The 112,502-nt window shown below is 56.2% G+C and carries 111 protein-coding genes and 3 tRNA genes (2 of these 114 cut by a window edge); 52 read left to right on the top strand and 62 right to left on the bottom strand.

Annotated elements, in window-relative coordinates:
* The 5 genes from AC2FEB_RS03625 to AC2FEB_RS03605 all read right to left on the bottom strand — a co-directional run.
* A protein-coding gene (locus AC2FEB_RS03625) for an NAD(P)-dependent oxidoreductase (RefSeq protein WP_496671935.1) crosses the window boundary here: on the bottom strand, positions 1-708 show its 5' portion. 183 nt of this gene lie to the left of the window's left edge; 708 of the gene's 891 nt are visible here — the first part of the coding sequence; its start codon is at positions 706-708; the stop codon falls past the left edge of the window.
* A 223-nt stretch (positions 709-931) separates the two neighbouring features.
* Positions 932-2,113, bottom strand: coding sequence for a mannonate dehydratase (gene uxuA / locus AC2FEB_RS03620; protein ID WP_496671938.1), 1,182 nt, complete (start codon positions 2,111-2,113; stop codon positions 932-934).
* Positions 2,110-3,162 (bottom strand): Gfo/Idh/MocA family protein, encoded by a 1,053-nt coding sequence (locus tag AC2FEB_RS03615; protein WP_496671941.1) that lies wholly within the window; start codon positions 3,160-3,162, stop codon positions 2,110-2,112. The genes uxuA and AC2FEB_RS03615 overlap by 4 nt, the downstream gene beginning before the upstream one ends.
* Positions 3,159-4,160 carry a Gfo/Idh/MocA family protein gene (locus AC2FEB_RS03610; protein ID WP_496671944.1) on the bottom strand — a complete coding sequence of 334 codons (1,002 nt, stop codon included), beginning with the start codon at positions 4,158-4,160 and terminating at the stop codon, positions 3,159-3,161. The genes AC2FEB_RS03615 and AC2FEB_RS03610 overlap by 4 nt, the downstream gene beginning before the upstream one ends.
* On the bottom strand, positions 4,157-5,173 hold the full coding sequence (locus tag AC2FEB_RS03605) for a Gfo/Idh/MocA family protein (RefSeq protein ID WP_496671947.1): 1,017 nt from the start codon (positions 5,171-5,173) through the stop codon (positions 4,157-4,159). Before AC2FEB_RS03605 ends, AC2FEB_RS03610 begins: the two co-directional genes overlap by 4 nt.
* A 102-nt stretch (positions 5,174-5,275) precedes the next feature.
* Between AC2FEB_RS03605 and uxaC the strand changes: the two genes are divergently transcribed.
* Complete coding sequence (gene uxaC / locus AC2FEB_RS03600) at positions 5,276-6,640, top strand: glucuronate isomerase (protein ID WP_496671950.1); 1,365 nt, start codon at positions 5,276-5,278, stop codon at positions 6,638-6,640.
* Entirely contained in the window at positions 6,641-7,837 is a 1,197-nt protein-coding gene (locus AC2FEB_RS03595) for a mannitol dehydrogenase family protein (protein ID WP_496671953.1), read from the top strand.
* Here AC2FEB_RS03595 and AC2FEB_RS03590 read toward each other — a convergent pair.
* From AC2FEB_RS03590 to AC2FEB_RS03545, 10 genes are all read right to left on the bottom strand, one after another.
* Positions 7,824-8,687, bottom strand: coding sequence for a sugar kinase (locus AC2FEB_RS03590; RefSeq protein ID WP_117869167.1), 864 nt, complete (start codon positions 8,685-8,687; stop codon positions 7,824-7,826). The two genes, AC2FEB_RS03595 and AC2FEB_RS03590, sit on opposite strands and share 14 nt — an antisense overlap.
* Positions 8,684-9,565 (bottom strand): DMT family transporter, encoded by an 882-nt coding sequence (locus AC2FEB_RS03585; RefSeq protein WP_496671956.1) that lies wholly within the window; start codon positions 9,563-9,565, stop codon positions 8,684-8,686. Before AC2FEB_RS03585 ends, AC2FEB_RS03590 begins: the two co-directional genes overlap by 4 nt.
* 3 nt (positions 9,566-9,568) lie before the next feature.
* Complete coding sequence (locus AC2FEB_RS03580; RefSeq protein ID WP_256369667.1) at positions 9,569-10,531, bottom strand: NAD(P)-dependent oxidoreductase; 963 nt, start codon at positions 10,529-10,531, stop codon at positions 9,569-9,571.
* 65 nt (positions 10,532-10,596) lie between these two features.
* Positions 10,597-11,601: a Gfo/Idh/MocA family protein gene (locus AC2FEB_RS03575; protein WP_117869164.1), complete on the bottom strand. Its 1,005-nt coding sequence runs from the start codon at positions 11,599-11,601 to the stop codon at positions 10,597-10,599.
* Entirely contained in the window at positions 11,598-13,100 is a 1,503-nt protein-coding gene (locus AC2FEB_RS03570; RefSeq protein WP_496671960.1) for a UxaA family hydrolase, read from the bottom strand. Before AC2FEB_RS03570 ends, AC2FEB_RS03575 begins: the two co-directional genes overlap by 4 nt.
* A gap of 24 nt (positions 13,101-13,124) precedes the next feature.
* Positions 13,125-14,075 (bottom strand): phytanoyl-CoA dioxygenase family protein, encoded by a 951-nt coding sequence (locus AC2FEB_RS03565; protein ID WP_496671963.1) that lies wholly within the window; start codon positions 14,073-14,075, stop codon positions 13,125-13,127.
* A 10-nt stretch (positions 14,076-14,085) separates the two neighbouring features.
* Positions 14,086-15,708, bottom strand: coding sequence for a TRAP transporter large permease (locus AC2FEB_RS03560; protein WP_117869161.1), 1,623 nt, complete (start codon positions 15,706-15,708; stop codon positions 14,086-14,088).
* Positions 15,708-16,550: a TRAP transporter small permease subunit gene (locus AC2FEB_RS03555; protein WP_254683807.1), complete on the bottom strand. Its 843-nt coding sequence runs from the start codon at positions 16,548-16,550 to the stop codon at positions 15,708-15,710. Before AC2FEB_RS03555 ends, AC2FEB_RS03560 begins: the two co-directional genes overlap by 1 nt.
* Positions 16,551-16,566: 16 nt before the next feature.
* The gene (locus tag AC2FEB_RS03550; protein WP_496671968.1) at positions 16,567-17,736 is read right to left on the bottom strand and encodes a mandelate racemase/muconate lactonizing enzyme family protein; all 1,170 of its coding nucleotides are present in this window, start codon (positions 17,734-17,736) and stop codon (positions 16,567-16,569) included.
* Positions 17,737-17,815: 79 nt separating this feature from the next.
* Positions 17,816-18,829, bottom strand: coding sequence for a TRAP transporter substrate-binding protein (locus AC2FEB_RS03545; RefSeq protein ID WP_117869159.1), 1,014 nt, complete (start codon positions 18,827-18,829; stop codon positions 17,816-17,818).
* Positions 18,830-19,026: 197 nt separating this feature from the next.
* Here AC2FEB_RS03545 and AC2FEB_RS03540 point away from each other — a divergent pair, with 197 nt between their 5' ends.
* Positions 19,027-19,677: a GntR family transcriptional regulator gene (locus AC2FEB_RS03540; RefSeq protein ID WP_496671971.1), complete on the top strand. Its 651-nt coding sequence runs from the start codon at positions 19,027-19,029 to the stop codon at positions 19,675-19,677.
* Here AC2FEB_RS03540 and denD read toward each other — a convergent pair.
* The gene (gene denD / locus AC2FEB_RS03535; RefSeq protein ID WP_496883840.1) at positions 19,674-20,642 is read right to left on the bottom strand and encodes a D-erythronate dehydrogenase; all 969 of its coding nucleotides are present in this window, start codon (positions 20,640-20,642) and stop codon (positions 19,674-19,676) included. The genes AC2FEB_RS03540 and denD overlap by 4 nt on opposite strands.
* Positions 20,639-21,523, bottom strand: a complete 885-nt coding sequence (locus AC2FEB_RS03530) for an NAD(P)-dependent oxidoreductase (protein WP_496672137.1) — start codon at positions 21,521-21,523, stop codon at positions 20,639-20,641. Before AC2FEB_RS03530 ends, denD begins: the two co-directional genes overlap by 4 nt.
* A gap of 189 nt (positions 21,524-21,712) precedes the next feature.
* Here AC2FEB_RS03530 and AC2FEB_RS03525 point away from each other — a divergent pair, with 189 nt between their 5' ends.
* From AC2FEB_RS03525 to AC2FEB_RS03505, 5 genes are read left to right on the top strand one after another with little or no spacing between them, the layout of a single operon-like run.
* A complete protein-coding gene (locus AC2FEB_RS03525) occupies positions 21,713-22,471 on the top strand; it encodes an SDR family oxidoreductase (protein WP_496671977.1) in 759 nt (252 codons plus the stop codon).
* Positions 22,468-24,264, top strand: a complete 1,797-nt coding sequence (locus tag AC2FEB_RS03520; protein WP_496671980.1) for an IlvD/Edd family dehydratase — start codon at positions 22,468-22,470, stop codon at positions 24,262-24,264. Before AC2FEB_RS03525 ends, AC2FEB_RS03520 begins: the two co-directional genes overlap by 4 nt.
* Positions 24,265-24,275: 11 nt before the next feature.
* Positions 24,276-25,124: a fumarylacetoacetate hydrolase family protein gene (locus AC2FEB_RS03515; protein ID WP_496671983.1), complete on the top strand. Its 849-nt coding sequence runs from the start codon at positions 24,276-24,278 to the stop codon at positions 25,122-25,124.
* On the top strand, positions 25,117-26,040 hold the full coding sequence (locus tag AC2FEB_RS03510) for a 2-hydroxyacid dehydrogenase (RefSeq protein ID WP_117869152.1): 924 nt from the start codon (positions 25,117-25,119) through the stop codon (positions 26,038-26,040). Before AC2FEB_RS03515 ends, AC2FEB_RS03510 begins: the two co-directional genes overlap by 8 nt.
* Positions 26,041-26,056: 16 nt before the next feature.
* Positions 26,057-26,647, top strand: coding sequence for a LysE family translocator (locus AC2FEB_RS03505; RefSeq protein ID WP_117869151.1), 591 nt, complete (start codon positions 26,057-26,059; stop codon positions 26,645-26,647).
* A 48-nt stretch (positions 26,648-26,695) separates the two neighbouring features.
* Here AC2FEB_RS03505 and AC2FEB_RS03500 read toward each other — a convergent pair whose 3' ends face one another.
* Entirely contained in the window at positions 26,696-27,463 is a 768-nt protein-coding gene (locus AC2FEB_RS03500; RefSeq protein WP_496671987.1) for an SDR family oxidoreductase, read from the bottom strand.
* Between the two features lie 71 nt (positions 27,464-27,534).
* Between AC2FEB_RS03500 and AC2FEB_RS03495 the strand changes: the two genes are divergently transcribed.
* The 3 genes from AC2FEB_RS03495 (at position 27,535) to AC2FEB_RS03485 (ending at position 29,686) form a co-directional block, all read left to right on the top strand.
* Positions 27,535-28,593 (top strand): L-idonate 5-dehydrogenase, encoded by a 1,059-nt coding sequence (locus AC2FEB_RS03495; RefSeq protein ID WP_496671990.1) that lies wholly within the window; start codon positions 27,535-27,537, stop codon positions 28,591-28,593.
* The gene (locus AC2FEB_RS03490) at positions 28,586-29,407 is read left to right on the top strand and encodes a phytanoyl-CoA dioxygenase family protein (protein WP_254683805.1); all 822 of its coding nucleotides are present in this window, start codon (positions 28,586-28,588) and stop codon (positions 29,405-29,407) included. The genes AC2FEB_RS03495 and AC2FEB_RS03490 overlap by 8 nt, the downstream gene beginning before the upstream one ends.
* Before the next feature lie 105 nt (positions 29,408-29,512).
* A complete protein-coding gene (locus AC2FEB_RS03485) occupies positions 29,513-29,686 on the top strand; it encodes a transposase (protein ID WP_117869148.1) in 174 nt (57 codons plus the stop codon).
* 514 nt (positions 29,687-30,200) lie between these two features.
* Here the strand turns inward: AC2FEB_RS03485 and AC2FEB_RS03480 are convergent.
* From AC2FEB_RS03480 to AC2FEB_RS03460, 5 genes are read right to left on the bottom strand one after another with little or no spacing between them, the layout of a single operon-like run.
* Positions 30,201-31,679 (bottom strand): aldehyde dehydrogenase, encoded by a 1,479-nt coding sequence (locus AC2FEB_RS03480; protein ID WP_496671994.1) that lies wholly within the window; start codon positions 31,677-31,679, stop codon positions 30,201-30,203.
* Positions 31,680-31,690: 11 nt separating this feature from the next.
* On the bottom strand, positions 31,691-32,725 hold the full coding sequence (locus AC2FEB_RS03475; RefSeq protein ID WP_496671997.1) for an LLM class flavin-dependent oxidoreductase: 1,035 nt from the start codon (positions 32,723-32,725) through the stop codon (positions 31,691-31,693).
* A 3-nt stretch (positions 32,726-32,728) separates the two neighbouring features.
* On the bottom strand, positions 32,729-33,646 hold the full coding sequence (locus tag AC2FEB_RS03470; RefSeq protein WP_496672000.1) for a flavin reductase family protein: 918 nt from the start codon (positions 33,644-33,646) through the stop codon (positions 32,729-32,731).
* The gene (locus tag AC2FEB_RS03465; RefSeq protein ID WP_299896602.1) at positions 33,643-34,431 is read right to left on the bottom strand and encodes an alpha/beta fold hydrolase; all 789 of its coding nucleotides are present in this window, start codon (positions 34,429-34,431) and stop codon (positions 33,643-33,645) included. The genes AC2FEB_RS03470 and AC2FEB_RS03465 overlap by 4 nt, the downstream gene beginning before the upstream one ends.
* Positions 34,403-35,002: an amino acid synthesis family protein gene (locus AC2FEB_RS03460; RefSeq protein WP_496672003.1), complete on the bottom strand. Its 600-nt coding sequence runs from the start codon at positions 35,000-35,002 to the stop codon at positions 34,403-34,405. The genes AC2FEB_RS03465 and AC2FEB_RS03460 overlap by 29 nt, the downstream gene beginning before the upstream one ends.
* Positions 35,003-35,108: 106 nt before the next feature.
* Here AC2FEB_RS03460 and AC2FEB_RS03455 point away from each other — a divergent pair, with 106 nt between their 5' ends.
* Entirely contained in the window at positions 35,109-35,951 is an 843-nt protein-coding gene (locus tag AC2FEB_RS03455; protein WP_496883839.1) for a LysR family transcriptional regulator, read from the top strand.
* 33 nt (positions 35,952-35,984) lie between these two features.
* Here the strand turns inward: AC2FEB_RS03455 and AC2FEB_RS03450 are convergent, their stop codons facing one another.
* Positions 35,985-37,169, bottom strand: a complete 1,185-nt coding sequence (locus tag AC2FEB_RS03450) for a M24 family metallopeptidase (RefSeq protein WP_496672009.1) — start codon at positions 37,167-37,169, stop codon at positions 35,985-35,987.
* 194 nt (positions 37,170-37,363) lie between these two features.
* Here AC2FEB_RS03450 and AC2FEB_RS03445 point away from each other — a divergent pair, with 194 nt between their 5' ends.
* From AC2FEB_RS03445 to AC2FEB_RS03415, 7 genes are all read left to right on the top strand, one after another.
* Positions 37,364-38,509, top strand: a complete 1,146-nt coding sequence (locus AC2FEB_RS03445) for a M24 family metallopeptidase (protein ID WP_496672012.1) — start codon at positions 37,364-37,366, stop codon at positions 38,507-38,509.
* Entirely contained in the window at positions 38,506-39,216 is a 711-nt protein-coding gene (locus tag AC2FEB_RS03440; protein WP_496672015.1) for a maleate cis-trans isomerase family protein, read from the top strand. The genes AC2FEB_RS03445 and AC2FEB_RS03440 overlap by 4 nt, the downstream gene beginning before the upstream one ends.
* A gap of 137 nt (positions 39,217-39,353) precedes the next feature.
* The gene (locus AC2FEB_RS03435; RefSeq protein WP_117869138.1) at positions 39,354-40,454 is read left to right on the top strand and encodes an ABC transporter ATP-binding protein; all 1,101 of its coding nucleotides are present in this window, start codon (positions 39,354-39,356) and stop codon (positions 40,452-40,454) included.
* 103 nt (positions 40,455-40,557) lie between these two features.
* On the top strand, positions 40,558-41,649 hold the full coding sequence (locus tag AC2FEB_RS03430) for an extracellular solute-binding protein (RefSeq protein ID WP_117869137.1): 1,092 nt from the start codon (positions 40,558-40,560) through the stop codon (positions 41,647-41,649).
* A 70-nt stretch (positions 41,650-41,719) separates the two neighbouring features.
* Positions 41,720-42,994 (top strand): ABC transporter permease, encoded by a 1,275-nt coding sequence (locus AC2FEB_RS03425; RefSeq protein ID WP_117869136.1) that lies wholly within the window; start codon positions 41,720-41,722, stop codon positions 42,992-42,994.
* A gap of 5 nt (positions 42,995-42,999) precedes the next feature.
* Entirely contained in the window at positions 43,000-44,211 is a 1,212-nt protein-coding gene (locus AC2FEB_RS03420) for an ABC transporter permease (protein ID WP_117869135.1), read from the top strand.
* A gap of 162 nt (positions 44,212-44,373) precedes the next feature.
* Complete coding sequence (locus AC2FEB_RS03415; RefSeq protein ID WP_496672024.1) at positions 44,374-45,594, top strand: aminopeptidase P family protein; 1,221 nt, start codon at positions 44,374-44,376, stop codon at positions 45,592-45,594.
* A 35-nt stretch (positions 45,595-45,629) separates the two neighbouring features.
* On the opposite strand, the gene speB is transcribed toward AC2FEB_RS03415, so the two are convergent.
* Positions 45,630-46,604, bottom strand: a complete 975-nt coding sequence (speB, locus tag AC2FEB_RS03410) for an agmatinase (protein WP_496672027.1) — start codon at positions 46,602-46,604, stop codon at positions 45,630-45,632.
* 461 nt (positions 46,605-47,065) lie between these two features.
* On the opposite strand from speB, the gene AC2FEB_RS03405 reads away from it, so the two are divergent.
* Together AC2FEB_RS03405 and AC2FEB_RS03400 are read left to right on the top strand one after the other, a co-directional pair.
* Positions 47,066-47,434: a group I truncated hemoglobin gene (locus tag AC2FEB_RS03405; protein WP_117869132.1), complete on the top strand. Its 369-nt coding sequence runs from the start codon at positions 47,066-47,068 to the stop codon at positions 47,432-47,434.
* Positions 47,431-48,489, top strand: coding sequence for an adenylate/guanylate cyclase domain-containing protein (locus tag AC2FEB_RS03400; protein WP_117869131.1), 1,059 nt, complete (start codon positions 47,431-47,433; stop codon positions 48,487-48,489). Before AC2FEB_RS03405 ends, AC2FEB_RS03400 begins: the two co-directional genes overlap by 4 nt.
* 6 nt (positions 48,490-48,495) lie before the next feature.
* Here the strand turns inward: AC2FEB_RS03400 and AC2FEB_RS03395 are convergent, their stop codons facing one another.
* From AC2FEB_RS03395 to guaA, 9 genes are all read right to left on the bottom strand, one after another.
* Positions 48,496-49,110, bottom strand: coding sequence for a TetR/AcrR family transcriptional regulator (locus tag AC2FEB_RS03395; RefSeq protein WP_117872774.1), 615 nt, complete (start codon positions 49,108-49,110; stop codon positions 48,496-48,498).
* Between the two features lie 113 nt (positions 49,111-49,223).
* Positions 49,224-50,093 carry a polyphosphate kinase 2 gene (gene ppk2 / locus AC2FEB_RS03390; RefSeq protein ID WP_496672032.1) on the bottom strand — a complete coding sequence of 290 codons (870 nt, stop codon included), beginning with the start codon at positions 50,091-50,093 and terminating at the stop codon, positions 49,224-49,226.
* Positions 50,094-50,142: 49 nt separating this feature from the next.
* A complete protein-coding gene (locus AC2FEB_RS03385; protein ID WP_496672035.1) occupies positions 50,143-51,096 on the bottom strand; it encodes an alpha/beta fold hydrolase in 954 nt (317 codons plus the stop codon).
* Positions 51,086-52,003 carry a homoserine O-acetyltransferase MetA gene (metA, locus tag AC2FEB_RS03380; protein ID WP_117869128.1) on the bottom strand — a complete coding sequence of 306 codons (918 nt, stop codon included), beginning with the start codon at positions 52,001-52,003 and terminating at the stop codon, positions 51,086-51,088. Before metA ends, AC2FEB_RS03385 begins: the two co-directional genes overlap by 11 nt.
* A 36-nt stretch (positions 52,004-52,039) precedes the next feature.
* The gene (locus AC2FEB_RS03375) at positions 52,040-52,912 is read right to left on the bottom strand and encodes an ATPase (protein WP_117869127.1); all 873 of its coding nucleotides are present in this window, start codon (positions 52,910-52,912) and stop codon (positions 52,040-52,042) included.
* Between the two features lie 47 nt (positions 52,913-52,959).
* On the bottom strand, positions 52,960-53,856 hold the full coding sequence (locus AC2FEB_RS03370; RefSeq protein WP_496672039.1) for a DMT family transporter: 897 nt from the start codon (positions 53,854-53,856) through the stop codon (positions 52,960-52,962).
* A gap of 102 nt (positions 53,857-53,958) precedes the next feature.
* Entirely contained in the window at positions 53,959-55,098 is a 1,140-nt protein-coding gene (locus tag AC2FEB_RS03365) for an OmpP1/FadL family transporter (protein ID WP_117869125.1), read from the bottom strand.
* A gap of 126 nt (positions 55,099-55,224) precedes the next feature.
* The gene (locus AC2FEB_RS03360; RefSeq protein WP_496883838.1) at positions 55,225-56,130 is read right to left on the bottom strand and encodes a DMT family transporter; all 906 of its coding nucleotides are present in this window, start codon (positions 56,128-56,130) and stop codon (positions 55,225-55,227) included.
* A gap of 205 nt (positions 56,131-56,335) precedes the next feature.
* Positions 56,336-57,895 carry a glutamine-hydrolyzing GMP synthase gene (guaA, locus tag AC2FEB_RS03355; protein ID WP_496672046.1) on the bottom strand — a complete coding sequence of 520 codons (1,560 nt, stop codon included), beginning with the start codon at positions 57,893-57,895 and terminating at the stop codon, positions 56,336-56,338.
* 93 nt (positions 57,896-57,988) lie between these two features.
* On the opposite strand from guaA, the gene AC2FEB_RS03350 reads away from it, so the two are divergent.
* On the top strand, positions 57,989-58,438 hold the full coding sequence (locus AC2FEB_RS03350; protein ID WP_496672049.1) for a GNAT family N-acetyltransferase: 450 nt from the start codon (positions 57,989-57,991) through the stop codon (positions 58,436-58,438).
* A gap of 123 nt (positions 58,439-58,561) precedes the next feature.
* Positions 58,562-60,106, top strand: a complete 1,545-nt coding sequence (locus tag AC2FEB_RS03345) for a trimethylamine methyltransferase family protein (RefSeq protein ID WP_117869121.1) — start codon at positions 58,562-58,564, stop codon at positions 60,104-60,106.
* Here the strand turns inward: AC2FEB_RS03345 and AC2FEB_RS03340 are convergent, their stop codons facing one another.
* Positions 60,107-60,406, bottom strand: a complete 300-nt coding sequence (locus AC2FEB_RS03340) for a DUF6477 family protein (RefSeq protein WP_496672053.1) — start codon at positions 60,404-60,406, stop codon at positions 60,107-60,109. It lies immediately after the preceding gene.
* 240 nt (positions 60,407-60,646) lie between these two features.
* Here AC2FEB_RS03340 and AC2FEB_RS03335 point away from each other — a divergent pair, with 240 nt between their 5' ends.
* Positions 60,647-61,726: a DUF6456 domain-containing protein gene (locus tag AC2FEB_RS03335; protein WP_496672056.1), complete on the top strand. Its 1,080-nt coding sequence runs from the start codon at positions 60,647-60,649 to the stop codon at positions 61,724-61,726.
* A gap of 48 nt (positions 61,727-61,774) precedes the next feature.
* Here AC2FEB_RS03335 and AC2FEB_RS03330 read toward each other — a convergent pair whose 3' ends face one another.
* On the bottom strand, positions 61,775-62,323 hold the full coding sequence (locus tag AC2FEB_RS03330; protein WP_496672058.1) for a peroxiredoxin: 549 nt from the start codon (positions 62,321-62,323) through the stop codon (positions 61,775-61,777).
* Between the two features lie 263 nt (positions 62,324-62,586).
* Here AC2FEB_RS03330 and lipA point away from each other — a divergent pair, with 263 nt between their 5' ends.
* Both lipA and AC2FEB_RS03320 read left to right on the top strand, forming a co-directional pair.
* Positions 62,587-63,537: a lipoyl synthase gene (gene lipA, locus AC2FEB_RS03325; RefSeq protein WP_117869117.1), complete on the top strand. Its 951-nt coding sequence runs from the start codon at positions 62,587-62,589 to the stop codon at positions 63,535-63,537.
* On the top strand, positions 63,534-64,685 hold the full coding sequence (locus tag AC2FEB_RS03320) for an amidohydrolase (RefSeq protein ID WP_117869116.1): 1,152 nt from the start codon (positions 63,534-63,536) through the stop codon (positions 64,683-64,685). The genes lipA and AC2FEB_RS03320 overlap by 4 nt, the downstream gene beginning before the upstream one ends.
* A gap of 11 nt (positions 64,686-64,696) precedes the next feature.
* On the opposite strand, the gene AC2FEB_RS03315 is transcribed toward AC2FEB_RS03320, so the two are convergent.
* Together AC2FEB_RS03315 and hpt are read right to left on the bottom strand one after the other, a co-directional pair.
* On the bottom strand, positions 64,697-65,053 hold the full coding sequence (locus tag AC2FEB_RS03315) for a hypothetical protein (RefSeq protein WP_117869115.1): 357 nt from the start codon (positions 65,051-65,053) through the stop codon (positions 64,697-64,699).
* Between the two features lie 120 nt (positions 65,054-65,173).
* Positions 65,174-65,716 (bottom strand): hypoxanthine phosphoribosyltransferase, encoded by a 543-nt coding sequence (hpt, locus tag AC2FEB_RS03310; protein ID WP_117872773.1) that lies wholly within the window; start codon positions 65,714-65,716, stop codon positions 65,174-65,176.
* Between the two features lie 72 nt (positions 65,717-65,788).
* Here hpt and AC2FEB_RS03305 point away from each other — a divergent pair, with 72 nt between their 5' ends.
* Positions 65,789-66,235, top strand: coding sequence for a type II toxin-antitoxin system RatA family toxin (locus tag AC2FEB_RS03305; RefSeq protein ID WP_117869114.1), 447 nt, complete (start codon positions 65,789-65,791; stop codon positions 66,233-66,235).
* Between the two features lie 37 nt (positions 66,236-66,272).
* Positions 66,273-67,565: an MmgE/PrpD family protein gene (locus AC2FEB_RS03300; RefSeq protein ID WP_496672066.1), complete on the top strand. Its 1,293-nt coding sequence runs from the start codon at positions 66,273-66,275 to the stop codon at positions 67,563-67,565.
* On the opposite strand, the gene pyrC is transcribed toward AC2FEB_RS03300, so the two are convergent.
* The gene (gene pyrC, locus AC2FEB_RS03295; protein ID WP_496672069.1) at positions 67,562-68,599 is read right to left on the bottom strand and encodes a dihydroorotase; all 1,038 of its coding nucleotides are present in this window, start codon (positions 68,597-68,599) and stop codon (positions 67,562-67,564) included. The two genes, AC2FEB_RS03300 and pyrC, sit on opposite strands and share 4 nt — an antisense overlap.
* Before the next feature lie 162 nt (positions 68,600-68,761).
* Here pyrC and AC2FEB_RS03290 point away from each other — a divergent pair, with 162 nt between their 5' ends.
* Positions 68,762-69,670: an AAA family ATPase gene (locus AC2FEB_RS03290; RefSeq protein WP_117872772.1), complete on the top strand. Its 909-nt coding sequence runs from the start codon at positions 68,762-68,764 to the stop codon at positions 69,668-69,670.
* Between the two features lie 6 nt (positions 69,671-69,676).
* Complete coding sequence (locus AC2FEB_RS03285) at positions 69,677-70,936, top strand: vWA domain-containing protein (RefSeq protein ID WP_496672072.1); 1,260 nt, start codon at positions 69,677-69,679, stop codon at positions 70,934-70,936.
* A 4-nt stretch (positions 70,937-70,940) separates the two neighbouring features.
* Here the strand turns inward: AC2FEB_RS03285 and AC2FEB_RS03280 are convergent, their stop codons facing one another.
* Entirely contained in the window at positions 70,941-71,441 is a 501-nt protein-coding gene (locus AC2FEB_RS03280; RefSeq protein ID WP_117869110.1) for a hypothetical protein, read from the bottom strand.
* Positions 71,442-71,670: 229 nt separating this feature from the next.
* Here AC2FEB_RS03280 and AC2FEB_RS03275 point away from each other — a divergent pair, with 229 nt between their 5' ends.
* Positions 71,671-72,639, top strand: a complete 969-nt coding sequence (locus tag AC2FEB_RS03275) for an XdhC family protein (RefSeq protein ID WP_117872771.1) — start codon at positions 71,671-71,673, stop codon at positions 72,637-72,639.
* Positions 72,636-73,664 (top strand): molybdopterin-binding protein, encoded by a 1,029-nt coding sequence (locus tag AC2FEB_RS03270; protein ID WP_496883837.1) that lies wholly within the window; start codon positions 72,636-72,638, stop codon positions 73,662-73,664. The genes AC2FEB_RS03275 and AC2FEB_RS03270 overlap by 4 nt, the downstream gene beginning before the upstream one ends.
* A gap of 38 nt (positions 73,665-73,702) precedes the next feature.
* Here the strand turns inward: AC2FEB_RS03270 and AC2FEB_RS03265 are convergent, their stop codons facing one another.
* Complete coding sequence (locus AC2FEB_RS03265) at positions 73,703-74,602, bottom strand: MurR/RpiR family transcriptional regulator (protein ID WP_117869108.1); 900 nt, start codon at positions 74,600-74,602, stop codon at positions 73,703-73,705.
* Between the two features lie 85 nt (positions 74,603-74,687).
* Here AC2FEB_RS03265 and AC2FEB_RS03260 point away from each other — a divergent pair, with 85 nt between their 5' ends.
* From AC2FEB_RS03260 to AC2FEB_RS03250, 3 genes are read left to right on the top strand one after another with little or no spacing between them, the layout of a single operon-like run.
* Positions 74,688-75,461: a beta-keto acid cleavage family enzyme gene (locus tag AC2FEB_RS03260; protein ID WP_117869107.1), complete on the top strand. Its 774-nt coding sequence runs from the start codon at positions 74,688-74,690 to the stop codon at positions 75,459-75,461.
* The gene (locus AC2FEB_RS03255) at positions 75,458-76,774 is read left to right on the top strand and encodes an aspartate aminotransferase family protein (protein WP_496672077.1); all 1,317 of its coding nucleotides are present in this window, start codon (positions 75,458-75,460) and stop codon (positions 76,772-76,774) included. Before AC2FEB_RS03260 ends, AC2FEB_RS03255 begins: the two co-directional genes overlap by 4 nt.
* 41 nt (positions 76,775-76,815) lie before the next feature.
* Positions 76,816-77,241, top strand: coding sequence for a hypothetical protein (locus AC2FEB_RS03250; protein WP_496672080.1), 426 nt, complete (start codon positions 76,816-76,818; stop codon positions 77,239-77,241).
* Between the two features lie 53 nt (positions 77,242-77,294).
* Here the strand turns inward: AC2FEB_RS03250 and infC are convergent, their stop codons facing one another.
* From infC to cobA, 7 genes are all read right to left on the bottom strand, one after another.
* Positions 77,295-77,756, bottom strand: coding sequence for a translation initiation factor IF-3 (gene infC, locus AC2FEB_RS03245; protein WP_254683828.1), 462 nt, complete (start codon positions 77,754-77,756; stop codon positions 77,295-77,297).
* 245 nt (positions 77,757-78,001) lie between these two features.
* Positions 78,002-78,835, bottom strand: coding sequence for a ferredoxin--NADP reductase (locus tag AC2FEB_RS03240; RefSeq protein ID WP_496672083.1), 834 nt, complete (start codon positions 78,833-78,835; stop codon positions 78,002-78,004).
* Positions 78,836-78,944: 109 nt separating this feature from the next.
* Positions 78,945-79,352 (bottom strand): DUF934 domain-containing protein, encoded by a 408-nt coding sequence (locus tag AC2FEB_RS03235; RefSeq protein ID WP_496672086.1) that lies wholly within the window; start codon positions 79,350-79,352, stop codon positions 78,945-78,947.
* Entirely contained in the window at positions 79,349-80,110 is a 762-nt protein-coding gene (locus tag AC2FEB_RS03230; protein ID WP_496672087.1) for a phosphoadenylyl-sulfate reductase, read from the bottom strand. The genes AC2FEB_RS03235 and AC2FEB_RS03230 overlap by 4 nt, the downstream gene beginning before the upstream one ends.
* Positions 80,100-81,764, bottom strand: coding sequence for a nitrite/sulfite reductase (locus AC2FEB_RS03225; protein ID WP_496672089.1), 1,665 nt, complete (start codon positions 81,762-81,764; stop codon positions 80,100-80,102). The genes AC2FEB_RS03230 and AC2FEB_RS03225 overlap by 11 nt, the downstream gene beginning before the upstream one ends.
* A gap of 65 nt (positions 81,765-81,829) precedes the next feature.
* Positions 81,830-82,144: a DUF2849 domain-containing protein gene (locus AC2FEB_RS03220; RefSeq protein ID WP_496672092.1), complete on the bottom strand. Its 315-nt coding sequence runs from the start codon at positions 82,142-82,144 to the stop codon at positions 81,830-81,832.
* Positions 82,144-82,920, bottom strand: coding sequence for a uroporphyrinogen-III C-methyltransferase (gene cobA, locus AC2FEB_RS03215; protein ID WP_496672094.1), 777 nt, complete (start codon positions 82,918-82,920; stop codon positions 82,144-82,146). The genes AC2FEB_RS03220 and cobA overlap by 1 nt, the downstream gene beginning before the upstream one ends.
* A gap of 144 nt (positions 82,921-83,064) precedes the next feature.
* Between cobA and AC2FEB_RS03210 the strand changes: the two genes are divergently transcribed.
* Positions 83,065-83,547 carry an Lrp/AsnC family transcriptional regulator gene (locus AC2FEB_RS03210; RefSeq protein WP_117869097.1) on the top strand — a complete coding sequence of 161 codons (483 nt, stop codon included), beginning with the start codon at positions 83,065-83,067 and terminating at the stop codon, positions 83,545-83,547.
* Positions 83,548-83,658: 111 nt separating this feature from the next.
* Here AC2FEB_RS03210 and AC2FEB_RS03205 read toward each other — a convergent pair whose 3' ends face one another.
* Positions 83,659-84,840: a cytochrome P450 gene (locus tag AC2FEB_RS03205; RefSeq protein ID WP_496672097.1), complete on the bottom strand. Its 1,182-nt coding sequence runs from the start codon at positions 84,838-84,840 to the stop codon at positions 83,659-83,661.
* On the opposite strand from AC2FEB_RS03205, the gene AC2FEB_RS03200 reads away from it, so the two are divergent.
* From AC2FEB_RS03200 to AC2FEB_RS03175, 6 genes are all read left to right on the top strand, one after another.
* On the top strand, positions 84,839-86,620 hold the full coding sequence (locus AC2FEB_RS03200; protein WP_496672100.1) for a sensor histidine kinase: 1,782 nt from the start codon (positions 84,839-84,841) through the stop codon (positions 86,618-86,620). The two genes, AC2FEB_RS03205 and AC2FEB_RS03200, sit on opposite strands and share 2 nt — an antisense overlap.
* Entirely contained in the window at positions 86,617-87,846 is a 1,230-nt protein-coding gene (locus AC2FEB_RS03195) for a sigma-54-dependent transcriptional regulator (RefSeq protein WP_496672103.1), read from the top strand. The genes AC2FEB_RS03200 and AC2FEB_RS03195 overlap by 4 nt, the downstream gene beginning before the upstream one ends.
* A 361-nt stretch (positions 87,847-88,207) precedes the next feature.
* Positions 88,208-89,209 (top strand): DctP family TRAP transporter solute-binding subunit, encoded by a 1,002-nt coding sequence (locus AC2FEB_RS03190; RefSeq protein ID WP_117869093.1) that lies wholly within the window; start codon positions 88,208-88,210, stop codon positions 89,207-89,209.
* Between the two features lie 111 nt (positions 89,210-89,320).
* Positions 89,321-89,998 carry a TRAP transporter small permease gene (locus AC2FEB_RS03185; RefSeq protein ID WP_299896735.1) on the top strand — a complete coding sequence of 226 codons (678 nt, stop codon included), beginning with the start codon at positions 89,321-89,323 and terminating at the stop codon, positions 89,996-89,998.
* Entirely contained in the window at positions 89,998-91,374 is a 1,377-nt protein-coding gene (locus AC2FEB_RS03180; RefSeq protein WP_299896738.1) for a TRAP transporter large permease, read from the top strand. The genes AC2FEB_RS03185 and AC2FEB_RS03180 overlap by 1 nt, the downstream gene beginning before the upstream one ends.
* Positions 91,375-91,527: 153 nt before the next feature.
* Positions 91,528-91,839, top strand: a complete 312-nt coding sequence (locus tag AC2FEB_RS03175; RefSeq protein WP_117869090.1) for a DMT family transporter — start codon at positions 91,528-91,530, stop codon at positions 91,837-91,839.
* A gap of 97 nt (positions 91,840-91,936) precedes the next feature.
* Here AC2FEB_RS03175 and tpiA read toward each other — a convergent pair whose 3' ends face one another.
* Together tpiA and AC2FEB_RS03165 are read right to left on the bottom strand one after the other, a co-directional pair.
* Positions 91,937-92,686 (bottom strand): triose-phosphate isomerase, encoded by a 750-nt coding sequence (gene tpiA / locus AC2FEB_RS03170; RefSeq protein ID WP_117869089.1) that lies wholly within the window; start codon positions 92,684-92,686, stop codon positions 91,937-91,939.
* Positions 92,687-92,835: 149 nt separating this feature from the next.
* Complete coding sequence (locus AC2FEB_RS03165) at positions 92,836-93,201, bottom strand: HesB/IscA family protein (RefSeq protein WP_117869088.1); 366 nt, start codon at positions 93,199-93,201, stop codon at positions 92,836-92,838.
* A 289-nt stretch (positions 93,202-93,490) separates the two neighbouring features.
* Here AC2FEB_RS03165 and AC2FEB_RS03160 point away from each other — a divergent pair, with 289 nt between their 5' ends.
* On the top strand, positions 93,491-93,760 hold the full coding sequence (locus AC2FEB_RS03160) for a hypothetical protein (protein ID WP_496672110.1): 270 nt from the start codon (positions 93,491-93,493) through the stop codon (positions 93,758-93,760).
* Between the two features lie 224 nt (positions 93,761-93,984).
* Here AC2FEB_RS03160 and AC2FEB_RS03155 read toward each other — a convergent pair whose 3' ends face one another.
* From AC2FEB_RS03155 to AC2FEB_RS03145, 3 genes are all read right to left on the bottom strand, one after another.
* The gene (locus AC2FEB_RS03155) at positions 93,985-94,347 is read right to left on the bottom strand and encodes an SUF system Fe-S cluster assembly protein (RefSeq protein ID WP_117869086.1); all 363 of its coding nucleotides are present in this window, start codon (positions 94,345-94,347) and stop codon (positions 93,985-93,987) included.
* A gap of 94 nt (positions 94,348-94,441) precedes the next feature.
* On the bottom strand, positions 94,442-94,720 hold the full coding sequence (locus tag AC2FEB_RS03150; RefSeq protein WP_117872770.1) for an NfeD family protein: 279 nt from the start codon (positions 94,718-94,720) through the stop codon (positions 94,442-94,444).
* Positions 94,720-95,610 (bottom strand): SPFH domain-containing protein, encoded by an 891-nt coding sequence (locus tag AC2FEB_RS03145; RefSeq protein ID WP_299643197.1) that lies wholly within the window; start codon positions 95,608-95,610, stop codon positions 94,720-94,722. The genes AC2FEB_RS03150 and AC2FEB_RS03145 overlap by 1 nt, the downstream gene beginning before the upstream one ends.
* Positions 95,611-95,785: 175 nt before the next feature.
* On the opposite strand from AC2FEB_RS03145, the gene AC2FEB_RS03140 reads away from it, so the two are divergent.
* The 4 genes from AC2FEB_RS03140 (at position 95,786) to lon (ending at position 101,023) form a co-directional block, all read left to right on the top strand.
* A complete protein-coding gene (locus AC2FEB_RS03140) occupies positions 95,786-96,697 on the top strand; it encodes a nucleoside hydrolase (protein WP_496672113.1) in 912 nt (303 codons plus the stop codon).
* A gap of 63 nt (positions 96,698-96,760) precedes the next feature.
* Entirely contained in the window at positions 96,761-97,891 is a 1,131-nt protein-coding gene (tgt, locus tag AC2FEB_RS03135) for a tRNA guanosine(34) transglycosylase Tgt (RefSeq protein WP_496672116.1), read from the top strand.
* 92 nt (positions 97,892-97,983) lie between these two features.
* A complete protein-coding gene (locus tag AC2FEB_RS03130) occupies positions 97,984-98,391 on the top strand; it encodes a DUF6636 domain-containing protein (protein ID WP_496672119.1) in 408 nt (135 codons plus the stop codon).
* A gap of 223 nt (positions 98,392-98,614) precedes the next feature.
* The gene (lon, locus tag AC2FEB_RS03125; RefSeq protein WP_299896761.1) at positions 98,615-101,023 is read left to right on the top strand and encodes an endopeptidase La; all 2,409 of its coding nucleotides are present in this window, start codon (positions 98,615-98,617) and stop codon (positions 101,021-101,023) included.
* A gap of 48 nt (positions 101,024-101,071) precedes the next feature.
* Here lon and AC2FEB_RS03120 read toward each other — a convergent pair whose 3' ends face one another.
* Complete coding sequence (locus tag AC2FEB_RS03120; RefSeq protein WP_496672122.1) at positions 101,072-102,658, bottom strand: APC family permease; 1,587 nt, start codon at positions 102,656-102,658, stop codon at positions 101,072-101,074.
* 112 nt (positions 102,659-102,770) lie between these two features.
* Positions 102,771-102,845, bottom strand: a tRNA-Val gene (locus AC2FEB_RS03115).
* Between the two features lie 180 nt (positions 102,846-103,025).
* Between AC2FEB_RS03115 and AC2FEB_RS03110 the strand changes: the two genes are divergently transcribed.
* From AC2FEB_RS03110 to uvrA, 3 genes are all read left to right on the top strand, one after another.
* Positions 103,026-103,102: transfer RNA gene (locus tag AC2FEB_RS03110), tRNA-Asp, on the top strand.
* A gap of 44 nt (positions 103,103-103,146) precedes the next feature.
* Positions 103,147-103,223 (top strand) — tRNA-Asp (locus AC2FEB_RS03105).
* 177 nt (positions 103,224-103,400) lie between these two features.
* The gene (gene uvrA / locus AC2FEB_RS03100; protein ID WP_496672967.1) at positions 103,401-106,259 is read left to right on the top strand and encodes an excinuclease ABC subunit UvrA; all 2,859 of its coding nucleotides are present in this window, start codon (positions 103,401-103,403) and stop codon (positions 106,257-106,259) included.
* Positions 106,260-106,296: 37 nt separating this feature from the next.
* On the opposite strand, the gene AC2FEB_RS03095 is transcribed toward uvrA, so the two are convergent.
* The 5 genes from AC2FEB_RS03095 to AC2FEB_RS03075 form a co-directional block, all read right to left on the bottom strand.
* A complete protein-coding gene (locus AC2FEB_RS03095; RefSeq protein WP_117869078.1) occupies positions 106,297-106,488 on the bottom strand; it encodes a YgaP family membrane protein in 192 nt (63 codons plus the stop codon).
* Between the two features lie 72 nt (positions 106,489-106,560).
* Positions 106,561-107,433, bottom strand: a complete 873-nt coding sequence (gene mmsB, locus AC2FEB_RS03090) for a 3-hydroxyisobutyrate dehydrogenase (RefSeq protein ID WP_496672970.1) — start codon at positions 107,431-107,433, stop codon at positions 106,561-106,563.
* Between the two features lie 3 nt (positions 107,434-107,436).
* Positions 107,437-108,477, bottom strand: coding sequence for an enoyl-CoA hydratase/isomerase family protein (locus AC2FEB_RS03085; RefSeq protein ID WP_496672973.1), 1,041 nt, complete (start codon positions 108,475-108,477; stop codon positions 107,437-107,439).
* 7 nt (positions 108,478-108,484) lie between these two features.
* Complete coding sequence (locus tag AC2FEB_RS03080) at positions 108,485-109,627, bottom strand: acyl-CoA dehydrogenase family protein (RefSeq protein ID WP_496672975.1); 1,143 nt, start codon at positions 109,625-109,627, stop codon at positions 108,485-108,487.
* Positions 109,628-109,739: 112 nt separating this feature from the next.
* Entirely contained in the window at positions 109,740-110,855 is a 1,116-nt protein-coding gene (locus AC2FEB_RS03075; protein WP_117872769.1) for a carboxylate-amine ligase, read from the bottom strand.
* A 137-nt stretch (positions 110,856-110,992) separates the two neighbouring features.
* Between AC2FEB_RS03075 and AC2FEB_RS03070 the strand changes: the two genes are divergently transcribed.
* Together AC2FEB_RS03070 and AC2FEB_RS03065 are read left to right on the top strand one after the other, a co-directional pair.
* The gene (locus AC2FEB_RS03070) at positions 110,993-111,844 is read left to right on the top strand and encodes a class I SAM-dependent methyltransferase (protein WP_496672978.1); all 852 of its coding nucleotides are present in this window, start codon (positions 110,993-110,995) and stop codon (positions 111,842-111,844) included.
* A 71-nt stretch (positions 111,845-111,915) separates the two neighbouring features.
* The gene (locus tag AC2FEB_RS03065; RefSeq protein WP_117869073.1) at positions 111,916-112,392 is read left to right on the top strand and encodes a fasciclin domain-containing protein; all 477 of its coding nucleotides are present in this window, start codon (positions 111,916-111,918) and stop codon (positions 112,390-112,392) included.
* Between the two features lie 68 nt (positions 112,393-112,460).
* On the opposite strand, the gene AC2FEB_RS03060 is transcribed toward AC2FEB_RS03065, so the two are convergent.
* Positions 112,461-112,502: the final stretch of a L,D-transpeptidase gene (locus AC2FEB_RS03060; protein ID WP_205511967.1), read on the bottom strand. 543 nt of this gene lie beyond the right edge of the window; the window shows 42 of its 585 coding nt (coding positions 544-585); its start codon lies beyond the right edge, outside the window — the gene reads right to left on this strand; its stop codon occupies positions 112,461-112,463.

Below are 112,502 nucleotides of genomic sequence, written 5' to 3'. Positions count from 1 at the left end.
GATATGACTACCGGTGGCCTCGAACTTGCGATCAATGATGTTTTCAAGGGCGGTATTCACGACGCCGCACCCCGCGCTGGATGAGGAGAAAACATCAAGCAATGCCTGACCGCTGACACCGGCTTTGGCCGCCAGGGCCGCAGCCTCGAATGTGGCGGAAAAGATCGATCCGATAAGGGATTGCAGGCAGGCTTTCACGGTTTGCCCGTCGCCGGCGTTTTCTCCGACCCGATGAATGGTTGCCGACACTGCCTGCATGACTTCGGCATTTCGGTCCAGCACATCCTCAGGACCGGCAGCCATCATCGTCAGTGTGCCGTTCTGCGCGCCGGGAAACCCACCCGAGACCGGCGTGTCGATCAGGTGGATGCCCGAGCCCTCCATGTCTTGCCCGATAGCGCCTGCTTCGGCCGGGGTAATGGTCGCCGACAGGATGACCGTTCCGCCTTTGGCCATGTTCGCAACCAGGCCGTTTTCACCCAGAATGACATCGCGGGCCTGATCTCCGTTCATAACCATGACAAACACACTGGCGGCGTGACGGCCGACCTGTTCCACGCTGTCCTTGGGCAGGCCGCCCATGTCGGCAAATGCCGTCAAGCGAGTCTCACTCAGGTCGAAACCGGATGTTTCAAAGCCGTTCTTGATTAGGTTTTTAGCCAGGCCGCTGCCCATGTCGCCAAGACCGATTACGCCTGCGGTTTTCATTTGAACCTCTCCCGTTCTTCCGCCATTGCCATGTGGCAGACGTTTCGAAAAATGATGCCCAATCGCATCGGTTTTCGCGGGAGTTTCACGCGTCTTGAACAGACTTCGGGCGAGTCCGGAAGACACCCCGCTGCCCGTTTACGTGCCGTAAGTAAACGAAGAATGCGGCGTTCAGGCAAGCAAAGAAGTGTTGCGGCGGAAAGAAACTGCCTGACCCGACGCGTTACGAGAACGCCGCTATGATGCCGCGCAGTTCCGCCAGCCCGCGCATTCGTCCGATCAGCGGATAGCCGGGAGTGCTGTGTCCGCCCAGATCGCTCAGCAGTTCTTGTCCGTGGTCGGGCCGCATCGGAATTTGCCAGTCGCCACGCCCATGGGATTTGCGGTGGCGCTGTTCGTTCATCAATTCGCGAATAGTACTGACCATGTCGGTGTCGCCCTCCAGATGCGGGGCCTCAAAGAAGTCCGGCTTCTGGCTGTCTGACCCTGCGATGCGTCGGGTGTTTCGCAAATGGACAAAGTGAATCCGGTCGCCATGCCTGCGCACGAAGTCCGGTCCATCGAATTCGGGGGACACTCCCAACGACCCGGTACACAGCGTTGCGCCGTTCGCCGACAAATCAACGGCATCCAGAACGGCGCCGTAGTCATCGGTGCTGGACATGATCCGCGGAAGACCGAGCAACGAAAACGGCGGATCATCCGGATGGCAGCACAAGCGCAGCCCCTGCTCTTCAGCCACCGGAGCGACCTCGGACAGGAAATCGATCAGGTTTGCGCGAAGCCGGTCACGGTCTATTTGAGCATAGGTCTGCAATAAAGCGCGCACGTCCTGCACGCTCCACTGATCGTTTGCGCCCGGCAGCCCCGCAGTGACATTGTGCTTCAATTGGGCCCTGGAATGATCAGGCATGCCCAAAAAACGGTTCGTGGCGGCTTGCTGGACGGCGCTGGAATAGCCTTCGGACGCGCCCGGCCGCTTTAGAATATGTATGTCGAAAACTGCAAAATCCGTCAGGTCGAACAGCATGGCCGTTCCCCCGTGCGGCTGCGGGGCGCGAAGGGCGGTACGCGTCCAATCCAGGATTGGCATGAAGTTGTAGCAAACGACTTTGATACCACGGGCGGACAGGGCCCTGAGGCTGGACTTATACGCCTGCAGATGTTCTGCCATGTCAGCGGACTGCGTCTTGATCGCCTCGGAGACGGGCAGGCTTTCGACAACGTCCCAATTGTACCCGGCAGCGGCCAGCAACGCCTGCCGATCGGCGATGCTCGGTTCGTCCCAGGGTTCTCCCGGCGGGATGTGATGCAGTGAAGTTACAATGCCCTGAACACCGATTTGATGGAGATCGGCCAGGACGATCGGATCATCGGGGCCGAACCAACGCCAGCATTGTTTCATGGCAGCCATCCTTCATACAGCGGGTGATCGGGCCTGATAGGAAGGGCAACGCGCTGCCCGGTACGAGCCGCGTGGTAAACCGCCGTCACGAGCCCGATGGACGCAGCACCGTCCTGCAGCGTAACGGCCGAGTTTGCCTCGAGCCGCAGAGCCTTGCCTACTTCGGTAAAGAACCCTTCGAACCCCGTTGGCTCGACCGCGGCGACTGCAAGAGCGTTGTCGACGGCGACCTGATCCACCGAGTCCCGCGCGACGAATGTCCAAGGCGATTGACCCGGAGCATAGGGTTCCGTGCCAGAAGTCGCGGTCAGTTTTTCAAAGACGAACCGCAGGCGGGTTTCGTCGGTGGCGGCGCCCAGGGAGATGCTGCTTGTGCACAATGCTCCGGAAGTCATGCCAAAGCAGATTGCGGCGCAGTCTTCGGTCTCGATCGGGTTGACCCGCGTTGTGACCATCGCGGACACCCAGGCGATATCACCCGCGATATGAGTCAGCAGATCATGGTTGTGGATCGCATGGCCCAGCACTGCGCCGCCGCGTTCACCGGCCCATGTTCCCCTCCAGGGCACCGCATAGTAGTCTGCCCCTCGGGACCAATGGGTTTCCAGCGCGGCGGTTTGGACGGCTCCGGTCAGGCCTGCGCGCTGCAGATGGCGCAATTGTGCCAGTGACGAGCCCCACCGGTATTGAAAGACCGGAAACACCTGCCTGCCTGCGCTGCGTGCGGCTGCCGTGATCCGATCCACATCCTGCATCGAGGTCGCAAGAGGTTTCTCGCAGACGACGTGTTTTCCTGCGGCCAGTGCCGCAAGGGTGGTCGGTACATGCAGATGGGGCGGCAGACAGATGTCGATGACATCTATCGTCGGATCATCCAGCGCGTCCTGAATGTTGCTCAGTGCTCGAAAATCCGAGTTCTGTCGGATCTGTTCGATCCGATCCGCATTCTGGTCGACAACGGCGGCTACCTGGAAGTTGCGACCAAGCCGTTCCAGCGCGTTCAGATGCTGCTCACCGATACCTGCGCCAAGGATCGCAACGTTGATCATCTGCGTTCCGCCAATTCCTGCGCGCGCAGCGCCAGTTCCATGACCGTAAAGCAGTGGGTCTGCGTCATTGCGGTTTCGGTCCGGTTGCGGATGTCGTCGACGAGGCGCGCGAAGTAGGGAAGGCCGGCGTCGGTTGCGTCGATCTTTTGGCAGGTTTCGCCGTTGACGAGGATCAGATGGTCTGTACCAGAGGCCCCGCCTACATCGACGTATTTCCGCAACTCGATATATCCTTCGGTGCCCAGGATTGTCAGACGACCATCCCCCCAGTTTGGCAGGGCATCCGGCGTGAGCCAGTCAACCCGGATGTACCCGGTACCATTCTCGCTGCACAGATTGACTTCGCCAAAATCCTGCAATCCGGGATCGTTCGGGTTTGCGTAGTTCGCCACATAGGCGTTCGTGATCTCCGCGGTTTCTGAACCTGTGTAGTGCAGGAACTGATCAATCTGATGCGAGGCGATGTCGGTCAGAATCCCGCCGTAGCGGTCACGCTGTAAAAACCATTCCGGCCGGGTTGCCCGGTTTAATCGGTGCGGGCCAAGACCGACCGTCTGGATCACGCTTCCGATCGAACCGGCCTTGACCAACTCGGTCGCCCGGGTGCTGACGGGCGTTTCAAACCGTTCGGAAAAATTCACCGACCAGATTCGACTGGTGTCCGCGACCGTTCGCTTGATATCGTCGAGTTGCTCGAACGTCGTACAGCCCGGCTTGTCGCTCATGACATCCATGCCGTGCTGCATGGCGCGGACTGTCAACGCGGCCCTATCCGCCGGTATTGCCGAAATCAGCGCCAGATCCGCCCCGCAGTTCAGGGCGTCTTCCAGTCGGGCCAGCCGCGGAATATCGGGAAACCTTTTGACATAGCCCGCCAGCGTTTCCGGATCGCCTTGTGTCCAATAGCCAACGCAGTCCATGCCGATTTTGCGCATGTTTTCCGTCATGCCATAGATATGGCGGTGGTCCAGGCCAAGGGCGACGCAGGTCAGACTCATGAGGCGACTCGTGTTTTCTGGCCGGTTCGATTGGCGATCTGCATCGCGTCGATGACGGCGTGGGTCAATAGGGCACTGCGTCCGGTGGCCATGGGCTGCCCTTCACCGGCAACGGCCTTGGCAAAATCCTCGATGACCGCTTGATGCCACGCATGGGTGAACGCCATGGGATCGGCCCCTCCGCCTGTGGCGGCGGTTTCGCCAACCGTTGATTTCCGGCCATTGAATGTGGTCAAGGTCAGGACACCTGACTCCAGATAGGCCTTGGCGCGCGTGCCCTGTATGGTGATGGACTCAGCGGCCCCCGGAAACTCGGCGGTGGTCGCCATCAATGTGCCCACTGCGCCGTTTTTCATTTCAAAGACAGCACCTGCCCAATCCTCGGCTTCGAGATCGTGCAACGGAGTTTTTCTCATCACGGCCTGAATGTCCGAGATCGGCCCCAGCAGCCACATCGCAAGGTCAAGCGTGTGGATTGCCTGCGAGATCATGACACCGCCTCCGTCGCGTGCATAAGTTCCGCGACCAGGCTCGTCATAGTAACTCTGATCGCGCCACCAGGGGACACGTATCTCCACCGTTGCGATCGCGCCCAGCTCACCTTGTTCAACTGCCGATTTCAGGGCTTGCGAGGCGGCGCGGGCGCGGTGTTGAAAGACGATGCCCAGCGGCACGCCTGACGCCTCCCACCGATCGACGATGGCTGTCGCGGCGTCCAGCGTTCTTTCGATGGGCTTTTCCATCAGGATCGGTTTCGAAGCGGTCGAAAGAACCCGCACCAACTCTGTGCGCTGATCAGGCGGAGTTGCGATGATCGCAAAGTCGACGTTTGGGTCGTTTGCGATTTCCTCGACCGAGCTGAATGCGCGGGTATCGTTTCGCCGCGCGAACTCAGCTGCCTTGTCGGGATTGCGCCCGAGGACTCCGGCAAGACTGAGGCCTTGATCCGATGCCCGAATGGCGGCGACATGCGTGCCAGAAACCATCCCCAAGCCAATCAGCGCAATATTCATTCATTCCCCCGGATCACACGGTCAGTCTGCGGGTTCGAACGGGAAAGATGCAACCATTAAAAACTGTGTTAACAATTGCGGGCAACTGTATCGGAGGCAGAATTGACTGGTAGTTTGAAAGGGATGGCAGAAGATCTGTACCTCGGTATCAAGGACCTGCCGATCGTGTCTCCGCATGGTCACTGCGATCCGGGGTGGTTTGCAACCGATGCGCCGTTTCCCAACCCGGCAGAGCTGCTGGTGGTTCCGGACCACTACGTGTTCCGTATGCTCTATTCGCAAGGCGTTCCATTGTCCGAACTTGGCGTTGGCGAAGAGGGCCGCAAGAAGGATCCTCGCGCCGTGTTTCGCACCTTTGCCGAGCATTGGCATCTGTTTTTGGGGACGCCATCCCGGATTTGGATGAACTACGTGCTGAATGAAACGTTTGGCGTGTCTGAGGATTTGTCCTCGTGTACGGCCGACCTGATCTATGACGAGATTTCGGGAAAACTGGCGCAACCTGAATTTCGTCCGAGGGCCTTGTTCGACAGGTTCGGAATCGAGGTTCTGGCCACCACTGATTCCGCTCTCGACGATCTCGCGGAGCATCAGATTGTCCGCACAAGCGGTTGGGGCGGGCGCGTAGTGCCGACTTTCCGCCCTGACGGGGTTTTAGATGGGGCGGACCCGGAATTCGTACAGAACCTGGACAAGTTGGCGGAGCTGACAGGCTGCGATCTGGGCAGCTATGATGGCTACCTCAACGCGCTGCGAATGCGAAGAGCTCATTTCATTCAACTGGGTTGTACGGCCACCGACCACGGTATTGAACGCGTGCAGACCGAGTGGCTTGGCGACGCGGATGCGCTTTACCAACGGCTGAGACGGCGGGAAGGTACCGAACAGGACGCCCGCCGCTTCTATGGGCATATGCTGATCGAAATGGCACAGATGTCCGTCGATGATGGTCTGACCATGCAGATTCATGCCGGTAGCAAGCGCAACACCAACCACGCGGTGATGCGGGAATTCGGACGGGACAAGGGGGCTGACATTCCAATCGCGATGGATTGGGTTGCGGGCCTTGAGGCGCTTTTGAACCGGGTTGGAAACACGGCGGATCTGCGCGTCATCCTTTTCACACTGGACGAAGGCTCATATGCCCGTGAACTGGCCCCTATGGCGGGACATTGGCCGTGCCTTCGGATCGGGCCGCCTTGGTGGTTCCATGACAGCCCAGCCGGGATTGCGCGGTATTTCGATCAGGTCGTTGAAACAGCCGGATATTACAATCTGGCTGGATTCAATGACGACACGCGGGCCTTTTTGTCCATACCGGCACGTCACGACCTGTGGCGACGGGGTGTGGCGCTTCATCTGGTCGAGCAGGTTGCGCGCGGCTATTTCGGGCGGGACAGTGCCGAGCATCTCGCGCGGTTGCTGGCGGTCGATCTGGCGAAACAGGTTTACGGATTGCAAAGCTAAATGGGTACAATTCTTCACTTCGGCCTCGGAAACTTTGCCCGGGCGCATTTGCTGGATTACACCGATCAAGCCGGCGGATGGGACGTTGTCGGCGTCAGCCTGCGTTCATCCTCGGTTCGGGATGGATTGGCCCGACAGGGCTTCGAATACGATCTGTGCGTACAGGGGCAGGGCGTCCGTCGCATCAAAACTCTGCGGGACGTTCTGGTCGCGCCCGAGGATCGTGCAGCGGTTTTCACTGTAATGGCGGATGCTGAGATCATCTCGGCGACCGTGACCGAGAAAGGTTATCATTTGGATGCGGCGGGCAAGCTGAACCTTCAGGACCCGGCGATTGCCGCCGATCTGGCGGGGCAAGGGCCTGCGACGCTGATCGGGTTTCTTGCCTTTGGCCTTGCGGAACGGCGCAAGCCAGTTACGGTGCTTAGCTGCGACAATCGTATGGAGAACGGAAAAACGCTTGAAACAGCGGTTGCCGATTTTTCGAAAGCAGCCGGTCTGGACGTGAATTGGGACGCTGTTCGCTTTCCCAACGCGATGGTCGACCGGATCACCCCGGCTACCACGAACGCCGTTCGCGCAATCAGCGGCGACCCTATGGCTGTTCCGACAGAGGCGTTCTCGGAGTGGGTCATCGAAGATAGTTTCGCCGGCCCGCATCCGGATTGGCCAGGTGTGCAACTGGTCGATGACGTGGTTCCGCACGAGACGCGAAAGCTGCGCATGTTGAACGGTGCGCATTCCCTGTTGGCTTATGCCGGGTTAGAGCGGGGTTTGACCTATGTCCACGAAGCGGTTGGAGACCCGGTTTTGCGCCCGCTGGTTTCCGAGTTGATGAAAGATGCGGGCGCAACGCTGCCCGCTGCACTGCAAGCACAGGTCCCGGACTATGCCGAGTCCCTGTTGCGCCGGTTTGAAAACCCCGAGCTGGCGCACCGGCTGGACCAAATCGCGATAGATGGCAGTCAGAAGCTGCCGTATCGGTTTGTTCCCACACTCCGTATAACCGGCTCTCAGGCGGTGATCGCGGGGATGCAGGCCTGGATTTCCTATTGCATGTCCGAGACCGCCGAAGGCAGGGCGCTGAACGATCCTTGCGCGTCAGAAATCGCCTCGGCCGTTAAACAGCCAGACCCGGTAGTGCCGCTTTTGCGCCTTGTCGGCGCTGAGGATCTCGCGCCACTTATCCAGGAATGATTGCGCCGCGGACCTGAACAACAGTGGATGCCAGATTGTGTCCGGCCATCAGGGCCTCGGCCTGCGATTTTCCGGTCAGCAAGGCCGCGAGGTACCCACCGTTGAAACTGTCGCCCGCGGCTGTGGTATCCAGCACGTTTTTGGCAGGCTCATAGGTCTGCTTAATGTTCTGACCGATCGACAGGGGGCCATCCTCTCCGCGTTTCAACGCACCGATGCCGTGATGATCGGAAAAGCGTGCCGCCACCTGATCCGGGCTTTCCCCGAACAGCGCCATCTCGTCGTCAATGGACGGCAGGGCAATGTCTGCACGCTGCCAAAGCCGTTGGTTGATCTGCCGGGCGTGCTCGATGCTGTCCCAAAGACGCGGACGAAAGTTGCTGTCATAGACTAACCGGATGGAAGAGCCTTCGAGCCAGTCCAGCAGCGCAAGTCTCACCTCGTGCGGAAGAATGGCCACGGAAATCCCTGACAAGTACAGCACGTCGTAGCCGTTCAGCAGACTGAAGTCGTGATCGCCAAAAAGCTGACGGGCGGCTGCCTCGCTGCGCCAATAGGTAAAGCTGCGTTCACCGTTCGCAGATGTCGTGATCGCATAGAGTCCCGGGGAGGCGTTCGGAATGATGCGGATGCCGGATGTCACGATACCATGACTGGCGATGAACCCCGCGATACGCTCCGAGAACGGGTCGTCGCCCAGACATGTTACATACTCCACCTGCAAATCAGGAGCGGCGCGGTGCATGTAGATGGCGGTGTTCAGCGTATCCCCAGCGACGCCCACCTTTGCGCCAGATTCCAGCATGGACAATTCGATCATGGCTTCGCCGATACAGGCAATTCGCGTCATTTCTTTTCTCTTTTCCAGATTACGAGGCCTGCAACCATGATCAGCGCGGCCCCTGCCAATGTGAATGCGTCCGGTATCGTGTCAAAGAACAGATAGCCCCAGATCGCAACGTAGATCAGGAACGAATAGGTGAATGGCATCAACTGGTTCGCCGTTCCGAAACGATGCGCGTTCGTCAGCAGCTGATGCCCGCACCAGCCAAAGACGCCAAGACCGATCAAAACAATCAGGCTCCAGGTGTTTTCCGGCTGGACCCAGAACCAGATGGCGAAAGGCAGTAGGACCACCGTCCCGGTAAGCCCGAGGTAGAACTGCATGGTGTCCACGGCAACAACCCCGGACAGCCTGCGCGTCATCATCGAGTACAAGGCCAACGCTGTGGCGTTGTAGACGATCAGCAACATGGTCGGATGAAAGGCCGTGCCAAGCGGCCGGACGACAACCAGAACCCCCAGAAAGCCCAGGATGATGGCCGCCCAACGCCAAGGGCCAACGCTCTCTTTCAACACGAAAACGGACAGAAAACACACGATGACAGGGCTTGAGAACATGATCGCTGACACGACGGTCAAAGGTAGAAACCGCAGGGCATAAAAGTTGAAAACGGTCGCAGAGATCAGCAGCAAGGCCCGGCTGATGACTTGCCATGGGTGGTCGGTCTTGAACCGGCCAGCCTCAATCCCGCCTTTGGCGATCACACCCACCGAGATCACGAAGTGTCCCGCGTAACGCATGAACGCCAATTGAAATGCCGGCACGCCGGCCAACGCCAACCACTTGGCCCCAAGGTCCACCAGTGAAAAGAACAGCCACGCTGTCAGCATCAGCACGATGCCCAGGCGCGGCAAGTCCGCGGTGGGGTTGGCGGTGACGGCCATCGTTCAGGTGTTGAAGCGCTTGACGTAGTAGTCAACCATCTGGCTGACCATGTCATCCGCCTGACCGTGGTCGCGCGCGTCGTTCAGCGCTGAAAGCGCGCCCTGCGACATCACGCTGGTAACACCGGCCTCGCGCGCCATGCGGTCATAATACCCAAGGTCTTTTGCCGCGTTCTTGATGGCGAAGGCGAGTTGGTTCGGGTCATTCTCGACACCGTAGGCTTTGACGAAATCCATCATTCCGGAATGCAGCGGTCCTGCGGCCATCACGTCATAAAGCTGCCTGCGATCAACGCCGGTGATATCTGCCATTGCAAAGGCTTCGGCCATCGCGTTCGCGACGGTCATTGCGAAGAAGTTGTTGATCAACTTGATGGTGTGCCCCGATCCGACAGGGCCAAGGTAAAAGACGTTTTCGCCCAAGTCCTTCAGTGTCGGCCCAGCCTTGTCAAAGGCTGCCTTGTCGCCGGAAGTCATGATGTTGAGCTTGCCTTCCAGCGCGTGCGAGGGCGTCCGGCCAAGAGGCGCATCAAGATAGCTTCCGCCGGCTGCGGCAACCTCCTTGGCCAAGGCGCGTGTGCTGCCCGGAAGCGAGGTGCCAAAGTCGATGACGATCGCCCCGGGCTTCAATCCCTCGATCACGCCATCTGCACCGCGCATACGACCCTCGACCTGTTCAGAGGTTCCCATGCACAGCATCACGATGTCGCTGGCTTGTGCCAGATCTCGGGCGTTTTGCGCCTCACGGGCGCCCCGGTCAATCGCGTCGTCCAGATGCGTTCGGTCGCGGTTTCCCAAGACCGTGACCGAGTATCCCTGGTCCAACAGCCGGCTTACCATGGCTCCACCCATTAGTCCCAGGCCGATAAACCCGATTGATGGTTTGCTCATTGGTTTCCCTTTCCGTAAATGTCTCTGGTTTTCATTCTTGTGTCTGGCGCGGGCGGTTTTGAAGTTCGGATGCACATATTACCCGGCGTGTAATCATAGGTTTTTGGGTGGTCCGGTTCTTCGCCGGGGCCGGATTTCCTTCAGGTCGGCGCCCGCGCTCGAGCTGACCGCGCTTTTAGCCCCTGTTCTATCCGTGATGTGACCTCGAGCGTCCGGGTCGCATCCTCGACGTCGATCAACGGTGAGGCGCCGTCGATCACGTCAAGGAAATGATCCAACTGGGCCTCCAGCGGCTCGCGTTTTTGTTTCGGTCGCAGAAGTTGGTCTTTTTGGGCCGCAGTGCCCCAATCCTTTCCACGCCACAGGGTCATGGAAGGAAAACTTACAGCGCCCTTCGTTCCAGTGATCCACATCATGTCCTGTCGGGTCGTGCCGATGTTCGGGTTTTCGCCGGTTCCTGCCTCAAACCCCCATGGGCTGGGCGCAGAGTCGGCAAAGCTGATGGTGCCTGTCGAGCCGTTTTCGAAGGCGATCGCGACGGCGCCGCTTTCTATCCGATCCGATCCGCGGATCGACGCGCCGGGCAGGGCTACGACATCCGAGATTTCTCCGATCACAAAGCGCAGTACATCGATATCATGCACTAGATTGATCATGACCGGGCTGCCATCCGAAGTCCGCCAGTTCTGTTCAAAATAGCTGTTGGGTTTGCGCATGGCCCACAGCAACGAGACGTTGATGACCCGTCCGATCGTTCCTTGTGTGATCACCTCCTTCAGGTGCTGCAAGGTGCTGTGATACCGCCGATGGTGGCCCACCAGGCTGCGGACATCGGCCTGGCGGACGATCCTCTTCAGGCGCAAGGCGTCATTGACCGACGCGGCAACCGGCTTTTCGATCAGCATGTGCCACCCGCGCGACGCGGCCAGGATCCCGTTTTCGGTGTGCAGGCGGGTCGGCGTTGCGATTATGACGCCATCCACCGGGTCCTGCACATCGTCCATACTGGCGAAACGTGGCGCATTGATCTGGATCGAGCCATCTGGATCGGCCAACCCGACCAACATGCAGCCGGGATGCTCGATCACAGCGTGGACGTGGCGGATACCGATCAATCCGCCGCCGGCTACTAGGATCCGTTTCACATCATCGCTCCGATTTGCCAGGGAACGAATTCGTAGTCACCCAGCCCCTGGGCCTCGGACTTGGTTCGCGCGCCCGAGGCGCCTTGTAGCAGCCGTCGGTATATTTCCTGTCCTTTTTCTTCGACGCTGACCCCTTTGGTCAGAATGTCTCCCGCATCCACGTCCATGTCTTCGGGCATGCGAGTCGCCAATTCAGAGTTGGTGGCGATTTTCAGCGTGGGCGCCGGTTTGGATCCAAAGGCAGAGCCACGCCCCGTGGTGAAGCACACAAGGTTGCACCCGGCCGCGATCTGCCCTGTCACCGAGGCCGGGTCATATCCGGGGCTGTCCATAAAGGTGAAGCCCTTATTGGTGATGGGTTCGGCGTACTTGAACACACCGGTCAAAGGGCTGGTTCCGCCCTTCGCCGCCGCCCCCAGCGATTTCTCAAGGATGGTCGTCAGACCCCCTTGTTTGTTGCCGGGGCTTGGGTTGTTGTCCATCGAACCGTGATTGCGGGCGGTGTAGTCCTGCCACCAATCGATCAGTCCGATCAGCCTTTCCCCGGTTGCGCGATCAAGGGCACGGCGGGTCAAAAGGTGTTCGGCTCCGTAAATCTCGGGCGTCTCCGCCAAGACACCCGTGCCACCTTGGGCGACCAACAGATCGCAGGCGTGTCCGAGCGCCGGGTTCGCGGTCACACCAGACCAAGCGTCCGATCCACCGCATTGCAGCGCAACCATAAGTTCGGACGCTGGGGCTTCGCTGCGCCGTGCCTTATTGGCAAGGGGTAGCATCTGATTGATCTTGCTGATGCCCATCTCCACGGTCCGGCGCAATCCGGCGACGTTCTGGATGTTCATCGTCTGGAAGGTGGGGCTCTGCTTTAGCCCATACGCGTCCAGCAGCCAGTCGATCTGGTTCATCTCGCAGCCCAGACCGACCATCAGAACGGCAGCGTGGTTGGGGTGTTTCGCAAACCCCCACATGACTCGTTGGAGAGCTTCGAAACCGTCGCCGGAATCGGCCATTCCGCAGCCCGTTCCGTGGACAAAGGCCACCACGCCATCGACGTTCGGATACTCGGCCAGCTTTTCCAGCGTAAAGTGATTTGCGATCATGCGAGCCGCTGTCGCCGAACAATTCACGGTGGTCAGGACCGCGACATAATTGCGGGTGCCGACCCGGCCGCTGTCCCTGTGGTAACCCATGAACGTATCGACCGAGGTGGCGGGTTTAGTGGGCCTGAGATCCGTCGCGAACTCGTAGTTCACGCTGGTGTTGCGGAACTCGACGTTGTGGGTATGGACATGATCGCCGGGTTGGATCGGTTGAGTGGCATAGCCGATAATCTGGGCGTATTTTCTGACCGGTTCGCCTGGCGCAAGCATCCGCATGGCGACCTTGTGACCTGAAGGGATGCGCGCATTAGTCGTGACATCCTCGACAACACTGCCTGCCTCCAAGGGGCGAGTGGCAACCACCACACTATCCGTTCGATCTAAACGTACAAAAGTCATAATCAGCTTTCTTAGCGGCCGAATCTAGGCGCAAAAGGGCGAGTCCGATGTCCACCGATGAATATCAATATGCGGCTGTCCGGACAGCCTTGCTCGCGCCGACTCCCAGTTGGCCTTGCAGACACGCCAATCCCGCAATTCGGTTTCGGGGCACGATCTGGACCTTGCGATGAAGCTGGGGAAATGGTCTCGGCCTGTGGGCTGACCTGCCGCGCTGAAGCGGATATCGAACGACCAGCGGAACCTGTCTGTTTCATTGACCAGCGAAGCATGTGGCGTCAAAGGGTCAAACAGGATGATCCCACCCGCCTTGACGGGCAGGGGCAGGGCGCGGTCTTCGTCAATGAACCCCTCGGCAATACCTGTCTGCGTCCGCGCACAATGCGGCAGGATGGATTGATCCTGGGTCTTTGGCAGCACTTGCAGACAGCCGTTTTCGACCGTTGCATCGTTGACGGCAATCCAAACCGTGACCATGTCGGTCTGGTCCGCGTCCTCTAACGCAACCGCCCGGTCCTGATGCCAGTCCGTTGCGGTGATGTGCGCGCGAACCTCGTCCTTTGCCAGCTTGAGAGCAGGGGGCTTCAGCCGAACGTGCTGGATCGGATTGCTGACCAACTCTGGCCCGATCAACTGCTCGACGATGTCCAGCATGGGAGGGGCCGTCAGCAAGTCGAACACGGCGGGCCCAATATGGAAAGGTGTGTCCGCCATGATCCGATCGCCGGGCAACGAGATGTCCAGCGGCTGGAAATAATCGCAACCAGCCTGATAGGCGGACAGAAGTTTGTCCCAGAAGGTCATTCCGGACGGCTCGTCCTTGACCAGCCCCTTTTTGTACCAACCATCATAGAGCCGGTTCAGGACATCCGAGTATTCGGCTTGTACTCGATCCAGGACATCGGCGGGAATTACATCCTCGACCACGAGGTATCCATCTGTCTGGAACTTGCCAATCTGATCTAGTGTCAGCATGGGTGTTACCTCACAAAAGCAGCGCGATGATGCCCGGCCAGATCAGAAGAACGGAAAGCGCCAGCAACTGGATCCCGATGAATGGGAGGAAGCCGCGGAAGATATCCGTCAGGCTGATATGCGGAGGGGCCACCGACTTCAGGTAGAACGCGGCCGGGCCAAATGGGGGGGACAGGAAGCTGACCTGCATGTTCATACAGAATACGACGCCAAACCAGATGGCGACATGGCTCGGCTGCAACTGGCCAATGAGTCCGATTTCCTCAATGGGAAGGCGCAGGACGATCGGCAGAAAGACAGGAATGATCAACAGGACGATGCCGACCCAATCCATGAACGCGCCCATGAACAGCAGGATCAGCATCATCACCAGAATGACCAGCATGGTCGGCAGGTCCTGCCCGACGATCAGATCGGCCACATATTGAGGCCCGCCGGCTATGGTGTAAGCACCCGCCAGCGCGGCGGCCCCGATGGTCACCCAAATGATGGTGCCGGTGGACTTCAGCGTCCGCATCAAACTGTCCCAAACCAGCTCGAATGATCCTTCGCCCCGCAGAATGGCGATGATCAGAACGGCGAAGGCGCCCATGCCTGCTGCCTCGGTGATGCCGGTGATCCCGCCATAGATCGAGCCGAGCACGACGCCGATGACGACCAGCGGCGCGACGAGACCTTTGCCCATTTCCCACCCGATTTTGGCGCGCTGTCTGCCAAAGACGAAGAAGATCAGCAGAAGGGCGACGATCGTGATGCCGGCAAACCAGGGCAGGTAGTCAGCTGTTCCCAATCGCGCTGGTTCGCCCTGGCTGGCGGCGTTCGAGCCAGAAAGCTCGAAAAACGCGGCCCGGACAAACAGAACGGTGGAAAAACCGGCTACGACGATGCTCATGAAGGCCGCAAACAGCTTGCGTTTTTCAACCGGTTCGGGGTCGTTCGGGTCCGGTTCAGGCAGCGGCGCGTGGTGAGGATTCAGCCGCGTGCGGATGATAATGTACAGGATGATCATCGAGGCCAGCATGAAGCCGGGAATGAACGAAGCGGTGAACAGCGACTTGATCGAGGTTTCGGTGATCAGCCCATAGATGATCAGAACGATCGAGGGCGGGATCATTGTACCCAGCGACCCCGAGGCGCATATTACGCCGATGGCGAGATTCTGATCGTAGCCAAGGCGCAGCATCTGGGGCAGGGCGATAAGGCCCAGCAGGACAACCTCACCGCCGATAATGCCGGACATGGCCGCCATGATAACCGCCATGATCGAGGTCACGATCGCGATGCCGCCACGTGTTCTGGACAGCCAGACATTCAGCGACGAATACATGTCGCGCGCGATCCCGGACCGCTCTAGCAGCGACGCCATGAAGATAAACAATGGCACGGATATGAGCACGTAGTCCGTTAAGAGTCCGTATATCTTCTGCGCCAGGATATAGAGTGGCCCTGTTCCCGGCCGGCCGGTCAGAATGCCGTCGCCGAATGAAAATGGGTTCAAAAGAAGTGTAGGTTCGAACTTCAGGACGAGAACCAGAACCGCAAGCGAGGCCGAGGCCAGACCCAAGGGCATACCGATCGCCAGAAGCACGATCAGGGCGACCATCAGGATGAGTGAGATTGTTCCAATATCCATCAGTCTTGTCCCACCGCCCGCTTGATCATTTCAATCTCATCCTCATCCGGTTCATCTGTGTGGATTTCCGGTTCTTTGTTCCAATCCGAGATCAGGTTCAAAATTGCTTGCATTGCGACGAGCGTAATCACGATCAGCACCATCGGCTGCAATGTCGCCGGGATCGGAGGATTGAAGGCGGAGCCATAGAGCTCCCATTTATAGAGCTTGTTGACGAACACCTGTTTGTAGCTGCCGTAGACCAGAAAGAAGGCAAACAGCACGATCAGTATTGTCGAAACCGTATCAAAAACGCGCTGAAGCCAACGTGGAACTGCATCGTACAGCAGGAATATTCTAATGTGACTGCGTTGCTGCATGGCGTAGTAGCCAGACATCAAAAACACAAAGCTGGCGAACCAGAGTGTCATTTCGTTGGCCCACTCGGTTGGCTTTTCCAGTATGTAGCGCATGAAGACTTCGTAGAGCATCACGACAGTCATGATTGCTATCATCATCATCGTAACTCGGCCTATGAACAGGGCGACGCGGTCCATAACCGTCGAGCCTTCGAACTCCATCGTCGCCGGGCGCACGGTCTTTGTGCCAATCACTGCAAGAACAGGTAAAAGCACTAGCGCGGCCACGTCGATGACGTCGATGTACCCCCCGAACACACCAGACATTTCGGGCGTGACGTCGCTGCGGAGGTAGATTTCCGTTACCTGACTTTTGAGAGATTCTGAGGTGTAAGGCAGCCAATCCAACAGGAATGCTGGAAGATGCCAAACAAGCCAACTGGCAGTCGCGACGAAGGCCAACGGTATGAGCCATTCAATTGGTCCGCCTGAATTCTTGTGCATCGCGTAACCCTCGTCCCTATCCTTCGATCTTGTAGTGATCGATAAAGTCTCGATCCGGCTCGACACCCAGTCCGGGGCCAGTCGGGATCATGACACGGCCGTTGTTGGCCTTGACCTGATTTTGAATTTCCAGCGGAACGGTCAGCAGATCGTCCCGAAACTTGTTGTCCGTTGTGTCGAACTCCAGCATTGGTTCCCATGGATGCAAACCGCCTGGAATCGCTGGCATGGCGGCCAGTAGGTGCAGATTAGTTGCGACGGCGATGGCGCTGCCCCAGACGTGATTTACGACCGGAGTGAAATGTGCGTGGCATAGGGCCAGTACCCTGAGATACTCTGAAACACCGCCCAAAGCGCATACTTCTGGCTGCGCTATATCGATGCCGCGATTTTCAAGAAGATTGCGCCAGGCCCAGCGATTGAATACCGCCTCTCCGCCCGAGATGTTGACTTTAAGCGAAGAGCGCAGTTCGCGGTACCCGTCAATGTCTTCTGGCGCGACGGGTTCTTCGAACCAATATGCGTCCAGTTCTTCCAACGCACGACCGACAAAAAATGCGTCCGAAGTCGTATAGGCATGGTTTGCATCGACCATAAAAGGAAAGTCGTCACCAACTCCGCGTCGCACCGCCTCGCACAGCTTTACATCAGGCTTCGGACCAAAGCCGGTTTTCATTTTGGTCGCGGTAAACCCCATTGCCTTGATCTTTGCAGCTTCATCTTCGAAACGGTTGGCCAGATCAGAAATCGGTTCATCCCGCAGCATCATGCCGTAGCCGTAGCACGGAACACTTGTCCGATGCGCACCGCCGACAAGCTTGTGGAGGGGGAGGCCAGTGATTTTGCCCGTGATGTCCCAAAGGGCGATATCTACCCCGGACAAGGCCTGCATCGGCATTCCACTTTGCCCATGATCTCGGAGAAGGTTGTACACCTTGTGCCAGATCACGTCTTTGTCCAATGGGTCCAAACCCAGCACCATAGGTTGGATTACTTTTTCGACGATGGACTTGTTTGCTACTGCTATGTTGCCGGGGCCAAAGCACTCTCCCCAGCCTGTCACCCCTTCGTCCGTTTGAACTTCAACGAGATGGGTTGTCCGCTTGTCATAATACTGCTGCGAATAGCCCAAAACTTCCGGCATGTCGTGCTGCAGTACGTGACTTATTATTCTTTTGATTTTCATGAAGTTATGGATCCCGGCGCCGATCCGGAGGGGCCGCTAGTGCGGCCTCTCCGTGCGTCGTAATTCGGTCGAAGCCTGACTACTGCATTGCTCCCAGGTCACGCAGGAAGTTGATGTGACTTTCCAAAAGTGCCTGTGCCTCAGGGGTCGTCGCGAATTCAGTCCAACCGACCTGAACGGCCGCGCGATACGCTGCCAGGTCTTCAGGCGACCATTCGTACAACTGAACCCCTTTTGCTTGCAGGTCTTTTGCAGTCTGAGCGTTCTGCACTTCATTGATTGTGGCATTGTGCAATGCCAAGCTATCCATTGCGACTTCCATGATCTTCTTGTGGTGCGCAGGCATAGCTTCCCAAACGTCTTTGCGACAGGCTAGGTGATCTGCAGGCATCGAGTGAAAACCGGGATAGTTTGTGTGACCTGCGATCTCGTATAGACCCAGACCCACGTTGTTAGTCAGGTTTGCAGCATCCGCGCCATCAATGATACCGGTTTCCAAAGCCGTAAAGATTTCGTTGAAGTCCATCACGATCGGAGAAGCGCCAAGTTCCGCGAACACTTTGGTCGCCAGGCCTGGAGGCGAGCGGAACTTCCAATCCTTGAAGTCTTCCACTTTTGCAATCGGTTTGGTCGAAGCAAGCGACTCCGGCCCGGGAATCCACCATCCGATGAATTCCATGTCGTAGCCGTTGTACAGATCGTTTACGGCTTCTCTACCACCGCCATGAAGAAGCCAAGCCATTTGCTGATATGGGTTCTGGTATCCGCCGAGCAGGTCGCCCGCAAACTGGAAGGCCGGATTCTTACCGGTCTGATAGCCGCCGCCCGTCATGTCGCAATCCAGAATTCCCGTAGCTGCGGCATCGAAGGTTTCAACTGATTTGACCACCGAAGAGGAATAGAACATTTCAACTTCGATTTCGCCGTTCGACATTTCCTGAATGTCTTCAATGAATTTTGCGGCCATCTGGCCAGACAGAGTTTCGGGCGAAAAATGGGTTTGAATTCTAAGCTTCGTTGTTTCAGCCATCGCAAAGCCGGCTGCCATTGTCGTGGCTACGGCCGCCACGGCCGCTGTCTTGACTATTTTCATATTGTCCTCCCAGACGTTGAGCGTTGCGCGGAGTGGGAGATCTTGCTGCCTCCTTTGTCGTCACGCGAGTAAACGTTAAGCCGACGAATCGAATGCAACAAGAAAAATTTGAAATTACGAAAAATTTCGAGATTCTTGTAAAAATTCGAAAATAGCGTTAGGACGCTACTTGGACAAACTTGAAGGCGCATACCGGGATGAACGAAGAAGTAGATATTTATCAAGATCTTAAGATGCGTCTAATCTCTAATGGATTCGAACATGGATCCAAGGTGCGGGCCGAAGAACTGCGAAAAGAGTATGGTTGTTCTGCGAGTGCAGTTCGTGAAGTCCTTTTTCGTTTGGCCGCTGTTGGTTTGGTGGACTTTCAGGAACAAAAGGGATTCCGCGTGCCAAAGCGTTCCTCGCAGAAGCTTATCGAATTGACACACGTCCGTGTTTTGCTGGAGGCAGAAGGCACAGCAATGTCGATCCGAAATGGCGGAGTGGATTGGGAGGCAAGATTGACGGCTGCACATCACAAACTCAGCCATATCGAAAAACGCATTCACGCCGCAAACGACCCGAGCGACCTTGTCGAGATCTGGTTTGCCTCGGAGAAGGAATTTCACCAAACGCTGATTTCTGCTTGTGGATCGGAAACGTTGAAGCAAATGCATGGCCGAATTTATTCTCAATTCAGACAGCAATTGATGGTGGCAGACCGCAATTTCGAGTTCATCTCTCAAAACATAAGGCATCATGCAGATATACTAGAAGCTGCTCTGTCAGGGGATGAGCAATTAACAAGAGACAAAATTCACGACCACCTTAAGCGCCACTTGACCGGAAAGACGATGGGCCATTAACGCTTGTAGTCATCCTCCAGATACACGCGGACAATATCGTCAAAACTCGATTCCGCCCGGAATCCCAAGTCCAGCGCACGATCCGTTTCAAAGTCACGGGGCCAATTCTTAACTATACTTTCAATTGCCGTGTCAGGAGTACGTTTTATTAAGGCAACTGCGTCTTGGCCGGCTACAGTACGCAGCGCTTCAATCTGTTCTGATACCGTGCAACTCACGCCAGGCATATTCAACGAGCGTCGGTCGTTCAAAAGTTCGGTGTCCAAGTTGGCAGCGTGGGTCAAGAAGGCCGCTGCTGCGCGTGGACTGGCGTGCCAGTGGCGTACAGTATCGGCAACAGGCAATATGGCCTCCTCTCCGTTCAAAGGCTCTCGGATAATCCCTGAAAAGAAGGACGAAGCGGCAGCGTTGGCTTTACCGGGGCGTACGCACAAAGTCGGCAACCGCAGAGAAATACCGTCGATAAATCCTTTTCTGCTAAAGTCCGTGATCATTATTTCAGATGCCGCTTTCTGCGCCCCGTAACTGGTTAAAGGCGCAGAGAGAAACTCATCATTTATCTTGTCGGGGAATGGTGCTCCAAAAACTGCTATGGAAGAGGCAAAAACCAATCGCGGCCGGTACTCGCCTTTGGACACCTCGTGTTCATCTTTGAGCGCGTTTAGCAGTGCCCACGTCGCCATGAGGTTGACGTCCCAACCCAATGCAAAGTCGGTCTCAGCTTGTCCAGAAACTATAGCAGCGAGATGGAAAATGACGTCTGGGCGCTGTGCGGCGAAAGACTTGGCTACGCCGGGCGCTGTCAAACTTCCCTCAATCTGATTGCCTACCGCACTGTTTGGCGGAAACGCGAGATCGAACAGTGAGACTTGGGCATTCACACCAAAGGTCTTTTCAGCCGCAATGCGATGAGCCAACTTCTGGCCCAACATCCCTCCTCCGCCAATGACAAGAATCCGGTTCACGACATTTTGTTCCGTTTTTTGAGTTCCAGATACAGAGCCGAATGGTCCAGTTCAGCCCCAGCCATTTCGTCAATAAGATACTTGAAGCGGTCGCGTACAGATTGCGTGTTGGGCAGTTCGATGCCTAGGCTTCTCGCTTCTTCCAACGTGTTGTCCAAGTCCTTTAGCTGAAATTTACACAAGCCACCGGGTGCGAAATTGCCCTCAGACATTCGTTCACCGTGTTGTTGCAGGATAACGCTATCAGCAAATCCGCCTTTCAATGCCGAACGCAGGGCCACTGGATCCGCACCCCCTTGCTGTGCCAAAAGTGTCGCTTCGGCGACGGCTGAAATTGTTACTGCAACAATTGTTTGATTGGCCAGTTTGCACAATTGCCCTGAGCCACTAGGGCCGACGTGGACAGGTTGGCCCATTGCTGAAAGAATTGGTTTAACTTGCTCCAGTACGTCTTTGTCTCCTCCTACCATGATCGCAAGGGTTGCCGCCTCGGCGCCTCTTGTGCCACCGGAAACCGGGGCATCCAAATGAGATATCCCCATCTTGGCCAATTGCGCGGATTGTTCTCGGGCGTGTTCAGGCTTGGCGCTAGACATATCAATCCAGATCATTCCAGGCTTCAAGTGCTCGCAGAACGCCGCGTCAGCCAACAGCGCACCAGTTGCGTATCCATCCGAAAGCATGGTCACAATAATGTCTGCATCCGCTATCGCCAGCGCGGCGGTGTCCGTTACCGTCGCACCTTCCGCAACCAAGGGTTTGGCTTTGTCTAGGGTTCGGTTCCATGCGGTCACAGACAAGCCAGATTTGAGGAGATTCCGCGCCATGGGAACGCCCATCAGGCCGGTTCCCAACACAGCGACATCAAACTGTTTGCTCATGATTTCCTGTCCTCCTGAGGATGTATCACGCTTGGTTATGGCCAAACCACAATCTCTGTCATACGCTAACGTTTCTGGCCTCACATGCCACAAGTCGTCGAAGTCTTACCAAGGTTTCTTTGAACTTCAGTTGATCCGTGGACCAAAAGCCAGCGGTGCAATTGTGACTAAGGAAGTTGGAAAATATAAATGGTAGAAAGACTTAAGGGAAAGCGTGTGTTGGTTACAGCTGCGGCGCAAGGGATCGGACTTGCCAGCGCGGTTGCAATGGCGAGAGAGGGCGCGATTGTCTATGCGACCGACATAAACATCACAAACCTAAACTCGATTCGGGGAGAGAATCTCGAAAATTTAGAAATTTTCGAGATGGATGTAACGAATGGTGAAAGTGTCCAAGAAGGTGCCGAGCGGGCCAAACCAGACGTTCTGTTTAATTGTGCTGGGTTCGTGCATCACGGCACAATTCTCGAAGCAACAGATGACGAATGGGATTTTGCCATGGACCTAAACGTTCGTTCAATGGTGCGCACTGTTAAGGCTGTTTTGCCCGGAATGCTTGAGCGTGGCGGAGGGTCGATAATCAATATGTCGTCCGCGTTGGGATCTGTAATAGGCGCGCCAAATCGCTTCGTCTATGGCGCGACTAAGGCTGCTGTTGTTGGGCTGACGAAGTCGGTGGCCGTGGATTTTATAACGCAAGGAATTCGGTGCAATTGCATATGCCCGGGAACGGTCGACAGTCCTAGTTGGCGGGGCAGGGTCGATGAATTGGGCAAGCAACTGGGCAGCAGAGAAGAAGCGCTTGCACAATTTGTGGCACGTCAACCTATGGGGCGTGTGGCAAAAGCAGAAGAGATTGCTGCATTGGTCGTCTATCTGGCGAGTGATGAGAGTGCATTCACCACAGGACACACACATATAATTGATGGGGGTTGGTCAGGCCAATGACAGTAATATCAAAGGATGATCTGCGGTCTCGCAAGTGGTTTATGAATTCTGAAAACTTGGAAATGACCGCGTTGTATCTCGAAAGATATCTCAACTACGGACTGACCCGTGAGGAGCTGCAGTCGGGCAAGCCAATAATTGGCATTGCTCAGACCGGTAGCGATTTAAGCCCTTGCAATCGGCACCATATCGAGTTGTCCAAACGCGTTCGCGACGGGATCATCGCTGCCGGGGGAACGTGCATTGAAATTCCCGTGCACCCGATACAAGAGACCGGTAAACGGCCAACTGCCTCTTTGGACCGCAATCTCGCTTATCTGTCCTTGGTGGAGAGTCTATTCGGGTATCCGATTGATGGCGTTGTTCTGAACATTGGTTGCGACAAGACCACACCCGCACTTCTCATGGCCGCTGCGACTGTCAACATCCCAGCGATCGCCCTGTCGGTCGGCCCCATGCTCAACGGCTGGTGGAAAGGTGAGCGCGCCGGATCCGGAACGGTTATTTGGAAAGCGCGCGAAGACCTTGCAGCTGATGAAATTGATACCGATGAGTTTATGGAAATCGCTGCTGCCGCAGCACCTTCGGTTGGCTATTGCAACACCATGGGAACGGCGACGACCATGAATTCGCTTGCTGAAGCCTTGGGAATGCAATTGCCGGGATCAGCAGCCATACCAGCCCCGTATAGAGAGCGCGGTCAAATCAGCTATGAAACCGGTAAACGCATTGTGGACATGGTCTGGGAGGATTTACGCCCCAGCGATGTGATGACACGTCAGGCTTTTGAGAATGCGATTGTCATTAACTCGGCCATTGGCGGATCGACAAATGCGCCGATACACCTGAATGCAATTGCCCGGCATCTTGGTGTTCCGCTGAACAACGATGACTGGCAGAAACATGGCCACGACGTACCTCTTTTGGTCAATATGCAACCAGCCGGGAAATACCTGGGTGAAGATTACCAACATGCTGGCGGCGTTCCTGCAGTTGTCGGAGAGCTTCTTGAAGCTGGATTGCTTCCTCATCCCGATGCATTAACGGTGAACGGCAACGCGATGGGGCAAAACTGCTCCATGCGCCGGTCGCTTAATTGTGATGTGATCAAGCCTGTCAGCAGCCCTGTTAAAGAACAAGCAGGGTTCATCAATCTCTCGGGCAATCTGTTCGAGAGCGCGATTATGAAGACATCTGTGATCTCGCCAGCTTTTCGAATGGCTTACCTGTCAAACCCAGACGACCCCGATGCATTTGAGGGCAGCGCTGTCGTTTTTGATGGGCCTGAGGATTTTCACCATCGGATCGACGATCCCGCGGAAAACATCGACGCAAACTGTATTCTGATCATGCGCGGAGCCGGACCAAAAGGATACCCGGGTGCCGCAGAGGTCGTGAACATGCGTCCGCCTGCATATTTGTTGAAACAAGGCATCGAAGCCCTTCCTTGCATCGGTGATGGCCGGCAATCCGGCACATCAGGAAGCCCTTCGATCCTGAATGCTTCACCCGAAGCTGCGGAAGGCGGCGGGTTGGCCTTGGTGAAAAATGGTGACCGGTTACGCATCGATCTTGGCAAAGGCACAGCAGATATGCTGGTTTCTCTTGAAGAACTGCATGAACGCGCCCGCGATCTAGAGGCACGCGGTGGGTATTCGATGCCGCCCAATCAATCACCGTGGCAGGAAATATTCCGCGAAAAAGTAGATCGACTGGATCGTGGCATGACCCTTAAGGGTGCAGAAAATTACCGCGATATCGCGCGAGGTTTCTTGCCACGCGACAATCACTAAAAGGAACAGAAATGAAACTTGTTCGTTACGGAGCCGAGGGCTCCGAAAAACCCGCCTTGGTCGACTCTGAGGGCCTACTACGGGATCTGTCTGCTCACATCAACGATATCACGGGTGAGATGTTGGATGATGCATCACTTGACAATCTGCGCTCATTGGATCCGGGCAAACTACCGATTGTAGAGGGCGATCCTCGCATCGCACCTTGTGTTGGGAAAATCGGAAAATTCCTGTGCATCGGATTAAACTACTCGGACCATGCGGCAGAAACCGGTGCTCAAATCCCGAAGCATCCGATACTTTTTTTCAAGGCAAATTCTGCGGTCATTGGGGCATATGATGACGTAGTCATGCCGCGTGGATCTACGCACACCGACTGGGAATGCGAACTCGGCGTCGTCATCGGCAAAACGGCCAAATATGTTTCCAAGGCTGACGCGGTCGAATACGTTGCTGGCTATTGTATCGTAAACGATGTCTCTGAAAGGCATTTTCAAACTCAATTGACAGGCCAATGGACCAAAGGAAAATCCTGCGACACATTTGGCCCTACTGGCCCTTGGCTAGTGACCCGAGACGAGGTGCCTGATCCTCAAAGTCTTGCTATGTCGCTGGATGTAAACGGTCAGCGCATGCAAACCGGGAACACCGCTACGATGATCTTTTCCGTTGCCGAGATCATTGAGCATCTAAGCCAGCTTTTCACACTGCACCCAGGCGACGTCATTTCAACTGGAACACCGCCCGGTGTTGGAATGGGGATCAAGCCGGAACCAGTTTACCTAAAAAAAGGCGACGTCATGGAGCTTCGCATCGATGGGTTGGGTGTTCAGAGGCAAAAGGTCGGCCAAGATGACTGACTTGTTGCAAATTGGCGGCATCACAGAACGGATGCGAGACCGCCTGACCTCAGTATTCGACATACATCAATTGGATGATTTCAACGCGGAAAGCATAACGCATATCGTTACAAATGGGCACGACGGAGTTCCGCATGACCTAATGACTTCCCTCAGTAATCTGAAAATGATCAGCGTCTATGGGGTTGGTTACGACGCCGTCGACGCAAATGCCGCTGCTGAGCGCGGGATTGTCGTGACGCACACACCTAATGTGTTGAACAAAGAAGTCGCAACCACGGCAGTTCTGCTATTGCTGTCATGTTATCGAGAGCTCGTACGTGACGATGATTACGTTCGGTCCGGACGATGGGAAGTTGAAGGTAACGCCCCTTTGACCCGATCTGCGGATAATCAAAAAGTAGGCATTCTTGGTCTTGGTCGCATTGGTCAGGCGATCGTTGACAAGTTGGAGCCATGGGCTCCCGAAATTTCTTATCATACCCGGACACAGAAGGATGTTCCGTACCGCTACTTCGATAATTTGGTTGGATTGGCGGAACACGTGAACATCCTGATATGCATCACGCCCGGAGGCTCGTCGACCAATAAGCTGGTAAACGCTGAGGTGTTGCGTGCGTTGGGGGCGGACGGAACACTGATAAACGTTAGTCGCGGGTCAGTCGTCGACGAAACTGCTCTTATCAAAGCATTGCAGAACGGTGAGCTCGGTTGGGCGGGGCTGGATGTTTTCGAGGACGAACCGCGTGTTCCAAAAGAACTGCGCGAGCTGCCCAACGTCGTTCTTCTTCCTCATGCTGGTAGCGCGACTCTTGAGACGCGTGCAGCCATGGGTGACCTCACTGTCGACAACCTGCTGCAACATCTTAAGGACGGATCGGTTATCACGGCTGTTCCGGAATGCAGAGATGTGTAAATGGCCAATCTGACAAGTGTTTGAGTTTGCTGTTGCGGTTTTCTTTTTGCTGATTACCCCGGGGCCTGGTGTTCTGACAACGGCCGGAATTGGATCAGCTTTTGGTTTTCGGGCAGGTCTGGCATTTGTGGCAGGTTTGATGCTGGGCGGGTTCATCAATATGATGTTGGTGGTCTCGGGAGTAGCCGCTGCGGCGTTGGCTGTGCCAGTGCTGAGAAACTTGTTGTTGTTTGCGTCGGTCGGATACTTGGTTTTTCTCGCCTGGCGCATTGCTAGCGCTGGCTCAAAAGTTGGATTCTCTCCTGCAGACTCACCACTTGGATTTGCAAATGGGCTGACGCTACAATTCATTAATCCAAAAGCTTACGTGGTCGGCACTGCATTGTTTTCAGGGTTTGCATTTTTGCCCGAAGCGCCTTTTTTGGAGGTCATCATAAAAGTCATAGTTTTCAATACGATTTGGGTGCCAGTGCACATGATCTGGCTGAGTGCTGGTGCAAAAATAGGTAGCCTTGATTTAAGCGAGAGGTCGCACCGAAGGATCAACTTAGCGATGGCGGGTTCATTGTTGGTTGTTGTGCTGATTGCCTTGAAGTCGGTGGTGTGACGGACTTCTTTGTTCAGCCACGCTTTGCAGACGATTGAAATCTCCAGATCAGAGTGACGCGGTTATTCCACCATCGATATAGAGAGTATGTCCATTGACGAAGCTGGATGCGGGGGACGCAAGGAATACTGCTGCACCGACGAGTTCTTCCACATTGCCCCAGCGGCCGGCCGGAGTACGTTTCTCGAGCCATGCACTGAACTCTGGGTCGGCAACCAAGGCGGCGTTCAAAGGCGTATCGAAATATCCAGGTGCAATGGCATTGCAGTTAAGACCATACTTGGCCCAATCAGTTGCCATCCCTTTTGTAAGGTTGGTCACGGCACCTTTTGTCGCCGTGTAAGGCGCAATTCCCGGTCTGGCCAATGCGGATTGAACCGATGCAATGTTAATGATCTTACCAGACTTTCTTACAATCATATGTCGTGCCACTGCCTGACCGACGTGAAAGACGGACGCCACATTTGTCTGTAGTAGGCGCTCGAAGGCATCAGCGGGGAAATCCTGTAACTCTGTCCTGTGTTGCATTCCGGCGTTGTTTACCAAGATGTCTATCGGGCCGATTTTTTCTTCAAAGTCGTCCACAGCAGATCGGACACCTTCATGATCGGTCACATCGAACGAAAGTTCACGTACCGAGGTGCCTGCCTGGTTCAACTCGGAGGCTGCTGCAGATAGTTTTGCGGTGTCGCGCCCGTTCAAAATGACCTTTGCACCGGCGGCGGCCAAGCCGCGAGCCAGCGCAAATCCAATGCCTTGGCTAGAGCCCGTCACCAGTGCGCGAGTTCCCTTTAGGTCGAACAATTCAAGCGTCATGCAAAAACTCCTTGGTTGTTGGCACCGACTATCCGTATCTTTTGGCAATCTGTATAGGGGGGGTCTTATCAATGTCGTCGGCCAATATCGCGGTTGTTGTCCATGCTGCGAAGGATCTTAGGTTGGAAACTCGAAACGTTCGCGACATAGGTTCAGATGAAGCTCTGATTGAAATGAAGGCCGGTGGAATTTGCGGTTCTGACCTGCACTATTTTAACCACGGAGGATTTGGTTCGATCAGGTTGCGTGAGCCTATGGCGCTTGGGCATGAAGTTGCAGGTGAAATTTTGGACATCGGAGCAGGTGCTGTTGGGCTAAACGTTGGTCAACTGGTCGCAATTTCTCCGTCCTGTCCCTGCCAAACTTGCTTCTATTGTCTGAAAGGTCAGCAAAACCACTGTCTTGATATGAAATTCTACGGCAGCGCAATGCCATATCCTCATATCCAAGGTGCCTTTCAGAGCAAACTTGTCGTCAAAGCCAACCAATGTGTTGCAGCAGATGGATTGACCCCGGCGGAGGCTGCTATGGCGGAACCTTTGGCTGTTTGTCTACACGCGGTTAATCAGGCGGGGAGCCTGGTCGGTAAGACGGTACTCGTCACAGGCTGCGGTCCGATCGGGTGTCTTACGATCATGGTTGCACGACGGTCAGGGGCTGCCAGAATTATAGCAACCGATATTTCTGATCAGACGTTGAACACGGCTCGCGATTGCGGTGCAGACGAGGTGATCAACACCAAGGACGAACCACAAAAATTGGAGCTTTTTGAGAGAGACAAGGGCCAAATTGACATACATTTGGAGTGTTCAGGTGCCCAACCCGCTCTGGCGTCTGGCGTTGCCTGTTTGCGCCCGGGCGGAACCTTAGTTCAGCTTGGTCTGGGGGGCGACATGACGGTGCCGATGCAGGTGTTGACTGCAAAAGAGATTGCACTTCGCGGATCTTTCCGTTTCCATTCCGAGTTTTCAGTCGCGGTCGAGATGATGCGAAGCGGACTAATTAACGTCGATCAGTTGGTGACGCATTCCTTTGATGTACGGGAGGCTATAGCCGCGTTCGAGATCGCATCTGACCGAAGCCGATCAATGAAGGTGCAGTTGATTTTCACGGATAATGAAAATGGATAGACAATCGCCTGACGTCGCGGAGGCCTATGAAAGAGATGGTTTCGTAGCACCGCTGGACATCCTAACAGACAACGAGACCCGGGCATTGCGCGATGATTTTGAGGAAGCGGAGCGCATTCTCAAAGACGACCCAGATAAACTGAAGCTGCTATATTCTTATCCGGACAGGCTAATACCTTCATTCGACGCACTTCTTCGCCATCCTAAACTGATTGAAGTTGCTTCAACGGTATTGGGACCCGACCTTATGGTTTGGAGCGGAGCACTATTTGTCAAAGAAGTTCGATCTACAAAGATCGTTTCCTGGCATCAGGACCTGACCTATTGGGGATTGGATGACGCAGAGGAAGTTACCTGCTGGGTTGCGATCTCGGAAGCTTCCGAGCAAAGCGGGTGTATGAAGTTCGTTCCCGGCAGCCATAAAAGCCGTATCGTGCCACACGTGGACACCTTCAGCGAAAACAATCTGTTATCACGTGGGCAGGAAATCGCGGTTGATGTGAATGAACAAGATGCAGTCGCTGTGGAATTACGTGCGGGGCAGGCATCCATGCATCACGGGCATCTGTTTCACGCATCAGGACCAAATAACACAGACGATAGACGCATTGGTGCGGCGTTGCGTTTCATAAAGCCCTCAATGAAGCAGAAAAACGGCGTGAAAACTCTGGTTGCGCTAGTCGCAGGGCGTGATGATTTTGGACATTTTTTAGTTGCGCCCTCTCCTCGGGGTTTTTTGAATGAGAGCGATTTCGTTTTGTGTCAAAGGGATGCAGACCGCAGGAAACAAATACTCTTCGCCGGGGCGCAATGACTCCCTTCGCAAGCTCTGAATCATGTTTTTATCGAACCCAAAGCCAACCTGAATTGCGAAGGCCAGCAACTGAATTCCTCATATGGGTTGAGAACCCCAGTATTGATGAGGCTCGCACCAATCGCCCATGACGGTGGGGCTTTGCGCGGGAAACGAGCCATTGGCGGCGGACGACGCTTGCTACGGTACGTGTTGTTCCAGGCCGCGCTGGTTGCGGCTCATCACAACTCGGTTCTGAAAGCCTTCGCTGATCACCAACGCGCGGCCGGAAAATCGTAAAAAATCATTATCACCGCTGAGGCCCGAAAACTCGTCACAAAAGCAAATGCTCTGTGCAAATCCCGTCAATACTGGGGTTCTCAACCCATATGAGGAATACAGTTGCTAGCCGAGACTGGTTCGAATTTGTCTGACAGCACCGCTATTTCAGAGCAAAGCAGGGAACTGCTGAGCGCTCGACTTGTCGAGCAACTACAGCCGTTTCAATCTGAGCTCGCCGTCCCCTTGTGCGTACCTGGTCATCGCCGACTTCGATAGCGTCCATGAAGGGCCGGAGATAACCCCGTTTGTTTCTTTGGGCTGTCGCTCCGACTTTGCCGGGAATGCGAATGCCGTATTCGGAACCCATTATAAGATAGTCGGTTCGAATGGACTAAAGATCGCCATCCGGGTGCTTCGAAACCAGCCCCGAAACCACAAGGGATTGCATCATAATGAGCTGGGCTCAGAGAATTTGGTGCGATTGACAAGCGCAACACCTGCGCCATCAAAAGGACAAGGAAATAAATTCTTGTCAGCGCATGACGAATGGGTTCGACATTGGCTGTTCTGACGTATTCAGCCAGACTGTTTTGGTCCTCGTGTAATCGTGAATGGCCTCGATTCCTGCCTCTCTGCCGTAACCGGATTGATTATAGCCGCCGAAAGGTGCAATCGGCGATACGGCGCGGTATGTGTTGATCCAGCAAATTCCCGATTTCAGACGGGATGAAACCCGGTGGGCACGGGCGACGTTTTCAGTGAAAACACCAGAACCAAGCCCAAACTGAGAGTCGTTGGCCAAAGCGATGGCTTCCTCTTCCGTTTCGAATGGCAGCAACGACATTACGGGGCCGAACATTTCGACCTTCAGCGTCTCTGTCTCTGCGCTCATGCACTCCACCAGTGTTGGGTCCATGTAGTTGCCTGGCCGGTCCAGTGGTTTTCCTCCGAAACGGATGCGTGCACCTTGTTCTGTGGCTTTCGCCAAAGTCGCCTGAATTCTTTCCAACTGAGCTTCGGTGCAGAGCGGGCCAATATTGGTGGCCGTTTCCAATGGATCACCGATAACGACGCCCTTCATCTTCTCTTCGATCTTGTCAACAAGCGCATCCAGCACCGGGCGGTGAATCAGCCCGCGCGAACCGGCCACGCAGCTTTGACCCGAGGCGCCGAAATTTCCCGCAATCAAGCCATTGGCGGCGCCATCCAGATTGGCATCATCAAAAACGATGATCGGGGATTTCCCGCCCAGCTCCAAGGTGGTCACCGCAAAGTTTTCAGCCGAGTTGCGCACTACATGGCGCGCTGTTTCAGGGCCGCCGGTGAATGCGATCCGGTCCACGTCCGGGTGCCGGGTAAGCGGGATGGCGCAGTTTTCGGCATCCCCGGTAATGACGGAGACCACACCGGGCGGAAAACCAGCTTCATCGATCAGCCGTGCGAACTCCAGCATCGGAGCGGGCGCAATTTCGGAGGCCTTCAGCACGACCGAACATCCTGCCGCTATCGCGGGTCCAAGTTTGGTTGCGGTCAGGAACATCTGTGCGTTCCAGGGTACGATAGCGACCACCACACCAATCGGTTCGCGTTTGGTGAAGACATGCATGTTCGGTTTGTCGATCGGAAGAACCGCCCCTTCGATCTTGTCCGCGAGCCCCGCATAATATCGATAATAGTCACCGACATAGGCTGTCTGGCTCGCCGTTTCGGCAAGCAGCTTACCGCTGTCAGTGGTCTCAAGCTGGCCCAGGTGTCTGGCGTTTTCCTCGATCAGATCCGCAAGCCTGAACAACAGTTTGCCGCGCGCGGTTTGTGTCATGTCGCGCCACGTTGGATCATCAAGTGACCGACGCGCCGCAGAAACGGCGCGGTTCACGTCTTCCGGCGCGGCGCAGGCCAAACTGGACCAGTCCTTGCCCGTCGCAGGGTTTTGCGAGCTCATCACTTGCCCGTGTGCCCCTTCGGTCCACGAACCGTCGATATAAAGCTGGAAGTGTGGCTTCTGGTGCATCGTCTTGATCCTCACTGAAACTTGGACATCACATCGTCGATGAAGCGGGCGAGCGATGCGCGCTTGCGTTCGAAACTCATACCGCTGTCTATCCAGAACGAATACTCATCGTAGCCGAGGTCTTCATAGCGTTTCAGACGTTCCGTGACTTCATCTGCGGTTCCGATAGTCAGATCGCGCGCCAGGTTTTCCGGAGCCATCATCGTGTTGGCCGCCATCTCTTCGTCCGTCAGCTTCTGGATCAAGCCCTGCTGGACTGGCCGCTTGTTTTGAAACCAGGCCCCGAAGTAGTTGTAGAAGCAAGACAATTCCTGAGCGGCCCGATCCAGATCAGCATCGTCACTGCCAACATAGGTGTGGTGCAGAAGCATGATCTTGGGGCGCGGCCCGTCATAGTTTGCGCAGGCATCCTCAAAGCGGCCCATCAGCGTTTCAATCTCATGCATGCCTTGCCAGAGCGGTGTGACCTGAATATTAAAGCCGTTCTGCACACCGAATTCATGACTGTTCGGATCCCGCGCCGCGATCCAGATGGGCGGCCCGCCGGGTTGCGCCGGCTTGGGGGCCGAGGTGGTAGCCGGGAATTTGAAGTACTCTCCTTCATGGGCACAGTCACCATCCCACAGCCGGGGCAAAAGCGGCGCGATTTCCCGCATGCGCTGGCCAGCGTCCCATGCATCCATCCCCGGCACCATCCGTTCATATTCATACGAATAGGCGCCGCGGGCGATGCCCAACTCGATACGGCCGCCCGTCATCAGGTCCGCCGCAGCCGTTTCGCCGGCCAGTTTGATCGGATGCCAGAACGGCGCAACCACTGTACCCGTGCCAAGCCTCACGTTCTTGGTGTGATGTGCGATATCTACAAGGGACATCAAAGGGTTCGGTGCGATCGTAAAGTCCATTCCGTGGTGCTCACCGGTCCAGACAGCACGCATTCCTGCCTCATCGGCCATTTTACACAGCGCGATGAACTCTTCATACAGCTTCTCATGGGGTTGATCGGGGCTCAGCCGCTCCATGTGTGCAAAAAGGGAAAACTCCATCCATCAGGTCCTTTCAGAAAAGCTGTGAACGTCACCCTGCTGCGCGCTGCCCAGATAAAGTGAGAAGTCGCGGGTTCGGCTTTCCAGCGCAAAACGAGAAATCATGGTGGTGATTGGCGTCGTCGTGTAGGAAAGGGCCGCCAAATCTTCAATCGCGACGGCCTCAAGCTTGCCGTGTTTGGGAATGTCCGGCGCATTGCCCAATATGTAGACATGATGCGCTGTGGCATCGTCATAGACCGAGTAGACGACGCCGAGATTTGCGTCGATGCCACGATCATTCAGATCCTGCCGGAGGCTGTCCCGCAACTGTCGCCGGTCGGACAATGTGACCTGCGGCGGCCTGAAACCGGCATCCGTTTTCTCAAGCAGCACGCGGCCTTCGTGTTCGATGATTGCGCCGCAGACGATCCGGCGCCCCGTCGGTTCAAGCGCGCCGCGTTCCAGACCAAGGCTAAAGTACCGCCCCTTCGCGTAGCCCAGCGCCGGGCGGTCGTCGTGGGAATAGGCTTCGACCTGACCGATCAAAACGCAATGGTCACCTGCCTCGATCACCCGATGGGTCTGGCAGGAAAATGTCGCGACTGCGCCGTTGATCAACGGGATCTCTCGCGCGTCAAGGCTATGGTCGGTTTTGGCGAACCGATCACCTTTGAAGCCGGCGAAGGTGTTGGACACATCTTCTTGCCCCTCGGCCAGAACACTCACCGTGAAATGGGTGCAGGCCGAGAATTCGCTGTATGAAGACAAGTTCTTGCCTGGGCAAACGATCAACAGTGGCGGGTCGAGAGAAACCGAAGTGAAGGAATTTGCCGTGAAGCCTACGGCCATGCCAGAGGCGTTGCGCGTGGTAACTACCGTCACGCCGGTCATGAATCTGCCAAATGCCCGCCGAAGGTCGCAGGGGTCGAGTTTGGTCATGATAGCACCTCGCTTTGAAAGCTGGAAACGGCGGCGTTGACCTGAATTGAATGTGTCATCGGCATCATATGGGCCGCCCCATCGATGATCAGCGCGCGTCCGTTCGGGGTGACTTCAGCCATTTTACGCGACATGTCGGGAGTGGAGTTCGGCTCCAGACTTCCGGTCAGGAAAAGTGCGGGGCAGCCAAGTTTCTCCAACTCGTCGCGCAAAGGATTTTGGCTTTGAGCAAAAACCGTATAGGTCAGTTTGTATGCAGCCGGATCCATGGCCATCAGCCATTCGCGGCAGGCATCACGTTCAGGCGAACCGATGTCACCGAACCACCGGCGCAGCGTGCTGTTTGGATCAACCGGTGTTTCACCATCCAGTCCCGCAGCACGTTCCTGAACCGCCTGCGCTGCCTTTGCGCCGCGTTCAAAAACGGCATTCATTGCCACGACGCCGCAAATCCGATCTGGCGCCTTGGCGGCAAGGTCCAGCGCGATCATAGCACCCATCGAGTGGCCGACAACTAGGACCGGACCGTTCAGACTGCCCAGCACATTCCGTGCTGCTTCACTGTATTCCGACAGCTCCGTGTCGAAAAAACTCAACGGGCTTTCTCCGTGACCGGGCATGTCCGGCGCTGTCAGGCGAGCTTCAGAGGCCAACTCGTCTAGCTGCGCGCCCCAAGCTTCGGCCCGCAGGCCAACCCCGTGGAGCAACAGGATTTCCGGACCTGTGCCAGTTTGGATTGCGGCCAGCCCGCCGATTTCAGACCGCGGCCGGGTTGTCCACGTCATGGCCCAAATCCTTGAGATCCTGATAACGGTCGCCGATGCGGTGATGCGGTCTGCCCGAGGTTGCGGCCCCCAGTACGACGACAATTTCGTCGTCGCGTGGTGCGTCTGGGATCGAGAATTGAATCGTCAGGTAGTGAGAACGCCGCCCGGCATCGTTTTTGTCCATCAATGGTACCATGATCGGCGCATTCGCGGGGCCACGCGTGTTTGTGAAAGCCAGATAGGACTTCGCGCTGACCGCCTGCCGGTAGTGGTTGCCGAACCGAAGGGTATGAATAATGCCCGAGGCGTGCTCGACCTCGCCATTCAGTCCGACGACGGCTGCCTTGCCATAGGCTTCGATTGCGTCGCCACTGCCGGCCAACGTAATCATGCGGTCCGTCATCATCTTTCCGAGTATGGGGCCATATGCGTGTATTTCGGGTTTAAGGTCTTCGACATATCGACCAGCCCAGGGATTTGTAATCACTGCGGCCACGGCAAACATGCGCCACGGGATTTCCGCAGGGCGAAATCCCTCGACAAGAACTTCCTCATCGTAGGTTACAATCTTGCGTAGTTCTGGCTTCATCACACCTCTCCTGTCGCGCTGGAGAAAGGTAGAAACGAGTGTGGTTTTTGACAAATGATTGAATTATGTGCTTTCGCATTAAAAAAATTAATGGCTAACTTGATCAATGGGAAAATCACTTCCACCCTTGACCTGGTTCCGATCCTTCGAGGCAGCAGCCCGGACCCTGAGTTTTACCGCGGCTGCCGAGGAAATAGGTCTGACTCAATCGGCCGTCAGTCAGCAGGTAAAGTCCCTTGAGATGCGTCTGGGGACAGCACTTTTTGTAAGACATCCTCGCAGTCTGGCCCTGACGGATGCCGGGCGAAAACTGTTGCCCGAGGTCGGTAGTGCGCTTGAGGCACTTGCCGCTGCTGCTGGAAGGGCCGACGCAAGCGCACCAGGAGATGTCTTGACGGTCGCCACCTCTGTTAGTGTCGCGCAATGGGTCATCGCCCCAAATCTCGCGGACTTCACCACACGCAATCCAGAGATCAGTGCGCGGCTGCTCAGTGCAATTTGGCCTGACGATTTTCACGCGTCGCAAGCTGACGTTCAGGTCAGGTTTGGGTCAGAAAAACAAGTGGGCAGGGGGGCCGAGCGCCTGAGGCCTGACAGGCTTGTCGCTCTAAAGGCGCCGACGCTTGCAGGGGATCCGTTCGACCTTCCCCTGATAGAAGCAGTCGGCACGTCCAGTGGATGGAAGACGTGGTTCGACAAGCAGGACGTGCGACGGCAGCCTGCTGTTTTCGTCGATACGTTCGGCATGGCGCTTCATTTGGCGGTTCATGGCAGCGGGGTTGCCCTGATCAGCGAATTTTTGGCGAAACATGCGATGGCAACCGGTCTTGTCGAAAGCGCACATGACAGCACTGTCGAATGCAACGAAGGGTATTATCTTTCCGCCGACGCCAGCAATCCGGCGGCCGCATTGTTTCGTGACTGGTTGCTTGAACAGATACGGGTTTGATCCGGCGCGGGCCTTCAATCGTTCGTGCACCTATCAGGGCTTGACGAATATTTTGCGTGGTCGTTTGCACAGACACTCTGCCGGTCCTTTTTCATCGATCAGGATGGTCTCGGTGATCGCAAGCCCCCAATCATCCATCCATAGCCCGGGCATAAAGTGAAATGTCATCCCGGCTTCGAGGATCGTATTGTCTTCGTCCCGCAACGAGATCGTGCGCTCGCCCCAGTCCGGAGGATAGCTGAGGCCTACAGGATAGCCACAGCGAGCACCGCGTTCTATCCCCGCACGTTCCAGCGGTGCGGCCAGCGCTTTGGCGATATCTTTTGCGCGATTGCCGGGCCGCGCAGCCTCCAGACCCGCCTCCAACCCTTCAACCAAAGCCGCCTCGGCCCTTCTAAGATGATCAGGCGGCCGTCCCAGAAACACCGACCGACAGAACGGAGCATGATATCGGCGATAGCAGCCGGACAACTCAAAAAAGGTGCATTCGCCCGATTTGAACACATCACCATTCCAGGTCAGATGTGGCGCGGCGGCGTCTGACCCTGACGGCAACAGTGGTACAATGGCCGCGTAATCCCCCCAGTCATCTTCGACGCCCGTTATCGCGTCATGGTAAATCTGCGCGACCAGTTCGTTCTTGCGCAGGCCGGGTTCAACGCGTTCAAGCACGCCGTCAGTCACAAACTCTGAAATTCGGGCCGCCTTGCGCATCAGGGCGATTTCTTCGCCGGATTTTACAACCCGTTGCCAGTTGACCAAAGCCGTTGCATCTATCAGCGTCGCCCCGGGCAGTTCAGTTGTCAGTGTAATATGGGCTTTGGCCGAGTAATAATAATTATCCAGCTCCACCCCAATTCGGCTCTGGCCGTGTCCGCAGTCAGCAATAAGCTTGGCTAGATCCTGCATTGGATGCCGTGTGGTCGACTGCACGAAGTGATCGGCGTATCCGAAAACCCGATCTTTCCCCATCCACACCGTACGCAGCGCACCGTTTGTATCCTGTCGACGCCCCCACCAGATTGGGTCCGCGTCAAGAAAAACCAGGGCACCCTGGTGAACGTAAAAAGACCATCCCTCATACCCGGTGAGCCACCCGATGTTCGATGGGTCTTCGACAAAAAGGCAGTCAATTCCCTTTGCGGCCATCGCCTTTCGGGTCTTGGCAAGACGGCGATCATATTCCGCCTGGCTGAAGGCTGGATCAGAGTGGGTCATTGGCGCCTCCGGTCAACAAAAGACTGTGGTTGACAGAACCCTACCGATCCGCTCACGTCAACGAATGAAAATTCCGGGGGGTGCATGAAAACCGATATCAATCCACACCGAACGGGCCGAAAGACTGGACCATTCAGGCTGCGTCGTTTCATCGGTTCAGCCTGCATGCGGCGCACCACCTCTGAGGTCGCCGGATGAGAGGGTTCGATCCAACAGAATTTGCCGCGCGTACTGAACGCGCACAGGTTATGATGAGTGCCGCGGGCCTGTCGGCGCTGCTGCTGACCACGGAAACCGATGTGCGCTACTTTACCGGGTACCTGACCAGATTCTGGGAAAGCCCGACCCGCCCTTGGTTCCTGATCCTGCCTGCGGCTGGCAAACCGGTCGCAGTTATCCCCTCGATCGGCGCCTCATTGATGGGGCAAACCTGGATCGACGACATCCGAACGTGGAGCTCACCCGACCTTCAGGATGACGGCGTTTCGCTTTTGACGGATGCCCTGACGGAACTGACGCCCCCCAAAGGCCGTATCGGAATGCCGGATGGGCACGAGACGCACGCGCGTATGCCCCTGTCGGACATTGAACGCCTGCGAAACAGTCTCGGTTCGCGTTGCATCACCGGAGATCAGGGTATTTTGCGCCAGCTTCGCATGGTCAAATCCGATGCAGAAATCACCAAGATCGAAACTGCATGCGCCATAGCTGGTCGCGCGTTCGCGCGCGTTCCCGAGATTGCACGGGCAGGTGCGCCGTTGGACGAGGTTTTTCGCGGTTTCCAGATACTGTGTTTGGAAGAGGGCGCCGACTGGGTACCATATCTCGCAGGTGGGGCAGAGCAGGGCGGTTATTCTGATGTGATTTCGCCTGCGTCTTCGTCCCCCTTGAAGGATGGCGATGTACTGATGCTTGACACCGGCTTGGTCTGGGATGGCTATTTCAGCGATTTCGACCGCAACTGGTCTGTCGGCCCAGCAAATTCCGACGTGAAATCTGCTTACACCAGGCTGATAGAAGCGTCAGATGCTGCATTCGAAATCGCGCGGCCCGGCGCAACCGCCGCAGAGTTGTTTCATGCAATGAACACGGTGCTGACCAAGGATTCTGAAGGCACAGATGCCGGTCGGCTGGGGCATGGGTTGGGCATGTCATTGACTGAATGGCCGTCCCTCATCCCGACGGACCAGACCGTTCTTGAACCCGGTATGGTGCTGACCCTGGAGCCGGGTATTGCAGTTGGTGACAAGATACTGGTTCACGAAGAAAACATTGTCCTAACAGACGATGCCCCGCGCTTTATCAGCCCGCGCATCGGGCCGGAGATTCTTGAGCTATGACTTACGTGCCTTACACGCTTGACGAAGACGACCCGCAAGCCGCGCCACTTGGATTGATCGTACTTCAGGTCGACGAGACGATTGAGCCGGAATTCAGCACGTATTTCTCGGACCGGAAAAGCCCGTTGTATGTAACACGGATTCCCAGTGGCATTGAAGTGACAACGGAAAGCCTTGCCGAGATGGAAAAGGCGTTGCCGGCAGCGGCCGAATTATTGCCCAGCGCGCGACCTTTTCGGGTGGTAGGTTATGGCTGCACGTCGGCCAGTTCCGTCATTGGATCAGGGCGTGTGGAGGAACTCATCAAGCAGTCGTGCAAAACAGAGGAAGTTACAAACCCTTTGCGTGCGGCCACGGCCTGCGCTGCGGACCTTGGTGTTTCGAAGTTTGCGCTGCTGTCGCCTTACGTGGAAGAGGTCAACGCACCGCTGCGTAACGCGTTCTCGGAAAACGGCTTAACCATGGATGTTTTCGGGACATTCGGACAGGCCGAAGAGGCAAAGGTCGCTCGGATATCGGTGCAGTCCGTGATTGAAGCCGCGACAAAACTGGGATCTGATCCGTCGGTTGAGGCCGTTTTCCTCAGCTGTACCAACCTGCGAACCCTTGAAGCAATCCCTGAGATTCGTGAGCGAATCGGAAAGCCTGTTCTTTCGAGTAATCAAAGCCTTGCATGGCACATGAGAGACTTGAGCGGCTTTCAATGAGTGTAAAGGTCGAACTCAAAATGCAGAAAGTCCGCCAAATAGAGTTGCCAAATGCTGGCTGCTTGGTCTTAACTGCTGCCTACAGATCAATGAAATCCGAAGCCGTCGGATAATCATTTGACGAAACAGGGGGTCTTGTGACCGGTACAACGAACGACGCCGCGTTTGTCGAATTCCAACGCGTTCAGAAGTCTTATGATGGCGAGAATCTCGTCGTTAAAGATCTAAATCTTGCGATGCCCAGGGGTGAGTTCCTTACAATGCTTGGGCCGTCGGGTTCCGGTAAGACAACATGTCTTATGATGCTCGCCGGGTTCGAAACCGCGACCCATGGCGAAATCCTCCTTGACGGGAAACCCATCAACAATATTCCGCCGCATAAGCGCGGAATTGGTATGGTTTTTCAGAACTATGCCCTGTTCCCACACATGACGGTGGCCGAAAACCTTTCGTTCCCTTTGGAGGTCCGCAAACTGGGCAAGTCTGAACGGGAGGAAAAGGTTCAACGTGCTCTGGACATGGTTCAGATGGGTGCGTTTGGCGGCCGACGTCCGGCTCAGTTGTCCGGCGGTCAACAACAGCGAATTGCCTTGGCGCGCGCTTTGGTTTTTGAACCCGAACTGGTGTTGATGGACGAACCTCTGGGCGCTTTGGACAAACAACTGCGTGAACATATGCAGTTCGAAATCACACGTCTTGCGCATGAACTGGGAATCACCACGGTTTATGTTACCCACGACCAAACCGAAGCATTGACCATGTCGGATCGTGTTGCCGTATTTGACGATGGCCGCATTCAGCAGCTTGCGCCGCCTGATCAGCTCTATGAAGAACCGGAAAACAGCTTCGTTGCGCAGTTCATCGGGGAAAACAACACAATGGAAGGCGTCATTAAGACGATTGATGGCGATACATGCCTCGTCCAGCTGGATGATGGCTCTGAAATTGACGCTGTTCCGATCAATGTTCGCGAACCCGGCGAACGGACAAAAGTATCGATCCGGCCCGAGCGGGTAGAATTCAACAAGGATCGCCTGCACGCCGATGCACATACGCTGAAGGCAACCGTCAAAGAATTCATTTACATGGGTGACGTGTTCCGTTTCCGCATGTCCGTTGCCGGAAATGATGAGTTCATCGTCAAGACCCGGAACGCGCCAGACGCGATCCGCCTGTCCCCGGGGCAGGAGATCGAGATCGGCTGGCTGGCTCAGGATTGTCGTGCGCTCGACGCATAGGCCAAGTCGCGCGGAACAAGCGCGACCTCACTGAGGGACCGGTTGGTGAAAACCCGTGCATCAGCCGACCACACACATAAACGGGAAGAACTGGGAGTAATTCATGAAGACAACCAAAACATTGTTAACAGCAGCGGCACTTGGGGCAGTTGCTGGCGGTGCATTCGCAGAAGAAATGACGATCGTTTCCTGGGGCGGCGCCTATTCCAAATCACAGCTAAAGGCGTACCACGAGCCCTATTCGGAAAAGACAGGTGTCACCATTCTGAATGATGACAGCTCGGCCGAAGCAGTTGCGAAACTGCGCGCGATGAACGAAGCCGGCAACATCACCTGGGATGTGGTTGATGTTGTGGCTGCCGACGCAATTCGTCTTTGTGACGAAGGTCTTGCGCTTGAAATCGACTTTGACACTCAGCTTGCGTCGGCGCCGGATGGCACGTCTGCCTCCGAGGATTTCGGCGACCTTTTGGTCAGCGACTGCTTTATTCCGCAGATTGTGTATTCAACCACTTTTGGTTACCGCACCGATCTTGTCGGAGACACTCCGCCCAGCGATGTCTGCGCCGTATTTGACCTGGAAGCCTATCCAGGCAAGCGTTCGCTTGAAAAGCGTGCGATCAACAACATGGAATGGGCTCTGATCTGTGATGGCGTCGCCAAAGACGATGTCTATGACGTTCTGGCCACTCCGGAAGGTCAGGATCAGGCGCTGGCAAAGCTCGACACGATCAAAGACAGCGTTGTCTGGTGGTCCGCTGGTGCGGATACACCGCAACTTCTGGCTGATGGCGAGATCGTCATGGGTTCGACCTATAACGGTCGTCTGTTCAGCGTGATCGAAGAGCAGAAGCAGCCCGTTGCCATGCTGTGGGACGCGCAGATCTTTGACCTAGACGGTTGGATCATCCCTGCTGGTCTGAGCGAAGAGCGTCAGCAGCGCGCTCTGGACTATATCATGTTCGCAACTGACACCCAGCGTTTGGCGGATCAGGCCAAGTACATCTCGTACGGTCCGGCCCGGGCATCGTCAGCGCCGCTGGTGGGTCAGCACGCCGACCTGGGTATCGATATGGCGCCGCACATGCCGACCGATCCGGAAAACGCCAAGAACACGTTCCTGTACAACTACGAGTTCTGGGCGGATTACCGCGACGATATCGAAGCCAAGTTCCAAGCTTGGTTGGCGCAATAAGCGCGCGTTTTCATGAAAAAGTCGGGGGCGGCGCGCCGCCCTCAGACTCAAGCAGAGCCAAGGGGCACAGATGACTGACGCAAGCCAAAATGCAGGGCCGATGCTGGCAGCGGACGGAACGCCGCTCAAGCAATCGCTGGCACGTTCACTGCGGCGGCAGAAATTGCGGGCGTTGATGCTCGTCGCTCCGCTTCTGCTGTTCGTCATGTTTTCCTTCATCGTGCCGATTGCGTCGATGCTGTTTCGTTCGGTGGAAAACAGCATGGTGTCGGAAACCCTTCCACTTACTGTGGAAACTCTGAAGGGTTGGGATGCTCAAAGCGGCGAGCTTCCGGATGAAGCGGTTTACGATGCTTTCGTTCACGATATGGTCGTTGCGGTCGAAAACAAAGAACACACTCGCCTTGGTTCGCGTCTGAACTACGAAGAAACAGGTATGTCTTCGCTGTTCCGCAAATCCGGGCGTCAGATCAAAAAACTGGATCCTGAAGCGGATGCGCCTTTCAAGGAGAAATTGATCGAGATCCATGAAGGCTGGGGAGATCCGCAAACCTGGCGCGTGATCAAGACCCATTCACCGGCGGTCACCAATGGCTACTTCCTGAATGCCGTCGATATGCGCAGAACCCCGGAAGGCGCTCAGGCCCAACCCGAAGACAAGCGGATCCTCATCAAGCTTTTCGGACGTACTCTGTTCATGTCGCTCGCGATAACGGGCGCTTGTATCCTGCTCGCATACCCTGTCAGTTACCTATTGGCGACACTTCCGATGCGGGTGTCGAACCTGTTGATGATACTGGTCCTTTTGCCCTTCTGGACGTCTCTTCTGGTGCGAACGTCCGCGTGGAAGGTCATGTTGCAACAACAGGGGGTTATTAACGATACCCTCGTTTGGCTGGGGCTGGTCGCTGATGACGCTCGGCTGATTATCATCAACAACCAGATCGGCACCATCATCGCGATGACGCATATCCTTTTGCCGTTCATGATCTTGCCGATGTATTCGGTGATGCAGACCATACCGCCGTCTTATACGCGCGCTGCCAAATCCATGGGAGCGACGAACTGGACGACATTCTGGCGTATCTACTTCCCGCAATCCGTGCCCGGGATCGGGGCCGGTTCGATCCTCGTGTTCATTCTGGCAATCGGTTACTACATCACGCCCGAGATCGTGGGCGGCACCAAGGGTGTCTTTATTTCGAACCGGATCGCCTATCACATCTCGTCCTCACTGAACTGGGGGCTGGCTGCGGCCTTGGGTACGATCCTTCTGGCGGTCGTGCTGCTGCTCTACTGGGTCTACGACAAGATCGTGGGCATCGATAACGTGAAGTTGGGATAATCAAGATGGCCGCACTGACACCGATATCCCGCAAACCCATGTCCATGGTTTTGCCCAGTGTCGCACTCGCAGGGGCTTTTGCCGGTATTTTTGTCGGGGCCGGAAATGGTTCGGTCCTTCTGGGTATCCTGGGTGGAGCTGTCCTGATCGCGGGGCTGGCTTGGGTCTACATAAATCTCGTGAAGAACGAAAACCTCGCACGCTGGATCAACATCATCGGGTTCGGTGTCGTTGGTTTCATAGTGGCCGGGCTGATGGGCGGAGTATTGGGATTGCTCGGCGGCTGGTTTTTCGCTTGGTTTATCTTCTGGTTGTACGAGGGGCGGTATCGGCGCAAGTTGCTGCCATACCTCACGGCACAACAGGTTTTTTATCACTATCTGTTTCGCGTGATCTGTGGTGCGATCTTCGTGTTCCTGATCACACCGATCCTTGTGGTGTTGCCGCTGTCTTTCAACGCAGAGGATTTCTTTACATTCACCCCCGAGATGCTGCGGCTGGATCCGGAAGGCTATTCCCTTAAGCACTACCGAGACTTCTTCACCAACAACGAATGGCAGCGCAGCTTCAAGAATTCGCTCATCATTGCGCCGATCGCGACGGTTATTTCGGTAACGTTGGGAACACTGGCTGCCATTGGACTCAGCCAGTCTCACGTTCCCGGGCGCCGTGCGATTATGGGAATTCTGATATCTCCGATGATTGTCCCGCTGATCATCTCGGCGACGGGCATGTTCTTTTTCTACAGTGATATCGGGCGCTTCCTCGAAGGTACGTTGGGCATGAACAAGAATTTCGTGGGCTATCTGAAAGTTATTCTGGCCCACGCCGTTCTGGGTATTCCGTTTGTGATCATCACCGTGACCGCGACTCTGGTCGGTTTTGATCGGTCTCTGACCCGGGCGGCAGCCAATATGGGTGCTGGACCCGTGCGAACATTCTTCAAGATTCAGATGCCGTTGATCCTGCCGGGCGTCATATCTGGCGGTCTCTTTGCCTTTATCACATCATTCGACGAAGTGGTTGTGGTGCTGTTTGTAGGCTCCGCCAGCCAAAAGACGTTGCCGTGGCAGATGTTCACCGGCCTGCGGGAACAGATCAGTCCAACCATTCTTGCGGTTGCGACAATCCTTGTGGTCCTGTCTATTGCTCTGCTGACTACGGTCGAACTGTTGCGGCGTCGGTCTGAACGTTTGCGGGGTCTTTCGCCCGCTTGACGCAGCAAACCGTCTGATCTAACGATTCACCTGTTCATCTCCGCTGCGATGGCGTCGCGGCGACTACGGAGGTGATCGGCTCTCGGACCCCGAGACCGCCTGTCCTGAACGCCGGGACAAGTGGCCGGGAATTGCATGCCCGGCAAAGATGAGAGACCAGAGATGACTGACATATCAAACCGCCCCGAGATCTTCACCTGCCACAATGGTGACAAGGCCCCGTTGCAGTTCAGCAAAGCCGAGTATGACCGCCGTCTTGGCAAGCTTCGCGCGATAATGGCCAGGCGAGATATCCCAGTGGTGCTGCTGACGTCGATGCAGAATATCGCCTATTACTCAGGCTTTCTGTACTGTGCGTTCGGGCGCCCCTATGGCTGCGTTGTGACCCAGGACAGCTGCACCACCGTGTCCGCGAATATTGATGCCGGGCAACCCTGGCGCCGGTCTGTTGAAGACAACGTGATTTATACTGACTGGAAGCGCGACAACTACTGGCGTGCAGTTGCGAGCCTGATCGGCAATGCAAAACGGATCGGTATCGAAGGCGACCACATGACGCTGGCGGCGCGTGACACAGCGCTGAGCATGCTTGGCGAGCCTGAATTGGTTGACATCGCGACGGACACCATGGCCGCGCGGATGATCAAATCCGCTGAAGAAATCGAATTGATCAAGGGCGGTGCCCGTACTGCCGACGTGGGTGGCGCTGCGATCCATGCCGCAATCCGCGAAGGCGCAACCGAGATCGAGGTTGCAATGGCCGGCCGAGACGCGATGGAAGTGGAGATCGCGCGTGCCTATCCTGATGCCGAATATCGCGACACCTGGGTTTGGTTCCAATCGGGTTTGAACACCGACGGCGCGCATAACCCGGTCACCAAACGCGCACTACAAAAAGGCGATATCCTGTCACTGAACACCTTTCCGATGATCTCGGGCTATTATACCGCCTTGGAACGGACCCTGTTTCTGGGCGAGCCGGATGCCGACAGCCTGCGGCTGTGGAAGGCCAATGTGGCCGCGCATGAACTTGGCCTCAGCCTGATCAAACCCGGTGCCACCTGTTCCGGTATCACAGCCGAGATCAACCGGTTCTTTGCCGACGAAGGCCTGCTGCAATACCGGTCCTTCGGCTATGGCCACTCGTTTGGTGTTCTTAGCCATTACTATGGTCGCGAAGCCGGTCTGGAGCTCCGCGAAGACATCGACACCGCGCTGGAACCCGGCATGGTGGTCTCGATCGAGCCGATGCTGTGGATCCCTGAAGGCCAGCCCGGTGCGGGCGGCTACAGAGAGCATGATATTCTGGTAGTGGGTGAAGACGGAGCCGAAAACATCACCGGATTCCCCTACGGGCCGGGTCACAACATTATCGGCGCCTGATGCTTTGGGGTGGAGCCTCGGCTCCACCCGCTATTTTACGTGTGTAGAGCGCGTTCGTGAAATATGAAGCCCAGAAAATTCAGCAGAAGTTGCGCTGCCAGTATCTGAGTGCTTTCAGTGGGATCGTAGGCAGGGGCCACTTCGACAAGATCGATGCCGACCACGTCACCTCTTTTCGCGAGCCCCTGAAGGATCTCCAGAACGTCATAGTACAGAAACCCTCCGTGGCTTGGGGTTCCGGTCCCTGGTGCGATCGATGGACAAAATGCATCGATATCAATAGTCACGTAGTACCGTTTTCCCGCGGGTATGCGGTCAAGAACAGCCTCTGTTCCCAGTCTGCGAACCTGCCGTACCGACAGGATATCCGATCCGCGCGCACGCGCGTCGTCATACCCTTCCTTGGACGTGGACGAAACGTTTCGAATACCCAACTGGGTCATCCCTGAAACATAGTCCTTTTCGATCGCGCGGCGCATGGGGTTTCCGTGCCCGTTGGTAACGCCATGACGTTCATCGACAAAGTCCAAATGCGCATCGATTTGAACGACATGTATTGGGCCGTTTTCAGCGCAGTTGCTTTCGAATGCAGAAATGCAGGGGATGTTGACCGAGTGATCACCGCCAATCACCAGCGGAAGGGCTCCGGCCTCTAGAATCTTTCGCACACCAAAGGCTATGTTCTTGTGGCTGGTCTCGGTCTTGGTGTGGACAATATCCGCGTCCCCCAGGTCGACGATCCGAACCGAGCTGTCCAGATAGGTCGCGTCATCCTCATGATCATAGGCGCCAGCATGGCCGAAACTGAAAAGGGTCGATGCCTCTCGAACGGCCCGGGGACCAAACCGAGCACCCGGGCGCCACTGCGTGCCAAAGTCGAAGGGCGCGCCGAGGACGCAAACATCGGCATCAATTCTGCCCCAGTTTTCGATGTATGGAGATTTTCCGAAGGTCGATATTCCGACGAAAGGTAGATTTAGGCGCCCAGACGCATATCCATGTTCCTGCACTTTCGGTCCTTTCGATGGTTGTGCCTTATTTGTTGCATGTGAACATGAGGACACGCTGTATTGGAACACAATTCTCTTTGAGCGACAGGTTCCGGGGGCTTATCAGGCGAAAATGTCTTCCGGAGGGCTGGGCTGGCTTGCGTCCAAAGTTCACCCAGACCAGCCCATTGGAGCACTTCAGGATTAGCCCAGAGATATTCCCGTTGGTGGTGTGCAATTCATTTCTTTCCCGTTTTCACATTCGAAAAATAGCTAATGCCGCTTGAACGTCGGATCGAGGTCAGGCCAGAAACGGTACGTTTGTGGTGGAACAGGTTCGGCACCAGCGAAGCTTTGGTGGTTTTTCCAGTACAACAAGACGGTTTTTGATCGTTCCCTGTTAGAAAATCATAAGCGTTAACAAAAAAATCGATTTGATATAGAGTTGTGGGGTTATTGATTGGTAACGCGCGGGTATACGTGTGGCACAGACACTTTATGAAAAATATGGCGGCTTCAAAACGATCAGCCGAGTCGTGATGACTTTCTATGAAATGGCGTTGGACTCGGATGAGATCGGCCACCATTTCGAAGACATTGATATGCCGCGTTTGATCGACCATCAAACCAAGTTCGTTTCGTCCTTGATTGGCGGGCCGGCATCTTTCAGTGATGACAGGATCGAAGTGGTTCATCGGCATTTGAACATATCGCACAATGAATTCGACGTCATGGCCGAGCTCTTTGGCGACGCGCTGAGTCAGCATGGTATGTCGGACGGCGACGTCAAAACTGCGCTGAAGGCGATCGAAGGAAAGCGTTCGATCATCGTCGCCCGGAATGCGGCATGAGCATTCTTGCTATAAACGAACAATTGCTGCGCGCGATCGGAGTGGGCGTCGCCGTAGTACGTGCATCCGACCTGCAGTTCGTGTTTCACAACGGGCCCTTCAGGGAATGGTTCGGTACACCTGACAATGGCAGTACCCTAAGCGACGTTCTTTCTGATCTCGACCCGAAGGAACTGGAGGATGTGAAGCAATCTGGCCTTCGGTACTCGGTCGAATTGCAGATCAAACCAAAGCGAAGGACACTGATTTTTGCGGTCACAGTCTCGCTGGCCAGCGGGTTGTCCGAACAGGTGCTGATTGTTGAATGTCAGAACATCACCCGCATTCGCGAGTTGGAAAGCATGATTGACAGCTATTCCACCATGGTCGAGCGAAATACCCGAGAGCTTGAGCGCGAAAAGGAGAGGGTGGAACGCCTGTTGCTGAACCTGATGCCAAGAGCGGTGTATGAAGAGTTCAAGACGTTTGGCGTTGTCACACCGCAGCTGTATCAGCAGGTTTCGGTGGTGATGCTGGATTTTGTCGGGTTCACGGATTTCGCGGCCAAGACCGACCCGACAGTGACCTTGAGTGAGTTGAACGACATCTTCACGGCATTTGACCGGATCGTCGAACAATTCGGGTGTGAACGGATCAAGACGATTGGCGATGCCTATCTGGCCGTTTCAGGCATGCCCGATCCCACACCTGATCATGCGACCGCAGTGGCGCATTGCGCGGTAAGGTTTCTGCGCTATCTCGAGCGCCGCAACGAAAGCCATCCGCATAAGTGGCAGGCCCGGATCGGATTGGGTATGGGTGCGGCTGTAGGATCGGTCGTGGGCATTCAGAAATATGTCTATGACGTGTTTGGCCCTGCCGTGAACATCGCATCCCGGTTGCAGGTCTTTGCCAACCCCATGAATATCGTGGCCCCGGAAGAGATGAAATATGCCCTGATCGACGAGTTTCAGGTCTCGGATCTGGGGTGCGTTGATATCAAGGGGATGGGTGAGATGGATCTGATCAATGTGACATCAGGTTTGAGTATGCCGCAAAGCAGTCGTTCATTCTGACTGGCGTCATTCGTCCTGAGGGATCAGACCCAAACCGCGCAGATAAATACCGATACCGCTTTCCAACAAGTCCTCGGGGGGGAAAGGTGAAGTTGCGCCGGTATTTCGGGCATACAGCTCGACGACCCCGTGGCTCATCGCCCAGATATGCGCGCTGAACATCGAGGCAGGCGGGCGCTTTTCCGGTGGAATATGCTGGGACAGGTCAGCGGCCGCTTGCTCAAGAACAGACTTCGCCCGATTTGCTGCCAGGGACAATTCAGGCGTGCGGTTCAGGGATATTCCACTTTCGAACATGGCAATGTAATGCCCGGGGTTCTTGCGTGCAAAGGCCAGATAAGCACGCCCCGTTGCTTCAAAAGCCGCAAGGGCTGAAGGCTGTCCTTCGTCGTAGGCGTATTGCATCAGGTCTGCGAACATCTCAAACCCCTGCCGTGCGGCTTCGGCAATCAGGTCCTCGCGCCCTTGAAAATGACGATAGACGGCGGCAGGCGTGACACCGGCAGTTTTTGCGGCCTCGGACAGCGTGAAACCGGTCGGGCCCTTGTCTTCGATCAGGGACAAGGCTGCCTCGATCAGGGCTTGCTTCAGGTTTCCGTGGTGATAACCGCGTTTCGTCATCCCGGCCTCAGTTGCATTGATTGGGTGTTGGAAGACAAGGACATAGACCACCGATGCATTGTCGTCCAATACATGATCGTGAAGGCATCGACAGGGCAGGGCAGAGCGACAATTTATGCCTCCCACACGTCCGGGCCACCGCAGACACGGGCATCAACCTCGCCGATACTCTTCTTGTCCTTCTCTTCATAGTCCAAGGCATGCAGAACCGTTCGGATGGCCGCAAGGCGCGCGCGTTTTTTGTCGTCAGAACGAACAATTGTCCACGGGCAGGCATCAGAATGCGATCGGGTCAGGGTTTCCGAGATCGACTGCGTGTATTCGTCCCATTTGTTCAGCCCCGCCACGTCGATCGCGCTGAGCTTCCATTGCTTCAAAGGGTCGTTTTCGCGCGCCAGAAAACGGTTCAGTTGTTCTGCACGCCCGACATTAAGCCAGAATTTGAAAAAATGGATGCCGTCATTCACCAGACCGGTTTCAAGCGGCAGGACCTGTCGGAAGAACCGCTCACGCTGCTCCTGTGAACAGAAGCCAAAGACATTCTCGACGACGCCTCGATTGTACCAACTGCGATCAAAGAACACGATCTCTCCGGCGGCGGGCAGATGCAGGATGTAGCGCTGGAAATACCATTGGCTGCGTTCGGCGTCTGATGGTTTGGCCAGCGCAACGTTGCGCGCGCCGCGGGGGTTCAGGTTTTCACGAAACCGCTTGATGGTGCCACCTTTGCCCGCGGCATCGCGGCCTTCGAAAATGACGGCTACCCGTTGATCGGTTTCCTTGACCCAGGATTGCATTTTGACCAATTCAATCTGGAGCAGGTCCATCTGCTCATCATAATCCTTGGACTTCATTTTTTCAGAATACGGGTAGGTCGGGTTCAGAATATCGCCCTTTTTCGCGTTTTGAATCTCTTCCCGTACAGATTTGGGCGCGTCTTTCCGAAAATACTTCTCGATGGAGCCTTTTCCTGACCGGGCCATATGTCACCTCGCGATAAAATCCATATCTGACTATGGATTAGAGCTTGGGTTAACGCAAACCCGCTCGCTGCGCCGCGCGATCTATCGCGGCGGCAACTTCGGGTGCTGCGACCACCTGTGGCATATGACCGACACCCGGTAACTCGATCAACTCGGCCCCGGGGATTTGTTCGATCAGACGTTCAGAATGCCATTCTAGACCAACGGTATCGTCGGCCGTTCCGTGAATGATTTCGGTCGGTACGTAAATCTCGCCATATCTGGGTTGCAGGCGGGTGACTTCGTCCAGCAGGTTGGCGCGTTGCTTGGCATTTGCATGCATCGAGCCACGCCGGATCGTCAGCCCTGGCCCAAAGTGTTCGGCATAGCCTTCCGGCGCCGTTTGCGGTGCAAACACCTTGTCCAACGCCTGTGTTACGTACCATTCGGGCACGAAAGAGCTGATCAGGGGCAAGGCCAGCGCATTGCCCGACTTGGTTGACGCAAGCCGGTTGAACCCATCCAAAGGCGTTTCCCACGGGATAGCGGCCGGAGCTATCAGAACCAGAGCCGAAATATTCTCGGGTCGGGTCACGGCCCAGGCCAGCGAGACCGATCCGCCATAGCTCTGCCCGGCCACGATGGGCTTTTCCGCCCCAAGCTGAGCCGCCGCCTGTTGCAGGATATCCGCCTGTTCAATGAGGGTTTCACCGTTCGGATTGAAGCTTTCGGAATAGCCCAACCCCGGTCGGTCAAAAACGATCACGCGGTATGACTTGGCCAGAATAGGGGCCAGCGCAAAGGTCATATCGCGCGTGTTCCCGCTGGAACCATGGATCAGAACGACATCAGGACCGTCCCCCATGACCACGGCGTGCACGGCGAGGCCGCCTACATCCAGAATCTGACCTTCGGGGGGGTAAGCCGCCTCGGCCAGCGCTTCGTTCCGGGCGCTGCGCCAGTTTGTCAGTATGACAAGGCCCAGAACGGCCAGGCCAAGGGATATCAGGACTTTAGTGGCCAATTTTTGTCATGTTGAAAGGCGTGGATTGATAGATTTCGTTGATCCAGTTGCCGTACAGCAGATGTGCATGACTGCGCCACCGGTTCTGCGGCGTGTTGGATGGATCATCGTCGGGATAGTAGTTGATAGGCACGTTGATAGGCGTGCCATTGCTGACGTCCCGATCATATTCCTGTTTCAGCGTGTCACTGTCATATTCGAAGTGATTAAAGATATACAACGCGCGATGGCCGGGATCTTCGACCAGACAGGGGCCGACATCGTCGCTGCCCAACAGGGTTCTCAGCCCGGGTGCGCGATCGATTTCATCCTGTTTCATTTCCGTCCATCGGCTGACCGGAATGACGCAGTCATCCGAGAAACCGCGCAAGAACGGAGACGCCAGATCCAGGTTGCGATGCCGGAAACACCCAAAGGCTTTCGCGTCCAGCATGTGCTTTTTGACACCGTGAAAATGGTTGATCATCGCCATCCCGCCCCAACACACACCAAAGGTGGAATGCACGTTGGTTTGAGTCCAGTCGAAGATCTCGCTGATTTCATCCCAATAGGTGACATCACAAAATTCCAGATGTTCGATCGGGGCGCCGGTAATGATCAGACCGTCGAACTTCTGATCTTTGATCTCTTGAAAGGGACGATAGAACTCGGACATATGCTCGGCGGCGGTGGTTTTGGTCCGGTGTTCAGTCATGCGGATCAAAGAAAGATCGATCTGCAATGGAGTTGCCCCGATCAGACGCGCGAACTGGTTTTCGGTCTGGATTTTCTTGGGCATCAGGTTCAGCAAGCCGATGCGCAGTGGGCGGATGTCCTGACGCATTGCCTGATCTTCGTCCATGACCATGACGCCCTCTTTGGTCAGGACGTCAAAAGCAGGCAGATCTGAAGGGATTTTGATGGGCATATGTCAGGCTTCTAAGGGATTAGTGAAAACTGGTAGTTAGGCGTTTTTGTGCCTGGTCTCAAGGGTGTGTTCGATCAACTCATCGAAATCGGCGGCGTCGCGGATTTTGCCGATGTCATTGGCTGCAATCGTCACGCCCCAGTTATTCGCCATGGCTTCGTAGCGCGGCTGACGGTGCGCCAAGGCCTGCGCATAGGTCCAACGGACGAAATCATCGGGATTCACATCGGTTTCCGAACATCCGTGTTGTTCCAGATAGTCTGTCCAGGCTCTGGTCAGGAATTCGGCCTGATAGGACATGGGCTTAGGGGCTTTGTCAAAACGACGTACAAGCTCTGCCGTGTGTTCCTCATCCCCCTTCAGCCAGATCATCAGGGTGTGTTGCGAAAGCTCGGACAGTACCCGGTCGTTCGGATCTTCGGGGTCCACCCACTCGCAGATCGATCCACCGGTGTCGCAGATGAAATGGGGGTATTTGTACAGACGCTCGGCGCGGTCGATGAAATACTCGGTATCCAGCAGAGCGTGTATTTCGGCCAGTCGAAACTGTTCTTGCCTGCGTCGGTATTCCGGCATTTCCAATCCGCCAAGGGCAGGGTTGCCCGGTTTGCCCAGATAGGCCGCGACCGGAGTCAGGTTTGCGAACGAGATATTGGAGCCGATATAAATTGAATCCGACAGTAGCAGGTCACGCAAGAACGGGACTTTCATCGCCTCGGCCTTTGCGTTGTCTGTAATGTATTCGCCCATGTACCGGGTGCCGATGCGATAGTCGATCGAGTAGTGAAACCAGTTCCCTGAGCCGCGAAGAATGTTCGAGACATAGGTCTTACCCAGACCGGACATGCCAAAGAACAGCACCTTCTTGCGGCGTGCCGTGCGCCAGTCTTTGGCTGTGTTATAGATCATCTTGTGCTGTCCCTTTTTGCCTTTGCTAAATCGGGCAGCGCACGGCGTCAATCGCGGCGGCCAGCTCGGTTCAATACCAGAAGACCCATGGCAAGGATAACAAAGCCGAAATAGGCATTCGACGGCAGCGCTTCGTTTCGCAGAATCGCGCCAAGCACGATGGCGACAGGAGGGATAACAAGCGTCACCAGCATCAGGTTGCCGCTGCCCGCCATCGCCAGGACTCGATAATACAAAAGGTATGCCCCCGCTGTTGCCACAATGGCGTAATACCCAATCGCAGCCCAGGTGACCGCGGGCAGAGCAAGCGTTGGCACCCCGTCCGTCATGAGCGTCAGGGGCAGGATTAGTACGGTCGAGCCGGTCAGCATTCCAGCGGCCGCGACGACGGGGTGAAGGTCAGACAGATGATACCGCGCCCAAGCCGCGGCAAAAGCATACGAGAGCGTTCCGGCCAACACGGCAAGCTGGGCTGTGTTTTGCAGGCTGAAAGACGTGAAGGTCTGAATTCCGATGATGATTGAGACACCGAGAAAACCTAGGAAAACGCCGATCACCCGGGCTTGTGTCAAACGCTCATCTTTGAAAAACAGTGCCGCAACAAGAACACCAAAGATGGCCGTGGTCGCGTTCAGAATAGCGGTCAGGCCAGAGTCGATGTAAAGCTGACCCCATGCCATCAAGCTGAATGGGATGACATTGTTCAGCAACCCCATGATCAGGAATGCACCCCAGATGCGGCGTGAGCGGGGCAGGGAAAATCCCTTGGCCCAAGCTACCAGCCAAAGCACCAGCATCGCCCAGAACGTGCGGTGCAAAACCGATGTCATAACGGGAATGGAATCCAGGGCGATCCGAATGGCCACAAAGGATGCGCCCCAGATGACAGCCAGAAGAATGAGTTCGGCCCAGGCGCGCTGAGAAAGGTGTTTTTGCGTGTTCATGGCCGTACACTCGCATTCTGCAGACGGAACCGCGACCCGAAACCTACGCATAAAAAAAGGCTCCGCTGAAACAGCGGAGCCTTGAGGATAATCATCTTTGGATTAGTTCAGCGCGTATGTTATCTGGAAGCCTACGCTCCAGGCGCTGTTGCCAGTGAACGTTCCGCGTGCATTCGGGCCAGCGCCATTAGATGTCGCATCACCGATGTCGGTGTAACGAACACCGCCGGAAATCTTCGCATTCTCCAGCGAGTACGTTCCGCCCAGACCAATGCTCCAGAACCCGTCGGTCGGGCCGAGGTTTGATACAGGAGTGCCCTGGGAAGTCTCGTAGCCCAACGTCACAGCGCCACTGAACTCTTCCGAGAACTGATACCCCATGCCCAACGAATACGTGAAGGTAGAATCTGCGTAGTCAACAAGGTTGCTGGTGGGTGGGTAGTTTGGCGGGTTGTAGACGAGCTGTGGCCAGTCAACCCAGCGGATTGAACCGAACAGAAGCGTCTTTGGTGCTACACCTGTTTGAAAGTCAAGATTGATCGACTGGGGTGTTTCAATTTCACTCGAAGAGTTAACGGGCAAACCCCCAGTCAAAGCACTGGATTCTGTCTGAGAAAGATCGTGTGAAATCTTCGAGTTATAGGTAAGCGCAACTCTGGCAGCGATCTCAGGTTTTTCCCAAGCCACACCAACAACGTACCCAAATGCAACGTCCGCATCGGTATCAACGTTATACCCGGCAGCAAGCGGTACGGTAATATTTGCCGTAACACGCTGTGCGCGAACACCACCAATCGCGCTGAAGCCACCGTCGAATTTGTACCTCAGCAAAGCTGTAATCGCGTCTGTGTCAGCGGTTGCCTGCAAGACGCGGGGGTCTGACGGATTAGTCGGGTTGATCGATAGCGGAAAGGCTGCTGCGTACTGGATATCAGCACCAAAGGGCTGGTCGTACATGATCGCGAAATCGAGTTTTTCGGTCAGTGACGTTTTGTAGCCCAGATGCGGTGTGAAAAAGTCGTTCGCGACCTCACCGGAATCGACCGGTTGCCCAATGTTTGGTCCAGCTATAGCCGGCATGGTGCCCGTTACGCTGGGGTTGGTGTATCCCAACCGAAACTGAACCACTGATCCTTCTTCGAAGATCAGGTTTATGCCTTGACCACTGCGGTCCAGTCCGCCTGCGTATCCTGCCGTCGCTCCAGCACACAAAGCGCAGGTCGCGAGTAGTGTTTTTTTCATTCTGTCCTCCCTAACAATCTCCCGCGGGTTTCAATGGCGTTTAGCTGAGTGTGACGAACGCCTATCCCGTGTATGATGAGCGATACTCTCTTTTTGGTTACTTTAAGGTCAACTGGTGACGGTGCGTTACGTATTGCGACTAGTGTTTTCAACTGTTGCTAAACTGTTACGACTTTCGGACCAGATATTCAGGAAAATACCGGAAAAGATGACCGCGGCACCTATCAGGACCCAATGGTCGATGGGTTCGTGGTAAAGGATCATTCCGACCACTGCGATCGTAGGAAGCCTTGCAAAATCAAATGGGATCACAACTGTCGCCGGGGCGATGGCAAGAGCGTTGGTTATGCAGAAATGGGCCAACAGACCGGCCAGCCCAACCAGAATCAAAAAGGGTGCGCTTTGCGCTGTGGGCAAGGAAATCTGTCCATCAAAACCTGCAGCGATGGCCCCAAGAACCGCCTGCATGGTCGTAAGCCAGAAAACGATGCAGCCGATACTGGCAAAACGTGTGAGTTTTTTGGTCGAAATCGTTGTAAATGCGAAGAAAATCGCAGACGCGGCTGCGGTCACAAGGCCGGGGCTCAAGGGCGCCGTACCAGGGCGCGTAACAATTAGAACGCCGGCAAAACCAATAAGCGCTGCCGTCATCTTAAGCGTAGTAAGGCGTTCGTTCAAAAGCAGTGGCGACAGCAGAATCACCCAAAGCGGCTGGGTGAATTCCAATGCGAACACCTGCGCCAAAGGTGCAACAGCGACCGCATAGAACCAAAGATTCTGCCCTGTGAAATGCAGGGTGTTTCGCAGGGCGTGCAAACCCAAGCGTTGCGTGGAAACCTGAACCCAACCGCCTGTGGCAGTCAGTACGAGGGCGACAACAACAAACCCTACCAGGCTTCGGTACATCATGATCTCGAACGTGTCGTGCACGACGCTCAGTTCGCGACCAGCAACCGCCATCGAGGAGAAGGACGCGATGGCTCCAGTCATCCACAAGGCGGCCTTGAACGTGTTTTTTTGTGTCTGATTCACGTGCCACACCCCGACCTGGTCGCGCGGTGACGGCCCCGGTGTCGGGGCCTTCGCTACGCGATCAAAAAGATTGAATTCGTTGAATCATTGAAACGCTTATGAAGCGTCAGGTTCAAGGTCGCGTCCAACTTTTTCAAACACGGCTTGGAAGGAATTCCTCGGATCGGGTCGTTTTTGGCGTCGAACGCGGTGGTGTTTTGCCGGATCATTCCCACTCGATGGTCCCGGGCGGTTTCGAGGTGATGTCATATGTGCATCGGTTGATGCCCTTGACCTCGTTGATGATCCGGGTCGCCGTTTCGCCAAGGAACTCGTGGCTGAAGGGGTAATAGTCCGCCGTCATTCCATCGACCGAAGTAACGGCCCGCAACGCACAGGCGTAATCATAGGTGCGGCCATCGCCCATCACGCCCACTGTGCGGACTGGAAGGATGGCGACAAAAGCCTGCCAGATGTCATCATAGAGCCCGTGCTTGCGGATCTGATCGATGTAAATTGCGTCAGCCTCGCGCAGGATTTCCAGTTTTTCGCGGGTGATCTCGCCGGGGCAGCGAATGGCCAGACCCGGTCCGGGGAAGGGGTGGCGCCCGATGAAGCTCTGCGGCAGACCAAGTTCTCGGCCCAGTGCGCGGACTTCGTCCTTGAACAATTCACGCAGCGGTTCGACCAGTTTCAGGCCCATCTTTTCCGGCAGGCCGCCCACGTTGTGATGGGACTTGATCGTTACAGAAGGCCCGCCCGAGAACGACACTGATTCGATCACATCGGGATAGAGAGTGCCCTGAGCCAGGAATTCGGCGCCGTCGATGGTATCGGCGTGCTTCTGGAACACGTCGATGAACAGTTTTCCGATGATCTTGCGCTTGGTTTCGGGGTCGCTCTGACCTTCCAGTTCCCCCAGAAACAGCTCGGATTCGTCTGCGTGGATCAACTGAATGTTGTAGTTGTCGCGGAACATGCCGACGACTTCTTCGGCCTCATTCTTGCGCAGCAGCCCGTGATCGACGAACACGCAGGTCAGTTGATCCCCGATTGCTTCGTGAATAAGGATCGCGGCAACCGAGCTGTCGACGCCACCGGACAATCCGCAAATGACCTTCTTGTCTCCGACTTGTTCGCGGATCTTGCGGATCATGTCTTCGCGATAAGCGCCCATGGTCCAGTCACCCTTGAACCCGGCCAGCTTAACGAAGTTTTCATACAGTTTCGCGCCCTTGGGCGTATGGTGTACCTCGGGGTGAAACTGCACGGCATAGAAGTGCCGCGATGGATCAGCCGTGATCGCATAAGGTGCGTTGGGCGAGGTTCCAAATACCTCAAACCCCGGTGCGAATTCACTGACATGGTCGCCGTGGCTCATCCAGACTTGTTCATCGCCGTCCGCGAACCAGCCCTCCAGGATATCCAGTTTGTCTTTCGGTGTAACAAAGGCCCGACCAAACTCGGCTGTGCCATGGCCGCTTTCGACTTTGCCGCCAAGCTGATGCATCATCACCTGTTGGCCATAGCAGATGCCCAGGATCGGAACTCCATAATCGAAAATCTCTTGCGGAGCACGGGGCGAGCCCTCGCGCGTCACGCTGTCCGGACCGCCCGAGAAAATCACGGCGCGCGGCGCCATTTCCCGCACGAATTCCATCGTGACATTCTGGTAAGGGTGAATTTCACAATAGACATTCAACTCGCGCAGGCGGCGAGCGATAAGCTGCGTAACCTGGCTGCCGAAGTCGATGATCAGAAGGCGGTCGTGGGATGTCTGGGTCATAACCGGCTCATATGTTGCAAGCCTTGCATGTGCAAGCGGTATGGCATCATTTGATACAAAAGCTGAGTCAAACCGGCGGAAAGATCAGGTGCTATGTCGAAGATCAAATTCAGAACTGCTGATGTGGCGGATGCAGATGAGGTAACGCGGTGCCTGGAAAGTGCCTATGCAGATGCAACAAGCCTGATCGAGGACCTGCCGGACGTCACTGCCGGAATCGCGGATGACATCAAGACCCACCACGTCGTGCTTGCAATATCCGGCGGTATAGTCGGGGCCATCGTTTTTGATCGCGTCGACGACGCAATCATGGTGTTCAACCTGGCGGTTTCGCCTGAAGCCCAAGGGCAGGGAGTCGCGCGGCGATTGATGCAGTTTGCCGAAGAAGAAGCAAGGTTGCGCAAACTATCCAAGCTGAGGTTGCGAACCCATAAGATGATGAAGGGCACGATTGCCATGTATCTGCACATGGGTTGGAAAGTGACGGCTCAGGCGGGCAACGGTCTCACTATGGAAAAAGCGTTGGGGGCTGATCCCGACTAAATGGTGGCTTTGTTGGGGGGCGGCAATGTCGCTTTTCCCCCCAGAGCGCCGCAATCCCTATGCTTGGGTTCTGGCAAACCTGTATCAAAACGCTCAATCTAACCAACCAGACGGGATTTTCTCATGGCAGAGGCAAACACCCGGCGCAGGGCGAGAGGTGGCGGTGGCGCTGCCCGCCGTGCCGAGCGTACCGCAGTTCGTATCGAGACTGCGAAATACATCGAACGTAACATTCCGAATTTCGAGATTCTAAACGAAGAGGCGCTCGAGATTATCGAAAACAACGCTGAAACCGTGTTGGAAGAAATCGGCGTCAACTTTGTCGACAACCCGGCCGCGCTGGAACGTTGGCGCGACGCAGGCGCAGATATTGACGGTGAGCGTGTGCGCATCCCGCGTGGTCTGGCTCGTGAGCTGATCAAGACAGCCCCCAGCCAGTTTACCCAGCACGCCCGCAACCCCGAGAAATCGGTTGTGATCGGTGGCCGTAACATGGTTCTAGCCCCGGTTTACGGTCCTCCATTCGTGCGTGATGCACAGGGTGGGCGCCGCTATGCAACCATGGACGATTTCAACAAGTTCGTGAAACTTGCCTATATGTCCAAGTGGTTGCACCACTCGGGCGGTACGGTGTGTGAGCCGACCGACATTCCGGTGAACAAGCGCCATCTGGACATGCTGAAGGCGCATATGACCCTGTCGGACAAGCCTTTCATGGGCTCTGTGACCGATCCCAGCCGGGCACAGGATTCGGTTGAAATGTGCGAAATCCTGTTCGGTAAGGAGTTCGTGCAGGAAAACACCGTGATGACCTCGCTGACCAACATCAACTCGCCGTTGACATTCGACGACGTGATGATGGGCTCGCTGGAAGTTTATGCGCGCAATAATCAGGCCTGCATCATCTCACCCTTTATCGTGGGCGGAGCGATGGCGCCGGTCTCGGTGGCCGGTACTTTGACGCAGGTTCTGGCCGAGGTCATGGCCGGCGTTGCCTACAGCCAGATAATCCGTCCGGGTGCCCCCGCGATCTTCGGTGCATTCGTGACATCGATCGATATGAACTCGGGCGCGCCAACCTTCGGCACTCCCGAAGCTGCGCATATCACTTATGGTGCCGGCCAGCTGGCACGTCGTCTGAACCTTCCGTACCGGTCGGCTGGTTCGTTCTGCGGATCGAAATTGCCGGACGCGCAGGCAGCATACGAAACAGCGAACTCATTGAACATGGGCCTTCTGTCGGGCGTGAACTTCATGCTGCATTCCTGTGGCTGGCTGGAAGGCGGTCTGGTTGCCGACTTCGAGAAGTTCGTCATGGATGCAGATCAGTTGGGAGTATTGCATTCGCTGGCCAAAGGCGTTGCATATGACGAAAACGCTCAGGCCATGGATGCGATCCGCGAGGTCGGTCCGGGTGGGCACTATCTCGGCTGTGCCCACACGCAGGCCAACTTCAAGGAATCCTTCTGGAAATCCGAAGTGCTGGATTACAAACCATACGAAACCTGGCAGGAAGAGGGCGCGCGTGACACGAGAGCGTTGGCCACAGCTCGGGCTGAACATTTGCTGGCCAACTATCAGCAACCCCAGATGGATCCGGACACCGCTGCGGCTCTGGAAGCCTATATCGCCGAAAAAAAGGCCTCCATGCCGGATGCGTTTTCCTGATTATTGCAGAACCGAGGCGCGGCTGGCCTGATACAGCTGCGCCTCACCCAACAACGCAATAAGCAGATCCAGATGCCGCACCAGTGAGTATGCGGCATCGTCTTCTTTTCGCTGTTCATTTACCTCTTTTTCCATCTCGACCAAACGCACCAGCGCCTGACCTGAACTGGGCAGCGAACCGTATCCCAGAATGCGTTGCAGGTGCCTCTCCCGATTGTAATCCCGCGCCCCGAATCTGGCAGCACGCGCCAGCATGCGTGGGCGGCGGAGGGTAGCGATCATTGTCATCAGGTCCTGCATGTCGTGTCTCCCTTTTTCGAAATTTCAAGGGCCATGTGTTGCACAACCTTAGCGGGTGCTGCCTTTGTCAGAGTCCCTCCGAACGATGGTTTCACGACTGTTTATCTTTTTGAATCAAATCTGGTTCTTGCCTTGTGTGGTTAACGAACGAGTAACGAATGGACCTCTAGTTAGAATTGGTTAACCCGCATTCCGAGGGCGAAAAGTGGCAGTTTGTTTTGTCGACGAGGACAAATAATTATGGAAAACAACATGGCTTTCACCATTCCGGCATGGGTTCCAGAGGGGGCGCAAACGTACCTTGCTCATACCGAGACCGGTCGCTCGATCCGCGATATCGCTCGATCAGCCGGATGCCATGCATCGACGATCCTCAGACAAATTAGGCGCATCGAAATGCGCCGCGACGATCCATTGGTGGATGCGGCTTTGCAATCGCTTGCAGAGACGCATTTTTCACCTTCGGATTGCATCGACGGCCCGGCAATCGGGTCAGAAAACACCGCTGAAGAAGAGTTTGAAAACGAGGCGCTGCGTGTGTTGCGCCGCCTGAGCGAGACGGGTTCGGTCCTCGCCGTGGCCGAGGAAATGGACAAGGCTGTCGTCGTACGCGACACCGGCGAGGCAGGGGCAACTAGAACCGCGGTCGTAGAGTGCAGGTTCGCACAGGCCTTGGCTTTGAAAGACTGGATAACCTGCGACAATCCTGGTCGTATTTCGCGATATCGGATTTCCACAGCCGGGCGAACCGCGCTAAGTCATTTGATCGCCAAGGCAGAAAACAAGGCGCGTGCCGGGACAGACTTTGGTTTTGCCGAAGCTCAGAGTTCCTTTCAGGCCAAGCCTTCGGGCGGGTCTGCCGAGCGGGCCAAACGCATTCGATACAATGCTGCGGAAAGCCCGCTGATAGCGTTGGCGCGCAGAAGGGATCGTGACGGAAAGCCGTTTTTGGATGAATCCCTTGTCAGCGCCGGAGAGCGCTTGCGCGAAGACTTTGAGTTGGCACAGATCGGCCCTCAGGTTTCACAGAACTGGGATCGCTTTCTGACGACAGGCGGTCGAGGCAGTTTTGACAGTGAAAGCCATGGGGGCAAGGAAGCTTCTGATGCCAAGGATCGGGTTGCACGTGCCTTGTCCGATCTGGGGCCGGGGCTGAGTGATGTCGCGTTGCGGTGCTGTTGCTATCTGGAAGGACTGGAACTGGCGGAAAAGCGAATGGGTTGGTCAGCACGATCCGGCAAGATTGTTCTGCGGATCGCTTTGCAACGATTGAAACGACATTATCAGGATCAGGCGGAACGAGACCGGTTGATCGGCTGAACAGAAAAAAGGCCCGGTGTGTTCGGGCCTTTTCTCGGGATTTGCAGCTTAAGCCATTTCGGGTTCTGCTAACGCCCGCAGGTGTTTCATCAGGTTTTCCGGCGAGGACACGCCATAAGGGTCTTCTGGACAGTTATCCATCAAGCCGGGCTCTTCGAACCACGCTTCGACGACACCATCATCGACGATGGCCGCATAGCGCCATGAGCGCATACCAAAACCCAGATTGTCCTTGTCGACCAACATGCCCATTTTCCGGGTGAACTCCGCCGATCCGTCGGGGATGACCTTAACGTTCTTCAAGCCCTGATCCTGCGCCCATTTGTTCATCACGAAGCTGTCGTTGACGGACATGCAGTAGATTTTGTCGATCCCCATCGCCGTGAAATCGGCATAGCCGTTTTCAAAACCGGGAAGCTGGAAAGTCGAGCAGGTCGGGGTGAACGCGCCTGGCAGTGAGAACAGGATTACGCGCTTACCGGCGAAATAGTCAGCTGTCGTCTTGTCTTCCCAACGGAATGGGTTTGGTCCTTCGATGGAATCGTCGCGGACACGGGTGTGAAAGGTCACGTCGGGCAGTTTTGCGCCGGATTTCATAGTCAAACTCCTGTGATTCACATGTGGTTTTGGTGTGAATTAAAACAGTTCTAAACCGCATTCAATCGAGGAAATGCTGCGATTGCGAATAGGGTCAACGTTCCGCTAACTAATCAATTTAATAAGGAAATACTGATGCGCGCATGATGGCTTTCTGCGGTTGCGCGGTTGCAACGCATAGCGGCTATGCGCCGCTGGTGTAACACCGCGCTTCTGTCTATGTTATGAGCGACAAGAGTTGACCCAAAGTCAGGAAAACGACCGTGCGAGATCTGAAGATCCCCGAACAGCGCCATCCGGAAAAAGCCCATCGTCCGGACAATGCGCAGCCCAAGAAACCAAGTTGGATCAGGGTCAAAGCACCTGGCGGCAAAGGCTATGCGGACACGCGGCGGATCATGCGCGACAACAATCTGGTGACGGTCTGCGAAGAAGCCGGGTGCCCCAACGTAGGAGAGTGCTGGAGCCAGGGCCATGCCACCATGATGATCATGGGCGAGATTTGTACGCGCGGCTGCACCTTCTGCAATATTGCAACCGGTCGCCCCGACGATCTTGACGCGTTTGAGCCCGGACGCGTGGCTCACGCGGTTGAAAAACTCGGCCTGAACCATGTGGTGATCACCTCGGTGGACCGCGATGATCTGCAAGATGGCGGGGCTGAGCATTTTGCGCAGACCATTCGCGCGGTGCGTCATCGTTCTCCGAAAACCACGATCGAGATTCTGACGCCTGACTTCCTGAAATGTGATGAGGATGTCCTTGAGATTGTGGTCGAAGCGAAACCGGATGTGTTCAACCACAATCTGGAAACGGTTCCGGGCCTCTATCCCGAAGTCCGCCCGGGTGCGCGATACTTCCATTCCTTGCGCCTGCTGCAGCGCGTGAAAGAGCTTGATCCGTCCATCTTCACCAAATCGGGCATCATGGTCGGGTTGGGTGAAAATGAACAGCAAGTGCGTCAGGTCATGGACGACATGCGCGCGGCGGATATCGATTTCCTGACCATCGGCCAGTACCTGCAACCGACTCCGAAACATCACGGAGTGGATCGGTTCGTAACGCCGGAAGAGTTCGCATCTTACGAAAAGGCGGCCTATGGCAAGGGGTTCCTGATGGTATCCGCGACGCCTCTGACCCGGTCTTCGTATCACGCGGGTGACGATTTCGCCCGGCTTCGCGCGGCTCGGCAAGCAAAGTTGCAGCAGGCGTGACACCGGAGCGGATCGCGCAGCTCATCAGCTTGCGCCACGAGTTTCATCAACACCCGGAGCTTTCGGGGCAGGAGGAAAATACCGCAGCGCGGGTTGCTGATCTTTTGCGCCAAGCGGGTGCAGACAGGGTTCTGTGCGGCATTGGCGGGCACGGTGTGGCTGCCGTTTACGAAAGCAACGTTCCCGGCCCCACAGTTGGAATTCGATGCGAACTGGATGGACTGCCAATTCAGGAACTCTCGGATCTGGCTTATGCGTCTCAGATTGCAGGCAAAGGGCATCTGTGCGGCCATGATGGCCACATGGTGATGGTTCTCGGGGTGGCGGAAGCGTTGAAGGAACAACGCCCGAAGTCTGGCCGCGTGGTTCTGATTTTCCAACCCGCCGAAGAAACCGGACATGGTGCGATTGCTTACCGGGCCGATCCTCAGTTTGCTGAGGTTTCGCCTGACATCGTGCTGTCTCTGCATAACTTGCCGGGGCTGGAACTGGGCGCAGTAGAGCTGTGTGTAGGTCCCGCGAACTGCGCCTCGCGTGGGATGCAAATTGTTCTGACAGGCAAGACGTCACATGCAGCTGCCCCGCAAGATGGCGTGTCGCCGGCAGGTGCCTTGTCCAGGCTGATGCTGGCATTGGCCGGATTGGGGGCGGGCGGTGAATTGGATGACGACTACGCTCTGACCACAGTCACCCATGCCACTCTGGGCGAGCGCACAGTCGGCGTCGCACCGGGGCAGGCCGAACTATGGGTGACCCTGCGCACGGTTTCGGACGCGCGGATGGAGCGCCTGATGGCCGAGGCCGAATCCCTGGTTGCCGAAATAGCGAAGGTCGAAGGGTTGGCGGTGGAAATCAGCTATGACGAGGTGTTCGATGCCTGTGTCAATGATCCCGAAGCTGATACGGTTCTGGCAAAGGCCTTTGCCGATCAGGACGTCGCCTGCATGCTAGTCGATCAGCCACAGCGTTTTTCCGAAGACTTCGGCCAGTTTGGCAAAAGCGCCAAGGCGGCCATGTTCTGGTTGGGGGCGGGGCAGGACCATCCGCAACTGCACAACCCGGACTATGACTTCCCGGATGCGCTTATTCCGATTGGAACCGGGATTTTTCTGAGTGCGATTGATGTCGTGCTTCACAAAACCTGCTAGACGCGATCCACTCAATTGACCAGATCACCAACGATTCCAACGGCTTCTATAACTGTCTTCGTATCATCAGATATCGAGAGAATTTCATCATCTACCCGGATATAGCGCTGGCCGGGTCCCAACGGCTTAAGCTTCCAGTTTCCGAGGTCGTCAATGTAATCGAAACTCAGATCATCGGGCAACTTCTGGCCACGCGTATATCTTTTGATTTGACCGGGCGGAACAGCTTTGCCGTTTGACTTGATAGATTTCTCTACCTTGTTTTTATTGGCACCTTGCCCTTTGCCCTTGTTGTCCTTTGCAGCACCCGAACTTGAAAGTGCCACGATCGCCATAACGACACCAGCTGTCGCAACAATCCGCTTCATCGATAATCCCCCTAAGTTGATAAGGAGAGTAATCGGACACAATATAGCTTGTCTATTATTATTCGGATTTTTGAATTTAGCGTGCAAAGCTGAGCTTCAAACTGCCCAACAAAAGTGCATCTAGTCCTCGGTAAACCGAACCTTGCCGATAAAGGGCAAGTTGCGGTTGCGCTGAGCGTAATCGATCCCGTAGCCCACGACGAATTCATCCGGAATTTCAAAGCCAATCCAGTCTGACCGGAAATCAACTTCGCGACGGCTGGGTTTGTCGAGCAACGCAATGGACTTCAAACGAGAGGGCTTGCGGCTTTGAAGCAACTTGGTGACATGGTTCAGTGTGTGGCCCGTATCGACGATATCTTCGACAACAAGCACGTCGCGACTTTCAATCGCGCCGCGCAAGTCTTTGAGAATGCGGACTTCCCGGCTGCTTTCCATCGCATCACCGTAAGAGGATGCCTCAAGAAAATCTACCTCGATGGGAAGATCCAGCTCACGTACCAGATCGGCGATGAAGACGAAACTGCCGCGTAGCAATCCCACGACGACCAGCTTGTCCGTATCGCCGAACTCATCCGTTATCTCGCGGCATAACTCCTCGATTCGGGCAGCGATGGCCTTGGCCGAGATCATCTCATCTATCACATATGCGCGGTTAGTCATCGCAGCCCCCTTGATCTTTGGCGCGCAACATACGACATGACGCGCCATTGTCACCTGCAAATACCGGACATCATGCCAATCCATTCGGAAACCCGCCACCTGCCATACACAGCCCAGCAGATGTATGATCTTGTTGCGGATGTAGGCAGTTACCCCAAGTTTCTGCCCTGGTGCGCCGCGGCCCGGATCCGCAAGACCTATGCGGTTGGTGAGGCCGAGGTGATGGAGGCCGATCTGGTCATCTCGTTCAAAGTGTTCCGCGAACGGTTCGGCAGCCGGGTGACTCTGTTTTCCGATCAGAAAAAGATCGACACCGAATATCTCGACGGACCTTTCAAATACATGAAATCCGACTGGCAGTTCGAGGACGCGCCCGATGGGGGTTGCAACATCTCGTTCCATGTGGATTTCGAGTTCAAGAACGCCATCCTGCAAGGGATTATCGGGGTTGTGTTCAACGAAGCCATGCAGCGGATTGTGCGCGCCTTCGAGGCACGTGCGAAAGAACTCTACGGCTAGGCCTTTACCCTGCAAGGGCGCACGCTAGACTGCGCCCATGACGGATTTCACAGCAGCATTGGCCACCTTCGCGGCGGGCCCGGTTTCAACGACGGCTCAGGCGAGGGTTGTCACATCTCTGTCTGTTCTGGATTGGGTTGCAGTTGGTCGTGCTGGGGCCTCCGAGCCCGTGTCTTGTACGGTTCGCGATATGGTTCTGGCCGAGGGCGGGAACGCTCAGGCCCATCTGTTCGGCGGAGGCGCGGCCCCTTTGCGCGGCGCAGCTTTGGTGAACGGAACTGTTTCCCATGCGCTGGATTACGACGACACGCATTTTGCGCATATCGGGCATCCTTCAGTTGCCATTCTACCTGCCGTCCTTGCCGTAGCCGAATGGGATGACCGCATTCTGGTTGACTTACTCGAAGCCGCGCTGGTCGGGATGGAAACTTCAATCCGTGTCGGCCTGTGGCTGGGCAGGGGCCATTATCAGGCCGGGTTTCATCAGACAGCGACATCCGGTGCATTCGGAGCTGCCGTCGCCGTCGGTCGGTTGCTAGGACTGGATAAAACCCAGATGCGGTCCGTATTGGGTTTGACAGCAACGCGCGCGGCTGGGCTGAAGGCCCAGTTCGGAACCATGGGCAAGCCTTACAATGCCGGGCTAGCCGCTTCGACCGGGGTTGAGACGGCTCTGCTTGTTCAGCGTGGATTTCAGGCCAACGCCGACGCGTTGGAAGGCACGTACGGATTTGGCGCGACCCATCAGGGTGCAGCGGATCAAAACGCGCTGGATGGTTTGGGCGATGAATGGCTGTTCGAAACGGTAAGCCACAAGTTCCACGCCTGTTGTCACGGCCTGCACGCGGCGTTGGAAGCGGCACGCGCTCTGGACATTGCGGAACCCGAAGTGGCCGAGCTCAAAATCAAAACCCATCCCCGATGGATGAGCGTTTGCAATCAGCTGTCGCCCACAACCGGGCTGGGGGCAAAATTCTCTTACCGAACGGTCATCGCGATGCAGGCGCTGGGGTATGATACGGCTTTGCCGGGCAGCTACACCGACAAGGTCTGCGCGGACCCGCGCATGACGTCTCTGCAAGACCGCATCACGGTCGAAGCGGATGAAAGCCTGTCGGAAACGCAGGCGCATCTGGCCTTGCTGCGTCGCGACGGTGTTCGCCGCGAGACAACGCATGACCTGATGACCCCAATGTCGCTATCTGACCGCGAGGATCGTGTACGCGTCAAAGCATCGAAGCTGATCGGGACGGATGAGACAGACGCGATCTGGTCGATGCTGCGCACCGGAGGTCGCGCCCGTGATCTGGCTGAACGTATGGCGGGTTAAGCCACGCGCCAGTGCAGTGGAAAGCCCGGGTCGAACACCGTGACAGGTCCATCGTCCGTGTCGATCTTTGACGGGTATTCAACCGGTTCGCCCTTGGTCAGGGTAATCGTCTCTTCGTTCACAGGCAGGCGGTAAAAGCCCGGCCCGTTGAGCGAGACGAACACCTCCAGCTTGTCCAGAGCACCTTCGCGGTCGAACATCTCGGCCACCAGAGACATGGTATTTGTCGCAGTGAAACACCCCGCGCAGCCGCAGGCCATTTCCTTGTTTGCATCCGTGTGCGGAGCGCTGTCCGTGCCCAGGAAGAACCGCGCGTCACCTGACGTTGCAGCAGCCAGCAGGGCTTGGCGGTGTTCCTCGCGCTTGGCGACCGGCAGGCAATAGTAATGCGGTTTGATCCCGCCCACCAGAATATGGTTGCGGTTGATGATCAGGTGGTGCGCGGTGATCGTCGCACCCAGATCCGCCTCGTTGGCTTTGACATAGTCGACACCATCGGACGTGGTGATATGTTCCATCACCACGCGCAGTCCCGGCGTCGACCGGCGGATCGGGTCCAGAACGCGGTTGATGAACACGGCTTCGCGGTCAAAGATGTCGATCTCTGTGTCGGTCACTTCGCCATGAACACACATGGGCAGACCGATCTCGGCCATTTTCTCCAAAACCGGGCGCACTTTGTCAAAGTCACGCACGCCCGAGGCCGAATTGGTCGTGGCCCCCGCCGGGTACAGCTTGACCGCTTTTATCAGCCCGCTGGCATGGGCGGCAGCGACGTCCTGCGCATCTGTATCCTCGGTCAGGTACAGGGTCATCAGCGGCTCAAACCTCATACCGTCGGGCAAGGCGGCCAGGATCTTGTCGCGGTAAGCGGCAGCCTGATCCCCGCGTATAACGGGCGGCACGAGGTTCGGCATTATGATCGCACGGGCGAAATGACGTGCGGTTTCGGGCAGAACGGCCTGCAACATGGCGCCATCGCGCAGATGCAGATGCCAGTCGTCGGGGCGGCGGATGGTGAGGGTATCAGTCATGATCTTCCGCTAGCATAGCTGCCCCGAAAGACCAACCAGCGCAGTACGAGTTGCCGAAAAAACTTGTCAACCAACCGGAACGTCGTAGCTCAGGCAGGGGGTAAGGCCTTGACGCAAGGGCGCTTGCGTGACCTGTTTATCCGCGAAGAAGAGAGAGGTTCCATGACGCAGCCTAATTCCATTGATGCCGTGCAGCAGATGCTGGGAAGTCAGGGCTATGTCTGCGGGCGCGCCCTTGCCACGGTTGTGTTCCTTTCGCTGAAGCTTGGTCGCCCGTTGTTTCTGGAAGGTGAAGCAGGTGTCGGAAAGACGGAAATCGCCAAGGCGCTGGCATCCGGTCTGAACCGCCGTTTGATCCGATTGCAGTGCTACGAAGGTCTGGACGCGTCCACGGCGGTTTACGAATGGAACTTTCCGGCGCAGATGGTCGCGATCCGAACGGCCGAAGCTTCGGGCGGAGCCGACCGAGGCGCGTTACAGGCGGAACTGTTTTCGGATGAATACCTGATCGAACGCCCGCTGCTTCAGGCAATGCGCCCGGACGAAAACGGAGCGCCGGTTCTTCTGATCGACGAACTGGACCGGACCGATGAACCGTTTGAAGCCTTTCTGCTGGAGGCCCTCAGTGATTTTCAGGTCACAATCCCTGAACTGGGCACTGTTGCAGCCCCCGAACCACCCATTGTGATTGTCACGTCGAACCGGACCCGCGAAGTGCACGATGCCCTCAAGCGCCGCTGCCTGTATCACTGGGTCGATTATCCCGATTTCGAACGTGAGATCGAAATTCTGCACGCGCGCGCGCCCGAGGCCGCCGATGCGCTCAGCCGCGAAGTTGTGGCTTTCGTTCAGCGTCTGCGCACCGAGGACCTGTTCAAGAAACCCGGCGTGGCCGAAACCATTGACTGGGCCAAATGTCTGCTGGCGCTGGACGTGATGAATCTCAGCCCCGAGGTGATCGGTGATACGCTGGGTGCGATCCTGAAATACCAGGACGACATCCAGAAGCTGCAAGGGTCTGAGGCCAAGCGCATTCTGGATGAGGCCAAAGCGACGCTTGAACCGGCCTGACGCGTTATGGCCGAACAAATCCCGCTGGAAATTCCCGACAACCCGAAGCTGGCGCAGAACATTACCCATTTTGCCCGCGCGCTGCGGAAGGCGGGTCTGCCGATTGGTCCGGGGCGGGTGATTGACGCAATTCGCGCGGTGCAAGCCGCGGGTTTTACCGAGAAACGGGATTTCTACTGGACGCTGCACGCCTGTTTCGTAAATCGTCCCGAACATCGCACGGTCTTCGCACAAGTCTTCCGAATGTACTGGCGCGACCCGCGATACATGGAGCACATGATGGCCATGATGCTTCCCGCCATTCGGGGCGTGCAGGAGGATCGCAAGGCGGATGCTGGCGAAAAACGCGCGGCTGAGGCCCTTCTGGATGGCGTCGAACACGACACGCCCGAGCTGGCGGCACAAGACGAAGGCGAAACTGAAATCGAGATTGACGCCACGCAGACGGCATCGTCCGAGGAGCGTCTTCGCAATCTGGACTTTGAACAGATGAGCACTGCCGAAATCGCGCAAGCCAAGCGCGTTTTGGCGCGGTTGACCCTGCCGGTCAAGCCCATCGAATCCCGACGAGGTCAATCCAGCCATCTGGGGCACCGCATTGACCGTGCCCGCACTTTGCGAGCAGCCATGCGGCAAGGAGGAGAGTTGCGCGATATCGCCCGGCTAGAGCCCAAACCGCGATGGCCAAACCTTGTGGCCCTGTGCGACATCTCAGGTTCAATGAGCCAGTACAGCCGTGCCATCCTGCACTTCCTGCACACGGTATCGAACGCTAAGGGGGCAGGTTGGGCCAAGGTTCATGCTTTCACTTTCGGCACGCGCCTGACCAACATAACCCGCCACTTACGTCAGCGGGACGTTGACGCAGCTCTTGCAGCTGCCGGGGCCGAGGCGCAGGATTGGGAAGGGGGCACGCGCATCGGCGACTGTCTGCATCAGTTCAACAGAGACTGGTCAAGACGGGTCATGGGGCAGGGGGCCGTTGTTCTGCTGATCACCGACGGATTGGAGCGGGGTGAACCGGAGAGGCTGGAGAAAGAGGTTGAGCGGCTGCACCTGTCCTCAAAACGCCTGATCTGGCTGAACCCGCTACTGCGCTGGGACGGGTTTGCCCCCAAGGCTCTGGGGGTGGCGGCCATGCTGCCCCATGTCGACAGTTTCAGGGCAGGGCATTCAATAGCCTCGCTCGAAGATCTGGCCTCCGTGATCTCACAACCCGATGACCAGGGGCAGAAAGCACGGCTGTTGGCCGCGCTTTCCGAATAGTCGCCTATGACAACTGTTCTTCATTGCACTTACGGGCCATTTCCATAGCTTTGTATGTGCCGGTCAGATCGACTGTGAAAGCGTATGACGTTTCGGGGAAAACGATCATGACCTTTTTCTTGGCCAGATCATCCGCGAATTGAGGGCTGTCTGACAGGACATAGCCACCGGAATAGCCCTTGGTGATATTGCCTTTCATACCTGTGGCTTCACCCAGATAGATGTTGTCCCCGATCAAGATGGCCACTTCTTGTGTCTCGCCACGTTTGATGTCGGTCTCCGCCTTGGTGAATACCCCCACATATCCCACGCCGCGATCTTCGGTCAGGCCCATCTGAACGACGTTTTCCGCATCGTCCACGGCCTCGATCAGGCAGGATTTCTTCTCGTTGTCGATGAAGACTTTCCAGCCTGCTACTTCTCCGTAACGTTCGAATGTGTCAGCCCACGCTGCGGTTGAAGTCAAAAGGCCAACCACTGCGCCCAATGCAAGAAAATGTTTCAACTGCTTGTCTCCAAAAAAATGTGTTTGATATGCGGCTCGGTCACTTGGCCGGCTGCACGCGCAGGCTAAAACCCGTGGCACTAACAATCAATGCTGTGATTTCTTGAATACAGTTCGAGCATTGATATCGGCTCACAAAGCTCAACATAGACGTTTTGGTAAGGGCGTTGCGCTTTTCATCAGGCCAATCCTGCTTATGTTGGGAAACAGACGACGTCTGGAGGTTCTGATGGAACGATTCGACAACAGTCCGGAAACGGCACTGAAGTGGCACCGCGATGGCAGCGGCGCCGCGCTTGCTACAGTTGTCGAAACCTGGGGCAGCGCGCCGCGCCGGGTTGGTTCCCAACTGGTGATCGGCGGCGATGGCCGGATCGAAGGCTCTGTGTCGGGTGGCTGTGTCGAGGGAGCAGTGATCGTCGAAGCGCTTGAAGCCATTGACGAAGGCGAGGCCCGATTGCTGGAATTTGGGGTGAGCGATGAAGACGCCTTTGCGGTCGGGCTGGCCTGTGGCGGAACCATACGCGTTCTTGTAGAACCCGTCGGGAAGGTTCTGCCCGAACCGATGTTGGCGGAACTGGTTGCAGCCCGCGCGGCTCGTGAACCGATTGCTTATGAAGTCAATATCGATACCGGGCACAGGGCCTTGCGCCGAAATGCCTATGCGGAACGGTTGCGTATGGATCGTTCTGGATTTGAAGAAGATGGCCGGACCTTTGTAGCGGTACACAACCCACCGCTACGGCTGATCATTGTCGGCGCGGTTCACATCGCGCAGGCACTGGTGCCGATGGCGCGCATAGCTGGGTATGATCCGGCCATTATCGACCCGCGCGACGCATTTGCCTCCAACGCCCGATTCCCGGGGGAAACGATCCTAACGGATTGGCCGGATGAGGCTGTGGAAAAACTTGGGCTGGATGCGCGCACCGCAATTGTCCTGCTGACGCATGATCCAAAACTGGATGATCCGGCGCTGCAAGCTGCACTGGATGCGGGTGTGTTTTACATTGGTGCCTTGGGATCAACACGTACCCACGCCAAACGCGTCGAGCGTATGAAAGCGGCCGGTTTCAGTGATGAGCAAATCTCGAGGATTCATGGGCCAATCGGGTTGGATATCGGGGCTGCCGGCCCATCCGAGATTGCCGTTGCAATTCTGGCGCAGATGACGGCCGTTCTGCGAGGCAAGGCATGAGGTTTGGTCCGGTAGCAGTCTCCGAAGCAAAAGGTGCCATTCTGGCTCATTCGGTGACGGCGGACGGGAGAAAACTGCGTAAAGGACTGTCGTTGCAGGCAAAGCATGTGACACAGTTGACGCAGGCGGGCATCCGCGAAGTGATCGTTGCGCGCCTTGAACTCGGTGATTGCCATGAAGATGAAGCCGCACGCACCTTGGCCGCAGCTCTTGCGCCAGATGCGGCGTCGGCCAATCTGCGCGTGACCGATGCGTTTACCGGCCGGGTCAACCTGTTGGCGGACGCGCCGGGCGTGGCAGTTCTGGATGTGGACGCACTGGAGATGTTCAACCGGGTCAACCCGATGATTACGGTTGCGACGGTTCCGCAATACCAGCAGATGGGTCCGAAGGGCATGGTCGCCACCATCAAGGTCATCTCATATGCCGTGCCAGAAGCTGATGTTCGGCGGGCCGCCAATCTGGCGCAAGGGGCCGTGCGTCTGGCAAGGCCCGTTCACAAGACAGCAGGTTTGATCGTTACGGATATCCCCGGTGGCCCCTCCAACGAAAAGGGGATCGCCGCCATTCGCGGGCGGACCGAAGCCTTGGGTCTGGATTTGTGTGATGTGCAGATTGTACCGCATCGCGTGGAAGCATTGGCCAAGGCGGTTTCCAGGACTGCTGGTGATTTGCTGATGATACTGACCGGATCCGCGACCTCGGATCCTGATGATGTTGCCCCATCTGCTGTTCGGCTTGCCGGCGGGCAGGTGGATCGGTTCGGTATGCCGGTTGATCCGGGAAACCTGCTGTTTCTGGGTTCGATGCAGGATCGACCGGTGATCGGGTTGCCCGGGTGCGCGCGATCTCCGGCATTGAACGGGGCGGATTGGGTTCTATCGCGTATTGCCTGCGGGATCGAAACGACCGGGGCAGATATTGCCGGAATGGGTGTCGGGGGATTGTTGAAGGAAATCCCGACCAGACCTCAGCCCCGCGCCAAAAGAAAAGAACAATCCGCCGCTGATCCTGAACGAAGCTGAATTCTGGTGTTGGCCCCAGAAGCTTTGAATGATTTGGTTCAAGGTTTTCTGAGCTTTGGCAAAACGCCGGGGCGCCAGTACGCTCCGGTATCTTCCCGCGCCTTCTGATAGGCTTCCACTCTTTCTCTGGCGGCCTCTCCCTCAGCGTCAAACAGATGCCCCAGCAGACATTCCAAGACGGCCATTGCCCCTGAAAAACTTGAAAACGGGTGCAGGGTTCGTGTGCTGACAGGGAGGACGACATCCGGTTCCACCCCCGGCGCGATAACCTTGCTGTCCGACAGCAACACAATACGCATCGACCGGTCGCGCGCAAAGCGCATCGATTGAATCGTGTCGGCGGAATAGGGGTGAACCGTGATGGCAAACAGACAATCCTCGGCGGTGGCTTCGACCAGGTCGTCGATGGCCGAGCCCATGTGGCGGGGCACCAACTGAAGCCCGGGATGGGCCATGCGACCGGCGTAGTGAAAATAATAGGCCAGCGCATGGCTGGACCGTGTGGCAGTCACATAACAGCGGCGCGCCGACCTGATGTGCGCGACGGCCTGTTCCGTCAAATGAGGGGCCATGAGCCGCAGCGATCTGGACACGACATTTATTTCGTTCTGCGCAAATCGTGCCTGCGCCGCACCAAACTGCCCTTGTTCCTTTAGGTGTTCCAGCCAGTCTTGCCCAAACCTGTCTTCGCCGTCGGTTGTCAGAGCGTTTCGAAACGGACGTCGAAAAGCGTCAAAGCTGTCATATCCCATGCGTTGCGCCAGCCGGATCAGAACATTCGAGCTGATGCCGATGCGATCGGTGGTGGTTCGGATTGGATTCAATGCGAAGTCGCCGGGATGATCGATGATGTATTTTGCGGCGACCTGCATTTGCGCCGGCATCTCATCGATCTCGCGGCGCAATTGCGTAACCAAGGAGGTGAGAGGGTGCGTCATGTGAAATATAAAACATATGTTTTTATATGGGTAAATTGAAAACGTAAGGTGATCGCATTAGTTGGAGGCAGGATAAGAGGACGTCATGACATCGAACGCAGCAAAAGCCTCTGGCAGGCCGTATATTCTGGTCGCACCAAACGGCGCCCGGCGGGGCAGACGGGATCACCCGGCGCTGCCAGTCACAACGGACGAGATCATCATGACTGCACGTGGCTGTCATGCGACGGGTGCGAACGGCGTGCATTTGCATGTACGGAATGCTGAAGGCAACCATTCGCTGGATGCCGGATTGTATCGCGAGACGCTGACCGAATTGCAGCGTGCGGCGCCGGGTATGGATGTTCAGATCACAACCGAGTCGGCAGGAGTTTTCGACGTCACAGCGCAATTTGAGTGCCTGAAGAAGGTTCAACCAGAATGGGCATCCATTTCGGTCAGAGAGATCGCGCGAGATCCTGATCTTGCGCCTCGGGTCTACGCGTTGTGCGCGGATCAGGGGACGCGGGTTCAGCATATTCTATATGACGCGAAAGACGTGGACTTGCTTGAAGACTGGCAATTGAAAGGCGTGGTGAAAGCGGATCAGACAGACCGTTTGCTTGTGCTCGGTCGGTATAGCGAAGGTCAGCAATCTGACCCTGCGGATCTGGATGTGTTTCCCTTCAGTCGGTCAAATTGGATGGTATGCGCTTTTGGGGCGCAGGAACATGCCTGTCTGGCCGAGGCTGCGCGGCGCGGTGGCGACGTGCGGGTCGGATTTGAAAACAGCTTAACGGGCCCAGGTGGCGCACCGTGGGCGGATAACGCGGCTTCGGTCGCTGCTTTGGTTGAAACTCTTGGAAGGACTGAAACATGAGTCATGTTTTCCCGCGCCACACAAAATCCGACCTTCCCATCGCGGCGGGTGGAGATGGCTGTTATCTGATCGATGCCAGCGGCAAGCGGTATCTGGATTGCGGCGACGCGGCAGTGTCCTGTCTGGGGCATTCGAACCCGGCGGTGATACAGGCGGTGCAACGGCAGGTGGAAAAGATCGCCTTTGCACATACCGGGTTCATGACGTCCGAACCGGCTGAAGCATTGGCGGATCTGTTGATCCAGTATGCTCCCGGAGACCTGGACCGGGTTTATTTCGTCTCGGGCGGGTCCGAAGCGACCGAAGCGGCGATCAAGCTCGCGCGTCAGTACTTCCTGGAGGTTGGTCAGCCTGAACGTCGTCATGTCATAGCTCGCAAGCAGAGCTACCATGGCAACACGCTGGGGGCTTTGTCAGCTGGTGGCAACGCCTGGAGACGGGCACAGTTTGCTCCGATGCTGATCGATATGACACATATTTCGGCCTGTTTTGAATACGCCGAGAAACCTGAGGGCCAGAGCAGCTTTGACTACGGTCAACGCGTCGCCAATGAGTTAGAGGCGGAAATCCTGCGGCTGGGGCCTGACACTGTGATGGCCTTTATGGCCGAGCCTGTCGTCGGCGCTACCCTTGGCGCGGTTCCGGCGGTTCAGGGGTATTTCAAGCGCATCCGCGAAATCTGCGACCAATACGGAGTGTTGCTAATTCTGGATGAGGTGATGTGTGGAATGGGGCGCACCGGTCATCTGTTTGCCTGCGATCACGATGGCGTCGCACCGGATATTCTGTGCATCGCCAAAGGGTTGGGCGCAGGCTATCAACCGATCGGGGCGATGTTGTGCACGGGCGAGATATATGATGCGATCCGTGATGGATCAGGGTTTTTCCAGCATGGTCACACTTATGTCGGCCATCCCGTGGCCACGGCAGCCGCCCTTGCGGTGGTCCGTGAATTAACAGAACGTGAATTACCAGTGCGCGCCGGGGTCATGGGGACAAAACTGCAATCCGCCCTGGAGGCCGCGTTTGGACAGCACCCGAATGTGGGTGACCTGCGGGGCCGTGGCCTGTTCCGTGGTGTGGAACTGGTGGCAGACCGTGAGGCAAAGACACCATTTGATCCATCGCTGGGAATTGCCGGAAAGCTAAAGAAGGCAGCACTTGCCGAGGGGTTGATCTGCTATCCCATGGCGGGCACCCGGGATGGTCGGAACGGAGACCATATCCTGCTCGCGCCGCCTTTCATTATAGAAGAAGAACAGATAGGTGAGCTTGTCGGAAAACTGGAACGCGCTCTTTCAGCAGTGCTCTGACAATACTGTGAATGCCCTGTTCGCCCGCAGCACGTTTGTTAATGTCGCCGGCGAATTATCAGTATGGGGCGAAGTCCATGGTGCTGGATATCTGGCGCAGTTTCCGAGCGCTTCCTTTGTGGGTGCAGATCTGGGTGGCCGCTTTTTTGGTGCCGGTTAACCTGTTTCCGCTGGCCTTTCTTGATCAGCCACAGGGGCATCTGATTGCTTTACTTGCAATTGCGGGCATGGCGCTGAACGTACCGATCATGGTGGCTGCCCGCGGGATGAGCGGCGCGATGGCCCTGCCGCACGTTCTGTGCTGGGTGCCGCTGGTCGTCATCGTGACGCTTCTGCTGATTTCAGAAGAATTCCTAAGCCCCGCCTTTGTTCGCTTTCTTTGGTTGCTTCTGATCGTCGACATCACATCGTTGGTGTTCGACTTCAGGGATGCGGCTCATTGGTTGAAAAGCAGGAAAGAGACTTAAAAAAGCCCCTTCGAAGGTGAAGGGGCTTTGATCGTTTCGGTATTTGGGCCGGGTTATTTCTGCGGAAGGGGGCCGATCATCATGATCATCTGGCGGCCTTCCATTTTCGGCATGTTTTCGATCTTACCCAGCTCTTTGATGTCCTCAGCGACACGCTCCAGCAATTCGCGGCCCAAGTTCTGGTGTGCCATTTCGCGGCCACGGAAGCGCAGGGTGACTTTCACCTTGTCGCCGTTCTCCAGAAACTTGAATACGTTACGCATCTTCACATCGTAATCATGCGTGTCGGTGTTGGGTCGGAACTTGACCTCTTTCACCTCGATGATCTTTTGCTTCTTGCGGGCTTCGGCTTCGCGTTTCTGCGTTTCATATTTGAATTTGCCGAAGTCCATGATCTTGCAGACCGGTGGGTTCGCATTGGGCGAAATTTCGACCAGATCAAGACCGGCATCGGCGGCCATCTGCATGGCTTTGGCGGGATGAACCACCCCGACATTTTCACCTTCGGCGCCAATCAGGCGGATTTCGGGGGCACGGATCTTGTCATTGACGCGCGGGCCAGTGTCACGTTGTGGCGGCGCGTTGTGAGGTCTGCGAGCTATGGGTTCATTCCTTTGATAATTGCAGAATTTCGAGCCCGGAATTTAAACCGGGCCGGGCCGCACTTCAAGCGGCATAAACACCGGCAGTTGCGAAAAAACAGTGTTTTGTCCGGTGTTTTTTGCGTTCGGGGCCACAAAGCTCCGAACGCAACCTACCTTTAGCCGACAAAGGCCTTTTCGATCACAAACTCCTTGGGTTCGGAATTCGCGCCTTCGCGCAGACCAAAACCTTCAAGGATTTCCTTGATATCCAGGTTGAATGCCAGCGAACCGCAGACCATCGCGCGGTCGGTTTCGGGCTTGATTCCGCCTCCTATGCCCAGATCCCTGAACACGGTGTCATCCTTCAGCAGGTCGGTAATCCGGCCCATCTTGGGGCTCTCTTCGCGCGTTGTCGTCGGGTAATAACGGATCTTGTCAGCGAAGCCTTCGCCAATAAGCTCGGCCAGCATTTCGTCCTGGCGGATGCTGTCGATCAATTGGCGACCGTATTCCAACTCGGCCACTTCGCGGCAGGTGTGGGTGATGATGACCTCGTCATAATCTTCATATGTTTGCGGTTCACGCAGCAGCGAAGCAAACGGGGCAAAGCCGGTGCCGGTTGCAAAGAACCACAAACGCTTGCCGGGCAGCAGGGCGTCATGCACCAAAGTGCCAACCGGCTTTGGGCGCAGGATGATCTGGTCACCGGGCTTGATATGCTGAAGCTTCGAAGTCAGCGGGCCGTCCTGCACCTTGATCGAATAGAACTCGAGCTCATCGTCCCACGAAGGCGAGGCGATTGAATAGGCGCGCAGCAATGGCTTGCCATTATCGCCCAGCAGACCGATCATCACGAACTCGCCCGAGCGGAAACGCAGCGTGGCGGGGCGCGTCACCTTGAAAGAGAACAGGCTGTCGGTCCAGTGTTTGACCTCGGTTACGGTTTGCGCATCCGGCAGGACGGGGGCCTTTACGGCAGTTGCTTCGCTCACGTGCTTCATCTCTGTCATCGTTTACCTGTCGGTCTGCTAAACCGACATCTCCGTTTAATCGTTGATCCAAGTCAGGAAAAGGGGACAGATTGCCCCCTTTGTGTCACAAGCCGGCGATGTGCGGCCTTTAACCGCGCAAACGGGCCTGATAGTTGTTCTCTTTCCAGTTGGCCCGGGAAAGCCACTGATCTTCGGGCTGGCGATATGCCAGGTCTCCGTCAATCTCAACTTCGTCAAAGCCGCTGCGACGCGCCATGGCGTATTGGTCAGCCAGAACGTGACCTTTGGCGCGCAAGCGTCCCGTATAGCCCTTCAGGCGCAGGGTGCGGGCGATGGTAAAGCCGCGACCATCGGCAAAGGATGGAAAATCCACCCGGACCAGCCTGGCACTGCCCAACCGATCATAAAGTTCATCAGGATCCGTGTCCGAGCTGACGTCCAGCGCAACCACGTCGTTCGCGGCATCGTCCAGAGTGACAAAGCCGTCGGTCCAGTCATCGGGCGAAAAGCCCTCATCCGTTACGATTACGTTCATGTTTTCTCTCCGATGCGCACCATCTTGCCGTCGACAAAATGAATGCCGCATTCTTCCTTGTTCTGATCGCGCCAGCGTCCGGCACGAGGGTCTTCGCCTTCCTTCACCGGCGAGGTGCAGGGCGCACAGCCGATCGATGGGTATCCTTTGGCCACCAGCGGATGCCGGGGCAGGTTGTTTTCTTCCATATAGGCGCGCACATCGTCCGGCGCCCAGTGGGCCAACGGATTGACCTTGATCCGGCCCGTACCGTCTTCGACCTCGAAAAACTCGAGCGCGGCGCGCGTTCCGGACTGGAACCGTTTTCGCCCGGTAATCCAGCCGCAATACCCGGTCAATGCCCGTTGCAACGGGAATGTCTTACGCAGGTTGCAGCACGCATCCATGTCGCGCGTACGCAGCGCGCCATAGGGGTCTTCACGTCGAATGTCTTCGTCATCCGCCCGAATGATCTTGATGTTCTTGAGCCCCAGACGCTCGCTGACTTCCTGTTGGTATTCCAGCGTTTCGGTGAACAGCATCTGGGTGTCGACGAACAGCACCGGTGTCGTCTTGTCGACCACCGCAGCCATATGAAGCAGCACCACCGATTCCGCACCGAAGCTGGAGACCAGAGCAAGTTCGTCGATCTCTTCAATGGCACCATGCATCACATCATGTGCGCTGTGGTGGCGAAACCGGGCATTCAATACGTTGACCTTCTCGGTCAGGTCGCTGCGATCTTTGCCCAGTTCCGTTTGGATCAGGTCAAGCGGCATTCGCCCGAGCCTCGGGGTAGAGGGCGGCCTTGAATGGGGCCATGCCGACGCGGCGATAGGTCATCAGAAAGGTCTCTTCAGCACTTTCGCGCAGATCCAGGTAGGTGTCGACGATGCGTTCCACGGCCGGCACGATCTCATCATAGGCAAAGCCCGGACCGGTGCGGTCGCCGATCGCGGCTGTCTCGGTTGCGTCACCACCCAAGGTGATCTGGTAGTTTTCGACGCCCGCGCGATCCAGACCCAGGATGCCGATGTGGCCCACATGATGGTGGCCACAGGCGTTGATGCAACCCGAGATCTTGATCTTCAGGTGTCCGATGTCATGCTCTAGCTTCATATCCTCAAAGCGGGTCGCGATTTCCTGAGCAACCGGTATCGAGCGGGCCGTTGCCAGCGCGCAGTAATCCATGCCGGGGCAGGCAATGATGTCGCTGATCAGGCCGATATTGGCGGTGGCCAGTTCGTGTTCCTTCAGCTTCGCATGAATGGCAGGTAGGTCCGATTTGTGGACATGCGGCAGGATCACGTTCTGCTCATGGCTGATGCGCAGCTCGTCATAGGCGAACTCTTCGGCCAGATCGGCCATCACGCGCATCTGCTCGGCAGTTGCATCACCCGGTGTCAGGCCATGCTTCTTGATCGAGATCGTGACGATTGCGTGGTCCGCGTTCTTGTGTGGTGCGATGTTTGTGTCGACCCACGAGCGGAAGACCGGATCGTTGGTGTAGGCGCTTTCGAACGACGCAACCGAAGCCTGACGGTAGGCTGGTGGCGCGAAATGATCCTTGATCTCCTCCAGCAGGTTCATATCCGCGCCTTTGAACTGCGGGCGTACCTGAAGGAAACGCTGGTTCACCTTGGCGCGGATGGCGTCGATACCATGCTCGTGCACGGTGATCTTGATGCGCGCTTTGTATTTGTTGTCACGGCGTCCGATCTGGTTCCAGACGGAAACGGTCGCCTCCAGATAGGCCAGCAGATCATCGAATGCGACAAATTCGGAAAGTTCCTTGCCGATCATTGGCGTCCGGCCCAGGCCGCCACCGACGATGACACGAGTACCCAGAACGCCGTCACGCTCGACCAGTTGCAGGCCGATGTCATGCGCTTTGATCACAGCACGGTCGTTTTCCGAACCAGTGATCGCGATCTTGAACTTGCGCGGCATGAACTGGAATTCCGAGTGGTCGGTGGACCACTGGCGCAGCAGTTCGGCGTAAGGGCGCGGGTCGGCGACCTCATCCGCTGCGGCACCGGCGAAATGGTCGGCGGTCACGTTGCGGATGGTATTGCCCGAGGTCTGAATGGCATGCATGCCAACCTCGGCCAATGCATCCAGCATGTCCGGCACATCTTTTAGTTTAGGCCAGTTGTACTGGATGTTCTGACGGGTGGTGAAGTGGCCATAGCCCTTGTCCCACTTTTCAGCCAGCAGGGCCAGTTGGCGCATTTGTGCGCTGTTCAGCGTGCCGTAGGGAATGGCGACCCGCAGCATATAGGCGTGTAGTTGCAGATACAGACCGTTCATCAGGCGCAGGGGTTTGAATTCGTCTTCGGTCAGCGAACCGTCGATACGGCGCTCGACCTGAGCGCGGAACTGCGCGTTACGCTCTGCCAGAAAATCTTTGTCAAACTCGGAGTAGCGATACATGTCTAGCTGTCCTTGGTTGCAGCCCCGAACCTGGGGCCTTGAAGGGGAGAGAGAAGGGCCAGAGGTCAGGCCCGGGGCTGCGGGGAAGTTTCCTGTTTGCCGTGGGCATAGTTGGACGGACCAGTGCGGCGGAAGTCTTCCCGGAAATGGGTGGGTTCGGGACCGTTTTCGCCAGAAACGGCATCGGCCAGATAGGCGCCCACGATTTTGTTTGCCTGACGCGCGGCATCCAGCAGGCGAACCTGCGCATGTGCCTCGTCGGTGATCAGTTCTGCTTCGCTCAGGTCACGGGACCAGCGGTCATCTTCGGTCAGATAAATCACGTCGCCTTCGAGCAAGTCATTTGCAGTGACGACTTTGGGGGAAAAAGCGCGGGCCATCAGGCAAGCTCCTTGTTGAATTCGGTTACAGCCTGCGCCGCTTCGCGCGGGGCAAGGCCATAGAAGGTCAGGGCCGGTCCATCCATTTCGGCGGCGGCCAGATCGGTGGGCAATTGGTCCAACGTGGTGGCCAATATCCGCTGGTCCGGACGCGAGGCATTCTCGACCAGAGTAATGGGCGTGGCGCGATCTGCGCTGTGCATGATCAGACGACCCTGAATGAACCGAGCGGATTTCTTGCCCATGTAGATCGCTGCGACGGAACCCGGCTGAGCCAAAGCGTTCCAATCGTGATCTGCGAATCCTTGCATGTCGTGTCCCGTCAAAAATCGAACCGACGAGTTGCGTCCGCGGCGAGTCAGGCTTTGACCGATGCCAGCCACGGCAGCAGAGGCCGCTGTGATGCCGGGAATGATCTGCCAGGATATACCGGCCGCATCTATGGCCTCGATTTCTTCGTCCAGACGACCAAAGACCGTGGGGTCGCCCGATTTCAGGCGCACCACACGGTGGCCATTCAGGGCGTATTCGACCAGAAGCGCGTCGATATCGCTCTGCTTCCACGAGGGGCCGAACCCGGCCTTGCCGACATCGACCAAAACGGCCTTTTGAGCGGCCATGTCCAGCACTGGTTTGCTGATGAGGCGATCGTGCAGCACCACATCCGCCTGCTCAAACGCAGTCAGCGCCTTGAGCGTCAGCAACTCGGGGTCACCGGGCCCAGCGCCGACAAAGTCGACATGGCCTATGGGGTTGGTCGTGTGAAAATCCTGCATCGGATCGTCTCGGGTGTTGTTTGACTTGACTCTCAATATAGGAAATATTCCCACCAAAGCGCCATATCGCCGCTGAAATAAGGACAAGTGTTCCGAAATTCTGGAAAACCGGAACAGGGGCATCGAAACAGAAGGAAAATTGGAATGTCGGTGCGGATAGATGACACGGATCGAAAAATTCTGGCCGAGCTGCAACGCGATGCGGGCCAATCTTTGGACGAAATTGCGGCTCGGGTCGGCAGTTCAAAGACGCCTGTTTGGAATCGTATCCGTAAACTCAAAGGGGCTGGGATTATTGGTCAGCAAACGGTTCTGCTGGATGCCGAGGCGCTTGGGTTCGAGGCCACGTTCTTTGTCTTAATCCGAACTTCGGAACATGAGGCGGACTGGCAACGTAAATTTCTGAAAGCATTGAAGGATCATCCCGAAGTGCAAGAGGCGCACCGATTGGCGGGTGACATCGACTACATTCTCAAGGTCCGGGTCAAGAACGCACGTGCCTATGATCAGTTCTACCAGTCGCTCATCTCGGAGGTGCGCGTGCATAACGTCACGGCTTTATTGTCCATGGAAGAAATCAAATCCACGACGATGCTGCCGCTGAATGCATTGGCCGAGGGGGCTTAGAAACCGAGGCGCTGCCACCTCCACCCGTTCCGGGCGCGTCCTTCGGGGTGTTTTCATCCGGCCGGATTCATAATCGCCAGAGGCATCGCCGATCAGCGCGAGTTGCAATGGTCAAGTTCTGACCAACAGCTGATTCAGCCCGTGAAAGTGATAGCTGTCAGAATAAAGTGGCGGTGCAGCCAGTTGCAGGTTTGGACAGCTTTCGAACAGGATCGGCAAAGCGATACGCATTTCCAGACGCGCCAGTGGTGCTCCGACACAGAAGTGAATTCCGCCCCCAAAGCTTGTGTTGACTTCAATCGGACGGCGCGGCTGAAACCTGTTCGGTTCAGCCCAGACAGCGGGGTCGCGGTTGGCTGCTCCAAGCAACAGTGCCACTTGCTCGCCGCGTTTGAATGAATGGCCGAACAGATCGACGTCCTCATACGCGTAGCGAGTGAACATGTGCAGAGGCGGGTCATAGCGCAGAATCTCTTCGATGGTTGCGTCGATTCCATCAGGTGCCAGGACGTCGGGTGCGGTATGGGTCTGCAACAAGGTTTTTACGCCGTTCCCCAGTGAATGCACTGTAGCCTCATGGCCTGCGTTCAGCAGCAAGATGCAGGTGGCAACCAGTTCGTCGAGCGACAGTTTCTCGCCTTCTTCTTCGGCACGTATCAACCGGGTTATCAGATCGTCACCGGGATCTTTGCGCCGCAATTCTATGTATTCCAGCAGGAACCCGGTAAAATCCCGAGATGACTTGGCGGCCCTATCTTCTGTGTCCTGCGTGCGATTGGCCTGATACATGGCAACCATTTCGTGTGACCACTGCAACAGGTCGGGGGCCATGCTTTCGGGTACGCCGAGAAGCCGACAGATGGTGATCACCGGCACCTGAGTGCAATAGGCTTCCAACAGATCGAACGAATTACAAGGGAAGTCTTTGATCAGGCCGCGGCAAAGGTCTTCGATAGAGGGTTGCAGCGCAGAAATCGCCCGTGACGTGAAGGCGCGCATAACCAGCGACCGAAGGCGTGTGTGCCTTGGTGGTTCTGCTTCAAGCAGTGAATGGGCCTCGATGACCAGCCAGGGCGCCAGATGGGCGGGACCTTGCTCTGCCAGTTCGGGCGGAACCTCTCGTCCAAACCTGCGATCCCGAAACAGGGCGCGAACCGCGCGGGATGAAACAGCGGCGACCATACCGTAGTCCTGCCAATAGAACAGATCGCCTGTGCGTCGCGCCATGTCGTAGAACGGGTAGGGGTTTTGGACGAAACCCGGGTCTGTCGGTGCTTGCGAAAAAGACTTCATGCGCCGCACACTTGCCATGCGGCGCGTTGAATGCAAGACCCTGTCTATGCACAGGGTTTGGTTCATATCCGGTTTTTTGCTCGCCGTCGGGTTATTGTCGGGGTTTGTCTGGTCTTATGGGTATCGGCAGGCCCTGTCTCAGCTGAGCGAGAAGGCAGAGGCCGATCTTGAGCTGGCGGCTGACCGGCTGAGCACGCAGATGCAAGTGTACCAGGAACTTGCCGTGCTGATGGCAACACATCCCGTTTTACATGAACTGGAAACACAGGCCGATATACGCCAGGCTCGGGGAATGTTGCTGGACGTTGCAGACAAGACTGCCGCCGTAAACATGATGTATCTGGATAAGAACGGGCAGGTTTTGGTGTCGGCGCAACCGGTGTCCCAGCGCAACATGGCCGGGCACCCAGCTTTCCGTCGTGCGATGCAGGGCGCACTGGGCAGTGCGCATGAGGTTGTGCCCGCGGGCGATGACCGGATTTATTCCTACGCCGCCCCTGCTTTTGGCCCGTCTGGCCAGATCGAAGGCGCGCTGATGGTTGTTGCCGATGTTCAGGACGTTGAACAGACGTGGCGCGGCAGTACCGAAGCGGTTTTCTTTGTCGATTCCGATGGTGTTGTTTTCATTTCCAACAGATCCGACCTGTTGTTCTGGCGCCGGGCGGACGGTGAGGCGGGATTGACGCCGCCAGATGATGCGGCCGTTGATTTTTCTTCAAAACAAGTTGGCAGGCACGAGTTGTGGCATTTGAACTGGGGGCGTTACCTGCCACGAGATGCGCTTCACCTGACTCTTGATTTGCCGGTTATCGATATGACTGCCGAGGTTCTGGTGGACGTGGCACCGGCGCTGCAACTTGCCAGGCTTCAGGCAGCGGCTGTTGCGGCTATTTGTCTGGCTTTCGGGGCGATGCTCTTTCTTGCCATGGAGCGGCGGCGGGCGCTGGCAGAAGCGAATGCCGTTCTGGAAAGCCGTGTGGCCAAACGTACCCATGACCTGACGGTTGCAAATGCCAGCTTACGCAAGGAAGTGACGGAACGGGAAGAAGCCGAGGCGGCGCTTCGGCGGGCCCAGGCGGACCTGGTTCAGGCGGGTAAGCTCAGCGCTTTGGGGCAAATGTCGGCAGGGATCAGTCATGAACTGAACCAGCCGCTTATGGCCATACGGCAATTTGCAGACAACGGCACCGCGTTCATGACGCGGGGAAAACCTGAAATGGCCGCCGAGAATCTGGGCCGAATATCCGAAATGGCGGCGCGGATGGCGCGGATCATCAAGAACCTTCGTGCTTTTGCCCGCAACGAAAGCGAACCAATGGGGCGTGTTGACCTGATACAGGTTCTGAATACCGCAGTTGAACTGACAGAGGCCCGCCTGCGAGATGATGATGTGACGCTGAACTGGGAGCCACCGAACAGCTCTGTGTATGTGTGGGGGGGGGAAGTACGTTTGGTGCAGGTGTTTGTGAATCTGATCAACAATGCGGCGGATGCAATGCTGGGGCGACCTAAACGGAAAATAGCGATAACGCTGCGCAAAGGTACCCGGCTGAGTGTTTCCCTACAGGACACAGGCCCCGGCATTGAAGACCCCGATCGGATGTTTGAGCCCTTCTATTCGACGAAAAGCGTTGGATCATCGGAAGGTTTGGGGCTGGGGCTTTCGATTTCATACGGGCTGGTTCAAAGCTTCGGCGGTGATATTCGGGGCGCGAACACGGAGGATGGGGCCATGTTTACCGTCGAACTGGAACCTTGCGACAAGGAAGAGGCCGCGTGATGCGCAGGGTTTTGTTGGTCGATGATGATGCTGCCGTGCGCGGGGCCCTGTCTCAAACTTTGGAATTGGCGGACTATCTGCCAATTACCGCTGGATCCTTTGTGGCGGCCAAGGATCACATACGTCGCGATTTTCCCGGTGTCATTATCTCGGATATCCGTATGCCCGGGCGGGACGGGTTCCATCTTTTGTCTTATGCACGGGAAATCGATCCGGATCTTCCCGTGGTGCTTTTGACAGGGGAGGGCGATATTCCCATGGCTGTCGACGCCATGGGAAAGGGCGCGTTCGATTTTCTGGAAAAGCCGTGCGCCGCGTCTGACCTTTTGGAGGTGCTTGAACGCGCCTTCACAGCGCGTTCGCAGGTTTTGGAGCAAAGAGCGGCGAAATCCGAGCTGGAACGTGGAGACCCTGCCGCGCGCTTATTGTTCGGCTTGTCGCCGCAGGCCGAGGCGCTGCGCGAGCGGGTTCGAACAGTCGCTCCGACAGGTGTCGAGGTACTTGTGACAGGACCGCCGGGCAGCGGCATTTCAAAGGTCGCCGAGGTCGTGCATTTGATGTCGCCCGCAGGGCAAGGGCCGTTTGTCAAACGCACCGCTTCAAGCCTCAGCCCCGATGAATTGGCCAAAAGCTGCGAAGACGCCGCTGGCGGATCGTTGTTTCTGGACGAAGTCTCTGCCATGCCCCAAGCTACGCAATACGCGGCATTGGAGCTGATCGAGCATGGACCGGGCGGGCGTATCATTGCGGGAACGACGGCTGATCTGTCGGTGCTGAGTTCCGAAGGGCGGTTTAATGCTGACTTGTTCTACAGGCTGGATGTAATGCGCGTGCGCATTCCATCCCTCGCAGAACGTCCCGACGACATTCCGGTGATCTTCCGTCACTACGTGGCACAGGCGGCGGAACAGGCAGGAATTACTGCCCCGGAGATTTCGTCCGAGCATCTTGCGTCGCTGATGGCGAGCGACTGGCCGGGAAACGCACGATCCTTGATGTCAGCCGCGATGCGGTTTGTGCTGGGTATGCCGGAAGAAGTCGCGCAGGCAACAGATCTGGGCCTCAGCGAACAGATGGCGCGGGTCGAGCGGTCACTGCTTATCGCGGCGCTGGGTCGTCACAACGGCAAAGCGTCAGATGCGGCGAAGGCGTTGAAGCTGCCGCGCAAGACTTTTTACGACAAGCTGGCACGGTATCAGATTCGGGCTGAAGATTACCGGCGGTAACGGCCGGGCTCCCGCCACCTTTTTCCGCATTAACATGCGTCTAAAGCTGTTGGGCTAGGCAGCCCGCTAATGCGGACTGCAGTTTCGCAGCTATTGATTCGGTTGTCTTGATTCGGAGGGTGTGCGGGTTTTCGCACAAACTGGAAAATTGCTGTGCGGAATCTCGCACTCGGGATTTGAGTGCGTCGGAGGATCGTTTCAATTCACGGTTAAACACACTGAAATAAAAGCGTAAAATGGAAAATCGAAAGGCGGGGAACAAATCATTGAGCGGATCGCGTTGATTCGTTTCACTTCGCTGCATCCGATACCGACCTGGTGTCGAAGGATAGTTTCAAGGAAGTCTGGGAGGAAAAGACAGATGAAATTCCTGACAACGGCAGCAACCGCTCTTGCGCTGACAGTCACAGCCACCGCAGGTTTGGCAGCCTGTGACGATGGTGAGATCGTCGTCAAGTTCGCGCATGTGACCAACACCGACAAACACCCCAAGGGCATCGCCGCATCGCTGCTGGAACAGCGCGTCAACGACGAGATGAACGGTGTGATGTGCGTGGAGGTCTATCCGAACTCAACCCTCTACAACGACGACAAGGTGCTGGAGGCGATGTTGCAGGGCGACGTTCAGCTGGCCGCACCCTCGCTGTCGAAGTTCGAAAAGTTCACCAAGCAGTTCCGCCTGTTTGACCTGCCGTTCATGTTCAAGAACATCGACGCTGTGGATGCATTCCAGGCTTCGGCTGATGGTCAGGCCATGAAGGACAGCATGCAGCGCCGTGGCTTGCAGGGGCTGGCCTTCTGGCACAACGGCATGAAGCAGATGTCGGCGAACAAGCCGCTGCTCGATCCGTCGGACGCTAACGGCCTGAAGTTCCGTGTACAATCTTCGGACGTTCTGGTGGCACAGATGGAGGCCATCGGTGGCAGCCCGCAGAAAATGGCGTTCTCGGAAGTTTACGGCGCTCTGCAGCAGGGTGTTGTGGATGGGCAGGAAAACACCTGGTCGAATATCTATGGCAAGAAATTCTTCGAAGTGCAGGACGGCATCACTGAAACCAACCACGGCATCATCGACTATCTGGTTGTAACCTCTGTGGACTGGTTGGACAGCCTGGATCCGGAAGTGCGCGATCAGTTCCTGACCATTCTGGCCGAAGTGACCGAGGCGCGAAACAAAGAAGCCTTTTCCGTGAACGAAGCAGCCAAAGCGTCGATTACAGACGCAGGTGGTATCATTCGTGAACTGAACCCTGAACAGCGTCAGGCCTGGGTTGATACGATGAAACCCGTTTGGGACCAGTTCGCTGGTGACGTCGGTCAGGACAAAATCGACGCCGCGCAGGCAATCAACGCCGGGTTCTGATCCGGATAAGGTCACGCGTCCGGGGACTGGGGAGTTATCGACGCGCTGGCCGGGCGGGCTGAACAAGCCCGCCCCAACCCTTCTCATCAATAAAATTGTGGGGACAGAGAGATGTCTGGTGCGAAATCCGGCCAAGGCGGGCTGGTCGACCATATCGAAGAAACCCTGATTGCGTTGTTGTTGGGCCTGATGACGGTCGTGACATTTGCCAACGTGATCGCGCGGTTTGTTTTCAATTCCAATATCCTGTGGGCGCTTGAGCTGACTGTATTCACTTTCGGCTGGCTGGTGCTGCTTGGCGCTTCGTATGCGGTCAAGAAACACTCTCATTTGGGCGTGGACGCAATCCTGAACATGCTGGCCCCGGCGCCACGTCGCGTTCTTGCGCTGATCGCTGTGGGGTGCTGCCTGGTGTTCTCGTTGCTGTTGCTGAAAGGCGCTTATGATTACTGGGCCGTCTTCGCGGATCTACCGCCAACATCCGGACGCTGGTTCCCGACAGGGTTCAATTTCGACGCCCGCAGCCAGAGCTTCTACGAAGTGGACGATATCCCAATGGTCGCTCCGCTGCGGTTTCTGGAAGATCTGATCAACTATGGCGAAGGCTATGAAAAGCTTCCCAAGGTGGTGCCATATCTGGTGCTGCCGGTGTCGATGCTGCTGCTGGTGATCCGGTTCGCCCAGGTCGCCGTTCAGATCTGGCGTGGTGAAACGGATCGCCTTGTCGCCAGCCACGAAGTCGAGGACGAGATCGAAGAAGTCCGCGCTCAGCAGGGAGAGCACAACTGATGGACGTCATTCTTCTTTTCTCGATGGTCATTGGCCTGTTGCTGATCGGTGTTCCGATTGCAGTTGCGCTTGGCCTCAGCTCGACACTGTTCCTGCTGATCTATTCTGATAGTTCGTTGGCCTCGGTCGCGGGTACGTTGTTCGAGGCGTTCGAAGGGCATTTTACCCTTCTGGCGATCCCGTTCTTCATTCTGGCCTCGTCTTTCATGACGACCGGCGGTGTGGCACGGCGGATCATCCGGTTCTCAATCGCCTGTGTCGGGCATTTGCCCGGCGGTCTTGCGATCGCCGGCGTGTTTGCCTGCATGCTGTTCGCAGCACTGTCCGGGTCATCCCCGGCGACCGTGGTCGCCATCGGCTCGATCGTCATCGCGGGAATGCGTCAGGTGGGTTACTCCAAGGAGTTCGCCGCCGGTGTGATCTGTAACGCAGGTACGTTGGGCATTCTGATCCCTCCGTCCATCGTGATGGTCGTTTATGCTGCAGCTGTTGAGGTCTCGGTTGGACGCATGTTCCTTGCGGGTGTTATTCCCGGTCTGATGGCAGGGCTGATGCTGATGATCACCATCTATGTCATGGCCAAGGTAAAGAACCTGCCCAAAGGCGAATGGAAAGGCTGGGGAGAGGTCTTTACCTCAGCCCGCGAGGCCGGTTGGGGCCTGTTCCTGATCGTGATCATTCTGGGTGGTATTTATGGCGGTATCTTTACACCGACCGAAGCCGCTGCCGTTGCTGCCGTCTATGCGTTCTTCATTGCCAGCTTTGTGTACAAAGACATGGGACCGTTGAGCACGGAAGAAGGTGCGCAGAATCTGCCGCTGCTCAAAAAACCCTATGCGCTGATCACAGCGTTCTTCCATCCGGACACCAAGCATACACTGTTTGAGGCTGGGAAACTGACTGTCACGCTGCTGTTTGTCATCGCCAACGCGCTGATCCTCAAGCATGTTCTGACCGACGAGCAAGTACCGCAACATATTGCCGAAGCGATGCTGTCGGCGGGCCTTGGTCCGGTCGCTTTCCTGATTGTGGTGAACGTGATCCTGCTGATCGGCGGTCAGTTCATGGAGCCGTCGGGCCTGTTGGTGATCGTTGCGCCTCTGGTGTTCCCGATTGCCATCGAGCTGGGCATTGATCCGATCCATCTGGGTATCATCATGGTGGTGAACATGGAAATCGGGATGATCACACCTCCGGTTGGTCTGAACCTGTTCGTGACCTCGGGCGTTGCGGGTATGCCGATGATGAGTGTTGTGAGGGCGGCGCTGCCGTTCCTGGCCGTGCTCTTCGTTTTCCTGATCATGGTGACGTATATTCCGTGGATATCGACCTTTCTGCCAAACACCTTCATGGGACCGGAAATAATAACCAATTAGATGGTCCGGCAATGAACAAAGCCGGGTGGTTGCGACCGCCCGGCTTTTTTGCGTCTTGAAACCAAGTGCAGAGTTCCTATCTGGGGTTCAGAGGACGACCTCTCCTTTCTGAAACATCATTCGGGACGACCCGAACGGATACGAGGTTGCCTTATGCCCTGGATATTTCTTTTGTTTGCCGGTCTTCTGGAAATCGTATGGGCGGTTGCCATGAAGCAATCAGCCGGATTCACCCGATTGTGGCCAACGGCCGTGATGGGCGTTTCGATGATAGGCTCTTTCGGTCTGTTGGCGCTGGCAATGCGCGATTTGCCGTTGGGCACCGCCTACACGATCTGGACCGGGATCGGCGCAGTGGGGGCGTTCAGCGTCGGCGTTCTGTTTTTGGGTGAAGCACTGACGCCCGCACGGTTTGCTGCGGCGGTTCTGATCGTGACAGGCCTTGTGGTGATGAAGCTGGCCTGAAGCCTTAGGCCAAGCCTGAGCGCGTCGTCAGGGAGCGGGACACACATGAAAAAAGACCGTTTTTTTGGCCGAAGGTATTGCGGAACAAAGCCCGGGTTCAGACGCTTTCCAACGCTTGAATGATGCCCGAAAACTCTGACGCCTTCAGGCTGGCGCCGCCTACAAGTGCGCCATCGACATTGGAAACTGCAAAGATGTCCGCCGCATTGCCGGGCTTCACCGAGCCACCATAGAGCAGACGGACGGAACGGCCCACGCCTTCGCCAAAGCGACGCTCCAGCCGGGCGCGCATGAAGTCGTGAACTTCCCCGATTTCTTCCAATGTCGGAACTTTGCCGGTGCCAATTGCCCAGATCGGTTCATACGCGACGATCAGGTTCTCGCCGGTTGACTGATCCGGAATCGAGCCGGACATCTGGCCGCCAATGATGTCGAGTGTATTGGCCGCCTCCCGTTGCTCAAGGCTTTCGCCGACGCAGATGATCGCCTTCAGGCCCGCATCCATCGCCGCACGCGCTTTGGCCCGAACATCTTCGTCATGCTCGCCGTGGTCCACGCGCCGTTCGGAATGGCCCAGAATGACCGATGTTGCTCCGGCATCCACCAGCATATCGGCACTGATATCTCCGGTATGCGCGCCGGATTTCGCTGCATGACAGTCCTGACCACCAACAGAGATAGCAGTTCCCTGAACGGCAATTGATGCGCGGCTGAGCAATGTGGCCGGGGGACAAATCAGGATGTCGACCGATGCCTTGGGATGGCTCTGAGACAGCGCCTTCAACTCACCCAGCTCAGCGCCGGTCCCATTCATTTTCCAGTTTCCAGCCGCCAGCTTCCGCCGCATATCGGTATCTCCCTGATCATCCGGTGATTTAGGGATGCGGATAGCATTGTCGGGACCATCTTACAATTCTGCTCGACGGATGATTTCGGGAGCAGAAATCAACGATTGAGCCTTCTTGCGCCGCTCAGATTTCGTGTTGTGAGGCGGGCTTAGCTTTGTTGGGCGATGTTTTCGTCGAACTTGATCGATTCTCCGCAGCCACAGGCATCGACGACGTTCGGGTTCTTGAATTTGAAGCCGGCTTCCAACAACGACACTTCGTAATCGATCTCGGTTCCGAACAGGAACATCTGAGCCATTGGAGCAATCATGATGCGTGCACCATCCTGCTCGACGACTTCGTCATGAGGATCTGCCTGATCGACATACTCCATGGTGTATTCCATGCCTGCACAGCCGCCTTTCTTGACACCAATGCGCAAACCAGCGTGACCGCCTGAATTCATCAGGCGGGTAATCTGCTCTGCGGCTTTGGGTGTCATGGTCACAGCCTGTTTGCCGGGGATGCCGAACATGTAAGTCTCCGTTGTCGCGCGTTACACCCAATCTAGGGTCCAAGCCCCTCGGGCTCAAGGCAATGTGGTGTAAAGAATGTGAATTCGCTGTTAAGCATAATGTTTCCAGGTCGCCGATCCGTTAACTTGCCTTGGTACGGGAGGCGGGGTTAGCATCGATCTTATGAAGTTTTGGAACCCTGCCTGAAATAATATCATGACATGAAGTGGTATAAATATGAATAATTTAGAGTCGAAAGTTAAAGTAAAACTTCTTGCGACCGCACTTTTTTCCGTAAGCGTGTGTGTGATGTCCGTCCAAGCTTGGGCCACGACGGGATCTGAACGGCATCCGGTGAATTGTGCAACGGCAGAAGGGGATTTGCGTGCCATTGCGTCGGAAAAGAAACACGCGGAAGACATGCAACTGGAAAGCATTGCCGCCATCACTCCTGCCGGCGCTCTGCTTGGGCTGGTCACTGGTACCGAGCAAAAAAGACTGCAAATGCTGTCGGGAGATTACATCAAACAACTGGACGCCAGAGCCGCTGAAATCAAGGAAACCTGCAATCTGAATTGACCGCCGTTATGAGAGCGAAAAAAAAGGACCGTTCTCGGGCAAGAACGGTCCATGTTATTGGGCCAGGAATCCGGGGGGCGGTCATAACACACCCAGCCTTCGATACAGCATTCTTCAATGCCAACCACAGGTATTATCTGTCAGGATTGTGACAGGTGCTGCACGAATGCGTGACGAAAATACTAATGTTTCGTGACAGTTGGCTGGGATGAAGTGCCTGGGTTCTACATAAAGCCCAGTTCCAGACGGGCCTCATCCGACATCATCTCCATTCCCCAGGGCGGCTCCCATGTCAGTTCGACATCAACTTCTTTGACACCTGCAACGGGTTCGATTGCCTCGACAATCCAGCCGGGCATGTCGCCCGCGACCGGACATCCGGGCGCCGTCAGGGTCATGATGACCTTCACTGCGTTGTCCGCTGCAATGTCGATCGTATAGATCAGGCCCAGGTCGTAGATGTTGACCGGAATTTCAGGGTCATAAACTGTGCGGCACGCTTCGACCACGGCCTCGTAAAGCGGGTGTTCAATCGTTGACGGCGCAATAAGCGGGGTGCCTTCAAACTGTTCGCTCGGGTGAGTCATCTTTGCCTCGGGTCAGTTGCCTGAGTGATTATATAGGGAATACCTGCAACAGCGTCCAGTAGGGGAGTGACGCTCGGGTGAGCGTCACTATGTCTTAGTCATTGATGTCATGGGTGAAGGTTTTGACCTGGCCGTGGGGCAAGGCGAAGAGCTTGCGCAGGACAAGCCATGCGATCAACGAAAGCACTGCGAAGATCAGCGCGAGAACATGCAACGACATTGTCATACCGGGGATGACGAGGATAAGACCGGTGATCGCGGCTCCGATCGCAAAGCCCAGAAAGATGAACCCGGGCAGAACGATTTCCAGGATCCCCAGTGCCAGCGCGGCTGCCAGCCAGATCCACCAGGTCAGCCAAAAGGGATCAGCCATCATCTACCTCCTTTGAGCATTTTGAACGCATCGCCAAAGGCTTCAAGTGCGTTGGCGGGTACGACGATTGTCTGCTTTCCAGATCCGTTGCCCAGCGCATTAAGGGCTTCAACTTGCTTCAACGCAACCTGATACTGGGCAGCTTGGATGCCATTGTCCTGAATGGCCTTGGCGACGACGCCTGTCGCGTATGCCTCGGCCTCGGCCTGAATGCGTCGTGCCTTGGCGGTTTGTTCTGCCGCGTACAGCTCGGCATCAGCGTGCAATTCGACGGCACGTTTCTGACCTTCGGCTTCGGTCACCTGCGCGCGGCGGGCACGTTCCGCGTTCAGCTGTTGCAGCATGGCATCGCGGGTGGCCTGATCCAGATTTACATCCAGAATTTCGGCCCGGGTGACTTCAATCCCCCAGTCATCCACAGCAGTTTCGACGCTTTCCTGAATGCGTGTGATCAACTGGGCGCGGTTCGACTGTACCTCGTCCAGATCCATTTTGCCGATCTCGGCGCGAACGATACCAGCAACGGTGGTTGCAATCGCACCATCAACATCGCGGATTCGATAGACTGTCTTTTCCGGCTCGAGAATGCGGTAAAAAACAGAGGTGTCGATCTGCACCAGAACGTTATCCTTGGTGATCGCGTCTTGCGTCGCATTCGGCAACTGCCGTTCGAGGATCGAGATCTTGTGGCGGGCGACGTCCAGAAACGGAACAATGAAATTGATGCCAGGGCCAAGCACCGAATGCAGTCTTCCAAACCGTTCTACAACATATTTTTCGGATTGCGGAACGATCTTGATGCCCTTGAGAATAACGATGACCACCAGCACGGCGGCCAGCAGGTAAATGATGTTTGACGAAAGCAGTCCGATGATCTGATCTTCGGTCATTCTGTCCTCTTTTTATTGTGTACAATGGTATACATGTAGGGATTGAGCCGCGGGATTTCAACTCTGGTATGGAGGGAAAACCGCCAGATGCAAACGCCTCAATATGGGAATTTAGCATTGAACTGAACTGCTGTGACTGCTTTGCATCCCGGCTTGTTTGCGGTATCGCGCGGGGATGAAATTGATTATCGATACGGATCCAGGCATCGACGATGCCATGGCGATCGCCTATGCCGCCGCTGCGTCTGAATTTGACCTGATCGGCCTGACCACGGTGTTCGGCAACACACATATTCACCAGTCCAGCCGCAATGCCCGGTTCTTGCTGGATAAGCTGGGTCTGAACCTTCCGGTTGCAGAAGGGGCCTCATTCCCGCTGGGGACTGATAGTCATGCACCGTCTGAACATGTGCATGGCCCGGAAGGGTTCGGCGATTTCACCGAGGTCCCCGAGTTAGGATTAAACCACGATCTTCCGGCCGCAGAGTTCCTGGTTGAGAAGGCCCGGATGTATAAAGAAGAGTTGGTCCTGTGTGCGGTCGGACCGCTGACCAACATTGCCAACGCAATGCGGTTGGACCCGGAATTTGCCGGTAATCTTGGCCGGTTGGTGATCATGGGCGGTGCCGTGTACTGCTCGGGCAACATCACCGAACATGCCGAAGCCAATATATATCATGATGCCCTTGCAGCAGACGAGGTCTTTTCCGCTCCGCCCGAAACGGTTCTGGTTGGTTTGGACGTTACCCTGAAGACGCTGTACGAGACTGCGGATTTCGAAGCCTTGGCGCAAAAATCGCCCGACATGGGATCTTTTCTGCGAGACATCTCTCGCTTCTACCTGAAATTCTACAAAGAAATCGGCGGATTGGAAGGATGCGGCCTGCATGATTCAACCGCTGTGATCGCCTGCTCGCACGGAGCGATGTTCGACATGGTCGAAACCGGGCTGCGTGTTGTGACGGAAGGCGATCGGATGGGTGCGACGCAACCTGACCCGGATCGTCCAGTGGTTCGTGTTTGTCGCGATGTGGATGGGGCAGGGGTCGTGCGTCTGTTTACCAAACGTGTTGCGTCCTTGCCCTGACGGGTTGCAAAGACCGATCGGATCGGGCAAATCCTGCCCGGTTCGGCGATCCGAGGCGATGACATGACCCAGCAATTCTCTTTCGAGCTCAAGGCGGCAGACGGCAAGGCCCGTACCGGTGTTATCAACACACCGCGTGGCGAAGTGCGTACACCTGCCTTCATGCCAGTTGGTACCGCGGCGACAGTCAAGGCGATGATGCCCGAAAGCGTCCGTGCCACAGGGGCCGATATTCTGCTGGGCAATACCTATCATCTTATGCTGCGTCCCACGGCCGAACGGATTGATCGTCTCGGCGGGTTACACAAATTCATGAACTGGGACCGTCCCATTCTGACGGACTCGGGGGGGTTTCAGGTCATGTCGTTGGCCGGTTTGCGCAAGCTGACCGAAAAGGGTGTGACCTTCAAATCCCATATCGATGGGTCGACACACGAGCTGACACCTGAACGGTCAATGGAAATTCAACGCCTTCTTGGTTCCGACATCGTGATGTGCTTCGACGAATGCCCCGCGTTGCCCGCAGATCGTGACCGGATCGCTGAATCCATGCGTTTGTCGATGCGTTGGGCAAAGCGGTCCCGTGACGTATTCGGGGATCGCCCGGGGCATGCCCTGTTCGGTATCATGCAGGGTGGTCTTGAGCAGGACCTGCGTGAAGAAAGCGCCGAGGCGTTGAAGAATATTGGCTTCGAAGGCTACGCCGTGGGCGGCTTGGCTGTGGGCGAGGGGCAGGAGGCCATGTTTGACTGCCTCGATTATGCCCCCGATTTCCTGCCCGTGGACAAGCCGCGTTACCTGATGGGCGTTGGCAAGCCGGATGATATAGTCGGAGCAGTGGCGCGAGGGATCGACATGATGGATTGCGTCTTGCCGTCCCGTTCAGGTCGTACCGGTCAGGTGTTCACCCGCTATGGCGTCGTGAACATCAAGAACGCGCGCCATGCAGACGATCCGCGCCCGCTGGATGAGAAATGTTCATGCCCGGCCTGCGCAAATTACTCACGCGCCTACCTGCACCATGTGTTCCGCGCCAACGAGATGATCTCGGGTATGTTGCTGACCTGGCACAACCTTCATTACTTTCAGGAAATCATGCAGGGCATGCGGGACGCGATTTCTGAGGGCACCTTTGATGCGTGGCAGGCCGAGTTCCATGCGCAACGCGCGCAGGGCGATGTCGAGCCCCTGTAACCGGTCCATTCGGGTGACATTTGCGTGGTTTTTCGGTATCCTGAAACCACTTCAAGCAATGCCATTTTCGTTCGCGACCCGGAGAGTTTTTCATGTTTCGCTTTTTCCTCGGCGCAGTGGTTTTTTGCGCCACCCCTGCAATTTCAGACGTCTGGACTTTTGAAACCCCATCCGAAAACATTCAATGTTCGGTGGGAGAAAGCGCGGATTCATCGGACATCCAGTGCACGATTATTGAAAAATACGGCCCACCAGCGATGCCACGCCCCGCGAATTGTCAAACTGACTGGGGGCATGACTTCCTGATGTTCGATACCGGCCCTGTGGAAATACTGTGCCAGCCGCTAAATCGGAACCAGGACGGATTCGACCGTGCGGAATACGGCGTCACCGGTCGGTTCGGAGGATTTACCTGCAGCTCTTCCACAAAAGGTCTGGAATGTCGCAACCGGGACGGCCACGGGTTTTTTCTGTCTCGGGCGGTGCAGCGGGTGTTCTGACCCTGGAATTGCGCATTGCATACGCATGTCACACTAATTTCGGTGGATATGTCCCCGGGACATCTTGCAGTCCCGAAAACCTCGGTTCATGCTGAGACACATTACATGGCGGTAAGGTTGAAAAAGGGCGATGAGGCCCCACCTTTATCGTCCAAGACAGGAGATGGCCGGATGTTGCCTCGATGAGGGACAAGCGCCATCTTGCCAACGATAAGGATAGAGCATGCAAGAGCCTCTGAACTCCTCATACCCCGTTCTGCCGCTGCGCGATATTGTGGTGTTCCCGCATATGATCGTGCCGCTCTTCGTGGGCCGAGACAAATCCGTCCGCGCGCTGGAAGAGGTGATGCAGGACGACAAACAAATCCTGTTGTCCAGCCAGATTGATCCGGGCGTCGATGACCCGGATGAGGACGGTATTTACCGGTCCGGCGTTCTGGCCAATGTGCTGCAACTGCTGAAACTGCCCGATGGCACCGTCAAGGTGCTTGTCGAAGGGCAAGCGCGCGTACAGATCACCGAGTTTCTTGAAAACGAAGAGTTTTTCGAAGCGCGGTCGGAATATCTGACCGAGATTCCGGGAGACGTTACCACGACCGAAGCCCTGTTGCGCACCGTCGCGGACGAGTTCGAACGCTATGCCAAGGTGCGTAAGAACATCCCCGAAGAAGCGCTGACGGCGGTGGGTGAAACCACCGAGCCGGCAAAACTGGCCGACCTTGTGTCGGGCCATCTGGGCATCGAGGTCGAACAAAAGCAGGACCTGCTGGAAACGCTCAGCGTCAGCGAGCGGCTTGAAAAAGTCTATGGCCTGATGCAGGGCGAAATGTCGGTTTTGCAGGTCGAGAAAAAGATCAAGACCCGTGTCAAATCCCAGATGGAGAAGACCCAGCGAGAGTACTATCTGAATGAGCAGATGAAGGCCATTCAGAAAGAGCTTGGCGATGGCGAGGATGGCAGCAATGAAATTGCGGAGCTGGAAGCCAAAATCGCTGAGACCAAGCTGTCGAAGGAAGCGCTGGAAAAGGTGGAAGGCGAGCTGAAGAAGCTCAAGAACATGTCGCCCATGTCGGCCGAAGCCACGGTTGTACGCAACTATCTGGACTGGATTCTGTCTTTGCCGTGGGGTACCAAATCCCGCGTCAAAAAGGACCTGGCGCGCGCGCAAGACATTCTGGATGCCGATCACTACGGCCTTGAGAAGGTCAAGGAGCGGATCGTTGAATATCTGGCCGTTCAGCAGCGTTCGAAAAAGCTGAAAGGCCCGATCATGTGCCTCGTGGGCCCTCCGGGCGTGGGTAAAACCTCGCTTGGTAAGTCCGTTGCGCGGGCGACCGGGCGCGAATTCATTCGTATCAGCCTGGGTGGCGTACGTGACGAATCCGAGATCAGGGGGCACCGCCGGACATATATCGGGTCGATGCCCGGGAAGATCATTCAGGCGCTGAAAAAGGCGAAAACCACGAACCCTCTCATTCTGCTCGATGAGATCGACAAGATGGGGCAGGATTTCCGTGGTGATCCGGCTTCGGCGATGCTGGAAGTGTTGGACCCGGAGCAAAACAGCACGTTCATGGATCACTACCTTGAGGTCGAATATGACCTGTCCAACGTGATGTTCCTGACCACGTCCAACAGCTACAACATGCCAGGGCCACTGCTGGACCGGATGGAGATCATTCCTCTGGCCGGCTATACCGAGGACGAAAAAAGAGAGATCGCCAAGCAACACCTGATCGCCAAGCAGGTCAAAAACCATGGTCTGAAAGCCAAGGAATTTGAACTGACCGATGAGGCGCTGCAAAAGATAATCCGCACCTATACCCGCGAGGCTGGTGTGCGGAACCTCGAGCGTGAAATCGCCAAGGTGGCACGGAAGTCGCTGACCAAGATCATCAAGAAAGAGGCGGAAACCGTTACGGTCACGCCTGAAAACCTTGATGAGTTCCTGGGTGTGCCAAAGTTCCGTTACGGTCTGGCCGAGCAGGACGATCAGGTTGGTGTCGTGACCGGTTTGGCCTGGACCTCGGTTGGGGGCGATCTGCTGCATATCGAGGCACTGAAGCTGCCCGGTAAGGGTAGGATGAAGACAACCGGTAAGCTGGGCGATGTGATGAAAGAGTCCATCGATGCGGCTTCGTCTTATGTGCGGTCGATTTCTCCCAAGATCGGAGTGAAGCCGCCGCAGTTCGACAAGATCGACATCCACGTGCACGTGCCCGATGGCGCAACGCCCAAGGATGGTCCGTCGGCGGGTCTGGCGATGGTGACATCCATCGTGTCGGTTCTGACAGGTATTCCTGTTCGTAAGGACATCGCCATGACGGGCGAGGTCTCGTTGCGCGGGAACGCAATGCCGATTGGGGGTTTGAAAGAAAAACTGCTGGCTGCGCTGCGCGGTGGTATCAAGACGGTCCTGATCCCGGAAGAAAACGAAAAGGATCTGGCGGATATCCCTGACAATGTGAAGGAGGGATTGAAGATCATCCCGGTCAAGCACGTCTCGGAGGTTCTTGAGCATTCTCTGGTTCGTACACCGGAACCTATTGAATGGGACGAAGCGGCCGAGGAGGCCGCTGCAGCGGCAGCGGCCTCTTCTGACGCGACGGTGCCATCAGCCACTGCACATTGAGCAGACAGGTTGGATGAATGAAAAAGGCGGGGCAATTGCTCCGCCTTTTTACAATCCAATTACGGGTTTCTTTGGATCAATTACCTCTTCTTCAGATATGTATTCATTGAACTTTTCCGGTGACAGTGCTGAGCGAACGGCAAGAACGAAAACGAACGATGAAAACAGGACGCAAACCAGAATATCCCATCCAAACGGAATTTGCTTCAACGATCCGGTTCCAAATTGTCCTAGGAACGAGATCAGCCCAAGACCAGCAAAATAAGGCATCAGCCACAAGGCTTCGGTGACGTCCATTTCGTCTAAACTATTTCGGAACCGGACGAGCAACAGAACCTTCCCAACGATCAGCGCGATGCCAAGCCGCCAGACCGTGTCCCATCCGCTCCAATAGACGATGAGTGTGGCAATGGCGAATGCCGACAGCGCAACAAGGCGAACGGCCGGTATGCGGATCGACCGAGGATGGTCGGGTAAAAGATCCCGCAGACAAACCACCGCAACCGGTCCGACAGCAAATGACAAGACGATGGCCGCACCGTTCAGGGCAATAACAGTGGTAAAAGGCACCGTTAGCAGGAACAGCGTTCCAATCAGAAAGTTCAGTGCCAGCGCCCATAACGGGACTCCAAAGGACGACAGGGCCTTCAATCGTTTGGGCAGGAACCCGTTTTGGGAGAGGGCGAGGGCGATACGCGCGTTCGATCCGGTTGAAACCAGCCCATTGCCGAAGGGGCCTATTACAGATCCGACATTCAGCAGGCTCAGAAACCACACCAAGCCGACGGATGTGATTACTGCGTCCAGAGGGCCTTCGCCACCAAAACTCAGTTGTGCCCACCCCTTGGAAAGCATGGATGGGTCGAGCGCGCCGATGAAAGCCACTTGCAAACCAAGGTAAATGGCGGCGCACAGGACAATCGACAATATCAAAGCGGCCGGAATGGCAAACTTCGGATTTCGAACTTCGCCAGCCATATCTACCACATGGCGAAAACCAATGAACGAAAAAATAATCCCTCCAGTGGAAACAGCGGCCATGATTCCTTGCAAACCGTAGGGGGCAAATCCATCTGGTCGCGAGAAGTTTTCAACCTTGAAGCGACTTGCGATAAGCAAAACGGACAGAACCACAGGTATAGCGATCTTTGCCCAAGTAAGGACCGCATTAACACGCGTGAAGAACTTGACCCCAAGTGCATTTACCGCAACGAACAGAAGCATGAAAACCAACGCGACGAAAACGCCTGCTCCGGTCAGATCGCCCGTCTCAGCCGTATGCAGCCAAGGCGCATAGGGCGCGAGGTATTTCAGCATGGCCTCAACTTCAATTGGCGCTGTAGTGTTATAGCCGATCCAGGCCGTCCACCCCATGGCCATCGACACGATGTTGCCATGCGAAAACTGTGGCACGCGCGCAATCCCACCCGGAATGGGAAGCATGGCGGAAATCTCGGCGAAGGTGATTGCCAGTATGAACATGGCAACCGCGCCAATAATCCATGAGATTACAGCCGCCGGCCCCGCGTGCTGAACCGCAAGTAGGGGGCCAAATAGCCAGCCCGACCCTATGATTCCCCCAACGGAAATGAAGGTCAGTCCTAATAGGCCGATGTCTCGCTTTAACCCCGTCATGATGACCTCGGCCTCCGCGTATGGCCAATTATTGGGCCAAATAGGTCACGATAGTCGCCGAAATCCCAACGTGGCAAGCCCGCTGGTTCTAAGCAAAGAATTTAAAAGGAGATGGTGGGTGATAAGAGATTTGAACTCCTGACATCTTCGATGTGAACGAAGCGCTCTACCACTGAGCTAATCACCCATGACACGCGGTCATAGCTTTCCAAAGAGTGCGTCGCAAGTGAAATTGACAAGCTCGCAAGGGCAAAAAACGCCTCGTGAACAAAAATCTGGATTCTGACAAAAAACTGCAAAACGCCGCTTGACGCTGCCCCACCGTAGCCATAATACACCCAAACGTTCAGCAATGAACATGCAGCGGGCGGTTGTAGCTCAGATGGTTAGAGTACCGGCCTGTCACGCCGGGGGTCGCGGGTTCGAGCCCCGTCAACCGCGCCACCGCTGCCAACCTTGGTCCAGGATAAAGGCCATGAAATAGATGCGCGGTTGTAGCTCAGTTGGTTAGAGTACCGGCCTGTCACGCCGGGGGTCGCGGGTTCGAGCCCCGTCAACCGCGCCATTTTCTTCTCAAAAACACCTGTTGATCAGAAAGTCTCGCGTTGGACTGGACGATACCATGACCATAGTTTGATTTGGTCGGCGAAAATCTGTACGTTCACTAAATGTTCTAACTTTTCTGTTGGAGACTCGGGCAAGCTCGCCTATCTCTTAACCACTTGTTTGTTGGGGGCCGGAAATGGCTGAGCTGAAGAATATAGAGGTGCGCGGCGCGCGCGAGCATAACCTCAAGGGCATCGACGTCGATATCCCTCGGGATCAGTTGGTGGTCATCACAGGCCTGTCTGGTTCGGGCAAGTCGTCGCTGGCGTTTGATACGATTTATGCTGAAGGCCAGCGCCGTTACGTCGAAAGCTTGTCCGCCTATGCGCGGCAGTTTCTCGACATGATGGAAAAGCCCGATGTCGATCATATCAGTGGTCTGTCCCCTGCGATTTCGATTGAACAGAAAACGACCTCCAAGAACCCACGTTCGACTGTGGGGACCGTTACCGAGATCTACGATTATCTGCGTCTGCTCTTTGCGCGCGCGGGCACGCCGTACAGCCCGGCCACTGGCCAGCCGATCGAGGCGCAGCAGGTACAGGACATGGTCGACCGCATCATGACGATGGAGGAGGGCACGCGCGGCTATCTGTTGGCCCCGATTGTGCGTGACCGCAAAGGTGAGTACCGGAAGGAATTCCTGGAGCTTCGCAAGCAGGGGTTCCAGCGCGTGAAGGTGGATGGTGAGTTCTATGAGCTGGATCAGCCCCCGAAGTTGGACAAAAAATACCGTCACGACATCGACGTTGTGGTCGACCGTCTGGTTGTTCGTGATGGGATGGAGACGCGTTTGGCCGACAGCCTGCGCACCGCTCTGGATTTGGCAGATGGGATAGCAATACTGGAAACGGCACCCCGTGAGGGTGATCCGGAACGGATTACGTTCAGTGAAAACTTTGCCTGCCCGGTCAGTGGTTTCACCATTCCCGAGATTGAACCACGTCTGTTTTCGTTCAATGCGCCATTCGGAGCCTGCCCGGATTGTGATGGGTTGGGGGTAGAGCTGTTCTTTGACGAGCGTCTCGTAGTGCCGGATCAAACGCTGAAGCTGTACGACGGGGCCTTGGCGCCATGGAGGAAAGGCAAGTCTCCGTATTTCCTTCAGACAATCGAAGCCATCGCGCGCCATTATGAGTTTGACAAAAACACGCCCTGGAAAGACCTGCCCAGCAATGTGCAGCAGGTGTTCCTGCGGGGCTCGGGCGATGAGGAAATCCAGTTCCGCTATGACGAAGGCGGACGGGTGTATCAGGTGACGCGCAGTTTCGAAGGCGTGATACCGAATATGGAACGGCGTTATCGCGAAACCGACAGCGCGTGGATACGTGAGGAATTTGAGCGGTACCAAAATAACCGTCCATGCGGCACCTGCGAAGGGTATCGTCTGCGGGCCGAAGCCTTGGCAGTGAAGATCGCCGGGCTGCACGTCGGTCAGGTTGTCCAAATGTCCATCCGCGAAGCGCTGGCCTGGATTGAGGATGCCCCGAACCACCTGAGTGCTCAGAAGAATGAGATTGCCCGCGCAATCCTCAAGGAAATTCGAGAGCGCTTGGGATTTCTGAATAACGTTGGTTTGGAATACCTTACGCTGTCTCGTTCAAGTGGAACGCTGTCTGGCGGCGAAAGTCAGCGTATTCGTCTGGCAAGCCAGATCGGCTCGGGCCTGACCGGGGTTCTTTATGTATTGGACGAGCCCTCTATCGGCTTGCATCAACGTGATAATGACCGGTTGCTGGATACGCTCAAGAATCTGCGGGATCAGGGCAACACCGTGATTGTTGTCGAGCATGACGAGGAAGCCATCCGCGAAGCAGATTATGTGTTCGACATCGGCCCCGGTGCGGGCGTGCATGGCGGGCAGGTGGTCAGCCACGGCACGCCCGAGCAGATAGCAGCGGACGCGGCCTCGATCACGGGGCAGTATCTGTCGGGTGTGCGCGAGATTCCAGTGCCCGCCGATCGGCGCAAGGGAAACAAGAAAAAGGTAACGGTCGTAAAGGCTTCGGGCAACAATCTCAAAGACATTACGGCCGAGTTTCCCTTGGGCAAGTTCGTTTGTGTCACTGGTGTATCTGGTGGCGGTAAGTCGACCCTGACGATTGAGACGTTGTTCAAGACGGCTTCGATGCGGTTGAACGGTGCGCGGCAGACACCTGCACCATGTGAAACGATCAAGGGATTGGAGCATCTGGACAAGGTCATCGATATTGACCAGCGCCCGATCGGGCGGACTCCGCGGTCGAACCCTGCAACCTATACCGGGGCCTTCACCCCGATCCGTGACTGGTTTGCCGGACTGCCCGAGGCGAAAGCGCGGGGATACAAGCCGGGTCGTTTCAGCTTCAACGTCAAGGGGGGAAGGTGCGAGGCGTGTCAGGGCGACGGCGTCATCAAGATCGAGATGCACTTCCTTCCTGACGTCTATGTCACCTGCGAAACCTGCAAAGGCGCGCGGTACAATCGCGAAACGCTTGAGATCAAGTTCAAGGGCAAGTCCATTGCGGATGTGCTTGATATGACGGTGGAAGACGCGCAGGAATTCTTCAAGGCCGTGCCATCAATCCGCGACAAGATGGATGCGCTGGCCCGCGTTGGTCTTGGCTATATCAAGGTGGGTCAACAGGCGACCACGCTGTCGGGTGGTGAGGCACAGCGCGTGAAACTGTCCAAAGAACTGTCAAAACGGTCAACCGGGCGAACGCTCTATATCCTGGACGAGCCAACCACAGGTCTGCATTTCGAAGATGTGCGTAAGTTATTGGAAGTGCTTCATGAATTGGTGGATCAGGGCAATACCGTCGTGGTGATCGAGCATAATCTGGACGTGGTGAAAACCGCCGATCATATCATCGACATCGGGCCTGAAGGCGGCGACGGTGGTGGTGAGATCGTAGCCGTTGGTGCACCCGAAGAGATCGCTCAAATCGAACGCAGCCATACCGGTAGATACCTGAAAACCATGCTCAACCCGGATCGAGTGGCGGCGGAGTAGGCGCCTTCAGGCAGCTCTCACTCCACCGCCTGTCCAATCAGCGTTTCTTGGCTGGGCAGGTGCTGATTCCCAACACCGAGTATAGGGGGCATGAATTAAGCAGGCCGGTGACCAACGGCACGACGCCGATCCACATCCAGGTTCCGTATCCCAGCAGAGCGCCCAGAATAAGCGCAATGCCTATTGCAATCCGAAGTGTTTTGTCGATCCCACCCATGTTATTAGTCATCACGAAAGTATCCTCTCCAAAAGGGTATAGCTTTGGGATACTTTATATTCCCTGATAGGAATATGACTTAAATCAACTTCGCCCTCGCTTTTCAAACCGGGGAAGCATGGCGCTGAAATCGCGGCCCAGTCCGTCCTCGTTTTCGACGAATTGTTCGTAAAGTGCAGTCGCGGCCTGTCCCATCGGTGTATCTGCATCAGCACTGTCTGCGGCTTGTTGGCTGAGTCGCAGGTCTTTCAGCATCAATTCGGCTGCAAATCCAGGAGTATAGCCATTGTCGGCAGGGCTTTGTGGCCCTACGCCTGGGGCGGGGCAATAGGCGTTCATCGTCCAACTGTACCCGGATGAGGTGCTGACCACGTCGAACATCTTTTGGCGGTCCAGACCCAATTTGTCGGCCAGGGCAAAAGCTTCACAGGTGGCAATCATGGTGACGCCCAGAATCATGTTGTTGCAGATCTTGGCGGCTTGGCCAGCTCCGGCTTCGCCGCAGTGAACCGCTTTTTGCCCCATGATGTCGAACAGGGGAGCAGCCTTTGCAAAGGCGGCTTCTGATCCACCGGCCATGAACGTCAGGGTGCCACCTGCCGCACCGCCGACACCACCCGAAACCGGAGCGTCAACGAACAGCAGACCAGCGCCGCTGGCCTGTTCTGCGACTACGCGCGCGCTGTCCACGTCAACCGTCGAGCAATCAATCAGAACGGCACCCTTCGCCATGGCGGGAATGATCTGATCTGCAACTGCCCGTAGAATGGCGCCATTCGGCAGCATTGTTATGACAGCATCGGAAGAGGTAACGGCTTCGGTCGCAGTATCGGCCAGCGTAACCCCGTCAACAGTGACGCCCGCGGTGTCGAATCCGAGAACCTGATGCCCGGCCTTTGCCAGATTGGCCGCCATGGGTGCCCCCATGTTTCCCAGCCCTATGAACCCGATCTGCATCTCTTAGTCCTCCTCGAATGTCAGGGTGTCCGCACCCAATGGCTGCAACATTTTCGAGACGGCCACCAGAGGGACGTCCATATCGGGAAACTGCCAGTTCGGGTTGCGGTCTTTATCAATGATCTGCGCGCGGATGCCTTCCAGAAAATCACCGTGCTCCATGGATCGGTGCGTAAAGCGGTACTCCATATCCAAAGCGCGCCGCATGGTCAGAGAGGGACCACGCAGTCGGTGTAACATCTCGATCGTGCAGGCCACGGAAAGCGGTGCATTTTTTCTTATTTTTTCCAGAGCTTTTTGCGCAAACTCGTGATCATCACTGTGCAAGCTGGTCAGGATGTCGCCCAGTGTTTCACCGGAAAAATGCTTGTCGACTTCGGTTTGCAACTTTGCCAATTCGCCATTGGGTGGTGTTCCGGCATGTTCGGCCACCAGTTCAGCATTTCCAGACGCTTCCAGCATTTCGATCAGATCGGACCAACTCGATTGCGGGATGAAATGGTCCGCAAACCCCGCAAGGATCGCGTCCGCAGGTCCCATTCTGAAGCCTGTGGTTCCCAGAAACTCACCCCATCGCCCAGGTGCGAGCGCCAGCATCAGCGTACCGCCAACATCCGGAACCAAGCCAATCGAGCATTCGGGCATTGCAATCCTGGAGCTTTCTCCGACGACGCGGTGGCTGCCATGGCAGCCGATGCCGACACCGCCGCCCATGGTAAACCCCTGAAGAAAACTGATGACCGGTTTGGGATACTCGAAGATCAGGGCATTCAGACGATATTCATCACGCCAGAACTTCTGACCATACTCAAAGTTGCCTTTGGTGCCTGTTTCGTAAAGTTCGGCAATATCACCACCCGCACAGAAGGCTTTTTCCCCCTCGGCGTCCAGAACGATCAGGTCAACGGCATCGTCTTCACGCCAGTTGCGCATCGCTGTGTCGATGGCCATGCACATGTCATAGCTCAACGCGTTCAGCGCATGGGGGCGGGTCAGGGTGATGCGACCGGCACGGCCTGTGGTGCGGATTTCGATGTCTGACATTGGGGCCTCAGCGGTTGGCGAGCAACTGACGCGAAACGATCACGCGCATGATCTCGTTCGTGCCTTCCAGAATCTGATGCACCCGCAGATCGCGCACAAGCTTTTCGATGCCGTAATCTGCAAGATATCCGTAACCGCCATGCAGTTGCAGGCACTGATCCACCACTTTCGATCCGGTTTCAGTCACGAATTTCTTGGCCATGGCGCAGAATTTCGTGGCATCGGGCGCCCCCTGATCCAGTTTCCACGCTGCCTGACGCAGGAAGGTACGGGCGGCCTGCAATTCGATTTCCATATCTGCCAGACGGAACTGAAGGGCTTGGAACTGATCGATGGATTGGCCGAATGCCTTGCGCTCGGACATGTATTGCAGCGTCATATCCAGCCCGGCTTGAGCAGCCCCAAGGGAACAGGCAGAAATGTTGAGCCGCCCACCATCCAGCCCCATCATGGCATATTTAAATCCGTCGCCTTCGGTGCCTACAAGGTTGCCAGCGGGAATTTTACAGTCGTCGAACTGAACCTGCGCGGTCGGTTGGCTTTTCCAGCCCATTTTCTGTTCCAGCGCCCCAAAGCTCAGCCCCGGCGTGCCGTCCTCGACATATACAGTCGAGATCCCCTTGGGCCCATCCTGACCGGTACGCACCATACAAACATAGGCATCGGAATAGCCACCGCCTGAGATGAACGCCTTGGTGCCATTCAACGTATAACCTTCGTTGGTGCGTTCGGCGCGGGTTTTCAGCGCCGCCGCGTCAGAGCCGGAACCGGGTTCCGTCAGGCAATAGCTCAGAACCGTATTCAGGCTCAGAACATCCGGCATGATGCGCGCCTTTAGGTCATCATCCGCGAAATTGTCCAACATCTTGGCGCACATGTTGTGGATCGACAGGAAGGCGGCGACCGAAGGGCAGGCCATTGACAGGGCCTCGAAAACCAGGGTCGCATCCAGACGGGTCAGATTTGAGCCTCCGCTTTCCTCGGATACGTAAAGCGCGCCGAAACCAAGCTCGCCTATCGTTGGCCACAGGGTTTTGGGAATAGTTCCGTCCGCCTCCCACTTGCGCGCAAAGGGTGCGATGTTTTCCTGCCCAAACGCGTGTGCCATGTCGAAAATGGCTGTTTGTTCCTCGCTGAGTGCGAAATCCATGACGCTCCCTCCCGTCGGCAATGAATTGAACGGTTGTTTATTTCTGAATTCTTACAGAAATTTTGCAGGCACAACAATGAGTCGGTTGAAAGGGGCCGGAGGCCGAAAACACTCAGAGGTCGGCGTGAAATTCCTCGATCAGGTGGCGCACGACGGCTTTCCCCGGGTCGTCCCCGCGCGCTGTTGCCTCGGCATGAATACGGCGTTGGCGCGTGGCGGAGGTGCCGTTTTCAGCAATTTGCCTGAGCCGTGCGAGTTCAGTCATCGTGCCGAGGGCCTCGGTGTCTTCAGCCAACAACCCCATAAGGTCGCCGATCAGTTCAGACATGGGCTTGACCGACCGGTCGCCGAAATCAATCAGCCCTTCACCCACGCCGTAGCGTTGAGCGCGCCAGCGGTTTTCACCGATCAGAAAACGATCATATTGCCGCCAGCGCAGGTTGCGGTCTTTCAGGCGGCACAGCATCCGGGTCAACGCCTGCACCAGTGCCGCCAAAGACAAAGTGTGCTCCAGCCGTGGTTGAACATCCATGATCCGTGTTTCCAAAGTTGGGAAACGATGCGAAGGGCGCAGATCCCACCAAATCTTGGTGGTGTCTTCTATGACGCCAAGCTCGACCAGAATACCCGTGGTACGTTCATACTCGCTCCAACTGGCAAAAACTGGCGGCAGCCCGGTGCGCGGCAGGTTGTCGAACACCGTCAGACGGTATGAAGACAGGCCGGTATCCTCGCCGCTCCAGTAAGGCGAAGATGTGGACAGCGCCAGGAGATGCGGCAGAAAGTACGACAGTTGCGGCATCAGGTCGGCCCGAAGCGCAGGGTCTTCGACCCCAACATGAACATGCATCCCGCAGATCAGCATCCGTCGGGCAACACCGCCTAGTGCGTGTTGCAACGCGTCATACCGTTCTTTCCGGGTGTGGTGTTGGTCTTTCCAGTTGGCGAAGGGATGGCAAGAGACGGCGATAGGGGAAAGGTTGTATTCGGCCGCCCGTTTCGACACGCATGACCGCAGCCGCTTCAGATCTTCGCGCGCTGAAGCTACCGTGGTGTGTGGTCTGGTTCCAACCTCTATCTGACATTGCAGGAACTCGGGACTGACCTGACCTTCGAAATCGCTTTGGCAGGCTTCCATCAGCGCTTCGGGGGCTTCGGACAATTGCAGGCTGTCGCGATCCACCAACAGGTATTCTTCTTCGATCCCGAGTGTAAATTCCTGCTGCATGGCGGCCCTCGCAGTTGTCAGTTCAATCAGTGAATACGGAAATTTACGTTTTGCCAAGGGTTTGCCCGGCTTGCCCTTGCAGAGAAACGGTCCGCAGCGGTAAGGAACGTTGCATAACAGATCGCGGAGCCAGCGCCTTGAAACCCAGAAAATTCCCAAAGATCAACACCGCCCTTGAAGAATTGGGGGTGAAACTGGTCGACAGAGTTACGGAACAGGATGAACGGGCGCGGCTGGAAGCCTTCGAGGCTGCGGGTGGCTTGGCGCGTCCTGCATATGCGTTGTCCCCGGGAATGGAGGGTTTCGACATTTCACAACTGGTGGCGGAATACGAACGTCACAAGGCAGCCTTGGAGGCACTGAAAGATCCCGCGCGCAACCAGACCGGCTATTGCCCAGAAAATGGTTACTATGACAGCCCGGATGCGGATGCTTTGTATTTGATGATCCGTCGCTTCCAACCCAAGCGGGTGATCGAAGTCGGATGCGGCAACTCTACCCGTGTAACCCGACAGGCGATCATCGATGGCGGGCTGAACACCACCATTACAGCAATCGACCCTTATCCTCGTGCCGACATTGCCCATGTTGTGGATCGGTTCGAACAAGAACGACTCGAAGAAACGGACCCGGCACTGTTTGCAGAACTGGAGGCCGGAGACGTTCTGTTTATCGACTCCAGCCATGTTGTGCGGATGAGCAACGACGTCGCCCATCTTTTCTGTCGCATCATACCGACGCTTAAACCTGGGGTGGTGATCCACGTTCACGATGTGTTTTTGCCCTACGAATATCCCAAGCGCTTCTTCTATGATTGCCCAGGTTGGGGAGAACAGTACATGCTGCACGCGTTGCTGCAATCTGACGCGTATTCAATGCTTTGGCCGGGATACTACCTGCAACAGGATCGGCCCGATGCCGTCGCGGCCTTGCCGTTTCTGTCCACAGGGCGCGCGCAGAGTATCTGGGTGCAGCTCAGAGAAAAATGATTTCAGAGTGATCCACAGCGGCAAAAGGTCCGTATCCCTTTCCATAACACGCTGGAGAGGAGAAGACAGCTATGTTCCGTCGCACATTCATGGGCGCAGCCGCCGCACTTGCATTCGCTATGCCACTCAAGGCTCAGGCCGCCGACATCGTTGACACCGCCGTTGCCGCCGGGTCCTTCAACACATTGGTTGCCGCCGTTCAGGCCGCAGGGCTGGTTGACACCCTGAAAGGGGATGGTCCGTTCACCGTATTTGCACCCACAGACGAAGCCTTTGCCGCGCTTCCTGAAGGTACTGTTGAGACGCTCTTGAAACCTGAAAACAAGGATCAACTGATCGCCATACTGACCTATCACGTGGTTCCGGCCAAGGTTATGTCCGGTGATATTGCCGGCAAACGCGCCAAGGTTCTGACCGTTCAGGGCGATCGGCTGAGCGTCAATGCCAAAAACGGCGTGAAAGTGAATGACGCCAAAGTCGTGCAGGCAGATATTGAAGCCAGCAATGGTGTCATCCACGTCGTCGACGCGGTGATCCTGCCGGAATAAAGTCTGGTTTCTGAAAACAACAAAGCCCCGGCGATCGACCGGGGCTTTTGCTTTTCAGAGATGATTGATCAGACCAGACGAACCTGCGTGCCGACCTTGACCAGCGGATA

The organism is Ruegeria sp. YTSC106 (assembly GCF_059609765.1).
This window is presented reverse-complemented; position numbering and strand designations above follow the sequence as displayed.

Coding starts and splice junctions, on each gene's coding strand:
- uxuA (WP_496671938.1), bottom strand. CDS start 2,113: ATGAAACAATGCTGGCGTTGGTTCGGCCCCGATGATCCGATCGTCCTG.
- AC2FEB_RS03615 (WP_496671941.1), bottom strand. CDS start 3,162: ATGATCAACGTTGCGATCCTTGGCGCAGGTATCGGTGAGCAGCATCTG.
- AC2FEB_RS03610 (WP_496671944.1), bottom strand. CDS start 4,160: ATGAGTCTGACCTGCGTCGCCCTTGGCCTGGACCACCGCCATATCTAT.
- AC2FEB_RS03605 (WP_496671947.1), bottom strand. CDS start 5,173: ATGAATATTGCGCTGATTGGCTTGGGGATGGTTTCTGGCACGCATGTC.
- AC2FEB_RS03595 (WP_496671953.1), top strand. CDS start 6,641: ATGGGTACAATTCTTCACTTCGGCCTCGGAAACTTTGCCCGGGCGCAT.
- AC2FEB_RS03590 (WP_117869167.1), bottom strand. CDS start 8,687: ATGACGCGAATTGCCTGTATCGGCGAAGCCATGATCGAATTGTCCATG.
- AC2FEB_RS03585 (WP_496671956.1), bottom strand. CDS start 9,565: ATGGCCGTCACCGCCAACCCCACCGCGGACTTGCCGCGCCTGGGCATC.
- AC2FEB_RS03570 (WP_496671960.1), bottom strand. CDS start 13,100: ATGACTTTTGTACGTTTAGATCGAACGGATAGTGTGGTGGTTGCCACT.
- AC2FEB_RS03565 (WP_496671963.1), bottom strand. CDS start 14,075: ATGCTGACACTAGATCAGATTGGCAAGTTCCAGACAGATGGATACCTC.
- AC2FEB_RS03560 (WP_117869161.1), bottom strand. CDS start 15,708: ATGGATATTGGAACAATCTCACTCATCCTGATGGTCGCCCTGATCGTG.
- AC2FEB_RS03555 (WP_254683807.1), bottom strand. CDS start 16,550: ATGCACAAGAATTCAGGCGGACCAATTGAATGGCTCATACCGTTGGCC.
- AC2FEB_RS03550 (WP_496671968.1), bottom strand. CDS start 17,736: ATGAAAATCAAAAGAATAATAAGTCACGTACTGCAGCACGACATGCCG.
- AC2FEB_RS03545 (WP_117869159.1), bottom strand. CDS start 18,829: ATGAAAATAGTCAAGACAGCGGCCGTGGCGGCCGTAGCCACGACAATG.
- AC2FEB_RS03540 (WP_496671971.1), top strand. CDS start 19,027: ATGAACGAAGAAGTAGATATTTATCAAGATCTTAAGATGCGTCTAATC.
- AC2FEB_RS03530 (WP_496672137.1), bottom strand. CDS start 21,523: ATGAGCAAACAGTTTGATGTCGCTGTGTTGGGAACCGGCCTGATGGGC.
- AC2FEB_RS03525 (WP_496671977.1), top strand. CDS start 21,713: ATGGTAGAAAGACTTAAGGGAAAGCGTGTGTTGGTTACAGCTGCGGCG.
- AC2FEB_RS03520 (WP_496671980.1), top strand. CDS start 22,468: ATGACAGTAATATCAAAGGATGATCTGCGGTCTCGCAAGTGGTTTATG.
- AC2FEB_RS03515 (WP_496671983.1), top strand. CDS start 24,276: ATGAAACTTGTTCGTTACGGAGCCGAGGGCTCCGAAAAACCCGCCTTG.
- AC2FEB_RS03510 (WP_117869152.1), top strand. CDS start 25,117: ATGACTGACTTGTTGCAAATTGGCGGCATCACAGAACGGATGCGAGAC.
- AC2FEB_RS03500 (WP_496671987.1), bottom strand. CDS start 27,463: ATGACGCTTGAATTGTTCGACCTAAAGGGAACTCGCGCACTGGTGACG.
- AC2FEB_RS03495 (WP_496671990.1), top strand. CDS start 27,535: ATGTCGTCGGCCAATATCGCGGTTGTTGTCCATGCTGCGAAGGATCTT.
- AC2FEB_RS03490 (WP_254683805.1), top strand. CDS start 28,586: ATGGATAGACAATCGCCTGACGTCGCGGAGGCCTATGAAAGAGATGGT.
- AC2FEB_RS03485 (WP_117869148.1), top strand. CDS start 29,513: ATGAGGCTCGCACCAATCGCCCATGACGGTGGGGCTTTGCGCGGGAAA.
- AC2FEB_RS03480 (WP_496671994.1), bottom strand. CDS start 31,679: ATGCACCAGAAGCCACACTTCCAGCTTTATATCGACGGTTCGTGGACC.
- AC2FEB_RS03475 (WP_496671997.1), bottom strand. CDS start 32,725: ATGGAGTTTTCCCTTTTTGCACACATGGAGCGGCTGAGCCCCGATCAA.
- AC2FEB_RS03470 (WP_496672000.1), bottom strand. CDS start 33,646: ATGACCAAACTCGACCCCTGCGACCTTCGGCGGGCATTTGGCAGATTC.
- AC2FEB_RS03465 (WP_299896602.1), bottom strand. CDS start 34,431: ATGACGTGGACAACCCGGCCGCGGTCTGAAATCGGCGGGCTGGCCGCA.
- AC2FEB_RS03460 (WP_496672003.1), bottom strand. CDS start 35,002: ATGAAGCCAGAACTACGCAAGATTGTAACCTACGATGAGGAAGTTCTT.
- AC2FEB_RS03455 (WP_496883839.1), top strand. CDS start 35,109: ATGGGAAAATCACTTCCACCCTTGACCTGGTTCCGATCCTTCGAGGCA.
- AC2FEB_RS03450 (WP_496672009.1), bottom strand. CDS start 37,169: ATGACCCACTCTGATCCAGCCTTCAGCCAGGCGGAATATGATCGCCGT.
- AC2FEB_RS03445 (WP_496672012.1), top strand. CDS start 37,364: ATGAGAGGGTTCGATCCAACAGAATTTGCCGCGCGTACTGAACGCGCA.
- AC2FEB_RS03440 (WP_496672015.1), top strand. CDS start 38,506: ATGACTTACGTGCCTTACACGCTTGACGAAGACGACCCGCAAGCCGCG.
- AC2FEB_RS03430 (WP_117869137.1), top strand. CDS start 40,558: ATGAAGACAACCAAAACATTGTTAACAGCAGCGGCACTTGGGGCAGTT.
- AC2FEB_RS03425 (WP_117869136.1), top strand. CDS start 41,720: ATGACTGACGCAAGCCAAAATGCAGGGCCGATGCTGGCAGCGGACGGA.
- AC2FEB_RS03420 (WP_117869135.1), top strand. CDS start 43,000: ATGGCCGCACTGACACCGATATCCCGCAAACCCATGTCCATGGTTTTG.
- AC2FEB_RS03415 (WP_496672024.1), top strand. CDS start 44,374: ATGACTGACATATCAAACCGCCCCGAGATCTTCACCTGCCACAATGGT.
- AC2FEB_RS03400 (WP_117869131.1), top strand. CDS start 47,431: ATGAGCATTCTTGCTATAAACGAACAATTGCTGCGCGCGATCGGAGTG.
- AC2FEB_RS03395 (WP_117872774.1), bottom strand. CDS start 49,110: ATGACGAAACGCGGTTATCACCACGGAAACCTGAAGCAAGCCCTGATC.
- ppk2 (WP_496672032.1), bottom strand. CDS start 50,093: ATGGCCCGGTCAGGAAAAGGCTCCATCGAGAAGTATTTTCGGAAAGAC.
- metA (WP_117869128.1), bottom strand. CDS start 52,003: ATGCCCATCAAAATCCCTTCAGATCTGCCTGCTTTTGACGTCCTGACC.
- AC2FEB_RS03375 (WP_117869127.1), bottom strand. CDS start 52,912: ATGATCTATAACACAGCCAAAGACTGGCGCACGGCACGCCGCAAGAAG.
- AC2FEB_RS03370 (WP_496672039.1), bottom strand. CDS start 53,856: ATGAACACGCAAAAACACCTTTCTCAGCGCGCCTGGGCCGAACTCATT.
- AC2FEB_RS03365 (WP_117869125.1), bottom strand. CDS start 55,098: ATGAAAAAAACACTACTCGCGACCTGCGCTTTGTGTGCTGGAGCGACG.
- guaA (WP_496672046.1), bottom strand. CDS start 57,895: ATGACCCAGACATCCCACGACCGCCTTCTGATCATCGACTTCGGCAGC.
- AC2FEB_RS03350 (WP_496672049.1), top strand. CDS start 57,989: ATGTCGAAGATCAAATTCAGAACTGCTGATGTGGCGGATGCAGATGAG.
- AC2FEB_RS03345 (WP_117869121.1), top strand. CDS start 58,562: ATGGCAGAGGCAAACACCCGGCGCAGGGCGAGAGGTGGCGGTGGCGCT.
- AC2FEB_RS03340 (WP_496672053.1), bottom strand. CDS start 60,406: ATGCAGGACCTGATGACAATGATCGCTACCCTCCGCCGCCCACGCATG.
- AC2FEB_RS03335 (WP_496672056.1), top strand. CDS start 60,647: ATGGAAAACAACATGGCTTTCACCATTCCGGCATGGGTTCCAGAGGGG.
- AC2FEB_RS03330 (WP_496672058.1), bottom strand. CDS start 62,323: ATGAAATCCGGCGCAAAACTGCCCGACGTGACCTTTCACACCCGTGTC.
- AC2FEB_RS03315 (WP_117869115.1), bottom strand. CDS start 65,053: ATGAAGCGGATTGTTGCGACAGCTGGTGTCGTTATGGCGATCGTGGCA.
- hpt (WP_117872773.1), bottom strand. CDS start 65,716: ATGACTAACCGCGCATATGTGATAGATGAGATGATCTCGGCCAAGGCC.
- AC2FEB_RS03305 (WP_117869114.1), top strand. CDS start 65,789: ATGCCAATCCATTCGGAAACCCGCCACCTGCCATACACAGCCCAGCAG.
- AC2FEB_RS03300 (WP_496672066.1), top strand. CDS start 66,273: ATGACGGATTTCACAGCAGCATTGGCCACCTTCGCGGCGGGCCCGGTT.
- pyrC (WP_496672069.1), bottom strand. CDS start 68,599: ATGACTGATACCCTCACCATCCGCCGCCCCGACGACTGGCATCTGCAT.
- AC2FEB_RS03290 (WP_117872772.1), top strand. CDS start 68,762: ATGACGCAGCCTAATTCCATTGATGCCGTGCAGCAGATGCTGGGAAGT.
- AC2FEB_RS03285 (WP_496672072.1), top strand. CDS start 69,677: ATGGCCGAACAAATCCCGCTGGAAATTCCCGACAACCCGAAGCTGGCG.
- AC2FEB_RS03275 (WP_117872771.1), top strand. CDS start 71,671: ATGGAACGATTCGACAACAGTCCGGAAACGGCACTGAAGTGGCACCGC.
- AC2FEB_RS03270 (WP_496883837.1), top strand. CDS start 72,636: ATGAGGTTTGGTCCGGTAGCAGTCTCCGAAGCAAAAGGTGCCATTCTG.
- AC2FEB_RS03265 (WP_117869108.1), bottom strand. CDS start 74,602: ATGACGCACCCTCTCACCTCCTTGGTTACGCAATTGCGCCGCGAGATC.
- AC2FEB_RS03260 (WP_117869107.1), top strand. CDS start 74,688: ATGACATCGAACGCAGCAAAAGCCTCTGGCAGGCCGTATATTCTGGTC.
- AC2FEB_RS03255 (WP_496672077.1), top strand. CDS start 75,458: ATGAGTCATGTTTTCCCGCGCCACACAAAATCCGACCTTCCCATCGCG.
- AC2FEB_RS03250 (WP_496672080.1), top strand. CDS start 76,816: ATGTCGCCGGCGAATTATCAGTATGGGGCGAAGTCCATGGTGCTGGAT.
- AC2FEB_RS03240 (WP_496672083.1), bottom strand. CDS start 78,835: ATGACAGAGATGAAGCACGTGAGCGAAGCAACTGCCGTAAAGGCCCCC.
- AC2FEB_RS03235 (WP_496672086.1), bottom strand. CDS start 79,352: ATGAACGTAATCGTAACGGATGAGGGCTTTTCGCCCGATGACTGGACC.
- AC2FEB_RS03230 (WP_496672087.1), bottom strand. CDS start 80,110: ATGCCGCTTGACCTGATCCAAACGGAACTGGGCAAAGATCGCAGCGAC.
- AC2FEB_RS03225 (WP_496672089.1), bottom strand. CDS start 81,764: ATGTATCGCTACTCCGAGTTTGACAAAGATTTTCTGGCAGAGCGTAAC.
- AC2FEB_RS03220 (WP_496672092.1), bottom strand. CDS start 82,144: ATGGCCCGCGCTTTTTCCCCCAAAGTCGTCACTGCAAATGACTTGCTC.
- cobA (WP_496672094.1), bottom strand. CDS start 82,920: ATGCAGGATTTTCACACGACCAACCCCATAGGCCATGTCGACTTTGTC.
- AC2FEB_RS03210 (WP_117869097.1), top strand. CDS start 83,065: ATGTCGGTGCGGATAGATGACACGGATCGAAAAATTCTGGCCGAGCTG.
- AC2FEB_RS03200 (WP_496672100.1), top strand. CDS start 84,839: ATGCGCCGCACACTTGCCATGCGGCGCGTTGAATGCAAGACCCTGTCT.
- AC2FEB_RS03205 (WP_496672097.1), bottom strand. CDS start 84,840: ATGAAGTCTTTTTCGCAAGCACCGACAGACCCGGGTTTCGTCCAAAAC.
- AC2FEB_RS03190 (WP_117869093.1), top strand. CDS start 88,208: ATGAAATTCCTGACAACGGCAGCAACCGCTCTTGCGCTGACAGTCACA.
- AC2FEB_RS03185 (WP_299896735.1), top strand. CDS start 89,321: ATGTCTGGTGCGAAATCCGGCCAAGGCGGGCTGGTCGACCATATCGAA.
- AC2FEB_RS03180 (WP_299896738.1), top strand. CDS start 89,998: ATGGACGTCATTCTTCTTTTCTCGATGGTCATTGGCCTGTTGCTGATC.
- AC2FEB_RS03175 (WP_117869090.1), top strand. CDS start 91,528: ATGCCCTGGATATTTCTTTTGTTTGCCGGTCTTCTGGAAATCGTATGG.
- tpiA (WP_117869089.1), bottom strand. CDS start 92,686: ATGCGGCGGAAGCTGGCGGCTGGAAACTGGAAAATGAATGGGACCGGC.
- AC2FEB_RS03165 (WP_117869088.1), bottom strand. CDS start 93,201: ATGTTCGGCATCCCCGGCAAACAGGCTGTGACCATGACACCCAAAGCC.
- AC2FEB_RS03160 (WP_496672110.1), top strand. CDS start 93,491: ATGTCCGTCCAAGCTTGGGCCACGACGGGATCTGAACGGCATCCGGTG.
- AC2FEB_RS03155 (WP_117869086.1), bottom strand. CDS start 94,347: ATGACTCACCCGAGCGAACAGTTTGAAGGCACCCCGCTTATTGCGCCG.
- AC2FEB_RS03150 (WP_117872770.1), bottom strand. CDS start 94,720: ATGGCTGATCCCTTTTGGCTGACCTGGTGGATCTGGCTGGCAGCCGCG.
- AC2FEB_RS03145 (WP_299643197.1), bottom strand. CDS start 95,610: ATGACCGAAGATCAGATCATCGGACTGCTTTCGTCAAACATCATTTAC.
- AC2FEB_RS03140 (WP_496672113.1), top strand. CDS start 95,786: ATGAAATTGATTATCGATACGGATCCAGGCATCGACGATGCCATGGCG.
- tgt (WP_496672116.1), top strand. CDS start 96,761: ATGACCCAGCAATTCTCTTTCGAGCTCAAGGCGGCAGACGGCAAGGCC.
- AC2FEB_RS03130 (WP_496672119.1), top strand. CDS start 97,984: ATGTTTCGCTTTTTCCTCGGCGCAGTGGTTTTTTGCGCCACCCCTGCA.
- lon (WP_299896761.1), top strand. CDS start 98,615: ATGCAAGAGCCTCTGAACTCCTCATACCCCGTTCTGCCGCTGCGCGAT.
- AC2FEB_RS03120 (WP_496672122.1), bottom strand. CDS start 102,658: ATGACGGGGTTAAAGCGAGACATCGGCCTATTAGGACTGACCTTCATT.
- uvrA (WP_496672967.1), top strand. CDS start 103,401: ATGGCTGAGCTGAAGAATATAGAGGTGCGCGGCGCGCGCGAGCATAAC.
- AC2FEB_RS03095 (WP_117869078.1), bottom strand. CDS start 106,488: ATGACTAATAACATGGGTGGGATCGACAAAACACTTCGGATTGCAATA.
- mmsB (WP_496672970.1), bottom strand. CDS start 107,433: ATGCAGATCGGGTTCATAGGGCTGGGAAACATGGGGGCACCCATGGCG.
- AC2FEB_RS03085 (WP_496672973.1), bottom strand. CDS start 108,477: ATGTCAGACATCGAAATCCGCACCACAGGCCGTGCCGGTCGCATCACC.
- AC2FEB_RS03080 (WP_496672975.1), bottom strand. CDS start 109,627: ATGGATTTCGCACTCAGCGAGGAACAAACAGCCATTTTCGACATGGCA.
- AC2FEB_RS03075 (WP_117872769.1), bottom strand. CDS start 110,855: ATGCAGCAGGAATTTACACTCGGGATCGAAGAAGAATACCTGTTGGTG.
- AC2FEB_RS03065 (WP_117869073.1), top strand. CDS start 111,916: ATGTTCCGTCGCACATTCATGGGCGCAGCCGCCGCACTTGCATTCGCT.